This window comes from Priestia filamentosa, assembly GCF_900177535.1.
Classification (GTDB): Bacteria; Bacillota; Bacilli; order Bacillales; family Bacillaceae_H; genus Bacillus_I; species Bacillus_I filamentosa.
Window position 1 is genome coordinate 288,358 of record NZ_FXAJ01000001.1, and the last position, 115,343, is coordinate 403,700.

121 protein-coding genes, 4 tRNA genes, 1 other RNA gene and 1 other annotated feature (1 of these 127 running past the window's edge) are annotated in these 115,343 nt (G+C 37.3%); of the genes, 108 read left to right on the plus strand and 18 right to left on the minus strand.

Annotation, left to right across the window (positions count from 1 at the left end):
* Together B9N79_RS01530 and dtd are read left to right on the plus strand one after the other, a co-directional pair.
* Positions 1 to 937, plus strand: partial view of a RelA/SpoT family protein gene (locus B9N79_RS01530; RefSeq protein ID WP_046217875.1) — the 3' end only. It extends 1,271 nt beyond the left edge of the window; the window shows 937 of its 2,208 coding nt (coding positions 1,272-2,208); the start codon falls outside the window, past its left edge; the stop codon is at positions 935 to 937.
* A gap of 15 nt (positions 938 to 952) precedes the next feature.
* On the plus strand, positions 953 to 1,399 hold the full coding sequence (dtd, locus tag B9N79_RS01535) for a D-aminoacyl-tRNA deacylase (protein WP_019391365.1): 447 nt from the start codon (positions 953 to 955) through the stop codon (positions 1,397 to 1,399).
* A gap of 21 nt (positions 1,400 to 1,420) precedes the next feature.
* Here dtd and B9N79_RS01540 read toward each other — a convergent pair whose 3' ends face one another.
* Positions 1,421 to 2,287: an N-acetylmuramoyl-L-alanine amidase family protein gene (locus B9N79_RS01540; RefSeq protein WP_082864759.1), complete on the minus strand. Its 867-nt coding sequence runs from the start codon at positions 2,285 to 2,287 to the stop codon at positions 1,421 to 1,423.
* Positions 2,288 to 2,402: 115 nt separating this feature from the next.
* Here B9N79_RS01540 and B9N79_RS25960 point away from each other — a divergent pair, with 115 nt between their 5' ends.
* From B9N79_RS25960 to B9N79_RS01560, 5 genes are all read left to right on the plus strand, one after another.
* Positions 2,403 to 2,570 carry a hypothetical protein gene (locus B9N79_RS25960; protein WP_019391367.1) on the plus strand — a complete coding sequence of 56 codons (168 nt, stop codon included), beginning with the start codon at positions 2,403 to 2,405 and terminating at the stop codon, positions 2,568 to 2,570.
* A gap of 79 nt (positions 2,571 to 2,649) precedes the next feature.
* Positions 2,650 to 2,885, plus strand: a binding site (T-box leader).
* A gap of 56 nt (positions 2,886 to 2,941) precedes the next feature.
* A complete protein-coding gene (gene hisS / locus B9N79_RS01545) occupies positions 2,942 to 4,213 on the plus strand; it encodes a histidine--tRNA ligase (protein WP_019391368.1) in 1,272 nt (423 codons plus the stop codon).
* 11 nt (positions 4,214 to 4,224) lie between these two features.
* Entirely contained in the window at positions 4,225 to 5,997 is a 1,773-nt protein-coding gene (aspS, locus tag B9N79_RS01550; protein WP_046217874.1) for an aspartate--tRNA ligase, read from the plus strand.
* Between the two features lie 58 nt (positions 5,998 to 6,055).
* A non-coding RNA gene (ssrS, locus tag B9N79_RS01555) (6S RNA) lies at positions 6,056 to 6,240 on the plus strand.
* A gap of 116 nt (positions 6,241 to 6,356) precedes the next feature.
* A complete protein-coding gene (locus B9N79_RS01560) occupies positions 6,357 to 7,121 on the plus strand; it encodes a tRNA threonylcarbamoyladenosine dehydratase (RefSeq protein WP_019391370.1) in 765 nt (254 codons plus the stop codon).
* Between the two features lie 19 nt (positions 7,122 to 7,140).
* On the opposite strand, the gene B9N79_RS01565 is transcribed toward B9N79_RS01560, so the two are convergent.
* Complete coding sequence (locus B9N79_RS01565; protein WP_046217873.1) at positions 7,141 to 7,995, minus strand: SDR family oxidoreductase; 855 nt, start codon at positions 7,993 to 7,995, stop codon at positions 7,141 to 7,143.
* Between the two features lie 13 nt (positions 7,996 to 8,008).
* On the minus strand, positions 8,009 to 9,286 hold the full coding sequence (locus B9N79_RS01570) for a replication-associated recombination protein A (protein WP_040056836.1): 1,278 nt from the start codon (positions 9,284 to 9,286) through the stop codon (positions 8,009 to 8,011).
* A gap of 262 nt (positions 9,287 to 9,548) precedes the next feature.
* On the opposite strand from B9N79_RS01570, the gene cymR reads away from it, so the two are divergent.
* The 5 genes from cymR to recD2 all read left to right on the plus strand — a co-directional run bounded on the left by cymR (position 9,549) and on the right by recD2 (position 15,407).
* Positions 9,549 to 9,968, plus strand: a complete 420-nt coding sequence (gene cymR, locus B9N79_RS01575) for a cysteine metabolism transcriptional regulator CymR (RefSeq protein WP_019391373.1) — start codon at positions 9,549 to 9,551, stop codon at positions 9,966 to 9,968.
* A 28-nt stretch (positions 9,969 to 9,996) separates the two neighbouring features.
* Positions 9,997 to 11,139 (plus strand): cysteine desulfurase family protein, encoded by a 1,143-nt coding sequence (locus tag B9N79_RS01580; protein ID WP_046217872.1) that lies wholly within the window; start codon positions 9,997 to 9,999, stop codon positions 11,137 to 11,139.
* Between the two features lie 17 nt (positions 11,140 to 11,156).
* A complete protein-coding gene (gene mnmA / locus B9N79_RS01585) occupies positions 11,157 to 12,269 on the plus strand; it encodes a tRNA 2-thiouridine(34) synthase MnmA (RefSeq protein WP_019391375.1) in 1,113 nt (370 codons plus the stop codon).
* 103 nt (positions 12,270 to 12,372) lie between these two features.
* Positions 12,373 to 13,029: a tetratricopeptide repeat protein gene (locus tag B9N79_RS01590; protein ID WP_019391376.1), complete on the plus strand. Its 657-nt coding sequence runs from the start codon at positions 12,373 to 12,375 to the stop codon at positions 13,027 to 13,029.
* A gap of 14 nt (positions 13,030 to 13,043) precedes the next feature.
* Positions 13,044 to 15,407: an SF1B family DNA helicase RecD2 gene (gene recD2 / locus B9N79_RS01595; protein WP_040056834.1), complete on the plus strand. Its 2,364-nt coding sequence runs from the start codon at positions 13,044 to 13,046 to the stop codon at positions 15,405 to 15,407.
* Positions 15,408 to 15,446: 39 nt separating this feature from the next.
* Here the strand turns inward: recD2 and B9N79_RS01600 are convergent, their stop codons facing one another.
* A complete protein-coding gene (locus tag B9N79_RS01600; protein WP_019391378.1) occupies positions 15,447 to 16,175 on the minus strand; it encodes a ZIP family metal transporter in 729 nt (242 codons plus the stop codon).
* A 305-nt stretch (positions 16,176 to 16,480) separates the two neighbouring features.
* On the opposite strand from B9N79_RS01600, the gene B9N79_RS01605 reads away from it, so the two are divergent.
* The 15 genes from B9N79_RS01605 to B9N79_RS01675 all read left to right on the plus strand — a co-directional run bounded on the left by B9N79_RS01605 (position 16,481) and on the right by B9N79_RS01675 (position 30,297).
* Positions 16,481 to 16,672, plus strand: coding sequence for a hypothetical protein (locus B9N79_RS01605; protein ID WP_040056833.1), 192 nt, complete (start codon positions 16,481 to 16,483; stop codon positions 16,670 to 16,672).
* 15 nt (positions 16,673 to 16,687) lie between these two features.
* Positions 16,688 to 16,828: a YrzQ family protein gene (locus B9N79_RS01610; RefSeq protein WP_019391380.1), complete on the plus strand. Its 141-nt coding sequence runs from the start codon at positions 16,688 to 16,690 to the stop codon at positions 16,826 to 16,828.
* Positions 16,829 to 16,923: 95 nt separating this feature from the next.
* Positions 16,924 to 17,988 (plus strand): AI-2E family transporter, encoded by a 1,065-nt coding sequence (locus tag B9N79_RS01615; protein ID WP_182928767.1) that lies wholly within the window; start codon positions 16,924 to 16,926, stop codon positions 17,986 to 17,988.
* Between the two features lie 327 nt (positions 17,989 to 18,315).
* On the plus strand, positions 18,316 to 20,946 hold the full coding sequence (alaS, locus tag B9N79_RS01620; protein ID WP_019391382.1) for an alanine--tRNA ligase: 2,631 nt from the start codon (positions 18,316 to 18,318) through the stop codon (positions 20,944 to 20,946).
* A 77-nt stretch (positions 20,947 to 21,023) separates the two neighbouring features.
* The gene (locus tag B9N79_RS01625; RefSeq protein WP_019391383.1) at positions 21,024 to 21,293 is read left to right on the plus strand and encodes an IreB family regulatory phosphoprotein; all 270 of its coding nucleotides are present in this window, start codon (positions 21,024 to 21,026) and stop codon (positions 21,291 to 21,293) included.
* A gap of 1 nt (position 21,294) precedes the next feature.
* Positions 21,295 to 21,714 (plus strand): Holliday junction resolvase RuvX, encoded by a 420-nt coding sequence (gene ruvX / locus B9N79_RS01630; RefSeq protein WP_019391384.1) that lies wholly within the window; start codon positions 21,295 to 21,297, stop codon positions 21,712 to 21,714.
* A gap of 21 nt (positions 21,715 to 21,735) precedes the next feature.
* Positions 21,736 to 22,014 carry a DUF1292 domain-containing protein gene (locus tag B9N79_RS01635; RefSeq protein WP_019391385.1) on the plus strand — a complete coding sequence of 93 codons (279 nt, stop codon included), beginning with the start codon at positions 21,736 to 21,738 and terminating at the stop codon, positions 22,012 to 22,014.
* 233 nt (positions 22,015 to 22,247) lie between these two features.
* Positions 22,248 to 23,342 (plus strand): endolytic transglycosylase MltG, encoded by a 1,095-nt coding sequence (gene mltG, locus B9N79_RS01640; RefSeq protein ID WP_040057059.1) that lies wholly within the window; start codon positions 22,248 to 22,250, stop codon positions 23,340 to 23,342.
* 156 nt (positions 23,343 to 23,498) lie between these two features.
* Positions 23,499 to 24,140 (plus strand): O-methyltransferase, encoded by a 642-nt coding sequence (locus tag B9N79_RS01645; RefSeq protein WP_019391387.1) that lies wholly within the window; start codon positions 23,499 to 23,501, stop codon positions 24,138 to 24,140.
* A 5-nt stretch (positions 24,141 to 24,145) separates the two neighbouring features.
* Positions 24,146 to 25,075 carry a peptidase U32 family protein gene (locus B9N79_RS01650; protein ID WP_019391388.1) on the plus strand — a complete coding sequence of 310 codons (930 nt, stop codon included), beginning with the start codon at positions 24,146 to 24,148 and terminating at the stop codon, positions 25,073 to 25,075.
* Positions 25,076 to 25,092: 17 nt separating this feature from the next.
* On the plus strand, positions 25,093 to 26,355 hold the full coding sequence (locus tag B9N79_RS01655) for a peptidase U32 family protein (RefSeq protein ID WP_040056832.1): 1,263 nt from the start codon (positions 25,093 to 25,095) through the stop codon (positions 26,353 to 26,355).
* Between the two features lies 1 nt (position 26,356).
* Positions 26,357 to 26,992, plus strand: a complete 636-nt coding sequence (gene udk, locus B9N79_RS01660; RefSeq protein WP_019391390.1) for a uridine kinase — start codon at positions 26,357 to 26,359, stop codon at positions 26,990 to 26,992.
* 190 nt (positions 26,993 to 27,182) lie between these two features.
* On the plus strand, positions 27,183 to 27,656 hold the full coding sequence (gene greA, locus B9N79_RS01665) for a transcription elongation factor GreA (RefSeq protein WP_019391391.1): 474 nt from the start codon (positions 27,183 to 27,185) through the stop codon (positions 27,654 to 27,656).
* A gap of 57 nt (positions 27,657 to 27,713) precedes the next feature.
* The gene (locus B9N79_RS01670; protein WP_046217870.1) at positions 27,714 to 29,468 is read left to right on the plus strand and encodes a peptidoglycan D,D-transpeptidase FtsI family protein; all 1,755 of its coding nucleotides are present in this window, start codon (positions 27,714 to 27,716) and stop codon (positions 29,466 to 29,468) included.
* Positions 29,469 to 29,568: 100 nt separating this feature from the next.
* Entirely contained in the window at positions 29,569 to 30,297 is a 729-nt protein-coding gene (locus B9N79_RS01675) for a YrrS family protein (RefSeq protein ID WP_019391393.1), read from the plus strand.
* 27 nt (positions 30,298 to 30,324) lie between these two features.
* On the opposite strand, the gene B9N79_RS01680 is transcribed toward B9N79_RS01675, so the two are convergent.
* The gene (locus B9N79_RS01680) at positions 30,325 to 30,534 is read right to left on the minus strand and encodes a DUF2536 family protein (protein WP_019391394.1); all 210 of its coding nucleotides are present in this window, start codon (positions 30,532 to 30,534) and stop codon (positions 30,325 to 30,327) included.
* Positions 30,535 to 30,670: 136 nt separating this feature from the next.
* On the opposite strand from B9N79_RS01680, the gene mtnN reads away from it, so the two are divergent.
* Together mtnN and B9N79_RS01690 are read left to right on the plus strand one after the other, a co-directional pair.
* Positions 30,671 to 31,363 carry a 5'-methylthioadenosine/S-adenosylhomocysteine nucleosidase gene (gene mtnN / locus B9N79_RS01685; RefSeq protein WP_040056830.1) on the plus strand — a complete coding sequence of 231 codons (693 nt, stop codon included), beginning with the start codon at positions 30,671 to 30,673 and terminating at the stop codon, positions 31,361 to 31,363.
* A 95-nt stretch (positions 31,364 to 31,458) separates the two neighbouring features.
* Positions 31,459 to 31,689, plus strand: coding sequence for a YrhC family protein (locus B9N79_RS01690; RefSeq protein WP_040056829.1), 231 nt, complete (start codon positions 31,459 to 31,461; stop codon positions 31,687 to 31,689).
* A 15-nt stretch (positions 31,690 to 31,704) separates the two neighbouring features.
* On the opposite strand, the gene sigK is transcribed toward B9N79_RS01690, so the two are convergent.
* Positions 31,705 to 32,433: an RNA polymerase sporulation sigma factor SigK gene (sigK, locus tag B9N79_RS01695; RefSeq protein ID WP_019391397.1), complete on the minus strand. Its 729-nt coding sequence runs from the start codon at positions 32,431 to 32,433 to the stop codon at positions 31,705 to 31,707.
* Positions 32,434 to 32,786: 353 nt separating this feature from the next.
* Here sigK and B9N79_RS01700 point away from each other — a divergent pair, with 353 nt between their 5' ends.
* Together B9N79_RS01700 and B9N79_RS25965 are read left to right on the plus strand one after the other, a co-directional pair.
* Positions 32,787 to 33,365, plus strand: a complete 579-nt coding sequence (locus B9N79_RS01700) for an MOSC domain-containing protein (RefSeq protein ID WP_040056828.1) — start codon at positions 32,787 to 32,789, stop codon at positions 33,363 to 33,365.
* A gap of 77 nt (positions 33,366 to 33,442) precedes the next feature.
* Positions 33,443 to 33,601: a hypothetical protein gene (locus B9N79_RS25965; protein ID WP_019391399.1), complete on the plus strand. Its 159-nt coding sequence runs from the start codon at positions 33,443 to 33,445 to the stop codon at positions 33,599 to 33,601.
* A gap of 80 nt (positions 33,602 to 33,681) precedes the next feature.
* Here B9N79_RS25965 and pssA read toward each other — a convergent pair whose 3' ends face one another.
* Positions 33,682 to 34,221 (minus strand): CDP-diacylglycerol--serine O-phosphatidyltransferase, encoded by a 540-nt coding sequence (gene pssA / locus B9N79_RS01705; RefSeq protein ID WP_019391400.1) that lies wholly within the window; start codon positions 34,219 to 34,221, stop codon positions 33,682 to 33,684.
* Positions 34,222 to 34,346: 125 nt separating this feature from the next.
* On the opposite strand from pssA, the gene B9N79_RS01710 reads away from it, so the two are divergent.
* Positions 34,347 to 35,129, plus strand: a complete 783-nt coding sequence (locus B9N79_RS01710; RefSeq protein WP_019391401.1) for a phosphatidylserine decarboxylase — start codon at positions 34,347 to 34,349, stop codon at positions 35,127 to 35,129.
* 9 nt (positions 35,130 to 35,138) lie between these two features.
* Here the strand turns inward: B9N79_RS01710 and sda are convergent, their stop codons facing one another.
* Positions 35,139 to 35,279, minus strand: coding sequence for a sporulation histidine kinase inhibitor Sda (sda, locus tag B9N79_RS01715; protein WP_019391402.1), 141 nt, complete (start codon positions 35,277 to 35,279; stop codon positions 35,139 to 35,141).
* Positions 35,280 to 35,738: 459 nt separating this feature from the next.
* Between sda and B9N79_RS01720 the strand changes: the two genes are divergently transcribed.
* Genes B9N79_RS01720 through B9N79_RS01755 form a run of 8 tightly spaced genes read left to right on the plus strand, consistent with a single transcriptional unit; the run spans position 35,739 to position 40,787 of the window.
* Complete coding sequence (locus tag B9N79_RS01720; protein WP_019391403.1) at positions 35,739 to 36,254, plus strand: YqeG family HAD IIIA-type phosphatase; 516 nt, start codon at positions 35,739 to 35,741, stop codon at positions 36,252 to 36,254.
* 19 nt (positions 36,255 to 36,273) lie between these two features.
* Positions 36,274 to 37,365, plus strand: coding sequence for a ribosome biogenesis GTPase YqeH (gene yqeH, locus B9N79_RS01725; protein ID WP_192811824.1), 1,092 nt, complete (start codon positions 36,274 to 36,276; stop codon positions 37,363 to 37,365).
* A 22-nt stretch (positions 37,366 to 37,387) separates the two neighbouring features.
* Positions 37,388 to 38,230, plus strand: coding sequence for a shikimate dehydrogenase (gene aroE / locus B9N79_RS01730; protein ID WP_046217869.1), 843 nt, complete (start codon positions 37,388 to 37,390; stop codon positions 38,228 to 38,230).
* 21 nt (positions 38,231 to 38,251) lie between these two features.
* Positions 38,252 to 38,542 (plus strand): ribosome assembly RNA-binding protein YhbY, encoded by a 291-nt coding sequence (gene yhbY, locus B9N79_RS01735; protein WP_019391406.1) that lies wholly within the window; start codon positions 38,252 to 38,254, stop codon positions 38,540 to 38,542.
* Between the two features lie 21 nt (positions 38,543 to 38,563).
* Positions 38,564 to 39,133: a nicotinate-nucleotide adenylyltransferase gene (locus tag B9N79_RS01740; protein WP_019391407.1), complete on the plus strand. Its 570-nt coding sequence runs from the start codon at positions 38,564 to 38,566 to the stop codon at positions 39,131 to 39,133.
* Positions 39,123 to 39,689 (plus strand): bis(5'-nucleosyl)-tetraphosphatase (symmetrical) YqeK, encoded by a 567-nt coding sequence (gene yqeK, locus B9N79_RS01745; RefSeq protein WP_046217868.1) that lies wholly within the window; start codon positions 39,123 to 39,125, stop codon positions 39,687 to 39,689. The genes B9N79_RS01740 and yqeK overlap by 11 nt, the downstream gene beginning before the upstream one ends.
* 1 nt (position 39,690) lies before the next feature.
* Positions 39,691 to 40,044 (plus strand): ribosome silencing factor, encoded by a 354-nt coding sequence (gene rsfS / locus B9N79_RS01750; protein ID WP_019391409.1) that lies wholly within the window; start codon positions 39,691 to 39,693, stop codon positions 40,042 to 40,044.
* On the plus strand, positions 40,044 to 40,787 hold the full coding sequence (locus tag B9N79_RS01755) for a class I SAM-dependent DNA methyltransferase (protein ID WP_019391410.1): 744 nt from the start codon (positions 40,044 to 40,046) through the stop codon (positions 40,785 to 40,787). The genes rsfS and B9N79_RS01755 overlap by 1 nt, the downstream gene beginning before the upstream one ends.
* A gap of 72 nt (positions 40,788 to 40,859) precedes the next feature.
* On the opposite strand, the gene comER is transcribed toward B9N79_RS01755, so the two are convergent.
* The gene (comER, locus tag B9N79_RS01760; protein ID WP_046217867.1) at positions 40,860 to 41,681 is read right to left on the minus strand and encodes a late competence protein ComER; all 822 of its coding nucleotides are present in this window, start codon (positions 41,679 to 41,681) and stop codon (positions 40,860 to 40,862) included.
* 89 nt (positions 41,682 to 41,770) lie between these two features.
* Between comER and B9N79_RS01765 the strand changes: the two genes are divergently transcribed.
* The 3 genes from B9N79_RS01765 to B9N79_RS01775 all read left to right on the plus strand — a co-directional run bounded on the left by B9N79_RS01765 (position 41,771) and on the right by B9N79_RS01775 (position 45,403).
* Positions 41,771 to 42,385 (plus strand): helix-hairpin-helix domain-containing protein, encoded by a 615-nt coding sequence (locus B9N79_RS01765; protein ID WP_085117689.1) that lies wholly within the window; start codon positions 41,771 to 41,773, stop codon positions 42,383 to 42,385.
* 99 nt (positions 42,386 to 42,484) lie between these two features.
* Positions 42,485 to 43,039, plus strand: coding sequence for a ComE operon protein 2 (locus B9N79_RS01770; protein ID WP_019391413.1), 555 nt, complete (start codon positions 42,485 to 42,487; stop codon positions 43,037 to 43,039).
* Between the two features lie 63 nt (positions 43,040 to 43,102).
* Positions 43,103 to 45,403 (plus strand): DNA internalization-related competence protein ComEC/Rec2, encoded by a 2,301-nt coding sequence (locus B9N79_RS01775; protein ID WP_046217866.1) that lies wholly within the window; start codon positions 43,103 to 43,105, stop codon positions 45,401 to 45,403.
* 84 nt (positions 45,404 to 45,487) lie between these two features.
* Here the strand turns inward: B9N79_RS01775 and B9N79_RS01780 are convergent, their stop codons facing one another.
* A complete protein-coding gene (locus tag B9N79_RS01780) occupies positions 45,488 to 45,622 on the minus strand; it encodes a YqzM family protein (RefSeq protein WP_019391415.1) in 135 nt (44 codons plus the stop codon).
* Positions 45,623 to 45,934: 312 nt separating this feature from the next.
* Between B9N79_RS01780 and holA the strand changes: the two genes are divergently transcribed.
* Positions 45,935 to 46,933, plus strand: coding sequence for a DNA polymerase III subunit delta (gene holA / locus B9N79_RS01785; protein ID WP_019391416.1), 999 nt, complete (start codon positions 45,935 to 45,937; stop codon positions 46,931 to 46,933).
* 38 nt (positions 46,934 to 46,971) lie between these two features.
* Here holA and rpsT read toward each other — a convergent pair whose 3' ends face one another.
* Positions 46,972 to 47,238 (minus strand): 30S ribosomal protein S20, encoded by a 267-nt coding sequence (rpsT, locus tag B9N79_RS01790; RefSeq protein ID WP_019391417.1) that lies wholly within the window; start codon positions 47,236 to 47,238, stop codon positions 46,972 to 46,974.
* A 244-nt stretch (positions 47,239 to 47,482) separates the two neighbouring features.
* Between rpsT and gpr the strand changes: the two genes are divergently transcribed.
* From gpr to deoC, 12 genes are all read left to right on the plus strand, one after another.
* The gene (gene gpr / locus B9N79_RS01795) at positions 47,483 to 48,607 is read left to right on the plus strand and encodes a GPR endopeptidase (protein WP_019391418.1); all 1,125 of its coding nucleotides are present in this window, start codon (positions 47,483 to 47,485) and stop codon (positions 48,605 to 48,607) included.
* 181 nt (positions 48,608 to 48,788) lie between these two features.
* Positions 48,789 to 49,124 (plus strand): YqxA family protein, encoded by a 336-nt coding sequence (locus B9N79_RS01800; RefSeq protein ID WP_019391419.1) that lies wholly within the window; start codon positions 48,789 to 48,791, stop codon positions 49,122 to 49,124.
* Between the two features lie 105 nt (positions 49,125 to 49,229).
* The gene (lepA, locus tag B9N79_RS01805; RefSeq protein ID WP_040056822.1) at positions 49,230 to 51,059 is read left to right on the plus strand and encodes a translation elongation factor 4; all 1,830 of its coding nucleotides are present in this window, start codon (positions 49,230 to 49,232) and stop codon (positions 51,057 to 51,059) included.
* A 71-nt stretch (positions 51,060 to 51,130) separates the two neighbouring features.
* Positions 51,131 to 52,270: a radical SAM family heme chaperone HemW gene (hemW, locus tag B9N79_RS01810; RefSeq protein WP_040056821.1), complete on the plus strand. Its 1,140-nt coding sequence runs from the start codon at positions 51,131 to 51,133 to the stop codon at positions 52,268 to 52,270.
* Between the two features lie 85 nt (positions 52,271 to 52,355).
* Positions 52,356 to 53,387, plus strand: coding sequence for a heat-inducible transcriptional repressor HrcA (gene hrcA, locus B9N79_RS01815; RefSeq protein ID WP_019391422.1), 1,032 nt, complete (start codon positions 52,356 to 52,358; stop codon positions 53,385 to 53,387).
* A gap of 53 nt (positions 53,388 to 53,440) precedes the next feature.
* Positions 53,441 to 54,025, plus strand: a complete 585-nt coding sequence (gene grpE / locus B9N79_RS01820) for a nucleotide exchange factor GrpE (RefSeq protein WP_019391423.1) — start codon at positions 53,441 to 53,443, stop codon at positions 54,023 to 54,025.
* 31 nt (positions 54,026 to 54,056) lie between these two features.
* Positions 54,057 to 55,889 (plus strand): molecular chaperone DnaK, encoded by a 1,833-nt coding sequence (gene dnaK, locus B9N79_RS01825; RefSeq protein WP_040056820.1) that lies wholly within the window; start codon positions 54,057 to 54,059, stop codon positions 55,887 to 55,889.
* A gap of 175 nt (positions 55,890 to 56,064) precedes the next feature.
* Positions 56,065 to 57,189 carry a molecular chaperone DnaJ gene (gene dnaJ / locus B9N79_RS01830; protein WP_040056819.1) on the plus strand — a complete coding sequence of 375 codons (1,125 nt, stop codon included), beginning with the start codon at positions 56,065 to 56,067 and terminating at the stop codon, positions 57,187 to 57,189.
* A gap of 44 nt (positions 57,190 to 57,233) precedes the next feature.
* Entirely contained in the window at positions 57,234 to 58,175 is a 942-nt protein-coding gene (gene prmA, locus B9N79_RS01835) for a 50S ribosomal protein L11 methyltransferase (RefSeq protein WP_085117691.1), read from the plus strand.
* An 11-nt stretch (positions 58,176 to 58,186) separates the two neighbouring features.
* On the plus strand, positions 58,187 to 58,933 hold the full coding sequence (locus B9N79_RS01840) for a 16S rRNA (uracil(1498)-N(3))-methyltransferase (RefSeq protein ID WP_019391427.1): 747 nt from the start codon (positions 58,187 to 58,189) through the stop codon (positions 58,931 to 58,933).
* Between the two features lie 5 nt (positions 58,934 to 58,938).
* Entirely contained in the window at positions 58,939 to 60,297 is a 1,359-nt protein-coding gene (gene mtaB, locus B9N79_RS01845; protein ID WP_040056817.1) for a tRNA (N(6)-L-threonylcarbamoyladenosine(37)-C(2))-methylthiotransferase MtaB, read from the plus strand.
* A 136-nt stretch (positions 60,298 to 60,433) separates the two neighbouring features.
* Positions 60,434 to 61,102 carry a deoxyribose-phosphate aldolase gene (gene deoC / locus B9N79_RS01850; RefSeq protein WP_019391429.1) on the plus strand — a complete coding sequence of 223 codons (669 nt, stop codon included), beginning with the start codon at positions 60,434 to 60,436 and terminating at the stop codon, positions 61,100 to 61,102.
* A gap of 30 nt (positions 61,103 to 61,132) precedes the next feature.
* Here deoC and B9N79_RS01855 read toward each other — a convergent pair whose 3' ends face one another.
* Positions 61,133 to 62,062, minus strand: coding sequence for a Na/Pi symporter (locus tag B9N79_RS01855; protein ID WP_040056816.1), 930 nt, complete (start codon positions 62,060 to 62,062; stop codon positions 61,133 to 61,135).
* 202 nt (positions 62,063 to 62,264) lie between these two features.
* Between B9N79_RS01855 and rpsU the strand changes: the two genes are divergently transcribed.
* The 23 genes from rpsU to B9N79_RS01970 all read left to right on the plus strand — a co-directional run bounded on the left by rpsU (position 62,265) and on the right by B9N79_RS01970 (position 81,852).
* Positions 62,265 to 62,438 carry a 30S ribosomal protein S21 gene (rpsU, locus tag B9N79_RS01860; RefSeq protein ID WP_019391431.1) on the plus strand — a complete coding sequence of 58 codons (174 nt, stop codon included), beginning with the start codon at positions 62,265 to 62,267 and terminating at the stop codon, positions 62,436 to 62,438.
* A gap of 14 nt (positions 62,439 to 62,452) precedes the next feature.
* Positions 62,453 to 62,896: a GatB/YqeY domain-containing protein gene (locus B9N79_RS01865; RefSeq protein WP_019391432.1), complete on the plus strand. Its 444-nt coding sequence runs from the start codon at positions 62,453 to 62,455 to the stop codon at positions 62,894 to 62,896.
* A 130-nt stretch (positions 62,897 to 63,026) separates the two neighbouring features.
* Positions 63,027 to 64,358, plus strand: a complete 1,332-nt coding sequence (locus B9N79_RS01870; protein WP_019391433.1) for an NfeD family protein — start codon at positions 63,027 to 63,029, stop codon at positions 64,356 to 64,358.
* A gap of 1 nt (position 64,359) precedes the next feature.
* On the plus strand, positions 64,360 to 65,337 hold the full coding sequence (floA, locus tag B9N79_RS01875; RefSeq protein ID WP_019391434.1) for a flotillin-like protein FloA: 978 nt from the start codon (positions 64,360 to 64,362) through the stop codon (positions 65,335 to 65,337).
* A 39-nt stretch (positions 65,338 to 65,376) separates the two neighbouring features.
* Positions 65,377 to 65,787 (plus strand): hypothetical protein, encoded by a 411-nt coding sequence (locus B9N79_RS01880; RefSeq protein ID WP_019391435.1) that lies wholly within the window; start codon positions 65,377 to 65,379, stop codon positions 65,785 to 65,787.
* A 47-nt stretch (positions 65,788 to 65,834) separates the two neighbouring features.
* Positions 65,835 to 66,119: a sporulation protein YqfC gene (gene yqfC / locus B9N79_RS01885; protein ID WP_019391436.1), complete on the plus strand. Its 285-nt coding sequence runs from the start codon at positions 65,835 to 65,837 to the stop codon at positions 66,117 to 66,119.
* 10 nt (positions 66,120 to 66,129) lie between these two features.
* On the plus strand, positions 66,130 to 67,317 hold the full coding sequence (gene yqfD, locus B9N79_RS01890) for a sporulation protein YqfD (RefSeq protein ID WP_019391437.1): 1,188 nt from the start codon (positions 66,130 to 66,132) through the stop codon (positions 67,315 to 67,317).
* A gap of 3 nt (positions 67,318 to 67,320) precedes the next feature.
* Positions 67,321 to 68,283, plus strand: coding sequence for a PhoH family protein (locus B9N79_RS01895; protein ID WP_019391438.1), 963 nt, complete (start codon positions 67,321 to 67,323; stop codon positions 68,281 to 68,283).
* Positions 68,284 to 68,366: 83 nt separating this feature from the next.
* Positions 68,367 to 70,496, plus strand: a complete 2,130-nt coding sequence (locus B9N79_RS01900) for an HD family phosphohydrolase (RefSeq protein WP_040056815.1) — start codon at positions 68,367 to 68,369, stop codon at positions 70,494 to 70,496.
* Entirely contained in the window at positions 70,480 to 70,947 is a 468-nt protein-coding gene (gene ybeY, locus B9N79_RS01905; protein ID WP_019391440.1) for an rRNA maturation RNase YbeY, read from the plus strand. The genes B9N79_RS01900 and ybeY overlap by 17 nt, the downstream gene beginning before the upstream one ends.
* Entirely contained in the window at positions 70,931 to 71,296 is a 366-nt protein-coding gene (locus B9N79_RS01910) for a diacylglycerol kinase family protein (RefSeq protein WP_019391441.1), read from the plus strand. The genes ybeY and B9N79_RS01910 overlap by 17 nt, the downstream gene beginning before the upstream one ends.
* A gap of 64 nt (positions 71,297 to 71,360) precedes the next feature.
* Complete coding sequence (locus B9N79_RS01915; RefSeq protein WP_019391442.1) at positions 71,361 to 71,759, plus strand: cytidine deaminase; 399 nt, start codon at positions 71,361 to 71,363, stop codon at positions 71,757 to 71,759.
* Positions 71,752 to 72,660: a GTPase Era gene (era, locus tag B9N79_RS01920; protein ID WP_019391443.1), complete on the plus strand. Its 909-nt coding sequence runs from the start codon at positions 71,752 to 71,754 to the stop codon at positions 72,658 to 72,660. The genes B9N79_RS01915 and era overlap by 8 nt, the downstream gene beginning before the upstream one ends.
* 102 nt (positions 72,661 to 72,762) lie before the next feature.
* Complete coding sequence (locus B9N79_RS01925) at positions 72,763 to 72,903, plus strand: YqzL family protein (RefSeq protein WP_019391444.1); 141 nt, start codon at positions 72,763 to 72,765, stop codon at positions 72,901 to 72,903.
* Positions 72,904 to 72,936: 33 nt separating this feature from the next.
* Entirely contained in the window at positions 72,937 to 73,713 is a 777-nt protein-coding gene (recO, locus tag B9N79_RS01930; RefSeq protein WP_040056814.1) for a DNA repair protein RecO, read from the plus strand.
* A gap of 110 nt (positions 73,714 to 73,823) precedes the next feature.
* Complete coding sequence (gene ccpN / locus B9N79_RS01935) at positions 73,824 to 74,462, plus strand: transcriptional regulator CcpN (protein ID WP_026009479.1); 639 nt, start codon at positions 73,824 to 73,826, stop codon at positions 74,460 to 74,462.
* A gap of 35 nt (positions 74,463 to 74,497) precedes the next feature.
* Positions 74,498 to 75,301: a pyruvate, water dikinase regulatory protein gene (locus tag B9N79_RS01940; RefSeq protein WP_026009480.1), complete on the plus strand. Its 804-nt coding sequence runs from the start codon at positions 74,498 to 74,500 to the stop codon at positions 75,299 to 75,301.
* Between the two features lie 345 nt (positions 75,302 to 75,646).
* Positions 75,647 to 76,063 carry a YaiI/YqxD family protein gene (locus B9N79_RS01945; RefSeq protein ID WP_231573073.1) on the plus strand — a complete coding sequence of 139 codons (417 nt, stop codon included), beginning with the start codon at positions 75,647 to 75,649 and terminating at the stop codon, positions 76,061 to 76,063.
* A gap of 40 nt (positions 76,064 to 76,103) precedes the next feature.
* Positions 76,104 to 77,918: a DNA primase gene (dnaG, locus tag B9N79_RS01950; protein WP_040056813.1), complete on the plus strand. Its 1,815-nt coding sequence runs from the start codon at positions 76,104 to 76,106 to the stop codon at positions 77,916 to 77,918.
* Positions 77,919 to 77,968: 50 nt separating this feature from the next.
* Positions 77,969 to 79,102, plus strand: a complete 1,134-nt coding sequence (gene rpoD / locus B9N79_RS01955; protein ID WP_019391450.1) for an RNA polymerase sigma factor RpoD — start codon at positions 77,969 to 77,971, stop codon at positions 79,100 to 79,102.
* Positions 79,103 to 79,532: 430 nt separating this feature from the next.
* Positions 79,533 to 79,892 carry a cytochrome c550 gene (gene cccA / locus B9N79_RS01960; RefSeq protein WP_019391451.1) on the plus strand — a complete coding sequence of 120 codons (360 nt, stop codon included), beginning with the start codon at positions 79,533 to 79,535 and terminating at the stop codon, positions 79,890 to 79,892.
* 134 nt (positions 79,893 to 80,026) lie between these two features.
* Positions 80,027 to 80,731, plus strand: a complete 705-nt coding sequence (locus B9N79_RS01965; protein WP_046217863.1) for a tRNA (adenine(22)-N(1))-methyltransferase — start codon at positions 80,027 to 80,029, stop codon at positions 80,729 to 80,731.
* Positions 80,731 to 81,852 (plus strand): Nif3-like dinuclear metal center hexameric protein, encoded by a 1,122-nt coding sequence (locus B9N79_RS01970; protein ID WP_085117693.1) that lies wholly within the window; start codon positions 80,731 to 80,733, stop codon positions 81,850 to 81,852. Before B9N79_RS01965 ends, B9N79_RS01970 begins: the two co-directional genes overlap by 1 nt.
* 34 nt (positions 81,853 to 81,886) lie before the next feature.
* Here the strand turns inward: B9N79_RS01970 and B9N79_RS01975 are convergent, their stop codons facing one another.
* Together B9N79_RS01975 and vrrA are read right to left on the minus strand one after the other, a co-directional pair.
* Positions 81,887 to 82,855, minus strand: coding sequence for a 4-hydroxy-3-methylbut-2-enyl diphosphate reductase (locus B9N79_RS01975; RefSeq protein WP_040056811.1), 969 nt, complete (start codon positions 82,853 to 82,855; stop codon positions 81,887 to 81,889).
* A 99-nt stretch (positions 82,856 to 82,954) separates the two neighbouring features.
* Positions 82,955 to 83,455 (minus strand): VrrA/YqfQ family protein, encoded by a 501-nt coding sequence (gene vrrA, locus B9N79_RS01980; protein ID WP_019391455.1) that lies wholly within the window; start codon positions 83,453 to 83,455, stop codon positions 82,955 to 82,957.
* Positions 83,456 to 83,625: 170 nt separating this feature from the next.
* On the opposite strand from vrrA, the gene B9N79_RS01985 reads away from it, so the two are divergent.
* A complete protein-coding gene (locus B9N79_RS01985) occupies positions 83,626 to 84,948 on the plus strand; it encodes a DEAD/DEAH box helicase (protein ID WP_019391456.1) in 1,323 nt (440 codons plus the stop codon).
* A gap of 129 nt (positions 84,949 to 85,077) precedes the next feature.
* Positions 85,078 to 85,968, plus strand: coding sequence for a deoxyribonuclease IV (locus tag B9N79_RS01990; RefSeq protein ID WP_019391457.1), 891 nt, complete (start codon positions 85,078 to 85,080; stop codon positions 85,966 to 85,968).
* A gap of 57 nt (positions 85,969 to 86,025) precedes the next feature.
* Here the strand turns inward: B9N79_RS01990 and B9N79_RS01995 are convergent, their stop codons facing one another.
* Positions 86,026 to 86,283, minus strand: a complete 258-nt coding sequence (locus tag B9N79_RS01995) for a DUF2624 domain-containing protein (protein ID WP_019391458.1) — start codon at positions 86,281 to 86,283, stop codon at positions 86,026 to 86,028.
* Positions 86,284 to 86,463: 180 nt separating this feature from the next.
* Here B9N79_RS01995 and B9N79_RS02000 point away from each other — a divergent pair, with 180 nt between their 5' ends.
* From B9N79_RS02000 to B9N79_RS02015, 4 genes are all read left to right on the plus strand, one after another.
* A complete protein-coding gene (locus B9N79_RS02000; protein ID WP_019391459.1) occupies positions 86,464 to 87,339 on the plus strand; it encodes a YitT family protein in 876 nt (291 codons plus the stop codon).
* Positions 87,340 to 87,517: 178 nt separating this feature from the next.
* The gene (locus tag B9N79_RS02005; protein WP_040057056.1) at positions 87,518 to 88,258 is read left to right on the plus strand and encodes a metal ABC transporter ATP-binding protein; all 741 of its coding nucleotides are present in this window, start codon (positions 87,518 to 87,520) and stop codon (positions 88,256 to 88,258) included.
* The gene (locus B9N79_RS02010; protein ID WP_040056810.1) at positions 88,255 to 89,094 is read left to right on the plus strand and encodes a metal ABC transporter permease; all 840 of its coding nucleotides are present in this window, start codon (positions 88,255 to 88,257) and stop codon (positions 89,092 to 89,094) included. The genes B9N79_RS02005 and B9N79_RS02010 overlap by 4 nt, the downstream gene beginning before the upstream one ends.
* A complete protein-coding gene (locus B9N79_RS02015) occupies positions 89,084 to 89,497 on the plus strand; it encodes a Fur family transcriptional regulator (protein ID WP_019391462.1) in 414 nt (137 codons plus the stop codon). Before B9N79_RS02010 ends, B9N79_RS02015 begins: the two co-directional genes overlap by 11 nt.
* A 38-nt stretch (positions 89,498 to 89,535) precedes the next feature.
* Here B9N79_RS02015 and B9N79_RS02020 read toward each other — a convergent pair whose 3' ends face one another.
* Complete coding sequence (locus B9N79_RS02020; RefSeq protein ID WP_040056809.1) at positions 89,536 to 89,907, minus strand: DUF4190 domain-containing protein; 372 nt, start codon at positions 89,905 to 89,907, stop codon at positions 89,536 to 89,538.
* A 253-nt stretch (positions 89,908 to 90,160) separates the two neighbouring features.
* Between B9N79_RS02020 and B9N79_RS02025 the strand changes: the two genes are divergently transcribed.
* Entirely contained in the window at positions 90,161 to 90,730 is a 570-nt protein-coding gene (locus tag B9N79_RS02025) for a 5' nucleotidase, NT5C type (RefSeq protein WP_019391464.1), read from the plus strand.
* A 24-nt stretch (positions 90,731 to 90,754) separates the two neighbouring features.
* Here the strand turns inward: B9N79_RS02025 and ispG are convergent, their stop codons facing one another.
* Together ispG and B9N79_RS02035 are read right to left on the minus strand one after the other, a co-directional pair.
* A complete protein-coding gene (gene ispG, locus B9N79_RS02030; RefSeq protein WP_182928788.1) occupies positions 90,755 to 91,882 on the minus strand; it encodes a flavodoxin-dependent (E)-4-hydroxy-3-methylbut-2-enyl-diphosphate synthase in 1,128 nt (375 codons plus the stop codon).
* A 205-nt stretch (positions 91,883 to 92,087) separates the two neighbouring features.
* Positions 92,088 to 92,411, minus strand: a complete 324-nt coding sequence (locus B9N79_RS02035; protein ID WP_019391466.1) for a LysM peptidoglycan-binding domain-containing protein — start codon at positions 92,409 to 92,411, stop codon at positions 92,088 to 92,090.
* 82 nt (positions 92,412 to 92,493) lie between these two features.
* Between B9N79_RS02035 and B9N79_RS02040 the strand changes: the two genes are divergently transcribed.
* The 22 genes from B9N79_RS02040 to rpmG all read left to right on the plus strand — a co-directional run bounded on the left by B9N79_RS02040 (position 92,494) and on the right by rpmG (position 115,287).
* Positions 92,494 to 93,684 (plus strand): MFS transporter, encoded by a 1,191-nt coding sequence (locus tag B9N79_RS02040; RefSeq protein ID WP_040056808.1) that lies wholly within the window; start codon positions 92,494 to 92,496, stop codon positions 93,682 to 93,684.
* A 431-nt stretch (positions 93,685 to 94,115) separates the two neighbouring features.
* Positions 94,116 to 95,768: a Na/Pi cotransporter family protein gene (locus B9N79_RS02045; protein ID WP_040056807.1), complete on the plus strand. Its 1,653-nt coding sequence runs from the start codon at positions 94,116 to 94,118 to the stop codon at positions 95,766 to 95,768.
* A gap of 424 nt (positions 95,769 to 96,192) precedes the next feature.
* Entirely contained in the window at positions 96,193 to 97,827 is a 1,635-nt protein-coding gene (locus tag B9N79_RS02050) for a Na/Pi cotransporter family protein (protein WP_040056806.1), read from the plus strand.
* A 128-nt stretch (positions 97,828 to 97,955) separates the two neighbouring features.
* A tRNA-Asn gene (locus tag B9N79_RS02055) sits at positions 97,956 to 98,030 on the plus strand.
* Between the two features lie 3 nt (positions 98,031 to 98,033).
* Positions 98,034 to 98,107: transfer RNA gene (locus tag B9N79_RS02060), tRNA-Met, on the plus strand.
* Between the two features lie 24 nt (positions 98,108 to 98,131).
* Positions 98,132 to 98,208 (plus strand) — tRNA-Ile (locus B9N79_RS02065).
* Positions 98,209 to 98,219: 11 nt separating this feature from the next.
* Positions 98,220 to 98,312 (plus strand) — tRNA-Ser (locus B9N79_RS02070).
* 208 nt (positions 98,313 to 98,520) lie between these two features.
* The gene (sodA, locus tag B9N79_RS02075; protein ID WP_046217860.1) at positions 98,521 to 99,126 is read left to right on the plus strand and encodes a superoxide dismutase SodA; all 606 of its coding nucleotides are present in this window, start codon (positions 98,521 to 98,523) and stop codon (positions 99,124 to 99,126) included.
* Between the two features lie 151 nt (positions 99,127 to 99,277).
* Positions 99,278 to 100,567, plus strand: coding sequence for an MFS transporter (locus B9N79_RS02080; RefSeq protein ID WP_040056804.1), 1,290 nt, complete (start codon positions 99,278 to 99,280; stop codon positions 100,565 to 100,567).
* Between the two features lie 119 nt (positions 100,568 to 100,686).
* The gene (locus B9N79_RS02085) at positions 100,687 to 102,816 is read left to right on the plus strand and encodes a peptidoglycan D,D-transpeptidase FtsI family protein (RefSeq protein ID WP_040056803.1); all 2,130 of its coding nucleotides are present in this window, start codon (positions 100,687 to 100,689) and stop codon (positions 102,814 to 102,816) included.
* Positions 102,817 to 102,939: 123 nt separating this feature from the next.
* The gene (locus B9N79_RS02090; protein ID WP_040056802.1) at positions 102,940 to 105,057 is read left to right on the plus strand and encodes a peptidoglycan D,D-transpeptidase FtsI family protein; all 2,118 of its coding nucleotides are present in this window, start codon (positions 102,940 to 102,942) and stop codon (positions 105,055 to 105,057) included.
* A 127-nt stretch (positions 105,058 to 105,184) separates the two neighbouring features.
* Complete coding sequence (locus B9N79_RS02095; RefSeq protein WP_085117695.1) at positions 105,185 to 107,215, plus strand: peptidoglycan D,D-transpeptidase FtsI family protein; 2,031 nt, start codon at positions 105,185 to 105,187, stop codon at positions 107,213 to 107,215.
* A gap of 221 nt (positions 107,216 to 107,436) precedes the next feature.
* Entirely contained in the window at positions 107,437 to 108,354 is a 918-nt protein-coding gene (locus B9N79_RS02100; protein ID WP_019391476.1) for a phosphate ABC transporter substrate-binding protein, read from the plus strand.
* Between the two features lie 100 nt (positions 108,355 to 108,454).
* Complete coding sequence (pstC, locus tag B9N79_RS02105) at positions 108,455 to 109,372, plus strand: phosphate ABC transporter permease subunit PstC (RefSeq protein WP_040056800.1); 918 nt, start codon at positions 108,455 to 108,457, stop codon at positions 109,370 to 109,372.
* Complete coding sequence (pstA, locus tag B9N79_RS02110) at positions 109,372 to 110,259, plus strand: phosphate ABC transporter permease PstA (protein WP_019391478.1); 888 nt, start codon at positions 109,372 to 109,374, stop codon at positions 110,257 to 110,259. The genes pstC and pstA overlap by 1 nt, the downstream gene beginning before the upstream one ends.
* A gap of 19 nt (positions 110,260 to 110,278) precedes the next feature.
* Positions 110,279 to 111,100 (plus strand): phosphate ABC transporter ATP-binding protein PstB, encoded by an 822-nt coding sequence (gene pstB, locus B9N79_RS02115; protein WP_040056799.1) that lies wholly within the window; start codon positions 110,279 to 110,281, stop codon positions 111,098 to 111,100.
* 14 nt (positions 111,101 to 111,114) lie between these two features.
* Positions 111,115 to 111,888 (plus strand): phosphate ABC transporter ATP-binding protein PstB, encoded by a 774-nt coding sequence (pstB, locus tag B9N79_RS02120; RefSeq protein WP_046217857.1) that lies wholly within the window; start codon positions 111,115 to 111,117, stop codon positions 111,886 to 111,888.
* A gap of 35 nt (positions 111,889 to 111,923) precedes the next feature.
* A complete protein-coding gene (gene phoU / locus B9N79_RS02125; RefSeq protein WP_046217856.1) occupies positions 111,924 to 112,574 on the plus strand; it encodes a phosphate signaling complex protein PhoU in 651 nt (216 codons plus the stop codon).
* Between the two features lie 231 nt (positions 112,575 to 112,805).
* Positions 112,806 to 113,063, plus strand: a complete 258-nt coding sequence (locus B9N79_RS02130; protein WP_040056797.1) for a hypothetical protein — start codon at positions 112,806 to 112,808, stop codon at positions 113,061 to 113,063.
* The gene (locus B9N79_RS02135) at positions 113,014 to 113,982 is read left to right on the plus strand and encodes a methyl-accepting chemotaxis protein (RefSeq protein WP_082023543.1); all 969 of its coding nucleotides are present in this window, start codon (positions 113,014 to 113,016) and stop codon (positions 113,980 to 113,982) included. Before B9N79_RS02130 ends, B9N79_RS02135 begins: the two co-directional genes overlap by 50 nt.
* A gap of 467 nt (positions 113,983 to 114,449) precedes the next feature.
* Positions 114,450 to 115,088, plus strand: coding sequence for a hypothetical protein (locus B9N79_RS02140; protein WP_040056795.1), 639 nt, complete (start codon positions 114,450 to 114,452; stop codon positions 115,086 to 115,088).
* A 49-nt stretch (positions 115,089 to 115,137) separates the two neighbouring features.
* The gene (gene rpmG / locus B9N79_RS02145; RefSeq protein WP_019391484.1) at positions 115,138 to 115,287 is read left to right on the plus strand and encodes a 50S ribosomal protein L33; all 150 of its coding nucleotides are present in this window, start codon (positions 115,138 to 115,140) and stop codon (positions 115,285 to 115,287) included.
* Positions 115,288 to 115,343 lie beyond the last annotated feature (56 nt).

Sequence of the window (115,343 nt, forward strand, 5' to 3'; positions counted from 1 at the left end):
GAACAAAACGATTGGTGCTAAAGTAAATGGCAAGATGGTGACGCTTGATTATCAGCTGAAAACAGGCGATATTATTGAGATTTTAACATCTAAGCATTCTTATGGGCCAAGCCAAGACTGGCTTAAGCTTGCTAAAACAACACAAGCTAAAAATAAAATTCGCCAGTTTTTCAAGAAGCAGCAGCGTGAAGAAAATATCGAAAAAGGCCGCGAGCTTGTTGAAAAAGAAATTCGTCAAATGGAATTTGACTTGAAAGAAGTACTAACAGCTGAGAACTTAAAGCGTGTTACAGAAAAATTCAATTTTTCAAATGAAGAAGATATGTACGCAGCTGTTGGATATAATGGGATTACAGCTTTACAAGTTGCTAATCGACTCACGGACAAATGGCGTAAACAACGTGATTTAGAGCAGCAAGAAGCAGCTTTGAAAGAAACAGTTGAAGAAGTGAACAGAACGAACAAAGTTCAAAAGAAGAAAAGACGCGATTCGGGTGTACGGGTAAAAGGAGTCGACAATTTACTTGTCCGCATTTCAAAGTGCTGTAACCCTGTTCCAGGGGACGAGATTGTTGGGTTTATTACAAAAGGTCGAGGTGTCTCTGTACACCGTGATGACTGTCCAAATGTGCACGTAGAAGAAGCGCAAGAGCGACTTATTCCTGTTGAATGGGAATCAGATATCAAAGAAGGCCGCGAATTTAATGTTGAGATTGAAATTTCAGGTTATGATCGAGCAGGCTTATTAAATGAAGTACTTCAAACTGTAAATGATAGTAAAACAAATATTTCCGCCGTTTCTGGCAAGTCTGACCGTAATAAGATGGCAAGCATTCATATGTCACTAGCGATTACAAACATTAGTCATCTTCATAAAGTAGTCGAAAAAATTAAGCATATTCCAGACATCTACTCTGTTCGTCGGATTATGCATTAAACAAGGAGTTTCAGGATGAAAGTAGTATTACAGCGAGCAAAAGATGCTAAAGTAACAGTAGAAGGTACGACAGTTGGAGCAATAAGTAAAGGACTTGTTCTTTTAGTTGGTGTTACACATGAAGATACAGAAGAAGACGTAAAGTACTTAGCTGGAAAAATTCCTAACCTCCGTATTTTTGAAGATGAAAGTGAAAAAATGAATTTATCGCTTTTAGATGTTGAAGGAGCTATTTTATCTGTTTCGCAGTTCACACTTTACGGTGATTGTCGAAAAGGTCGCCGTCCAAACTTTATGGGAGCGGCTAAACCAGACAAAGCTGAACTTCTTTATGAAAAGTTTAATGCAGCACTTAGAGAAAAAGGAATCATTGTAGAAACCGGAACGTTTGGAGCAATGATGGACGTTTCATTTACAAATGATGGACCTGTAACACTTATTTTAGAAAGTAAAGACAAATAGGAAAAATCCTATTTGTCTTTTTTAATGAAAATAAGCTGCCAGTCCTTCTGAAATAGAGGAGGCCATTTTTCTTTGAAAACCAGAGGAAGTAATCGTTTCTTCTTCTTTCTCATTACTCAAAAAGCCGAGTTCAAGCAGAATGGAAGGATGCTCATTTTCTCGAAGTACAAAGTAATCACCAAAGCGTGACTTTCCATCTTTTAATGGGGAATTTTTTACAATCCCTTTATGGATTGTATGAGCTGCACTTGGACTTTCATAATAGTACGTAATAAGCCCGTTAATAGAAGGATTCTTATGGCTATTGTAGTGCAGACTAACAAATAAATCTGCTTCATTTCGATTAGCTAAAGCAACGCGTTCTTTTAAAGATACTGTTTTATCACTTGTTCTAGTTAGAATAACATGGGCCCCATGAGTTTCAAGTGTCTGTTTTAAAAGAAGGGCTGTGTTGAGATTAAGCGTTTTTTCATATGTCCCAAATTTCCCTGTTGTTCCTCTGTCATCTCCGCCATGACCAGGATCGATAATAATGGTTTTACCTGAAAGAGAGTCATACGGAATAGTGGGTGATGTTGATGCCTGGGCTTTCCCATCAAGAAGAGGGGTCATTTCTTTTAAATAAACATTTGATACCCATCCTTTCTTTCCATTCAAAAGTTGAACGTACGACCAGCTTATATCACGTTTAATAAGTGATAAGATATCCCCATTGTGAACAACAGTTACAATAGAATGATCTGTGCTTGGCCCACTTCGAACGTTAAGTGTACTTGCATTAACCGTTAAAAACTCACTTTGTGCCTCAATTGGTTTTTCAACGTTTAGCGTCAAGGAGCAAACACCAAGGATAAGAGCTAAAAGAAACAGTCGTCTTAATTTACTCAATCAAACACGCCTCCATTTTTTAAACTCCACATCATATTCTTTTCATTTGTATAAATTCCTGTTAAAAAAGGGAAAATAGAAAGAGTATTTATTCGACATAGAAAAGAGGGGTTTGATGAAATTTAGCGAACACGGAGAGCGGAAGTTTGGATATCATCAGTCATTACACGATATTAATTATCATGAAAAATCACTTGAAAATAACCCACTTTACGTAGGAATGGAGTTTGGAGTCACATCACGAGAAATTCAGAAGTTAAAAAGCCATTTAGAGCGCTCATAAAATTGAAAGGTTCTTGACAATCTTCCTGTTCCTTCGTAATATAGAAGACAATTGCTAGTTTACGAAAAACCAATATTATATATTGCCGTTGATGGAGAAAAGTAGCTATAATCCCACAAGAAAAGAGAGAAAATGCCTTGGGCTGAAAGCATTTTTACTTGCTGTATAGTGAACGAACACTTCTGAGGTTTCACTTTGAAAAGAGTTATTCTTAGTAGGAGATGAACGCATAATTTTTGCGTTATAAAATAGAGTGGGAGCCTAATGATGCGGCTTCAACTAGGGTGGTACCACGAAAATACTTTCGTCCCTACATATATGTAGGGGGTTGAAGGTATTTTTTTTATGGATTTTATAAAGGAGGAACAAAAATGAGCATTGATATCCCAAGAGGAACCCAAGATATTCTGCCAGGAACAGTTGAGAAGTGGCAGTATATTGAACAGAAAGCAAGAGAAATTTGCCGTGCGTTTCGTTATCAAGAAATTCGTACGCCAATGTTTGAACATACAGAATTGTTTAAACGCGGAGTAGGGGATACAACAGATGTTGTTCAAAAAGAAATGTATACGTTTGAAGACAGAGGTGGACGCAGCATTACGCTAAGACCAGAAGGTACAGCAGCTGTTGTACGCTCTTTTGTAGAGAACAAAATGTTTGGAAATCCAACGCAACCTATTAAACTTTTCTATACTGGTCCAATGTTTCGCTATGAGCGTCCACAGGCAGGTCGTTTCCGTCAGTTCGTTCAGTTTGGGGTAGAAGCAATCGGAAGCAATGATCCAAGCATTGATGCAGAAGTATTGTCGCTTGTGATGAATTTCTATCAATCGCTTGGATTGAAGAAACTGAAGCTTGTTTTAAATAGCCTTGGAGATACAGAAAGTAGAATGGCTCATAGAGATGCGCTTATTAATCACTTCAAACCAAGAATTAACGAGTTTTGTTCAGACTGTCAAAATCGTCTTGAAACAAATCCACTTCGTATTCTTGATTGTAAGAAAGATCGCAATCATGAGCTTATGAAGACAGCTCCATCTATTCTTGATTATCTAAATGATTACTCAAAAGAGTATTTTGAAAAAGTGCAGCAATATTTAACAGACTTACATATTCCGTTTGAGGTAGATGCAAATCTTGTTAGAGGCTTGGACTATTACAACCACACAGCATTTGAAGTAATGAGCGAAGCAGAAGGCTTTGGCGCTATTACAACACTATGCGGAGGAGGTCGTTACAACGGTTTATCCGAGCAAATTGGGGGACCTGAAGCTCCGGGAATTGGATTTGCCTTAAGTATTGAGCGTCTTCTAGCAGCTCTTGAAGCAGAATCTGTTGAGCTTCCAATCGAGCAAGGTATTGATTGCTACGTTGTTACACTTGGCGATAAAGCAAAAGATAAGTCTGTTTCACTTGTAAATGATCTTCGTCTAAGCGGAGTTGCAGCGGAGAAAGACTATCAAGATAAAAAAGTAAAAGCACAATTTAAAGCAGCTGATCGACTTAGTGCAAAATATGTTGCAGTCCTTGGAGACGATGAGCTCGAACAAAATGTTATCAATGTAAAGAACATGGAAACAGGTGAACAAGAAGAAGTTTCGCTTTCGTCGTTTGTTTCATATGTAAAAGAAAAATTATTATAGGGGGAATTAAGATGACAAAAAGATCATACTTTTGCGGAGAAGTAACTGAAAAAGCTATTGGCGAAAAAGTACACTTAAAAGGTTGGGTACAAACGCGCCGTGACTTAGGCGGACTAATTTTTATTGATTTACGAGACCGCACGGGGATTGTACAAGTTGTATTTAATCCAGATCTTTCGAAAGAAGCGCTTCAAACGGCTGAAGGCATCCGAAGTGAGTTTGTCCTACATGTAGAAGGTGAAGTTGTTGCACGTGCAGCCAACACAGTAAACGAGAACCTTGCAACAGGAAAAATCGAAGTTCACGTTCAAAATGTTGAAGTTATTAATAAAGCTAAAACACCTCCTTTTTCAATTGATAACAAAGTGGAAGTTTCAGAAGATGTTCGATTAAAATATCGTTATTTAGACCTTCGTCGTCCTGTTATGTTTGAAACGTTCAAAATGCGTCATCAAACAACAAAAGCTATACGTTCGTTTTTAGATGATCAAGGCTTCTTAGATGTTGAAACACCAATGCTTACAAATGATACACCTGAAGGAGCGCGAAGCTACCTTGTTCCAAGTCGCGTGCATCCTGGTGAATTTTATGCACTGCCACAGTCTCCACAGCTTTTTAAACAGCTGCTCATGGTTGGCGGTATTGAGCGCTATTACCAAATTGCGCGCTGTTTCCGAGATGAAGACTTACGTGCAGATCGTCAGCCAGAATTTACACAAGTGGACATTGAAATGTCATTTCTAGAAATTGACGACATTATTGAACTTGGTGAACAAATGATGAAGAAAGTGATGAAGGAAGTAAAAGGACTTGATATTCCAACACCATTCCCTCGTCTTTCATATGAAGAAGCAATGAATCGTTTTGGTTCTGACAAGCCTGATACGCGCTTTGAGATGGAGTTCATTAATATGGGGGAGCTTGCTTCAGATTGTGGTTTTAAAGTATTTAAGAGTGCAATTGAAAATGGTGGAGCTGTAAAAGCTCTCAACGTAAAAGGAGCAGCTTCTAAATATTCTCGTAAAGACATTGATGGCTTAACAGAGTATGCAGCTCGCTACGGTGCAAAAGGTCTTGCATGGCTAAAAGTAGAAGATGAAATTAAAGGACCAATTGCTAAATTCTTTAGTGATGAAGAAAAAGAACAAATCATCAAACTAGCTGAAGCAGAACAAGGAGATTTATTGCTATTTGTTGCTGACAAATCATCTGTTGTTGCAAGTGCACTCGGTGCTCTCCGTCTAAAACTAGGAAAAGACCTTGAGCTTATCGATGAAAGTAAATTCAATTTCCTCTGGGTAACAGATTGGCCACTTCTTGAGTATGATGAAGAAGAAGGACGCTATTTTGCAGCGCATCATCCATTTACAATGCCTGTTCGTGAAGACGTAGAGAAACTTGAAACAGCTCCTGAAGAAGTAAAAGCACAAGCATATGACCTTGTTCTAAACGGATATGAGCTTGGTGGAGGGTCACTTCGTATTTATGAGCGAGACCTTCAAGAGAAGATGTTTAAGGCGCTTGGAATGAAAGAAGAAGATGCACAAGAACAGTTTGGTTTCTTGATGGAAGCTTTCGAATACGGAACGCCTCCACATGGTGGAATTGCGCTTGGTCTTGATCGTCTTGTAATGCTTCTAGCAGGACGGACAAACTTGCGCGATACAATTGCTTTCCCGAAAACAACAAGTGCAAGCTGTCCATTAACAAATGCTCCAGGACCTGTCAATGAAGCACAGCTTGAGGAATTATCGTTAAAAAGTACCGCTAAAAAAGAAGACTAATTTGTGAGCGTCAACTCTTGCAAAGGGTCATTCTATGTGATACTATACTAATACATTAACAGTCCTGATGTGTTCGTCTCATTGCCTGTTGTTTTGACCGAACAGCTATATATTAGGGAGCTTGAAGTTTTTAACTGGCGTACATGCCTTTCATAAGGACGTACAAATGTTAGATTAGAGCACCCACCTGCCGAGAGCGGGTTCAAAACTTAGGAACTTAAGGACGGCACGATTGGGACATGTAACTTAACTTATTCAACCCTATGCAATTTATTTGCATAGGGTTTTCTCATGAATTGGGCAAGATGTTATAATAACACTGCTAACTTGACTAATATAAATAACGGAGTGTGAAATACATGTTACACCAGTTTTCTCGTAATGAATTAGCAATTGGAAAAGAAGGACTAGAAACATTAAAAAACAGCACTGTTGCTGTGCTTGGTGTTGGTGGCGTTGGGTCATTTGCAGCTGAGGCACTAGCACGTACGGGCGTTGGGAAAATCGTGCTTGTGGATAAGGACGATGTTGACATTACAAATGTTAACCGCCAAATTCACGCGCTCTTGTCAACAGTAGGGCAACCAAAGGTAGACTTAATGGCTGCACGTATTCACGATATTAATAAAGAATGCGAAGTCGTGAGTTTGAAAATGTTTTATACAGAGGAAACATACGAAGAGTTTTTTGCTCATAATTTGGATTATGTTATCGATGCCTCTGATACTATTTCATATAAGATTCATCTTATGAAAGAGTGCTTAAAACGAAACATTCCGATCATTTCAAGCATGGGAGCTGCAAATAAAACAGATCCAACAAGATTCCGTATTGCAGACATTTCAAAAACACATACAGACCCAATGGCAAAAGTCATTCGCACACGTTTACGAAAAGAACGAATTCATAAAGGTATTAAAGTTGTCTTTTCAGACGAAAGGCCGATTGTCATCCGTGATGAAGTGAAAAAATATGTAGGAAAAGAAGACGCGAAGATTCGTAAGGCCCAAATGCCACCTTCTTCAAACGCTTTTGTTCCATCTGTAGCGGGGCTCATTATGGGAGGACATGTTATTAACGATCTTTTAAAAGATATTAAAATTAAGCGCGTTGGTGACGAATAAGCCAGGGGAACCCCCTGGCTTATTTTTTATATCCTTTTTTAGAGAGTTCTTCTTCACTCCACTCCCAAAGGAGCTGGGCTAGATAAGGATCTTTAGCTCTTTTTGAAACACGGGCAGGTTTCTGTTTATAAAAGTAGCCTCCTGTTACGTCATCAACTTCAGTACTCTTAGCAAGATAGAGAGCTGTCTCTGCTCCTTTATCAGGAGATTGAAAGAAAGGATTTAATACTTTATAAACGCTTTTTCCAAATCCAGTAGAGCGGTTAATTCCTAAGTTTGTGCTCACTGCTCCTGGATGAAGAGCATTTACTGTAATATCAGTATGTGAGAGACGTTTAGCTAGCTCTTTTGTAAATAAGATATTGGCGAGTTTAGACTGTCCGTATCCTTTCATAACACTGTAATTAGTTTCTAAATTTATATCTTCAAAATGAATTCGTCCCCATTTATGGGCACCAGAGGAGACGTTAACAATCCTCGCTTTTTGAGCAGCTTTTAAAGAATCCAAAAGAAGAAGGGTCAACAGAAAATGTCCAAGATGATTAACACCAAGCTGTGCTTCATATCCTTCTTTTGTTACTTTTCTTTTCAGAGAAACAACGCCAGCATTATTTACAAGAATATCTAGCATTCCCCATTTGTTTGTAAATTGTTCGACAAAGTGGGATATACTATCAAAGTCTTCCAAATCACAAAGTAAAAGTTCGATATGAGAAGCTCTGCTTTTTTCCTTTGCTAGTCGAAGCGCTTCTTCTCCGCGCTGTTGATTGCGACAAGCCATTACAACATGTATGTTTTCTTTAGCTAAACCGACTGTTGTTGAAAGTCCCATGCCAGAATTTGCACCTGTTACAACAGCTATCTTTCTTTTCATATTCATCTCCTTCTTACTTCTTCATTTTATTATTAATATTAGCATACACTTGGCTCAAAGCTTGCTCATATTTTCCGGTATGCTTTGGTTTATAATACTGTGCTCTAATAAGTGAATCAGGCAAGTATTGCTGATTTACCCAACCTGATTGAGCATCATGAGGATACTTATATTCAACACCACGGCCGAGTTTTCCAGCTCCTTTATAATGCGCATCTTTTAGATGGAGAGGAATTTCCCCGCTTTTTCCGTTTTTTACATCCTCAATCGCCTTATCAAGTGCTTGATAAGCTGAGTTTGATTTAGGAGAAAGACACAAGTCAACAACAGCATTCGCAAGCGGGATGCGTGCTTCTGGAAAACCGAGCCGCTCAGATGCTTCGATGGCGGAAAGGGTTCGTGCTCCTGCCTGTGGATTGGCAAGTCCAACATCTTCATAGGCAATAACGAGCAATCTTCTGTTTAAGCTTTCCAAATCACCTGCCACAATAAGACGAGCAAGATAGTGAAGAGCTGCGTTTACATCACTGCCTCGAATGGATTTTTGAAAAGCAGACAAAACATCATAGTGAGCGTCCCCATCTTTATCGTGAACGAGCGCTTTTTTTTGAAGGCATTCTTCTGCAACATCAAGGGTAATTTCAATTTCTCCCTGTTCATTTTGTTTTGTTGAGAGAGCAGCGAGTTCAAGTGCTGAAAGGGTTGCTCGAACATCGCCATTTGAAGCTGTTGAAAAATGTTCCAATGCTTCATCAGTAATCATAATTTTCTCTTTACCAAGGCCTTTTTCTTTATCTTCAATTGCTCGTGTTACGGCAATTTTGATTTCTTGTGGAGAAAGCGGTGTAACCTCAAAGATTTGACAGCGGCTTCTTATTGCTGGATTTATAGCATGATATGGATTGCTTGTTGTTGCTCCAATTAAAATAATCTGACCGTTCTCTAAAAAAGGAAGCAAGTAATCTTGCTTTCCTTTATCAAGTCTATGGACTTCATCAAGAAGTAAAATGACACTTCCAGACATTTTAGCTTCTTCTGCGACAATGGCTAGGTCTTTTTTTGCGTGTACAACGGCATTAAGCTGTCGAAATGGCTTTTTAGTACTTCGAGCTATTGCTGTAGCAATCGTTGTTTTCCCTGTTCCAGGGGGGCCATAAAGAATCATGGAGCGAAGCTGATTTGCTTCTACCATACGACGAATGATTTTCCCTTCTCCAACAAGCTGTTCTTGTCCAATCACTTCGTCAATAGAAGAAGGGCGCATTCTGTAAGCTAATGGGTTGTGATTCATTAAACAATCTCTCCTAATTAAAATGTATTTTGATCCCTTCTCATATAAGGGTCTAAAACATGCACGATATCTTCATAATATGCTATAATGTCAAAGGTTGAAGGCTATAATGAAATAGTATAAAATATATTATTTACATTAACATATTACATTAGCTTAATCATATTAGTTTGTTTATATTGTGTTTTAGTTAAAGATGTGAATCGTTTATAGATAAAAAGAACAAGTGTATATATTAGTGAATTATGAAGGGGTGCTGAATTTGAAAATTTCAACAAAAGGACGTTACGGCTTAACAATTATGATTGAATTAGCAAAAAATCATGGTGAAGGTCCAATCTCGTTAAAAAGTATTGCAAAAGCACATGACTTATCAGAGCACTATCTAGAGCAGCTTATCTCCCCTCTTCGCAATGCTCGACTTGTGAAAAGTATTCGCGGAGCGTACGGTGGCTATTTACTTGCCAAGGAGCCAGGAGATATTACAGCTGGAGATATTATTTCTGTTCTTGAAGGACCAATTAGCCCTGTAGAAGGAATTGAACAGGAAGAACCAGCAAAGCGGGAGTTATGGTTAAGAATTCGTGATGCTGTGAAAGAAGTGCTTGAAAACACAACGCTTGAAGATTTAGCAAATCACAGTGAAGATGGCGATAACGACGCCTATATGTTTTATATTTAGGAAATCGTTTTTAAGGGAGTGAACCGGAGTGGAAAAAATTTATATCGATCATGCGGCAACATCGCCTCTTCATCCTTCTGTCATTAAAGCTGTAACGGAAACTATGCAAACAACGTTTGGGAATCCTTCAAGCATTCATTCATTTGGGAGAGAAAGTAGGCATTTGCTTGATGAATCACGCCAAACAATGGCAAGTAGCATTGGAGCAAAACCAGATGAGATTATCTTTACAAGCGGTGGAACGGAAGCGGACAACCTCGCTATTATTGGTACAGCTTTGCATAACAAGGATAAAGGGATGCACATTATTACAACAGAAATTGAGCACCATGCTGTTCTCCATGCCTGTGAATATCTTGAAAAACAAGGATTTCGCGTAACTTACTTGCCTGTTGATAATAAAGGAAGAGTAAGCATTGAAGATATTAAAGCAGCGCTTACAGATGAAACTATTCTTGTGTCGATTATGATGGGAAATAATGAGGTAGGGACAATGGAGCCTATTGAAGCTATTGGAGCTCTACTGAAAAACCATCAAGCTTTTTTCCATACTGATGCAGTACAAGCCTATGGGGTTGTTCCTTTTCGAGTAGATGAGCTTGATGTTGATTTACTGTCGGTTTCTTCTCACAAAATTAATGGGCCAAAAGGGCTTGGCTTTTTATATGTCAGAAATAGCGTTTCTTTTACACCACTTTTATATGGTGGGGAACAAGAGCGTAAGCGAAGAGCTGGTACAGAAAATGTTCCAAGTATTGTTGGGTTTGCAGAAGCAGTGAAAATTGCGATGGACACGTTAGAAAGACGAACAGAGCAGTATAATGAATGGAAAAGATTGTTTATTGATACACTTGTAAAAGAAGAGGTACAGTTTGAAGTGAACGGAAATCCGCAATTTTCATTGCCTCATATTTTAAATGTGTCATTTGAGGGAGTAAATATTGAGTCCTTGCTTGTTAATCTTGATTTAGCAGGAATTTCAGCTTCGAGTGGTTCAGCATGTACGGCAGGATCAATTGAACCTTCGCACGTTTTAGTGTCACTATTTGGAAAAGGTTCAGAACGCGTTACATCTTCAGTCCGGTTTAGCTTTGGGCTTGGAAATACAACTGAGCAAATTGCTCGCGCAGCGTGTGACACAGCTGCTATAGTAAAGAGATTAAAAATATAACGGAGGAAGAGAAAACAATGAATAAAGCACCAAAAGATACCCGTGTTGTCGTTGGAATGAGCGGTGGCGTTGATTCTTCTGTTGCGGCTCTTCTTTTAAAAGAGCAAGGCTATGATGTCATCGGCATTTTTATGAAAAACTGGGATGACACAGACGAATTTGGAGTTTGCACAGCAACAGAAGATTACAATGACGTTATCCGAGTCTGTAATCAAATTGGCATTCCATATTATGCGGTTAACTTTGAAAAACAGTATTGGGACAAAGTATTTACGTACTTTTTAGAAGAATATAAAGCAGGACGTACACCAAACCCTGATGTTATGTGTAATAAGGAAATTAAATTTAAAGCTTTCCTTGATCACGCAATGACCCTTGGAGCAGATTATTTAGCAACAGGTCACTATGCGCGCGTTGCTTATCGTGATGGGGAATACAAAATGCTACGTGGCATTGATGAAAATAAAGACCAAACGTACTTTTTGAATCAGCTTACACAAGAGCAGCTTTCAAAAGTGCTATTTCCAATTGGTGAACTTGAAAAATCACGTGTGCGCGAAATTGCAAAAGAAGCTGAGCTTGCAACAGCAACGAAGAAAGATAGCACAGGTATTTGTTTCATTGGAGAGCGTAACTTTAAAGAGTTCCTAGGTCAATATTTACCAGCGCAGCCTGGTGAAATGCGTACGTTAAGCGGGGAAGTAAAAGGCAAACATGACGGTTTAATGTATTATACAATTGGCCAGCGTCAAGGTTTAGGTATTGGCGGAAGCGGCGAACCTTGGTTTGTTGTTGGAAAAGATCTTGAAAAAAATATTCTTTATGTTGATCAAGGTTTTCATAATGATCTTCTTTACTCTCATTCTCTTATTGCCACAAATGTCAGTTGGGTAAGTGATAAGGAAATGGGTGATAAGTTAACGTGTACGGCGAAATTCCGCTATCGTCAAAACGATTATGGAGTAAAAGTGGAAAAGATTGATGAAAATCATATTCGCGTTGTGTTCGATGAGCCTGTTCGTGCAATAACGCCAGGACAAGCTGTTGTACTCTACAATGGAGACGAGTGTCTCGGTGGTGCAACAATTGATGAAGTGTACAAAGAAAGTGAACGCCTAACTTACGTATAACAACAAGCCCTAGCCTTTTAAAGGCTAGGGCTATTGTGTATGATAGACATATGGATTTAGAAACTATAGGTATTTACATAAATTTTATTTGGAGTGAAAAATAGTGAGCGATTTAAATGCAAAAGGAATTCAATATATGCAAGAAGGTAAGCTAGAGGAAGCAGCTAAAGCTTTTACAGAAGCAATTGAAAAAGAACCAGGAAACGCAGTTTCTTATATTAATTTTGGTAATTTACTTGGAGCTGTGGGAGAAAATGAGCGAGCTTTGCGTTTTTTTGATAAAGCACTTGAGCTTGATGAAACAGCAGGAACAGCACATTACGGAGCAGGAACGATTTATTTTGAAGGCGAACAGTTCCAAAAAGCACGCGTTGAGTTTCAAAAAGCGCTTCAAAAAGGGGTAGATTCAAGTGATGTTCACTTTATGCTTGGTTTAACATTCATGAATGAAGATCAAGTGAAACTGGCGCTTCCGTATTTACAGAGAGCTGTTGAATTAAACGAAGAAGATATAGAAGCAAAATTTCAATATGGGTTGTGCTTAGCACGTCTTGAAATGGTAGATGAGGCAATCAAACAATTTTTAAGCGTTATTGAAAGAGACAAAAACCATGCTGATGCTTACTATAACTTAGGTGTTGGTTATGCCTATAAAGAAGATGGAGAAAAGGCATTAGAAATGCTGGACCGGGCGCTTGAAATTGATGAAGGTCACCTGCTTGCAGGCAATGCAAAACGAATTTTAACACAGTCCGAATAGAGGGGGTGTGTGCCATGCAGGAAGAGTTAAAAAATGTTGTAGACAAGAGTGATGACCGTCCATTTGTGAAAGGAAAGATTTCAGCAACTATTTTTCATAATGAGGATAACTTGTATACAGTAGCTAAAATTTCGGTTGGAGAAACGAATGTTCATATTAGTGATGACAACCTTACTGTCACAGGTTATCTTCCTCCTTTACATGAAGGAGAACGATATACATTTTATGGGCAGTTAAAAGAACACCCACGTTTTGGATGGCAGTTTCAAGCGGATATGTTTCAAAAAGAGCTTCCACATTCAAGAGAAGGCGTTATCTCTTATCTTTCAAGTGACCTATTTAAAGGAATCGGAAAAAAAACAGCTGAAAAAATTGTGGATACACTAGGAGACCAAGCTATTTTACGTATTCTTCAAGATCGTGAGAATTTGCGAGGTGTAGCAAATCTGTCAAGTGAAAAAGCTGATGCTCTTTATGAAGCGCTTGTCGAAAATCGCGGTTTAGAAGATGTTATGATCAAGCTTTCTCAATATGGATTTGGCCCTCAGCTTTCCATGAAAATTTTCCAAACATATAAGCATGAAGCACTACAGATTATTAATGAAAATCCGTATCAGCTTGTGGAGGATATTGACGGGATTGGCTTTAAACGGGCAGATGAGCTTGGAGGAAAACTTGGTATTAAAGGAGCTCATCCAGACCGGATTCGAGCGGGACTTGCTTTTGTAGTTGAAAAACAATGTGTACAAGATGGGCATACGTATTTATCTCAAACACAGCTTTTTGATTGGACTGTTGAACTTCTACGTTCAGATGAGGAAATAAAGATAGAGGATTTAGAACAAGGTCTCGCAGCATTAACAAAAGAAAAGAAGCTTTTTGTAAAAGAAGAAAGAATCTATATTCCATCCCTCTACTATGCAGAAAAAGGAATAGTGAACGTTATTGAGGATCTTTTAGCTCAAACTCAGTACGAAGACCAATTCCCAGAGTCGGAGTTTCTGCTAGCGCTTGGTGAACTTGAAGAACGCTTAGATATCCAATATGCGCCGTCTCAGCGTGAAGCAATTCAAAGAGCGTTGATGTCACCAATGATGGTTCTCACAGGAGGCCCTGGAACAGGAAAAACAACGGTTATCAAAGGAATTGTTGAACTGTATGCTGAGCTTCATGGCTGCTCTCTTGATCCAACTAGCTATAAAAAAGATGAACCTTTTCCCGTTCTTCTTGTAGCACCAACAGGTAGAGCCGCAAAGCGGATGAGTGAAGCAACAGGGTTACCTGCTGTTACAATTCATCGACTTTTAAAATGGAATGGACAAGAAGGATTTGATCATGATGAAGAAGATCCAATTAAAGGTCGTCTTCTTATTGTTGATGAAGTCTCAATGGTAGATACGTGGCTCGCTCATCAGCTTTTCCGTGCTCTTCCAGAAGATATGCAAGTAGTTCTTGTTGGAGATGAAGATCAGCTTCCATCAGTTGGCCCTGGGCAAGTATTAACAGACTTGCTAACATCAGATATTGTACCCGTTGTTCGGCTTGTCGATATTTACAGACAAGAAGAAGGGTCCTCAATTATTGAGCTTGCTCATATGATTAAAGATGGAAAAATGCCTGATGATATTCGTAAGCCACAAGGAGATAGATCCTTTCTAACCTGTTATCAAGGACAAATTACCGAAGTTGTCAAACAAGTATGTCAGAATGCGATTAAGAAGGGATTTACAGCTCGGGATATTCAAGTGTTAGCTCCTATGTATAAAGGGAATGCAGGAATTGATCATCTCAATGTGGCCCTTCAAGAGCTTTTTAACCCTTCGTCACATAAAAGACGAGAAATTCAGTATGGAAGTGTTTCATATCGCGTTGGAGATAAAGTATTGCAGCTTGTGAATCAGCCAGAAAGCAATGTATTTAATGGAGATATCGGAGAAATTGTATCTGTTTTTTACGCAAAAGAAAATACAGAAAAACAAGATATGCTCGTTATTTCCTTTGATGGAAATGAAGTATCATATACAAAAGCAGATTTTAACCAAATTACTCATGCCTATTGCTGCTCTATTCATAAATCCCAAGGAAGCGAATTTCCAATCGTTGTACTGCCTGTTGTAAGAAGCTATTATAGAATGTTAAAACGCAATCTAATTTATACAGCTATCACTAGAAGTAAACAGTTTCTTATTCTATGTGGAGAAGAAGAAGCATTGAAAATTGGAATAAGTCGAGCTGATGATGGTAAAAGACAAACAACTTTAGCTTCGTTCTTAAAAGCAGACGAGCAAGAGTGGGATGAGAATGAAGCTCCTTTCATGAAAGATGCAATGATTGGGATGGAAAACGTTACCCCATATGATTTTATGGAAGCAGATTGAAAAAATCCACAAGGAAGGGAAACTTCTTTGTGGACTTTTTTATGAAAAATTATTTAATAAAAGGGACACGAGTAGCCCAAGTGAAGTAATAAGTCCTGTTGTTGAACCGCTATCATCATATGCTTCAGGCATCATTGTTGAAGCGACCATTGCAATAATTCCGCCTCCGGCAAATGCAGCAATACTAGCCATAACAGCTTCAGAAGCACCATCAAGAAAGAAATATCCTGACCATGACGCAAAGGTGGAAATAGCAAGAACGGCAATCCATAAAATTAAGATTTTTAGCTTGGAATATCCGTTATCTTTCATACCTGCTGTGCTTGAAAGTCCTTCAGGAATATTGCTAATAAAGATGGCAATAACGAGCAGAAAACTTACAGAGTGTCCCTCTAAAAGACTTGCTCCAATCATAATGGATTCTGGTATTGCATCCATAATGGTTCCGATAAAGATAGCAATACCGCCGCTTGTAGCTACATTTTGTTCTGATCGTTTCCGTTCTGCGGCTCCTTTTCGGGAAACCATATAATTGAAAAAAGTAAAAGTAACAGCTCCTGCTATAAATCCAATGCTCGTTGGAAGCACTCCGCCGCTATTGAGGGACTCACCGAGAAGCTCATATGCCGCAGCTCCAATTAAGACACCTGTCCCAAAGGCCATAATATAACCAATTATCTTTTTTTGAATAGGAAGAAGCATCGCAACTAACGCGCCAATTAAAACGGCAGAACCTGAAATTCCGCCCCACATTGCTGCATTCCACATATAAATTGACCTCCCCTCAATGTACGAATACCCTGTAATCTTAGAGATAAACGGCTAGAGAATGCTAAAAGAAATAGAGCAAGTACATTTTTAGGTTTTTAGGTTATCCTTGTAACATAAAAACATAACGAAATCATCCGTATGAATGGAAAACGTTACAGTACATGATTTTACCCAAATTCCATAACCTAAATGTAATCGAAGAAACAACTTAGGTGTTCAGGTTCTTCTTTTATGTAGTATGTTTTTCCATTATGGTGGAAACAATGGATAACACTTATAAACGAACAAAGAGGTGTTGTACATTGTTACGCTGTCCAAATTGTCAAAGTATTGATGTTGGGAAAATTGGAGTCAATCAATATTACTGCTGGGGCTGCTTCATTGAGATGACAATTTCAAAAGGGAAAATTAATACACATCAAGTTGAAGAAGACGGGAGCTTAAGTTCACTCGATGACTTGTTTTCAGATGAAGATCGAACAATTAACTTTTAATTTGGAGGAGTCGACATGAACAAAGTTTTTTCTTCTGTCCTTGCTTTAGGTGTTGGCTTATATGCATATAACCGTGTTACAGATGGTCAAAGCGATCTTTTTTCCAAACGAAATATGAAAAAAATGCGCAAGCGCGTTATGAAAAATTTCTCTTAAATAAAGCCTTTTGAATCAAAATGATTCAAAAGGCTTTTCTTTTGTGCATGTTTTTTTTCATTTAATCAAAACTATAGTTTGAAGGGAGGGAAGATATGATGAAAGCTGTATCTTTTCGCTGGCTTTATCGATTAAGTGTTTTATTATTACTATTTTTAACGCTGTTTATTTTTTTTAAATTACAACATATATGGCTGCCCATTTTATTTATGTTATTAAAAGTACTCTCTCCATTTATTGTAGCAGCGCTTATTACATATTTGCTTCATCCAACAGTCGAGAAATTGCATAAAAGCGGAATTCAAAGACCCCTTGCTCTTTTTATTATTTACTTGCTCTTTTTTGGAGGAGTTGGATATGGACTTTATAAGGGAATTCCACTTTTTCTTGTTCAAGTAATGGAAGTGGGCGATCAGCTTCCTCTTTTTGTAGGAACATACAAGGAATGGGTAAGTGAAGTTCATTACCATACATCTTCCTTACCAGACGGTATTCATACAAAAATTGAGGGAGCAATTGATGATACAGAAAAAATGCTTGAAGGGATATTAAATCGAATTGCAGACAGTATTCGCTCTGCTTTTAGTATGTTTTTTCTTCTGATCCTCATTCCTTTTATTGCTTTTTATATGTTGAAAGACTTCGATAAAATAAAGCACTTTATTTTTATCCTCACTCCTGCAAAATGGAGAGATAAAGGAAAGAGTTTTCTTAAAGATGTAGACCATTCGCTAGGGAGTTATTTAAGAGGTCAGTTTCTTGTTTGTTTTATTATTGGAGCATGCGCAACAATCCTTTTATGGATTTTTCATATGCCATATCCCTTTTTTCTCGGGACAATCATTGGTGTTACAAATATCATTCCATATTTTGGACCTATTATTGGAGCGATCCCATCTGCTGTTATTGCTCTTACGATCTCAGTGAAAATGGTTATAATTGTAGTTATTATTATCTTCGTGCTTCAATTTTTAGAAGGCAATGTATTGTCTCCTCTTATTGTCGGGAAATCCTTGCACATTCACCCGCTTCTCATTATGCTCGCTCTTTTACTGGGAGGAGAAATTGGAGGAGTATTAGGATTAATTTTAGCTGTCCCGCTGTTAGCTATACTGAAAGTAACGATTACTTATATGAGATCCCCATCTCCAAGTGATTGACAACCACATGGAAAGTTGTCTATAATAGCGCCATAATGGTTATAATATATAACAAAACGATGATGGAAAGAGTATGCTAAAGCCCGCTTACAAAGAGAGGAATATTCAAGGCTGTAAAATGTTCCAAGCGAAGAGTAGCAGAAAGCTAATCCGGAGTGTAGGCTTATAAACCTATCGTGCAGGCTACGTTAGTGCTCTATCGAGGTGACGAACGAAAGAGTTCGTAATCAGGGTGGTACCGCGAGTAATGCTCTCGTCCCTGCTATTAATGAGGGATTAGGGCTTTTTTTGTGTTTTCATTTACATAGTATACAAGGAGGAATTAGCATGAAAAAGCTAAGTTCAGCTGAAGTTCGCCAAATGTTTTTAGACTTTTTTAAAGAGAAGGGACACAGCGTTGAACCAAGTGCATCACTTGTGCCGCACGAGGATCCGACGCTGCTTTGGATCAACAGTGGGGTTGCTACTTTAAAAAAATATTTTGATGGTCGCGTTATTCCGGATAACCCTCGCATTTGTAATGCTCAAAAAGCAATTCGTACAAACGATATTGAAAATGTAGGGAAAACAGCACGTCACCATACCTTCTTTGAAATGTTAGGTAATTTCTCAATTGGGGAATACTTTAAAGAAGAAGCAATTGAATGGGCATGGGAGTTTCTAACAAGTGAAAATTGGATTGGATTCGAGTCAGAAAAGCTTTCTGTAACCGTTCATCCTGAAGACCATGAAGCTTTTGATTACTGGAAAGATAAAATTGGAGTACCTGAAGAGCGCATCATTCGTTTAGAAGGGAACTTCTGGGATATTGGAGAAGGCCCTAGTGGTCCAAACACGGAAATTTTCTATGATCGTGGACCAGAATATGGTGATGATGAAAGTGATCCAGAACTATATCCAGGCGGGGAAAACGAGCGTTACTTAGAAGTATGGAACCTTGTGTTCTCTCAGTTTAATCACAATCCAGATGGCACATATACACCACTTCCAAAGAAAAATATTGATACAGGTATGGGGCTTGAGCGTATGTGCTCAATCATCCAAGAAACAAAAACAAACTTTGAGACTGATTTATTTACGCCAATCATTAATGCAACAGAACAGATTTCAGGCTTGAAATACGGTGAGAATACAGATCATGATGTAGCGTTCAAAGTAGTTGCAGACCACGTCCGTACTGTAGCATTTGCTGTTGGGGATGGAGCTCTTCCATCAAATGAAGGCCGTGGTTATGTATTACGTCGTTTATTACGTCGTGCTGTCCGTTATGCAAAACAAATTAATATCAACCGTCCATTCATGTACGAGCTTGTTCCAACAGTTGCTGAAATTATGGTTGATTTCTATCCAGAAGTAAAGGAAAAAAGCGAATTCATTCAAAAAGTGATGAAAACCGAAGAAGATCGTTTCCATGAAACTCTTCATGAAGGATTAGCAATCTTAAATGACGTCATTGCTAAAGAAAAAGAAAAAGATAGTACAGTCATTTCTGGTGAAGATGCGTTTCGTCTTTATGACACATACGGTTTCCCAATTGAGCTTACAGAAGAATATGCTGAAGAACATAACATGACAATAGATTATGAAGGCTTCAAAGCAGAAATGGAAGCACAGCGTACAAGAGCGCGTGAAGCTCGTCAAGATGTGGGCTCAATGAAAGTTCAAGATGCACTTCTTGGGGATGTTAAAGAAGAAAGTACGTTTGTTGGTTATAGTCAAGAAAGCCTTCATACAGCTGTATCAATTATTATTCAAGATGGTGAACTTGTGGAGGAAGCATCAAGTGGCGAAGTTCAAATTATGCTAAATGAAACGCCATTTTATGCAGAAAGCGGTGGACAGGTAGCTGACAAAGGAACAATCACAGGAGAAGGTGTAAAAGCTCTTGTCAAAGATGTTCAAAAAGCGCCAAATGGACAAAACCTTCACACAGTAGAAGTTGTAGAAGGAACGCTCACAAAAGGTCAAGCCGTTTTAGCAGAAATTTCGACTGATAAGCGCAACAGCATCGTGAAAAACCATACAGCAACACATCTTCTTCATCAAGCATTAAAAGATGTATTAGGTGAGCACGTGAACCAAGCAGGTTCTCTTGTAACACAGGATCGTCTTCGTTTTGATTTTACACACTTTGGTCAAATTCAACCTGAAGAGATTGAAAAAATTGAAACTATTGTTAATGAAAAAGTATGGGAAAGCATTCCTGTAACTATTTCAAACAAATCGCTTAATGAAGCGAAGAAAATGGGAGCAATGGCTTTATTCGGAGAGAAGTATGGTGACATTGTACGCGTTGTTCAAGTTGGCGATTATAGCCTTGAACTTTGCGGCGGTTGTCATGTTGAGAACACTTCTTCTATCGGTATTTTCAAAATCGTTTCAGAGTCAGGAATTGGAGCAGGCACACGTCGTATTGAAGCTGTAACAGGTCAAGCTGCTTACAAAGTGATGAATGAGCAAGTATCACTTTTACATCAAGCAGCAAGTGTGCTAAAAGCAAATCCTCGCGATGTTGTAACCCGTGTAGAAGGACTAAAAGACGAAATTCGTACACTACAGCGTGAAAACGAATCTCTTGCAGCGAAGCTTGGAAACATTGAAGCAGGGAACTTAATCAATGAAGTGGAAGAAGTAAACGGTGTGAAAGTGATTGCTCATAGCGTTAATGGAGCAGACATGAATAACTTGCGTACGATGGTGGACGACTTAAAGAACAAAATAGGAACAGGTATTGTAGTCTTAGCTTCTGCTCAAAATGAAAAAGTAAATATTATTGCAGGAGTTACAAAAGATTTAATTTCGAACGGCTATCATGCTGGTAAGCTTGTTAAAGAAGTTGCTGCTGTATGCGGTGGCGGCGGTGGTGGACGCCCAGACATGGCTCAGGCAGGCGGGAAAGACCCAAGTAAAATTCAAGATGCTTTGTCCGCAGCGAAACAGTGGATAAAATCCGTTTAATTCATAGTACTTTTCGTGTACAATGAAAATAAGCATTAAAACTGTTTCTTTTGTTGACGATGAGTGAGGTGGAAAAAATGAGTTCATTTGATCGAACGATGAAATTTGATTTTCATGAAGACCCAGTAGACACAAACGTAAATGAAGTGCTTTTTACGGTTTATGAGGCACTAAAAGAAAAAGGCTACAACCCAATTAATCAAATTGTCGGTTATTTACTATCTGGGGACCCAGCTTACATTCCAAGACATAAGGATGCACGTAACATTATTCGCAAGCTTGAACGAGATGAATTAATTGAAGAACTTGTGAAATCCTATTTAAAGAACCACCGAGAGGAAGCGTAAATTGCGAACATTAGGATTAGACGTTGGTACAAGAACAATTGGTGTGGCAGCAAGTGATGCAATGGGATGGACAGCTCAGGGGGTTGAAACAATTAAGTTCCCAGAAAACCAACTGAACAAAGCATTGCCACGCTTGGAAGAACTTATTAAAGAACATGAGGTAAGCAAAATTATCGTTGGATTACCTAAAAATATGAATAATACAATTGGTCCAAGAGGTGAAGCTTGCCTTTCCTTCGCAGAAAAGCTAAAATCAACATTTGACCTTGAAGTTGAAATGTGGGACGAGCGTCTTTCAACAATGGCTGCACAGCGCATGCTTATTTCTGCTGATGTAAGCCGTAAAAAGCGTAAACAAGTAATTGATAAGATGGCAGCTGTTGTTATTCTGCAAGGTTATTTAGATAGCAAGCAATTTTAAAAAACATAATGAGGTGACAAAATGGATCACGGAGAACAACATATCACAGTAATTGACGAAAATGGGGACGAGCAGCTTTGTGAGGTTATTACAACATTCCACTCTGATCAGTTCAACAAAGCGTACGTTCTTTATTCCCCAATTGCTCAATCAGAAGAAGAAGGCGAAGTAATCGTTCATGCATCTAGCTTTATTCCAAATGGAGAAGGCGAAGATGGCGAACTTCAGCCAATCGAAACTGAAGAAGAATGGAACATGCTTGAAGAAGTGCTATATGCACTTGATTCAGAAGAAGAGTAAAAAAGTAAAAGCCGCTTCCTAAGCTTAGGAAGCGGCTTTTTTATGTGCCATAATTTGTATCCTGAGCAGAGCGGAGTAAATTTAAGCATAAAGAAAAATTATGCAAGAAGGGAGAGGTGTTTTTTGTCTGATATTGGCGAAAAATAGTTAAAGATGTAGTATAATTAATCGCGGAAAGGGAGGAGTGACGATTGGCACGTAAAAATAAACCGATTGATTTTTCACAAACGTTAATGCAGCAACAAAATGAAGCTAAAAAAGTGCGCAAAGCGGTTTTGTGGGTGTTGTCCATTTTATTTGTTTTATTCGTTGGTTTAGCGCTTGGGCTTTATATTTATATTCACTCAGCTCTAAGCCCTGTAGACGAAGAAAACAAGAAAGAAATTATTGTGTCTGTGCCAACAGGCTCAACAGTTTCTACAATTGCCCACACGCTAGAAGATAAAGATTTAATAAAAAACGCTACTGTGTTTCGCTACTATGCTAAGTTTTCTAACTTAAATGACTTCCAAGCAGGCAACTATGAGTTCACAAAGGCAATGAGTCCAGAAGAGATGATTAATCGCCTGCAAGAAGGAAAAGTATCAAACAAAGCAACTGTTAAAATTACTGTTCCAGAAGGTCGTCAGCTTGATGAAATTTCTACTCTTATTTCAAAAGAAACGAAGTTTTCAAAAGAGGAAATAGAGCAAAAGTTAGATGATAAAGCTTTCATTAACAATATGAAAAAGAAATATCCGGATTTAGTTACATCTGAGATTGATAACGCAAAGATTAAGCATCCTCTAGAAGGCTATTTATATCCTGCTACATACTCATTTTATAAGAAAGATGTTTCATTAGAGGAAATTCTAGAAGCGATGATTGAAAAAACAAACAATGTGATTGCTCCATATCAACCAGAGATTAAAAAACAAAAAACGACGGTTCATAAAATATTGACAATGGCATCTCTTGTCGAAGAAGAAGCAACAGACCAAACGGATCGTAAAAAGATAGCGAGCGTATTTTATAATCGACTAGAAAAAGATATGCGTCTTCAAACAGATCCAACGGTTCTTTACGCACTAGGAAGTCATAAAGATCGAGTACTTTATAAAGATTTGGAAGTGGACTCGCCTTACAATACGTATAAGGTAAAAGGGTTAACACCGGGACCGATTGCAAATGCTGGGAAAGAATCGATTGAGGCTGCTTTATCTCCTGAACAAACAGATTATATATATTTCTTAGCAACAGAAAGTGGAGAGGTCATCTTTACAAAAACTCTTGAAGAACATAATAAGGAAAAAGAAAAGCATATTACAGAAGAACGTTTTCAAAAATAAATACCACAAAAAAGGTTGTGAATCTTTCACAGCCTTTTTTGTGAGAAAGATTATTTTCGTAGTATAAAGGTTTACTCTATAGGGGAAAACCTTTATAATATTAGAATTGTAGTTCTATATCAATCAACAGGACTGAAATGATCGGAGGAAAGACAAGTGCTTTCTCATGAAATAAACGCTTATATTGAAAATCTAGTTCCAAAAAGAGATAATTTGTTCCTAGAAATGGAGCAGTACGCTTTAGAAAATCACGTTCCAATTATGGAGCTTGTTAGCATTGAGTCTCTTCTGCAAGTTTTACGCCTTTATCAGCCAAAACGCATTTTAGAAATTGGCACAGCAATTGGCTATTCGTCTTTAAGAATGGCAAAAGAGCTTGGAGCAGAGGTTGTAACAATAGAACGTAATGAAGAGCGATACAAGCAAGCACAGCGTTTTTTAGCTCAATCAGATCAACAAGAAAATATTACCCTTATCTTTGGTGATGCTTTAGAAGTTGTGGAAAAAGCAAACGCCAAAGCACCTTATGATGTCATTTTTATCGATGCGGCCAAAGGCCAATATAAGCGTTTCTTTGACGCTTATACACCAATGCTTTCTGAACGAGGGATTGTTGTCAGTGATAACGTGCTTTTTAAAGGGTATGTAACAGGAGAAATCCAAGCTGAAACACGTCGTAAGAGAAGTTTGATTAAGAAGATAAATGACTATAATGAATGGTTAATGGGTCATTCAGATTTCCAAACAGCAATATTACCAATTGGAGATGGAATCGCAATTAGTACACAAAAGAGGTGAAACATGTGAAGAAACCGGAGATTTTACTTACTCCCACATGTGTTGGGGACATTGAGAAATTAGCTTTAGCAGGAGCGGATGCTTTTTTAATTGGGGAGGCTCGTTACGGTTTACGCTTAGCAGGAGAGTTTAAGCGTGAAGACGTTGTAGAAGCTATCAACGTTGCTCATCGGCTTCATAAGAAAGTGTACGTAGCTATGAATGCTATTTTTCATAACGACAAAGTAGATGAATTAAAAAACTATATTTTGTTTTTACAAGATGCAGGTGTTGATGCCATTGTTTATGGTGATCCAGCTGTCTTAATGACAGCACGTGAAGTAGCTCCAACTATAACTCTTCATTGGAGTACGGAAACAACAGGGACAAACTGGTACGTTTGTAACTATTGGGGACGCAAAGGCTCAAAACGTGCTGTTTTGGCACGCGAGCTAAACATGGATGCTATTGTGGAAATTAAAGAAAATGCAGATGTAGAAATCGAAGTTCAGGTTCATGGAATGACATGCATGTTCCAATCAAAACGCCCGCTTTTAGGTCACTATTTCTTGTATCAAGAAAAGGCGATGGAAATTGAAAATCGAAAAGATACTAAAAATATGTTTTTGTTAGATAAAGAACGTGGAAATAAGTATCCGATTTTTGAAGATGAAAATGGAACCCATATTATGAGTCCAAATGATGTTTGTATTATTGATGAACTTGAAGAAATGATAGATGCAGGCGTTGATTCGTTTAAAATTGACGGGATTTTAAAATCTATTGATTACCTTATAGACGTCACAAAGAAATATCGTCAAGCTATTGACTTATGCGTTGAAAATCGAGAGAAATATGAAGACATTAAGGAAACATTATTAGAAGAATTAGAAGCAATTCAGCCGAAAAACCGTATGCTTGATACAGGATTTTTCTTTAAAGAAACCGTTTATTAAAGAGGAGTGAAGAGGGAATGGCAATTAAAGTAGACGAGGTTGTAGATGGAAAACGCGTTATTACTAAAAAACCAGAACTGCTTGCTCCAGCGGGGAACTTAGAAAAATTAAAAGTAGCAGTTCATTACGGAGCAGATGCGGTTTTTATCGGTGGACGTGAATATGGCCTCCGTTCAAATGCAGATAACTTCTCAATGGAAGAAATGGCTGAAGGGGCGGCTTTTGCACAGAAATATGGAGCACGCATCTATGTTACAACAAATATTTATGCGCATAATGAGAACATCGATGGCCTTGAAGAGTACCTAGAAGGTCTGGAAAATGCAGGAGTAGCAGGTATTATTGTTGCTGATCCACTCATTATTGAAACCTGTCGCAAGGTAGCTCCATCACTGGAGGTACATTTAAGTACTCAGCAGTCGCTTGCTAACTGGAAAGCTGTCCAGTTTTGGAAAGAAGAAGGATTAGAGCGCGTTGTACTTGCTCGGGAAACAAGTGCAGAAGAAATTCGTGAGATGAAGGAAAAAGTAGATATTGAAATTGAATCATTTATCCACGGTGCAATGTGTATTGCTTATTCTGGTCGATGTGTATTAAGCAATCACATGACAGCGAGGGATTCAAACCGTGGTGGTTGCTGTCAGTCATGTCGCTGGGACTATGGCTTATTCGAAATGGATGAAAATAACGAAGAAGCTCCTTTGTTTAATGAGGGGGATGCTCCATTTGCAATGAGTCCAAAAGACTTGAATTTAATTCAATCTATCCCTAAAATGATTGAGATGGGCATCGATAGTTTGAAAATTGAAGGACGTATGAAATCTATTCACTACGTTGCAACCGTTGTAACAGTTTATCGCAAAGTTATTGATGCTTACTGTGCAGACCCTGACAATTTTACAATTCAAGAAGAATGGCTAAGAGAGCTTAATAAATGTGCAAATAGAGAGACAGCAACAGCTTTCTTTGAAGGCGTACCAGGACATGAAGAGCAGATGTTTGGAGAGCATAGCAAAACAACAACACATGATTTCTGTGGACTTGTGCTTGATTATAATGAAGAAACGAAAATGGTAACATTGCAACAACGTAATTTCTTCAAATGTGGACAAGAAGTCGAGTTTTTTGGACCAGAGATTGGGACATTTACAACAGTTGTAGAGCAAATTTGGGATGAAAAAGGCAATGAGCTTGATGCAGCTAGACACCCATTGCAAATTGTTCAATTTAAAGTAGAACAACCCCTTTACCCATACAACATGATGCGGAAGGAGATTTAAAATGGGGAAAAAACCAGTTGTTATTGGAATTGCAGGAGGCTCAGGCTCAGGCAAGACGACCGTAACAAAAGCAATTTATGAACATTTCCAAGGGCATTCTATTATGCTTTTAGAACAAGACTTCTATTATAAGGACCAAAGCAGTGTACCGCTTGAGCAGCGTTTGCAGACCAATTATGATCATCCGCTTGCTTTTGATAATGATCTTTTAGTAGAACAGCTTGAAAGTCTTCTTCGTTACGAGAGTATTGAAAAGCCTGTATATGACTATACAATGCATACTCGTTCTGAAGAAATCATTATTGAAGAGCCGAAAGATGTAATTATTGTAGAAGGAATTCTTGTACTAGAAGATGATCGCCTGCGTGACTTAATGGATATTAAACTTTATGTTGACACTGATGCAGATTTACGAATTGTGCGCCGTCTTCTACGTGACATTAAAGAACGTGGTCGTTCACTGGAATCTGTTATTGATCAATACGTACAAGTTGTTCGTCCAATGCACAACCAGTTCATAGAACCAACAAAACGATACGCAGATATCATTGTGCCAGAAGGTGGACAAAACCATGTCGCAATTGATTTGATGTGTACTAAGATTCAAACAATTCTTGAACAAAATGCTATTTTATAATACGATATGGTAGATAACATTTAAAACGTATTTGTATAGAGAAGATGCATATGATAAACGATAAGAATGAAGAATGGCGCCTAATAGGCGCCATTTCACAAATTTTCTTTCTTATAGTACATAGCCTGTTTATTTACAAGCATCTCTTTACAAAGTAGAGACACGCTTATATATGAAGGAGTGAAGAGTTATGGCAACGGAAAAAGAATATCCAATGACTCAAGAAGGGAAAGAAAAGCTTGAGGCGGAGTTAGAGCAACTGAAAACAGTAAAACGTAAAGAAGTTGTAGAGAGAATTAAAATTGCACGTAGTTTTGGAGATCTTTCAGAGAACTCAGAGTACGATGCTGCAAAAGATGAGCAAGCTTTCGTTGAAGGTCGCATTTCCACTCTTGAAACAATGATTCGTAACGCTAAGATTATTGAAGGAGACGAAAATTCTTCAACAGTCTCTCTTGGTAAAACGATTACATTTGTAGAGCAACCTGATGGAGATGAAGAACAATATACAATTGTTGGAAGCGCAGAAGCAGATCCATTTGAAGGCCGCATTTCTAATGATTCTCCAATTGCAAAAGCGCTTATGGGCAAACACATTGGTGATGAAGTTCTTGTTCAAACACCAGGTGGAGAGATGCTTGTTAAGATTACAGCTGTAAATTAATAAAAAAATGATTGAAATAAGAACACCTCGTCGACAATTGTAACGAGGTGTTTTTTTATGAAACCATATAAACGAATGAAAAAATTAGCTTTTATCCTCTTATGTTTTATGCTTATTCTTGTAGCACGTCTTGCACAAATACAGCTTATTCAAACAGAATCTTTTTCACGTCATCATATTAATTTAATAGAAGCAAGTGTGAGACAGCGTACTCAAGAAATGGTAATTGATGATGGAAGAGGAAAATTTGTAGATCAAAATGGAGAGCCGCTTACACATCATTCTTCATTATCTCTTGTTATGTTTCCTTTTTTAAAAGAACTGAAATGGCCAAGTGATAAGGTGGCGTCCTTTGTTGGCATGTCTGAATATACGCTCAAAGACAAGTTAAACAAAGCAAGTGAGCCTGTTGTCATTGAGAAAGAAATCACAGAAGCTGAAATGAAAAGCATCAATAGTTTAAAGATTCCTGGCCTTTTTGCTGTTCCTCTTCAAAAGGATGACGGAGGACATTTTGCAGAACATTTAATTGGTTTGACAGGACAAAACAGAGATCTCCTTGTCGAACGTTATGATGAGAGACTAAAAGAAGGAGAACTGTCTACTCAAACGTCTGTTGGTATTACAGGACTGCAGTCAGCTTTTGATGAGTTTTTAATTCAGGAAGAGGAGTCGAAGCTTCTCTATCATGTAGATCGGCAAGGAAACCCATTGTTTGGCTTAAACGTAAAGTATACAGGAGCTCCTAACCCTTTTTATCCTGTTAAAGTGAAAACAACGCTCAATAAAGAAAAGCAGAGTGCAGTAGAAAAAATTGTAGATAGCAGCGGTTTGAAGCAAGGTGGAGCAGTTCTTGTGAACATTGAAAATAACACTGTTGAAGCACTTGTAAGCCGCCCTGAGATTAATGAAGTCAAGCCTTATGGAGATGGTGGGGTCTATAACCGTATGCTTATTCCTTATACCCCTGGATCTGTTTTCAAAACCGTTATTGCAACTGCAGCTCTTGAACAATTACCAAACGTGGAGAATCGAACATTTAATTGTTCAACAAATATTTACGGAAAAAAAGCTCAAAAAGACCAAGGCACATTATCTTTTCACGATAGTTTTGCAGAAAGCTGTAATGCCACATTTGGACAGCTTGGAAAAGACATAACGGCAAAAGACGAGCATATGATAGAAACGTATGCTAAAAAGCTAGGATTAACAACGAAGGCAGGTTGGAGCGGGGAAGTGTTCCATCTTCAAAACTTTGCACAGCTTCCAGAAGAGAAAAAGGGAATGGTGTGGACAGATAATACGACTAAAAGTCCAAATGCGATTTCCCAAACATCAATTGGACAGCTGAATGTCAAAGCTTCACCATTAGAGCTTGCAAACATGATGGCGACTATTGGACGTGGAGGGAAGGCATATGAAGTGAGAGCGGTTGATAAGATTCAATATAAAAATGGAAATACGCTCTTCTCCTTTCCAAAACAGGAGTTAGAAGGTGGTGGGATTAAGAGAGAAACGGCTGAAAAGCTTCAAATGCTTCTTACGGGTGTTGTAGAGGAAGAAAAAGGAACAGGACGTCGCTTTGCTTCTCTTCCATATGAAGTAGCTGGAAAATCAGGCACTGCACAAATCAGTGATAAAAAAGCGCTTGTTAATAAGTGGTTTGCTGGCTATTTTCCAAGAGAAAATCCAAAGTATGCTCTTGTGGTTGTTGATTTATCGGTAAAAGATGAAGAGGCTAAAACAAATGGCGTATTTTATGATATAGTAAACAATGTGTATGAGCTAGACCAACAGAGTAAACGTAAATGAAATATTACAATTATGCTTCAACTTGTTAAAAATCGTTCATGAAGCAAGCATGTAATGTTACAATAATTCATTATGTAATGAAGATGGAGGAAAGCAACAAATGGAAAATAGACGATCACAAAGACACGATAAAAGTCGCAAAATGAATCGCGTTTATAACGTGCTTATTGCTGTTGTGGCTGTCTTAATTGTCCTTATTGCTGGAACAATGTTTATGAATGGTAAAGATGATAAGCAAAGTACTACAGCGAATAGTGACCAAAAGTCGGCAAACGTTCAAAACGATAATAGCAATAGTGAAGAAGATAACGCAGAGCAAAATAAAGATAGTGATGATTCTTCAGATAAATCATCAAATGAAGCATCAAATGATTCTTCAGCAAGTGATAGTGAAGATGAAGAGCAAGTAGCAACAAACGATGATGAAGACGAATCATCAAATGATGCAGAAGAAGAAAAAACTTCAAAAGATGATGAAACAGCAACAAAAGAGGACGATGACGAAGACGAAAAAGAAGATTCTTCATCAGCCGCTTCAAGTAAGGAAGAAATTAAAGAAAATAAAGAAAAAGAAGCAGGAAGTCATACAGCATCATATGACAAAGGTTCTTCTGATTGGAATGCACAGCTTCAAGCTGTAAGTGGAGCAACAGGTGTTTCAACAGATGATATGACAGTTCTTTGGTTAGGACGTAATCCTGGTGGAACTGCTGGAAGTGAATCACAAGCAACAATCAAATCCAAATCAACTGGTGAACAATATAAAGTTCAAATCCGCTGGGTTGAAGGTGAAGGCTGGCAGCCGATTGGAACAGAAAAAGTAAATTAACAGAGATAGCGCAGGAGTATTCCTGCGCTATTTTTTAAATTTAAAATGAACAACAGCTGTATAAAGACGAGCACCTGTCTCAGGATGAACGATTGTTTGATGTCCAACATGATGTACTTCTAGAAAAATAGCTCGGTTATTTTCAATTTGCTCATTGATTTTTGATTCGAGTTTTTCGATGCTTGTCTCCTCAAAAAATTCGACTTTATCTTGAATCATTTGTAGCTGTAACCCCATCCACTCTTCACCTCCTGTTTGGTCAGTACGTTTCTTTATTTTAGCATGTGTTTTAGGAAGAAATATAGCGACTTCCTCTTTATAATGTTAGAATAAGCACTATATGCAAAATTTGTTGAAGAAAAGAGGCCAAAAAATGAAAATCGCAATTATTGGAGCAATGGAAGAAGAAGTGACAATCATACGAGAAAAATTAACAGACCGCGATGTAACGGTTATTGCAGGCTGTGAATATACAACAGGAAAATATGAAGGAAAAGAAATTATCTTACTAAAATCAGGTATTGGAAAAGTAACCGCAGCTTTATCAACAGCTGTTCTACTTGAAAGATTCAATCCTGATTATATTATTAATACAGGCTCTGCTGGTGGTTTCAATCCAGAGCTAAACGTTGGAGACGTTGTTATTTCTTCAGAAGTTCGCCATCATGATGTAGATGTAACCATCTTCAACTATGAATATGGTCAAGTGCCAAATATGCCTGCAGCATTTTTACCAGATGAGAAGCTTGTTGCTGTAGCAGAGAAAAGTGCGGAAGAAATCCAAGGTATGAAGATTGTTACAGGACTTATTGCAACAGGAGACTCATTTATGAACGATGCTGATCGCGTAGAGTTTGTGCGTTCTAAATTTCCAGCACTTCAAGCAGCTGAAATGGAAGCTGCCGCTGTTGCTCAAGTTTGTCATCAGTTCGGAGCACCGTTTGTTATTATTCGTTCTCTTTCAGATATTGCTGGAAAAGAATCAAATATTTCATTTGATCAGTATTTACCAAAAGCAGCGAAAAATTCTGCAGACCTTATTTTAAGAATGGTTGAAAAAATCTAATGTCAAAGTTGCCAGCAGTGGTGGATATTGCTATCATTTCACACGTATATTCTATGTTATAGTAGAAATAGAGAAATTACGTGGGGTGATTTGATTTGAAAACAAATGCAGCACGTCAAGTACGAGCGAAAATTGAAGATTATACACGTTTTATTTATATTTTACTCGCATTGAGCGGATTCTTATATATTGGCACTTTAATTAGCAATCATGAGCACCATGGTGGCACAATGACAATTATGATGAGTGGGACTTTTGTGCTTCTACTCGTTTCTTTTCTATTTAGTTACAAAGTCAAAAAACTGCGTAGCTCTTTAGAAGAATAAAAAACAGCCTTGAAATTAATCAAGGCTGTTTTTCTTTTTCTTCTTTTCTTTTTCGGCACGATAAAATTCATGAAACATCTTCATTAGAGCTCTCTTCTCAATTCGTGATACATAACTCCTTGAAATTCCTAGCTCTTTTGCAATTTCTCGCTGTGTTTTCTCTTTCTTTAAATCAAGTCCGAACCGTCCAACAATCACTTCTCGCTCTCTATCGTCCAGAATATCGATATATTCACGAATCTTTTCAAGTTCCATATTAAGCTGAATCGTTTCAATTACGTCGTCTGCTTCAGATTTTAACACATCAATTAAAGAAATTTCATTTCCTTCCTTATCTTGCCCGATTGGATCATGAAGAGAAACATCTTTTTTTGTTTTCTTTAGAGCACGGAGATGCATTAAGATTTCATTTTCAATACATCTAGCAGCGTATGTGGCAAGTTTCGTTCCTTTACCTTGTGAATAGCTCTCAATTGCTTTAATAAGCCCGATTGTTCCAATAGAGATAAGATCTTCTGAGTCTTCTCCTGTATTTTCAAATTTCTTTACAATGTGTGCCACAAGACGTAAGTTATGTTCAATTAACATATTGCGAGCATGTGCGTCCCCTTGCTCCATAAGCAGTAAGTATTTTTTTTCTTCTTGCGGCGAGAGAGGTTGTGGAAAAGCGTTGTTTTTAACGTAGGAAACAAGGAAAACAAGCTCTTTAACAAAGTAACTTAAAGTCGTAAAAAAGCCGGGCATCATACCACCTCCGTAGAAATTACCACCATTGTAACGATACTTTATTTATATGTGACAGGAGCCTAGTTTGTGTCTGTACAATGTCCTTTTAAGGGGCTTGGAACTCTCTAAAGAGATATACCTAGAAAAAAAAGTAAAAAAGCGTTTAAAATAGAAAAATAAGGTTAAAGTAATAGTTTAGAGTATGAGTATAGTCAAAAGAATGTACATAATTTATACCTAATTTTAAGAAGAGAACGTAATGCGCTATAAGCTAGTTAATAAATTTTGCATAATGTTCTATGATTAAGGGATCAATCATGATTATAATAAATACAGAGAAACTTATACCATACTTTGGAAGGAAGGGTACGATGTTTCAAAAAATAGAAGCAAAAGTTTTAGGGGTTTTTATGGCAACAGAGAAGGGTTCATTTATTACGGAAGAACGAGCAGAAGTACAGGTGGAATTTGGAGGAATTCCTGGGGATCTTCATTTTGGTTTAACGAAGAAAGCTGGAGAAAGAGAGCCAATGTATGAAAAGGGAACAGAGATTTTTAATCGAAGACAAATTTCTATCGTTTCAGCTGAAGAATGTGCAGAAGTGGCGCAATTATTGAAAATTGAGGAAGTGCGTCCTGAATGGCTTGGAGCAAACCTTATTGTGGAAGGAATCGATGATTTTACACTTTTAAAAGAAGGAAGCCGCATTGTTTTTCCTAGCGGAGCAGCTTTACTTTGTGAAGGGGTCAATCATCCTTGTATCCATCCAGGAAAGGTTATTCAAAGTCAGTATCCCGAAAAAAAGATAGCCGGAAAATTTGTGAAGATGGCTTATGATAGAAGAGGAATCGTTTGTATTGTAGAAAAAACAGGCATAATAAAAAAGGGAGACAAGGCAGTTATTCATTCTTATGAACCTTTTAAAGGGAAAGTTGAACTTTCAAATTAGAATAGAGACAAAATATACATATATGCCTACACGGACTCCATTCCTGTACATAGTATAAAATAAAGAGGTGAATGTACATGTATGGGTATGGAGGGTGCTCGCCATACTGTGGTAGTTATACTCCATATGGGGGAGGCTACGGAGGCGGGGGCTGGGCTTTTGCCTTAATTATTATTCTTGTAGTCATTTTGCTTATTTTCGGTGGATTCTATTATTTTGGATACTTTTGGAAATGAAAAAGAAGTGGTGTTTATGCCACTTCTTTTTATTTATTCATTATTGTAAGAAACAAATAAACATTGTACGCTAAGTTGTGTTATACTTTTTTAAGTTTGAAGTTACTAATCATTAGAACGGATAAAATCACTACTAGAAACATGAAAAGGTGCCCTGGAATCATTTTGTGAAACAAAAAAGAAAATGTGATTAAACAGCCTGCTGCTGTAATAGGAAGACCTGTAAAATATCCGTTGTTTTCTGAAATGTTAAAGCGTGCGAGGCGCATAGCACTGCAGGCTACATAAAAAATTGTAAAAAGCGTGCCAGGTGTTCCATATTCATGTAATACGCCTTGATAAACGAGTAAAGCTGGTGCGATTCCAAATGAAATAATGTCACACATGGAGTCTAGTTGTTTACCAAATTCAGATTCAATACCAAATTTTCGAGCAACCATGCCGTCAAATCTGTCAGCAAATGCAGCAAGAAAAATGAGAAACAAGCTTAATCGAAATTCATGATGAAAAATAGAGATAAGAGCAAAAGTTCCTAAAGACAGATTTATTAACGTTAAACAATTCGCAGAATGGGCTTTAAGCTTTTTTAAAGTATGATCAAGATAATCTAATAAAAACAAATTTTTCACTCCTTAAAGAGTTGACTCATAAAAATAAAGAAATTATACAGATAAAATTATTGTAAGTCTAAAAAGTAGGATAGTAAAGAAAAACAGTGGGAAAAATTGTGATAGAGAGGAAATTTATGAAAAAAATCCTTTATCAATCTTTTATAGAATTAACAAATAAACCTTTTACTTCAAAGTTAATAGAGCGTTTTTCGTGCTCTCCGTTTAGCAGAAAATTCATTCGTTCATATGCAAAAATTTATAATGTTAAACAGGAAGAAATGAGCAAGAAACTTAGTGAATACGGAACGCTACACGAACTTTTTACTAGAAAGCTAAAAGATCAAGCTCGCCCATTTTCTTTACAAAAAGAGGTGATTATTAGTCCTGTAGATGGGGAAATCGAACAATACGGTACTTTAACAAATAAAACAGAAATGATTGTAAAAGAAAAGCCGTATTCTGTAAAAGAGCTTGTTGGAAATGAGTACGAACTGCAAAAGTATATAGGCGGTACTTATTTTATCTTATATCTGAGTCCGAGTGACTATCATCGAATTCATAGTCCGGCTGATGCCAATATTATTAAGACATGGACTCTTGGAAATAAGTCATATCCAGTAAATCAGCTTGGTTTAAAATACGGCAAAGCACCGTTAGTGAAAAATTATCGCAAGTTAACAGAACTTGCTTATAATGAGCATCGTTTTTTATTAGTAAAAGTTGGCGCAATGTTTGTAAATAGCATTACAATGACTCATGATGAGAAGTCTATTAACAAAGGAGACGAAATTGCGTATTTTTCATTCGGCTCAACTGTCATTTTACTTTTTGAAAAAGATTCTTTTGTAACAGATGAATCGATTCAAAAAGGTCAAAAAGTGAAGGTTGGCCAAACGCTCGGTCGATTTCAATCGTGAAGTAATAACTTAGGAAGAAATTTTGATTTTAGCATGAAGAGAACGTCTTTCAATTTCTTTCTCGATAAGCTTAATAAATTCAGGACTTAATTTTAATTCATTTGCTTTGCAATATGATTCAACTAATACCTTATCTGACAGCTTTTCCACTCCTGTCACCTCCTATAGTATGAGAGCATTTTCAAAAAAAGACTTTATCGTTTTAAAAAATTTTATGTTGTTCTATATAAACGTTTTCAGGCATAGATAAGTAGGTTATGTGAATTTGTGTAACCTTAATCTATCATGTTTTAAATGTTAGAACAATCGTTCCGTTATCCACAAAAAAGAGTGGATAAGTTGTGGGTATAATGTTCGTAACTTTTAAGATTGTTGAAAAACCAGGATGTATAGTGTGAATAAAGTTATCCACAAATTTGGAGTAGCTTGAATTTTGTCGAAAAGTTTTTTGGGTATTAATGGATATTGTCGAAGTGTTTGTTTTCTTGTTAGTTGTCTTGTGAGTTGGAGGAATAAGAAGAAAAAGATGATTTGCTCTTTAAAGTAGGGCAGTATATTGAGTATAATAGCAAAATGGAAGTGAACTAGTCGTTAAAGGTGTGATAAGCTGTGTTAAAGTTATTTTTGCCAGATCAGCATGTGAAAAGTGTATTTGAAATAAAACCTGAAGATTTAAAAGAAAGAGGAGTTAAAGGGATTATTACAGATTTAGATAATACCCTTGTTGAATGGGATCGACCTGATGCAACTCCAAAACTTATTGAATGGTTTGAAAACATGCAGCAACATAATATTCAAGTAACTATTGTTTCTAATAATGTAGAAAAACGAGTTCGCCTTTTCTCAGATCCGCTTGGCATTCCGTTTATTTATAAAGCGCGTAAGCCAATGGGACGAGCATTTAAAAAAGCAATTCGGAACATGGATGTAAACCGCAATGAAATCGTTGTAATTGGAGATCAGCTAATGACAGATGTCCTAGGTGGAAATCGTATGAAATTATATACCATTCTTGTTGTTCCAGTTGCTCAAACAGACGGATTTTTTACAAAATTTAACCGTCAAATGGAACGAAGAATTTTAACATGGATGAAGAAAAAAGGCATGATAAATTGGGAGGAATAATTAGGTGAGTGAACAAGAAATGTACTGCGTAGGGTGCGGTGTTGATATCCAAACAGAAGATCCAAAAAAGCTAGGGTACACGCCGCCATCTGCACTTGAGAAAGAGCAAATTATTTGTCAACGCTGTTTCCGTTTGAAACATTATAATGAAATTCAAGATGTTTCTTTAACAGATGACGATTTCTTAAAAATCCTTCATGGAATTGGAGAAACAGATGGTCTGATCGTTAAAATTGTAGACATTTTTGATTTTAATGGGAGCTGGATTTCTGGGCTACAGCGTTTTGTTGGCAATAATGATGTATTGTTAATTGGTAATAAAGTTGACTTGCTTCCGAAGTCTGTAAAACAAAACAAAGTAATTAACTGGATGAAAAAAGAAGCAAAAGAAAATGGCTTAAAACCTATTGATGTTTGCTTAATTAGTGCTGTAAAAGGACAAGGTGTTGAGGATGTAGCTCAAATTATTGATCGTTATCGTAATGGAAAAGATGTATATGTTGTAGGGTGTACAAATGTTGGAAAGTCAACATTTATTAATAACATCTTAAAACAATTTAGCGGAGAAGACAACGTTATTACAACATCTCAGTACCCAGGAACAACGCTTGACTTAATTGAAATTCCGCTTGATGATGGCTCAACGCTATATGATACACCAGGAATTATCAACCACCATCAAATGGCTCACTATGTTGATAAACGCGATTTGAAACTTATTATGCCAAAAAAAGAAATCAAGCCAAAAGTATTCCAACTTAACGAGGAACAAACGCTCTTTTTTGGTGGGCTCTCTCGTTTTGACTATGTGAACGGTGGAAGACGCTCCTTTACGTGTTACATTCCGAGTGAGCTTCATATTCATCGTACAAAGCTTGAGAAAGCAGACAAGCTATATGAAGATCACGCAGGAGAAATGCTAACACCACCTCGTCGTGAGCAGCTTGATGAATTTCCAGAACTTGTTGCACATTCCTTTACGATTAAAGAACCAAAAATGGATGTTGTTTTCTCTGGACTTGGCTGGGTAACGATAAACGATCCGGGAGCTAAAATTGTTGCTCATGCGCCTAAGGGCGTTGGTGTATTTGTTCGTCCATCATTAATTTAAGGGCAAGGGGGATACGGTACGTATGAAAGAACTCTACAGTGTTATTGGTTATCCAATCGGGCATTCACTGTCTCCACATATGCAAAATGCTGTACTGGATTATCATTCTATTGACGGTTATTATCATGCGTTTGAGATAGCACCAGAGAAGGTTGAAGAAGGAATAAAAGGTCTGAAAGCATTAAATATAAAAGGATTTAATGTCACAATTCCATATAAAGTGAAAGTGATGGATTTCCTTGATGAAATTGATGAATTGGCACGTGAAATTGGAGCCGTAAATACGGTTGTCAATGAAAATGGTCGCTATGTTGGGTATAATACAGATGGTGATGGTTATCTTCAATCGCTTTTAACATTTTTAGGGCGATCATCGCTTCAAGACCAAAGTGTGCTTATTTTAGGCGCTGGAGGTGCAGCAAGAGCACTTCTCTTTACTATTGCAGCAAAAGGTCAAGCGAATTGCATCGACATAGCAAATCGCACGCTTAGTAAAGCACAAGAGCTTATCACTTCTTGTCCAATTGATAACGAAGGAACAGTTTTATCAATAACAGAAGCAGAAGAAAACCTTGGGCGTTATGATATTATCATTAATACGACTGCTGTTGGGATGAGTCCAAACGTTGAGGAGAGTCCACTTTCTCTTCAACATGTAAAAAAAGGCGCAACAGTTAGTGATATTATATATAACCCACTTGAAACAAAGCTTCTGCGTGAAGCTAAAGAACGTGGAGCTTTAGCTCATACAGGGATTGGAATGTTTGTTATGCAAGGTGCACTTGCTTTTGAAAAGTGGACAGGAGTGCAGCCAAATGTAAAAGTGATGGAAGATGTTGTTTTACGTCATCTACAAAAGAAGTAAAGATGTTACAGGAGGAATATAATGTTAACTGGGAAACAAAAACGTTTTTTACGTTCAAAAGCACACCATCTTAACCCTATTTTTCAAGTGGGAAAAAGTGGTGTTAATGATAATATGATTACTCAAATTGAAGATGCTTTAGAAGCGCGTGAGCTTTTAAAGGTAAGTGTTCTTCAAAACTGTTTAGAAGATCGTGATACAGTAGCAGACAAACTAAGCAAAGGTACACATGCTGAACTCGTACAAGTGATTGGAAATACAATTGTTCTTTATAAGGAATCAACAGAAAACAAACAAATTTCTTTACCATAAAGGTGAAAGGAGGTAGCGAGTATGAAAAAAGTGGGAATATTAGGAGGAACTTTTAATCCGCCGCATCTGGGGCATCTTATTATTGCCAATGAGGCATTAGAACAATACCAGCTTGATGAGGTATGGTTTATGCCTTCATACTCCCCTCCTCATAAAGAAAAAAAGAAGGTTACAGATTCAAAACACCGCTTGAGAATGACTGAACTAGCAATTGAAGACAATCCTTGTTTTAAATTGCAGCCGATCGAGTTTGAAAAAGAAGGAACGTCCTATACTTTTGAGACAATGAAGCTTTTAAAAGATCGGTATCAAGAGGAACAGTTTTATTTTATTATTGGTGGAGATATGGTTGAATACTTGCCAAAGTGGTATAACATTGAGGAGTTGCTAGAGCTCGTCACATTTATAGGGGTGAAAAGACCTCATCATACGATAAGCACACCATATTCTATTTTAGAAGCGGACGTTCCTCAAATTGAGATTTCATCAAGTCTTATTCGCGAGAAATACGAGAAGCAGAAGAGCATTCGCTATTTTGTTCCAGAAAATGTTCGAAACTACATAGAGGAGCAGAGGTTGTATGAATCGTAAAGAAGCGTTAGCAATCGTAAAAGAACAGCTGAACGAAGCTCGTTATACCCATACAGTTGGTGTAATGGAAACAGCCATTAAGCTTGCTGAGAAATATGGGGAGGATGTAAAGAAAGCTGAACTTGCAGCTATTTTTCATGATTACGCAAAGTTTCGTCCTAAAGATGAAATGAAAGAAATTATTATAGAGCAAAATATGAGTAAAGATTTATTAGAGCATCACCACTCACTTTGGCATGCGCCAGTTGGTGCTTATCTTGTTCAAAAAGAAGTGGGAATAAAAGATGAAGCTGTTTTACGTGCTATTGAGTATCACACGTATGGACGTCCAAACATGACAATGCTCGAGAAGATTGTATATGTTGCGGATTACATTGAACCAGGCCGTAGTTTCCCTGGTGTTGAGGAAGTAAGACAGTCTGCTGAGAACAGCTTGGATGAAGCTTTGTTTTTATGTCTTAGAAATACCATTGTATTTCTAATTGGACGCAAACAGCCAATCTACCCAATGACAATTAACACATACAATAGTGTAGTACAAGGAGGAGGTCATTGATATGAAAGAACTAGAACTACTATCCCTTGTTGCGAAAGCAGCAGATGACAAAAGAGCTGAAGACGTAATAGCTCTAGATATGAAAGGAATTTCTCTTGTTGCTGACTACTTTATGATCTGTCACGGAAATTCAGATCGTCAAGTTCAAGCAATTGCGCGAGAAATTAAAGAACAAGCAAATGAGCATGAAATTGAAGTGAAACGTCTTGAAGGATTTAACGAAGCTCGCTGGATTTTAATTGATTTAGGAGATGTTGTAGCTCATGTCTTCCATAAAGACGAACGCGGCTATTATAATCTAGAGCGCCTTTGGGGCGATGCACCGCTTGTTTCGCTTGGAGAAGAATCAAAATAATGAGTTATGAGCGCTTTGCTTCTATCTATGATGAGCTAATGAGCGATGCTCCTTATGATAACTGGGTGGAATATACGAAAAGCGAAATAAGTAAAGCTGGATTACAATCCCCAAAAATCCTAGATTTAGGGTGTGGAACAGGGTCTATGTTACTTCAATTTGCAAAGCATGATTTATATGCAGTTGGCGTGGATCTCTCAGATGAGATGCTTATGATGGCTAAGCAAAAACTAGAAAAACATAGCATTAAACCAGAGCTTTTCCAACAAGATATGAGCGAGTTAGATCTCGGTCAAATGTTTAACTGTATTGTAATTTATTGTGATTCTCTTAATTATTTACAAGATGAAGAACGAGTAAGACAAACGTTTAAGCAAGCATATAGTCACCTTGAAGAGGGAGGACTTCTTCTTTTTGATGTTCATTCCATCTTTAAAATAGACGAGCTTTTTATTGGTCAAACATTTGCTTATGATGGCATAGAGAATGCTTACATTTGGAACAGTTTTGAAGGAGAATATCCTCACTCTGTTGTTCATGAGCTCACTTTTTTTGCTTGGAATGAGAATAAACAGGCATATGACCGCTTTGAAGAAGAACACTATCAGCGCACATTTTCTATTTCTCAATATATTCAGTGGGGAAAAGAAGCTGGTTTCACCTCTATGGAAGTAAGTAGTGATTTTAAAAATTGCCCGCCTTCTGAAGAAAGTGAACGTCTTTTCTTTTCATTTAAGAAGTGAATAGGTGAAACCTACCAATTTGTTATTGGTAGGTTTTTTATTTTTAGAAGGAATCTTACTTTGAAGAGCGAATTATTTATTGAATTGATATCCGACTTTTTCTAAATCCTCGTCGTATTTTGCGTGTGTTTGTTGAAATACCTTATTGAACATCTCCCCAACATGTTCCTCAAGCACTTTGATTCCTTCGCCAGTAACGCCGCCTTTTACACATACTTTCTCTTGAAGAGTTGGTAATGTATAGAGATTTGTTTCTAACAACTTCCCAAAGCCCACAACCATTTCACTGATCATTTTTGTTGCTTGATCTTTTGTAATTTCTGTTTCTTCAACAGCAGAGTCAATAAATCTCTGCAGTAAATAACTAAAGAAAGCAGGACCACAGCTTACAATATCAGATGAAACACGAGTAATATTATTTTCAATTGATAAAGGTATCGATATTTTTGATAATAAGTGATCTAAAAATAAGCGATAATGCTGTTTACAACTTTCGCCATACGTAACAAGAGAAACACCGCTGAACGCTCGATTTGTAATGCTTGGAATAATCCGAGCTACTTGGCAATCTACAAGCTCCTCAAGCTGTTTAACAGAAATAGGGCTTGTAATAGATATAAGACAATGATGTGGCTTTAATAATGGACGTACTTTTTCTAAAAGGGGGTGAATATCTAATGGTTTTACACATAGAAAAATAATATTTGATTTATGAATGACTTCTGAAGCATTTGAAGCTACATGTAAGGAAGGATAGCTCTTTTGTAAACTTTCAGCTTTTGGACGAGTTCGATTTGTAATGGTAATGTCAGAAGGATTTGCAGCGTTTGACTCAATAAAAGACTCGATTAAAATACGCCCCATGTTTCCTGTTCCGATAAATCCAATATTCATCACTTCATCTCTCCTTCAAAACTTTATCTCCTAAACGATATGTGATAATCCCTTGTCTTATGAATATGTGTTAAAAAGGAGTGGACTCAATGGAATGGTTACGAACCCATAAATGGTTGTCTGCTATTTGTGGAGGTCTTGTTTGTTTGATTCTCTTGTTGTCTATTGTGTTAGGTGGAGACAAAGAAGCGAAAAAAACAGCAACAGACAGTGAAAGCCTAGTGTTTTCGAAAGAAGAGAAAAATGAAGAGGAGCAAAAGAAAGAGAAAGCTGAACTTCCGATTATAATTGATGTAAAAGGGAGCGTGCAAAACCCAGGTATCTATACAATGAAAGATGGAGAAAGAATTGATGATGCCATTAATAAAGCAGGGGGGTTTACAAAAAATGCAGAAGTAACAGCTGTTAATCTAGCTCAAAAAGTAGCTGACGAAATGGTTGTTTACGTTCCTTCTGAAGGTGAGAAAGAATTAACTTCTATTCCTGTTGAAGGCACTGATACAGAGGAGAGCGTCCTTATTAACATCAACAATGCTCAAAGTGAAGAATTGCAAAAGTTAAACGGTGTGGGCCCTTCAAAAGCAGAGGCAATTATTGTTTATAGAGAAGAAAATGATCCATTTAAAGCGCCTGAAGACATTATGAATGTTAGTGGATTTGGAGAGAAATCATTTGAAAAAATAAAAGAACAAATTACTGTATAACGAGAAGTATATCAACAATTGAAAAGGCTGTTGACGTTTCTCAACCTTTCTCGCTACACTTATAGAAAGAACTTGTATAACGAGAAGGTAGGGAAAGAGATGGAACGAATTTCATGGCACCAATACTTTATGGCTCAAAGCCACTTATTAGCCTCTAGAAGCACCTGTGAGCGCTTGTCTGTTGGGGCAACAATTGTTAGAGATACGCGCATTATTGCAGGCGGATATAACGGATCAATTAGCGGTGGGGTTCATTGTGTTGATGAAGGATGCTACGTTATAGACGGTCACTGTGTACGAACAATTCATGCCGAAATGAACGCTATCATTCAATGTGCAAAATTTGGAGTGAAGACAGAGGGAGCAGATATTTATGTAACACATTTTCCTTGTCTAAATTGCTGCAAAGGAATTATTCAAGCTGGTATCAGCACGGTATATTACGCAAATGATTATAAAAACCACCCTCATGCTGTCGAGCTTTTTGAACAGTCAGGTGTAAAAACTGAAAAGGTAGAATTTGATACGAGCTCATTAAATAGCTATAACGACGAGCAGGTAGCCTTTATCCAAGAGCTATTGCAAAAAGCTGATGAAAAAGAACAAAAAGAGCTACTTGAAAAAGCAAAAAAACTTTTTGCGGCAAAATTTTAATATAACCTTGATAAAAGGAGGAGAGAGCGTTTTGCTCCTCCTTTTTAAAAGAAAGGAGTTTTTGTGAAAGGACAGTGGATTTATGTATCGTTGTTTGTAAGTCTAGCTCTTTTTATTAGCCGTTTTTATAATGAAATCACCCTTTATATAGTGTTTATAATAGTTAGTATCTTTATTATAAAAAGAACAAGCTCCACCACTGCTGTGATTTGTTTCCTCGCTTTTTTTCTTACTATTTTTTACTACTTCTATACTGAAAGTAGAAATAATTCTGTTCTTTCTCCCCAACAGACGACTTTTGACGGAAATCTTTCTTCTATTCCTCGTATAAACGGTAATTTTCTTTCTTTTTCTTTTCAAACAGAACAAGGTGAAACAGTTCAGTCTTATTACAAAATAAGAAATGAACAGGAGCAAAAGTTCCTCAAACAGTTAAGAGTAGGAATGAATTGTAGAGTAGAAGGTGCATTAGAAATTCCAAAGCAAAATCGAAATCCAGGCCTTTTTAATTACAAAGAATATTTATATTTTCAAAGAATCCATTGGACAATGACTGTAAGCGACATCAAAGAATGTCAGTATCAACAAAGAACGATGTTTTTTGCTGGGCTAAGACAATCAGGAATCCAACGTATGAACACACATATTGGCAAACCTCTTAATGCATTCGTTAATGCACTTATTTTCGGGAGTCGGGAAGATTTTAATGAAGAAACAATCATGTTATATGAAACACAAGGAGTTGTACACCTTTTGGCCATTTCAGGTTTGCATGTTGGCCTTTTAGTTGGGGGAGCGTTTTTAATTTTACTTCGTCTTGGTTTAACAAGAGAGCATAGTGCACTCTTTCTCCTTTTTTTCTTGCCAATATATGGGGTATTAACAGGGGCTTCTCCATCTGTTGTAAGATCAGTTGTGATGAGTATGATTGTGCTCTTTTTATATATAACAGGATGGAGACGTAAGCTGAGTGGGATTGATGTTCTAGCTCTCTGTTTCCTAGCCCTTACAATAAATTCCCCATATGCTGTATTTAACGCAGGTTTCCAATTATCTTTTGTTGTTACCTTTTTTATATTATTATCACATCGTATTATCTCCAAATCCTCTCACTTTCTATGGCAGCTTATTGCTCTATCTCTCATAGCTCAGCTCGCTTCCATTCCTCTTTTACTTTATCATTTCTATGAATTTTCGCTTTTAAGTTTTTTCTTAAATCTTTTTTTTGTACCTTTTTTCTCTTTTATACTAATGCCAGCAAGTCTTTTTCTTTTTTTTACAAGTGGAATAGTGCCTGTTATTCCTCAAGCTGTTGAAACCGTTACACTCTTCTTTGTGGAATGGAGTACAGAACTGCTTCGCAGCGCAGGGAATGTTCATTTTTCGATCATTACAACAGGAAAGGTGAATGCATGGCAGTTTTGTCTTCTTTATGTAGTCATCTTTTACGTGTGCTTTCAAATTGAAAAAGCACAAAGATTAAAAGATATCCTTGCCTCTTCATTACTTCTTGTGATTTGTTTAAGTTTTTACTGTTTTATGCCTTACATGAATCCAAACGGAGAGGTTTCTGTCATTGATGTTGGGCAAGGAGACAGCATTTTAATTCAGCTCCCATTTCGCAAAGCTGTTTATTTAATTGATACAGGAGGATCGATTTCATTTCAACAAGAAGAATGGGAGAAGCGCCAAACAACATTTAGCGTTGGAAAAGACATTGTTCATCCATACTTAAAATCAAAGGGTATTACTTCCATTACTAAACTTATCATAACGCACGGAGATCATGATCATGGAGGAAGTGCATTAGAATTGTTAAAACTTGTAGACGTAAAAGAACTTGTTCTTGGAAAGAAAAAATTGTTTTCGGAGCTTGAACAAGAATTGGTAAGAGAAACGATGAAGAGAGGTACTCCATTAACTCTTGTAGGAAGCGGCGATGTTTGGAAAGAAGGAGAACATACTTTTAATGTGCTCGCTCCTTTTGGAATGGAGGAGGACACAAATGAGCAGTCAATTGTTATATATACAGTATTCGGAAATCACCGTTGGCTCTTTACAGGAGATTTAGGTGAGAAAGGGGAGCAAAAATTAATAGAAACGTTCCCTGCTTTGGAAGTTGATGTTCTAAAAGTCGGACATCATGGTAGCAAAACTTCAACATCCACCTTTTTTCTAGAGGAGATACAACCTTCTTACGGACTAGTTTCCACAGGAGAAGATAACCGCTATAATCACCCACATCCTGAAGTTTTAGAACGCTTAGAACAAAACAATGTGAAAATTTTTAGAACAGATAAACAAGGTGCACTTATTTACCGTTTTTCATGGAAAGCTGGAACGTTTCAGACGTCTTTACCATAGTATGTAGTACAATACAAAAAGCCTCAAGCCGCTGTACATTTACAACGGCTTGAGATGTTTTAGAAATAGAAACGCTTCCAATTTTTAAGATGCAAAGTAATCAATTAGAGTGCCAATAATAAATATGGTTGCAAAGAAGCCAAAAGAAACAACAAAACCAACAGCTGAATCAACAGCGTCATTTCGCTTACTTTGAACACTTTGTTCAAATTTATTCATTGTACCCCCTCCTAATTTAATTTAAGTATAAACATTAAATTGGAAAAAATCTACACCTTTCTCACATACCGAGCTTCCACGTTTAGAAAGAGTTGTCACAAATACTTTCCCTGCAAAAGGTCATGATATGTAGTAAGAATTATCATTAACTAAAAAGTAACCTAGGGCTTTTCGGTTAATGTTTACTATAGATTTGAGAGCACCTTTTTGAGGTGCTCTCACTTAGTTTATGCAAGAATATTGTAACAGTTGTCAATTTAAAAGGACAAAGCTAAGATAGAAGGAGACGTAGAAAATAAGGGAGACAAAAGTGTGAAAGTACAAGAACTAAAAGAAATAAAGTCACTATCACCGGTTTATTTGCTACAGGGAATTAATTCCTTTTTGTTGAAGGATGCAAAGCAGAAAATCATTGAAAAAACACTTACAGAGGAAGAACAGGAATTTAATTTAGCCTCATTTGATTTAGAGGAAACACCAATTGAAACGGTTATAGAAGATGCGGAAACATTGCCTTTTTTAGGGGAGAAAAGAGTGGTAATAGCAGAAAATGCGACTTTTTTGACAGCAGAAAAGCAAAAAGTTGAGCATAATGTAGATGTTCTTATCCGCTATTTAGAAGAGCCTGCGCCGTTCAGCGTTCTTATTATTGTAGCGCCTTATGAGAAATTGGACGAGCGAAAGAAAGTAACGAAGAAGCTAAAAACGAAAAGCACTCATCTTGAAGCAAATGAATTAACAGAAGGTGAGCTTAAAAACTGGGTTAAAGCAGAAGTAGCACAGGCTGGACTAACCATAACGGATGAAGCTCTTGCGGAATTTATAGAGCTAACAGGGATGAAGCTAACAATTGTACATATGGAGCTTGCAAAACTTCTCTTATATGGGGAGGAAATTACAGCAGAGCTTATTCATCAGCTTGTTTCAAAGTCGCTTGAACAAAATGTATTCGCGCTTGTTGAAGCATTCATTCATGGCCGAACTGTTGACACTATTACGATTTACAGAGATTTACTTCGTAATAATGAGGAGCCAATTAAGATTTTGGCTTTGCTTGTATCGCAAATCCGACTTGTTTATCACTCAAAGCGCTTATCGAATCAAGGCTACGGTCAAAAACAAATTAGTCAAGCTTTAAAAGTTCATCCTTTCCGAGTTAAATTAGCTATTGGACAAGGTCGAAGCTTCTCTACAAATCATCTTCTGAATTTGTTAAAAGATTTAGCACGAGCTGATTTCGAGATGAAAACGGGAAAAATGGATAAAGCCCTTCTACTTGAACTTTTGTTTATGAAAAAATATGAAGCCTAAAAAAACCCCCAACACGAATGTTGGGGGTTTTTTTACAATTATGCAGAGATGCTGTTTAATTGTTTTGCTAGACGAGATTTTTGACGAGCAGCCGCGTTTTTATGGATGATTCCTTTGCGTGCAGCTTTGTCAATTTTTTTAGATGCTGTTGCATAAGCAGTTTTAGCGTTGTCAGCGTCCTTGTTAGTAACAAGAGCTTCGAAGTTTTTCACTGCAGTACGCATAGCAGATTTAATTTGTGCATTATGAACACGACGAGCGTCGTTTGTTTTAACACGTTTAATAGCAGATTTGATATTAGCCAATCTTTTCACCTCCTAGAAAGATAAAAATCGAGGTTTAACCGCTCGATGTTATTGCAATAAGAACAAGTGATATTCTACCAAACACCGCATTAGAATGCAATAGAAAGAAAAATGGAAAGAAAGAAATTTATTTAAAAAAGGATTTCAAACTGGAAAAAGGGTGTCTTAAAAAAGGAGGAGAAGTGAATGAACAGATTCTAATAGGTGAAACTATCCGTATGATTCGCAAGAAGGAGGAAAAAAAGTGAGCGAAAAATTAGATTTAAGTAAATATGGAGTCAGAACGGATTTAGCTATTGAAGAACATGAGATGCTTGTCCAAGAACGAGAAACAAAAGCAAATGTTAAGGAAAGTGAAGGTGCAATAGAAGGAGTTATTATCAAAGAAAGAGAAGATGGCGGCGTAAAAATTACTTCTGTAGAAATTACGGAAGAAGGCGCTGAAAAAATGGGAAAGAAGAAAGGGCAATATTTGACACTTGAAACAGTTGGAATTCGTAATCAAGATACAGAACTTCAGGAAGAAATGGAGAGAGTATTTGCTAAAGAGTTTCATCATTTCTTAGAAGGAATTGGAGTCACAAAGGAAATGAGCTGTCTTATCGTTGGTTTAGGAAACCGAAATGTTACTCCTGATGCGCTTGGTCCTCTTGTAACAGAAAACCTCGTAATTACGCGTCACTTATTTAAAATCGAGCCTGAAAGTGTTGAAGAAGGATTTAGATCAGTAAGTGCGCTAACTCCAGGAGTAATGGGAGTGACGGGAATTGAAACAAGCGACATTATTGATGGAGTTATAAAAAAGGTAAATCCTGATTTTGTGGTGGCTATTGATGCACTTGCTGCACGTTCGCTTGAAAGAGTGAATGCAACTATTCAGATTGCTGATAGTGGGATTCATCCAGGCTCTGGAGTTGGCAACAAACGAAAAGAGCTTAGCTATGAGACGCTTGGTATTCCTGTAATTGCAATCGGCATTCCAACGGTTGTTGATGCTGTTTCCATTACAAGTGATACAATTGATTTTATCCTGAAGCATTTAGGGCGCGAGCAAAGTGAACAAGGAAAACCGTCTAAATCGCTCGTTCCAGCTGGTATGACATTTGGAGAAAAAAGAACGTTAACAGATGAAGATTTGCCAAGTGAACAAGAAAGACAAACGTATATGGGAGTTGTAGGGACGCTTGAAGAAGAAGAGAAGCGTCGCCTTATTCATGAAGTTCTTTCTCCACTTGGGCACAATTTAATGGTCACCCCAAAGGAAGTAGATTCTTTTATTGGATCAATGGCTAATGTATTAGCAGGTGGACTGAATGCAGCTTTACATGAAAAGATTGATCAAGAAAACTTCGGCTCCTATACCCATTAAAAATCTATGAGATGTTCTACTCTTTCTATTTCTCACATAGTTATGATAGAGAAAATGAGAGAGTGGAACTTTTTGGTATGTCTAAGGTGATGACACCCCTGCTATTCTCTCATGCTTTTGTATGAAAAAACCGTAGATTAGTCATAATGGAAAGTAAATCAAAAAAGTGGAGGCAAAAAAAATGTTTCGTTTTTTTATAAAATGTTTTTTTATTACGCTTTTGCTTGCTTTTGGGGTATTAGTTGGAATGCAGGTCTCTAATGAAGGGCTTATCAAAATGAAGGGCTATGATGATCCTAACTTCTCAAACGCTTTAACAGTAGAGAAAAACGACCGAGGATATGCAGAAGCCGAAGTGTTAGGAGAGAATGTAGAGCTTCTTGACATTGAAGAGAAGCAAAGAATGCTTGAAGAACGAAAAGCATTCAACATCTTTTCTTCTACAGGTCAGCATCTATCAAAAATGGTAAAAGGCGGGGTTGATGCCTTTTTTAATTTTATTGATGGAATTGTATAAGATGCAAAACAGTGCACCCTACGTTGAATAAGATTGAATCTTTACCAATACACTGTTATAATTTATGCTAGTGTATTGTGTAGTTTAGTAGGAGTGTGGATACGTATGGATAAACAAGCAAAGCTAGAGCGTCAGTCACGCATTCGAAACTTTTCCATTATTGCTCATATTGATCATGGAAAATCGACGCTAGCAGACCGGATTCTAGAGAAAACGAATGCGCTGTCACAGCGTGAAATGAAGCAACAACTTTTAGATTCAATGGATTTAGAACGTGAACGCGGGATTACAATTAAGTTGAATGCCGTTCAGTTAACATATAAAGCTAGCGATGGCGAGGAGTATATCTTTCATTTAATCGACACGCCTGGACACGTCGATTTTACATATGAAGTATCGCGAAGCCTAGCTGCTTGTGAAGGGGCCATTCTTGTTGTAGATGCAGCACAGGGAATTGAAGCTCAAACGTTAGCGAACGTTTATTTAGCACTTGATAACGATCTTGAAATTTTACCTGTTATTAATAAAATTGATTTGCCAAGTGCAGAGCCTGAGCGCGTCCGCCAAGAAGTAGAAGATGTAATTGGTTTAGATGCATCTGAAGCTGTTCTTGCTTCCGCAAAAGCGGGAATTGGAATTGAAGAAATTTTAGAAGAAATCGTTAAAAAAGTTCCTGCACCAACAGGAGATCCGTTCGGTCCGTTACAAGCTCTTATCTTTGATTCATTATATGATCCCTACAGAGGGGTTGTTGCCTACATCCGAATCGTAGAAGGTTCTGTTAAAGTAGGAGACAAAATTAAAATGATGGCAACAGGCAAGGAATTTGAAGTAACAGAGCTTGGAGTTTTTAATCCAAAACCTATTGCAAAAGATGAGCTAAGCGTTGGAGACGTAGGATTCTTAACAGCAGCCATTAAAAATGTAGGAGATACACGCGTAGGGGATACGATTACTCACGTGAAAAACGGGGCATCGGAACCTCTTCCAGGTTACCGTCGCTTAAAGCCAATGGTGTTCTGTGGGCTTTATCCTGTTGATTCTGCAAGATACAATGACCTTCGTGACGCACTTGAGAAGCTTGAATTAAATGATTCAGCGCTAGAATTTGAGCCTGAAACATCACAAGCTTTAGGGTTTGGTTTCCGATGTGGATTTTTAGGACTTCTTCATATGGAAATCATTCAAGAGCGTATTGAGCGTGAATTTAACATTGATTTAATTACAACAGCGCCAAGCGTAATTTATGAAGTGCATACAACAAGTGATGAGCGTTTAACCATTGACAACCCATCTAATATGCCTGATGCGCAGAAAATTAATCATGTTGAAGAGCCGTATGTGAAAGCAACAATTATGGTGCCGAACGATTATGTTGGTCCAGTTATGGAACTTTGTCAACGTAAACGTGGCGATTTCATTGATATGCAATACTTGGACGAAAACCGAGTGAACGTTGTATATGAAATTCCACTTTCTGAAATTGTTTATGATTTCTTTGATCAGCTTAAGTCAAATACAAAAGGTTATGCTTCATTTGACTATGAGTTGATTGGATATAAAGAATCTAAGCTTGTGAAGATGGATATTTTGTTAAACGGTGAAAATGTTGATGCTCTATCCTTTATCGTTCATAGAGACTTTGCATATGAACGTGGAAAAGTCATCGTTGAAAAACTGAAAAAATTAATTCCTCGCCAGCAGTTTGAAGTTCCAATTCAAGCTGCCATTGGTCAAAAGATTGTAGCTCGTTCAAACATTAAAGCAATTCGTAAAAACGTATTGTCTAAATGTTACGGAGGAGATATTTCTCGTAAGCGTAAGTTGTTAGAGAAACAAAAAGAAGGTAAGAAGAGAATGAAACAAATCGGATCTGTTGAAGTACCACAAGAAGCTTTCATGGCTGTACTTCAAATGGACGAAGACGATAAGTAAGAAAGACGAATACCGCAGAGCCTGCTCTGCGGTATTCGCTATGTTTTAATCATAGAAAGAGGTGAAACCGTATGATTCACGCTGCATACTTGCATATTCCATTTTGTCATCACATTTGTCACTACTGTGATTTTAATAAAGTCTTTTTTGAAAATCAGCCTGTTGAACAATATTTAGCAGCTGTAAATAAAGAGATGCAAAAAACAATGGAAAACTTTCCAACAGATTATTTTAAAACGATCTTTGTTGGAGGAGGAACACCAACGGCTTTAACAGAAGAGCAGCTTGAAGTGTTTTTACAAGGAGTAAAAAAGTACTTACCGTTTGATGAAGAAACAGAGTATACATTTGAGGCAAATCCAAATGAATTAACAGTAGAAAAGCTTCAACTGATGAAAAAGTATGGAGTAAATAGATTAAGCATCGGTGTACAAACGTTTAACGAAGAGCTTTTAAAAAAAATTGGGCGTGTGCATACTAACAGTCAAGTTGAACAAGTTATTGCACAAGCAAAAGAGCATGGATTTCATAATATAAGCATTGATCTCATGTATAACTTACCAGGTCAAACAATGGAAGATTTTAAGCAGTCTATTGAAAAAGCCGTTTCACTTAATGTTCCTCACATTTCTTCTTACTCACTTATTGTAGAACCGAAGACTGTATTCTATAATTTGCATCGAAAAGGAAAGCTTCACTTGCTTCCTCAAGAAAAAGAAGCCGAAATGTATGAATACTTAATGGATACACTAGCAAGTGAAGGATATGAGCAATACGAAATTAGTAATTTTGCGAAAAAAGGCTTTGAAAGCAAACATAATTTAACATATTGGGAGAATAACGAATATTTTGGAATAGGTGCTGGTGCACATGGGTATATGAATGAGGTACGCCGAGCGAATGCAGGACCTTTAAAAAAATATATTCATGCTGTGGAAGAAAAAGGACATGCTTATATTGAAGAGCATAAAGTAACAGAAGCTGAAAAAATGGAAGAGGAAATGTTTCTTGGGTTAAGAAAAGGCGAGGGTGTGAACAAAGCCATTTTCGAAACAAAGTTTTCTCGTTCAATGGAGAGCATTTTCCATGAACAGATTGAAGATTTGAAAAAGAGAGGGCTTCTTGAAGAAGATGAACAACGTGTATTTCTAACTCGTCAAGGAAAACTTCTTGGTAACGAAGTTTTTTCACAATTTATTGGTGTTATCTAAATTATTGACAGCCACAATCTGATTTGGTAACTTAATAATAGATTTAGCACTCATCTAACTAGAGTGCTAACAGAGGTGATGTCAAGTGCTTACAATGCGTCAATTATTGATTCTACAAGCAATTGTTGATGACTTTGTTCAGTCTGCTCAGCCAATTGGATCAAGAACTCTTTCTAAGAAAGATACTATTCAATTTAGTTCTGCCACGATTCGTAATGAAATGGCTGACTTAGAGGAGCTTGGATTTATTGAAAAGACCCACAGCTCATCTGGGCGGGTTCCAAGTGAGAAGGGCTATCGCTATTATGTTGATCATCTGCTGTCTCCACAGCTTTTAACAGGATCAGAGATGAAAGTTGTTAAATCGCTTTTTGCTGAGCAAGTTTTTGAACTTGAAAAAGTAGTTCAAAATGCAGCAACAATTCTTTCAGAGATGACGAATTTAACATCCATTGCTTTAGGACCTAGTGCAGTGAGTCACAAAGTACGTCAGCTCCAAATTTTACCTCTTTCAGAAGGGATGGCTGTTGCCATTATTGTAACGGATACAGGATATGTAGAAAGTAAAACTATTACATTACCTTCTGCTGTTCACTCAAGCGATTTAGAAAAGATGGTAAATATTTTAAACGAACGACTTGTTGATGTTCCGATTAGTGAATTGCATGATAAGATTTACAAAGAAGTTGCTACTCTGTTAAAATCGCATTTGGAAAACTACGAAGAAACAATCGAAATGCTTGATGGTATTTTAACGTTTCCAAGTTCTCAAAAGATTTATATTGGGGGCAAAACTAATATTTTAACACAACCTGAATTTCACGATGTGTCTAAAATGCGTTCTCTGCTTGAAGTGATGGAAAAAGGAGATCCTTTTTATCCTTTACTTCACACAGATGAAGCAGGGATTCAAGTGAAAATAGGGCGTGAGATTAATATGGCGCAAATGGATGAATGCAGTTTAATTACTGCCACGTATTCTATAAAAGCTCAGCAGTTTGGCACAATTGCTATCTTAGGGCCAACAAGAATGCCGTATGGACGTATTATTAGCTTGTTACAGCTTATTACAAGTGACCTTTCTAAAGCATTAACACACTTGTATCAAAAAGAGTAACAAGGGAAATATTGATAAAAGTTATTCTAGTCATTAGAGGGAGGTGAACAGGCATGTCAAACGAAAAAAACGTAATCAATGAAGAAGTAGAAGCTAAAGATGAAGTACAAGAGGATATTGAAGCTGAAGCAAACGAATCTCAGCCTGTTGAAGGACAGGAAGAGGGCATTGAAGAACAAGAAGCTGAAGAAAGCGAAGTTGAAGAGCTTAAACGTAAGCTTGAAGAGCAAGAAAACCGCTATCTTCGTTTACAAGCTGACTTCGATAACTCACGTCGTCGTGCTAAGCTTGATCTAGAAGCAGAGCGTAAGTATCGTGCTCAAAGTTTAGCAGAAGACATTTTACCTGCTCTTGATAACTTTGACAGAGCGCTTAGCGTTGAAACAGACGACGAGCAAACACAGTCTATTCTAAAAGGAATGACAATGGTGTACAATCAGCTTGTTGAAGCGCTGAAGAAAGAAGGCGTAGAGGCAATTGAAGCTGTTGGGCAACCATTTGATCCATATCAGCATCAAGCAATTATGCAAGTTTCGGATGATTCTTTTGATTCAAACGTTGTAGTAGAAGAACTACAAAAAGGATACAAATTGAAAGATCGTATCATTCGACCTGCAATGGTAAAAGTAAACGAATAAAAACTTACATATTTCAAGGAGGGAATCTTAAGTGAGTAAGATTATTGGTATTGACTTAGGAACGACAAACTCATGTGTTGCAGTATTAGAAGGTGGGGAACCAAAAGTAATCCCTAACCCAGAAGGTGGACGTACAACTCCATCTGTTATCGCGTTTAAAAATGGTGAGCGTCAAGTAGGGGAAGTTGCAAAACGTCAAGCAATTACAAACCCTAACACAATCATCTCAATCAAACGCCATATGGGTACAGATCATAAAGTGGAAGTAGAAGGAAAAGAATATACTCCACAAGAGCTTTCAGCTGTTATTCTTCAGTATTTAAAATCATATGCAGAAGACTATCTTGGCGAGCCTGTAACAAAAGCTGTTATCACAGTACCTGCTTATTTTAATGATGCTGAGCGTCAAGCAACAAAAGACGCTGGTAAAATTGCTGGGCTTGAAGTTGAGCGTATTATCAACGAGCCAACAGCAGCAGCTCTTTCTTACGGCTTAGAAAAAACAGACGAAGATCAAACTGTTTTAGTATATGACCTTGGTGGCGGTACTTTTGACGTATCTATTCTTGAATTAGGGGATGGCGTTTTCGAAGTACGTTCAACAGCGGGTGACAACCGTCTTGGTGGAGATGACTTTGACCAAGTAATCATTGATCACTTAGTAGAAGAATTCAAAAAAGAAAACGGCATTGACCTTTCTAAAGATAAAATGGCTCTACAACGTCTAAAAGACGCTGCAGAAAAAGCGAAAAAAGATCTTTCAGGTGTATCTTCAACACAAATTTCTCTACCATTCATCACAGCTGGAGAAGCAGGTCCACTTCACTTAGAGCTTACATTAAGCCGCGCTAAGTTCGAAGAACTTTCAGCACACCTTGTAGAGAAAACAATGGGTCCTGTTCGTCAAGCAATTAAAGACGCTGGCGTTACAAAAAATGAAATTAATAAAGTTATTCTTGTTGGTGGTTCAACTCGTATCCCAGCTGTTCAAGAAGCAATTCAAAAAGAAGTTGGTCAAGAGCCACATAAAGGTGTAAACCCTGACGAAGTTGTAGCACTTGGTGCAGCTGTTCAAGGTGGAGTTTTAACAGGTGATGTTAAAGACGTTGTTTTACTTGACGTAACACCACTTTCACTTGGGATTGAAACAATGGGTGGCGTGTTCACAAAACTTATTGAGCGTAATACAACGATTCCAACAAGCAAATCACAAGTGTTCTCAACAGCTGCTGATAACCAAACAGCTGTAGATATTCACGTACTACAAGGTGAGCGTCCAATGTCTGCTGACAACAAAACATTAGGTCGTTTCCAATTATCAGACATTCCAGCAGCACCACGCGGAGTACCACAAATTGAAGTATCATTTGATATTGATAAGAACGGTATCGTAAACGTAAGTGCAAAAGACCTTGGTACAGGTAAAGAACAAAACATCACAATCAAGTCTTCTTCAGGTCTTTCTGATGAAGAAGTAGAACGCATGGTAAAAGAAGCAGAAGAAAATGCGGATGCTGATGCAAAACGTAAAGAAGAAATTGAATTACGTAATGAAGCAGATCAACTTGTTTTCACAACTGAGAAAACATTAAAAGATCTTGAAGGTAAAGTTGATGAAGCTGAAGTAACGAAAGCTAATGAAGCAAAAGACGCTCTAAAAGCTGCAATTGAGAAAAACGAACTTGAAGAAATCAAAGCGAAGAAAGATGAACTTCAAGAAATCGTTCAAGCTTTAACAATGAAGCTTTATGAGCAAGCACAACAAGCACAGCAGCAAGCTGGCGGCGATGCTTCTTCAGCTCAAGACGATAATGTTGTTGACGCTGAGTATGAAGAAGTAAAAGACGACAAAGAAAGCAAATAAGAGTGTGATTGAAAAGTCAAAGTCAGGCTTGCCTTGACTTTGGCTTTTTTTTTGAGATAAGAATTAGAATAAAAGGAACTATTTAATCATCGCGAAAGAGGTTTTTTTAATGTTGCCACTATGTTTGTTTTGGTGATACAATTACCTCTATGTGAAGAATCGGGAGTGAGAACGAATGAGTAAAAGAGATTATTATGAAGTACTTGGAGTAGGGAAATCTGCTACCAAAGATGAAATTAAAAAATCGTATCGTAAGCTCTCAAAAAAGTATCATCCGGACATTAACAAAGATGCGGATGCACCTGAAAAATTTAAGGAAATTAAAGAAGCTTACGAAGTATTAAGTGATGATCAGAAGCGGGCCCACTATGATCAATTCGGCCATACAGATCCAAACCAAGGTGGATTTGGCGGCGGAGGAGACTTCGGCGGCGGGTTCGGCTTTGAGGATATTTTCAGCTCGTTTTTCGGTGGCGGTGGAGGCAGACGTCGTGATCCAAACGCCCCTCGACAAGGAGCAGATTTACAATATACAATGACGCTTTCTTTTGAAGAAGCGGCATTTGGAAAAGATACAACAATTGAGATTCCGCGCGAAGAAACGTGTGACACATGTGATGGAAGCGGTGCTAAACCAGGATCGAAAGTTGATACATGTTCACACTGTAATGGAAGCGGTCAGTTAAATGTGGAACAAAATACACCATTTGGTCGCATTGTTAATCGTCGTGTTTGTCATCATTGTAATGGAAGCGGAAAGATTATTCGTGACAAATGTTCAACATGTCATGGAGCAGGGAAAGTTAAAAACCAGAAGAAAATCAGCGTGAAGATTCCAGCAGGCGTTGATGATGGTCAGCAGCTACGTGTTGCAGGTCAAGGTGAACCAGGGGTGAACGGTGGGCCTCCAGGAGATTTATTTGTTGTATTCTCAATTCGTGGGCATGAATTTTTTGAGCGCGAGGGAGACGACATTTATTGTGAAATGCCAATTACATTTTCGCAAGCAGCACTTGGTGATGAAGTAGAAGTACCAACACTGCATGGAAAAGTAAAACTTAAAGTACCAGCAGGAACCCAAACAGGTACAAATTTCCGACTCCGCGGTAAAGGTGTGCCTAATGTGCGCGGATATGGCCAAGGAGATCAACATGTTGTTATTCGTGTTATTACGCCAACAAAATTGTCTGAAAAGCAAAAAGAGCTTCTCCGCGATTTTGCTGAAGAGAGTGGCGAAACAGTTGATGAACATGAAAATTCATTTTTTGACCGTGTGAAACGCGCGTTCAAAGGTGAATAATATAAAAATAAAAGAGAATTTAGAATGGAATGGAGTTGGTAGATATGAAATGGTCTGAAATTTGTATTCATACAACGAATGAAGCAATTGAACCGATTTCGAATATTTTACATGAAGCAGGTGCAAGTGGGGTCGTAATTGAAGACCCTACGGATTTAGTGAAGGAGTATGATACAACTTTTGGTGAAATCTACCAACTCAATTCTGAAGATTATCCAGATGACGGGGTTATTGTAAAAGCCTATTTACCTCTCAATAGTTTTCTTCCTGAGACAGTAGATGGCATTAAAGAGTCTATTAACGGTCTTTTATCCTATAATTTTGATCTTGGCCTGAATAAAGTGACAATTAGTGAAGTTCATGAAGAAGAATGGGCAACAGCTTGGAAAAAGTATTATCACCCGGTAAAAATCTCACAGCGTTTTACTATTGTGCCAACGTGGGAAGACTATGAGCCAGTAAGTACAGATGAACTTATTATTGAATTGGATCCAGGGATGGCTTTTGGAACAGGAACACATCCAACAACAGTTATGTCTCTTCAAGCACTTGAAGCAACAGTTCAAAAAGGTGATACGGTAATTGATGTTGGAACAGGTTCTGGTGTATTAAGTATTGGAGCAGCCCTTCTTGAAGCTTCACATGTGCGAGCGTATGATTTAGATGAAGTAGCGGTAAAATCAGCGCGTGAAAACACTGAGCTAAACAGCGTGAATGAAGTTGTAACAGTTGGCCAAAACGACTTACTGAACGGTGTGGAAGGACAAGCTGATATTATTGTGGCCAATATTTTAGCTGAAATTATCGTTCGTTTTGTTGACGATGCTTATAAGCTTGTGAAAAACGGTGGTACGTTTATTACATCAGGTATTATTATGAACAAGAAAGAAGAAGTGAAAGAAGCATTAACAAAAGCAGGCTTCCTTATTGAAGAAGTTATGGTTATGGAAGACTGGGTAGCGATTATTGCGAAGAAAGAACAGTAAGTGGTGTAAATATGCAGCGATATTTCGTAGAAAAACACGTTGATAATAAAATTGAGATTTGTGGAGAAGATGCTCGTCATATTGTAAAAGTGATGAGAATGACGAGCGGTGATAAAGTACTTTGCTGTACGAAGGAAGGCAAAACAGCGCTAAGTATGATTACAGAGATAGCAAATGATTGTGTTCTTTTAGAGGTAGAAGAGTGGCAGGAAGAAGAAAAAGAGCTTCCTGTTTCCGTAACGATTGCGAACGGGCTGCCTAAAGGGGATAAGCTTGAGCTTGTTATCCAAAAGGGAACCGAGCTTGGAGCAGCCGAGTTTATCCCTTTCATTGCTGCTCGTTCAATTGTTAAATGGGATAGTAAGAAAGCTTCTAAAAAAGTAGAGCGTTTCAAAAAAATTGCAAAAGAAGCAGCAGAACAGTCACATCGTACTGTTGTTCCAAGTGTTGTTGAACCATGCTCATTAAATAAGCTTATAGAGGTTAGTGAGACGTATACACATAAAATTGTCGCGTATGAAGAAGAAGCAAAACGTGGTGAGAAAGCTAATTTTGCCTCCATTTTGTCACGTCTTCAAAAAGGCGATTCAATTATTATTGTTGTTGGGCCTGAGGGAGGTCTAACAGAGGAAGAAGTGGAAAAGTTAAGGCAAGCTAACTTTGTTCCATGCAGCTTTGGACCAAGAATATTACGTACAGAAACAGCCCCTTTTTATGCACTTTCTGCTGTTTCCTACGAGACTGAATTAATGAGGTGATTACAATGCCAAAAGTGGCATTCCATACATTAGGTTGTAAAGTAAACCATTACGAAACAGAAGCAATTTGGCAGCTTTTCCAAAATAACGGATATGAGCGCGTTGAATACGAGCAAACATCAGATGTATATGTTATCAATACCTGTACTGTGACGAATACTGGAGACAAAAAGAGTCGCCAAGTTATTCGTCGTGCCATTCGCAAAAATCCTGATGCAGTCATTTGTGTAACAGGATGCTATGCTCAAACATCACCAGCAGAAATTATGGCTATTCCTGGTGTCGATATTGTTGTTGGAACACAAGATCGTATTAAAATGCTTGAGTATATTGAACAATATAAAAAAGAGCGCCAACCAATTAACGGTGTAACAAATATTATGAGAAATCGCGTATATGAAGAGCTAGACGTACCGGCTTTCACAGACCGTACGCGTGCATCATTAAAAATCCAAGAAGGATGTAATAACTTCTGTACGTTCTGTATCATCCCGTGGGCTCGTGGTCTTATGCGTTCTCGTGATCCAGAAGAAGTCATTCGTCAAGCTCAGCAGCTTGTTGATGCAGGTTATAAAGAGATTGTGTTAACAGGTATTCATACAGGTGGATATGGTGAAGATATGAAAGATTATAATCTTGCAGCTCTTCTTCGTGATTTAGAAGCGAGAGTAACTGGATTAAAGAGAATTCGTATTTCATCTATTGAAGCAAGTCAGATTACAGATGAAGTAATTGACGTTTTAAACAACTCTAACATTGTTGTGCGTCATTTACATGTGCCTCTTCAGTCAGGATCTAACACTGTTTTAAAAAGAATGCGTCGTAAATATACAATGGAGTTCTTCGGTGAGAGACTTGATCGCCTTCGTGAAGCTCTTCCTGGCGTTGCTATTACTTCTGACGTTATCGTTGGTTTTCCTGGTGAAACAGAAGAAGAATTTATGGAAACCTATAATTTTATTAAAGACTACAACTTCTCTGAGCTTCATGTTTTCCCATATTCAAAACGTACGGGAACACCAGCAGCCCGCATGGAAGATCAAATTGATGAAGAAATTAAAAATGAGCGAGTTCATCGCCTTATTGAACTTTCAGATCAGCTAGCAAAAGAATATGCTTCAAACTATGAAGGTGAAGTGTTGGAAGTTATCCCAGAAGAAGTGGATAAGGAAAACCCAGAAAGCGGTCTTTTCATTGGCTATACTGATAATTATTTGAAAGTAAAATTCCAAGCAACAGAAGATATGATTGGTAAACTCGTTCGTGTAAAGATTACGAAATCAGGATATCCTTATAATGAAGGACAATTCCTTCGTGTTGTAGAAGATACGCTTACTTCTGAACATATAAAACTAAGCTCATAATAAAAACTCTGTGTCCATATTCTGGATACAGAGTTTTCTTTTCGTAAATATTGAATTCGACTCGTTTTTTTGTGGAGAAAATGATAGAATCAACAGGTACGGACAACTATAAGGTGCTTTGAAAGGAGCAAATATTATGTCAAAAGAGATCGCTAAAATGATTGATCATACACTGCTAAAAGCAGATGCTAAAAAAGAGGAAATTGAAAAGCTTTGTGAGGAAGCGAAAGAACATCATTTTGCTTCTGTATGTGTTAACCCAACATGGGTAAGTTTATCTTCTTCTCTATTAGAAGGAACAGATGTAAAAGTATGTACAGTTATTGGTTTTCCACTTGGAGCTAACACGCCTGAAGTGAAAGCGTTTGAAGCTCAAAATGCTATCTCAAATGGAGCAACAGAAGTTGATATGGTTATTAACATTGGAGCTCTTAAAGATGGAAATGATCAAGAAGTAAAGCGTGATATTCAAGCAGTTGTTGAAGCATCAAAAGGTGTTCTTGTAAAAGTTATCATTGAAACTTGTCTATTAACAGAGGACGAAAAAATTCGTGCATGCAAACTTGCAGTTGAAGCAGGAGCGGACTATGTTAAGACATCAACAGGATTCTCAACAGGCGGAGCAACTGTAGAAGACGTAGCATTAATGCGTAAAACAGTTGGACCAGACGTTGGTGTGAAAGCCTCTGGGGGCGTCCGTAATGCAGAAGGAGCAAAAGCAGTAATTGAAGCAGGGGCTACCCGTATTGGTGCAAGCTCAGGCATTGCCATTGTAAACGGCTATACAGCAGATACTGATTATTAAGGAGGAGCGGCTTATGCCGTACCTCCTTTTTTATGTTGGTCGGTAAGGTCTTTTTCTCTCTCTAACGTAAATAATCAATTTTATGAGTGGAAGAAATAAAGCTGCTAAAAAAATGTGAGAACTTAAGAAAAATAAGCGTAACAATTCTTCTTCTGTGAAAAATAGCAACGAGAGTATGTGATGAAATGCATAGAATAGTGAAAGAAAGATACTTGTTCCTAAAGTGTTGAGTAGTATATAAAATAAAGCTAAAAATTTCCCTTCTTTATTGCTCCCAATACTTGCTACTAAAGGAAAGAGAGAGGTGCCAATACTAATTCCCCAAAGCAGAAAAAGAGAAGATTTAAAAGGTAAGGCTTGTTCTTTAATAGCCTCCAGCACAATTTCAAATAGAAATGTATGGGACTGAATAATTCCGCCTAATAATACTCCAATAATTGAACCAAGAAGTTCATTTGATGACAAAAGATTCATAGAGTCTTGTACAAAAGTGAGGGGAAAAAGGGTATGTGAAAGCGACTTGCATCCACTTAGAGCGACTGTTAAACATCCTAATCCAAAGAGAATAACGCCAATTGAAAAACTTTTTCGAGATGATAACATAATAAGAAATGTACCGAGAAGTAAAAGTGGTAATATCAAATTTGAAACAGGAAAGAAGACAAAGCTAGGAATCCAAGCTCCAATGTTTGCTCCTAATGTAACAGATAGTGCTTTACGAAGGGGGAGAAATCTAGCTGAAACAAGCACAATGGCAATGATTATAACAACAGAACTGCTTTGAGTAATAAATGTAATAAGTATTCCTGTAAGGAAACTATGTGCAGATGTTTTGGTAAGAAAGGAAAGCTGATTTCTTAAAGGTTGGTTCTCGAAATTTTGAAGTCCTATCTTTAAAAGAAGCATTCCAAAAAGAAAAATTGTCAAAAAAACAGCAAAAAAAGAAAGCACTTCAATCATAAATTTCACCTCTTCTCATTATAGTGAAAAGAGATGTTTTTCTATGCCAACTTTTTAGGACAGAAAAGACGTTATTTTCTCATTCAACTTATATGCGAATACAGTTGACCTTTAAAATCATTTGTATTATAATTGCAAAAGACATGTTTTTTCACATGTAATTAATCGATGGTAGTGGTTTGTTCGGAGGGAGGGAAATAGAATGTCAAAAACGACCGTTCGTAAAAACGAATCGCTTGAAGATGCTCTTCGACGCTTTAAACGTCAAGTATCAAAAACTGGTACTTTGCAAGAAGCACGTAAGCGTGAATTCTATGAAAAGCCTAGCGTAAGACGCAAGAAAAAGTCTGAAGCTGCACGTAAACGTAAATTTTAAAAGAGGGTGTATTTATGAGTCTTCTCGATCGTTTAAATGATGATATGAAACAGGCGATGAGAGATAAAGACAAGCAAAAACTCTCTGTTATTCGCATGACCAAAGCAGCTCTTCAAAATGAGAGCATTAACAGTGGGTCACCTTTAACAGAAGATGATGAGTTAACCATTCTTTCTCGTGAGGTAAAGCAACGTAAAGAATCCCTCCATGAATTCGAACAGGCAGGTCGGGGCGACCTGGTTGAGAAAATAAACCACGAGCTTGCTATTTTAAAGCAGTATATGCCTGAACAGTTAACTGAAGAAGAAGTGGCTGAAATTGTGAAAAAAGCAATTGCCGACGTACAAGCTTCTTCTAAATCAGATATGGGAAAAGTAATGAGCGCTGTAATGCCGAAAGTAAAGGGCAAAGCAGACGGATCACTAGTAAATAAGCTCGTTCGTGAGCATCTTTCATAAAAGCATCTTACATTATGTAAGATGCTTTTTTCATTTGTAAAAATAAATTTAGAAAAGTGGGAACCTAAACAATGTTCATTCGTATATAAAGATAGCTAGAAGATATAATGGTAAAAAGGGAGGTGAGCATTTGAAAAGAAAAGCCCTATTATTTTTCACCATTATTTTCTCTGTTCTTTCTTTCTTTTCTTTTACAAGTCAATCGCAGGGGGCTTCAAAGAAAGTATACGTTATTCCGCTTGAAAACGAAGTTGGAAAAGGAATGTATAAATTTTTAAATAGAGGACTTCATGAAGCAGAAAAGGCTGAAGCTGATTTAATTGTTATCAAAATGGACACACCTGGAGGAGCGGTTGATAGTGCTATTGATATTGGAAAGCGCTTTTCTAACGAAAAAATTCCAATCGTCACATTTGTAGATAATGAGGCCCTTTCGGCAGGAGCCTACATTGCGTTAAACACAGATGAAATTTATATGACAAAATCCGCTGTTATGGGAGCCGCTGCACCTATTACAATGGATGGAAATACAGCAGGTAAAAAAGCGCAATCACGCTGGAACGCTGCAATGGAATCTGCTGCAAACAGCTATGGAGTTGATTCAAAATATGCGTTAGCAATGGCGGATGAATCTGTGAATGTACCTGAGTATGGAGCAGGGGAAGATAAATTGTTAACATTAACAGCTAAGAACGCACTCGAAGTAGGCTATTCAAAAGGAACAGAAGCGAATTTAGACAGTTTACTAAAAACGCTTGGTTATAGTGATGCTTCGATTACCACAGTTGATGAGTCCGTTTCCGAAAAGATTGCTCGCTTTGTAACAAATCCACTTGTTGTACCTATTTTACTTTCAATAGGGAGTTTAGCCCTTATTATCGAGCTTTTTACGCCAACATTTGGATTGGCTGGATTTGTAGGAATTTTATCTCTTCTATTGTTTTTCTTTGGTCATATGATTGCCGGATTTGCAGGAATTGAAACGATTGTTCTGTTTATTATTGGGCTTGTTCTCCTCTTTTTAGAAGTTTTTCTACCTGGAGGCATCATTGGAATTATTGGTTTAGGCGCAATATTTACAAGTTTTTTTATGGCTACAACAAGCTACATGCTTATGGCTATTTCAATTGCGATTGCTGCTATTGTAGCGATTGGGGGGGCATTTATATTAATGAAGTTCTTCAAACGTAGATTAAATGGGTTCCGAAAGCTTGTATTAAGTGATTCCACAAGCACTGAAAAAGGCTATATTTCAAGCCGGGATCGCAAAGATTTAATAGGACAGCAAGGGATTACAACAACGCCTCTCAGGCCGTCTGGAACCGTTCTTTTAAACGAAGAATATCTAGACGTCGTAACAGAGGGAGGCTACGTTGGTTCAGATATAAAAGTAAAGATTATAAAGGTAGAAGGCTCACGTATTGTTGTAAGACCCATCAAAGAAGAAATAGAGGAGGAATAAGATGGACATTACCGTACTTATTTTAATTGGATTAGGGATTATTCTATTAGGGATTTTCTTCACCTTTGTTCCAGTAATGCTGTGGATCTCAGCATTAGCCGCAGGTGTGAGAGTGAGTATTTTTACTCTTGTAGGAATGAGGCTTCGCCGCGTTATTCCGTCACGCGTTGTGAATCCGTTAATTAAAGCAAAAAAAGCTGGGCTAGAAGTAACGATTAATCAGCTTGAAAGTCACTACTTAGCAGGTGGTAACGTTGACCGCGTCATTAACGCGCTAATTGCTGCACACCGTGCTAACATTGATTTAAGCTTTGAACGCTGTGCAGCTATTGATTTAGCTGGACGTGATGTTCTTGAAGCCGTACAGATGAGCGTTAATCCAAAAGTTATTGAAACACCGTTTATTGCGGGGGTAGCGATGGATGGAATCGAAGTAAAAGCAAAAGCAAGAATAACGGTTCGTGCAAATATCGATCGCCTTGTTGGGGGAGCTGGAGAAGATACAGTGATTGCCCGTGTTGGTGAGGGAATTGTTAGTACAATTGGTTCACAAATAGATCATAAAAAGGTGCTTGAAAACCCGGATATGATTTCTCAAACTGTTTTAAGTAAAGGTCTTGATTCAGGAACAGCATTTGAAATTCTATCGATTGATATTGCAGACATCGATATTGGCAAAAATATTGGGGCTGTTCTGCAAACAGATCAGGCTGAAGCAGATAAAAACATTGCGCAAGCCAAAGCAGAAGAGCGTCGTGCAATGGCCGTTGCTCAAGAGCAAGAAATGCGTGCGCGTGTAGAAGAAATGCGTGCTAAAGTTGTTGAAGCGGAAGCGGAAGTTCCACTTGCAATGGCAGAAGCGCTTCGTTCAGGTAATATTGGTGTAATGGATTACATGAACATTAAGAATATTGACGCAGACACAGATATGCGTGATTCATTTGGCAAACTAACAAAAGACGATGACGAAGATCAATAAACAGTATAGTCATGGTTATGATGGAATGGAGGTGGAGAAGTGGACACACTCATTGACTTTCTGTTAAGTAATATCGTAATTGTGATTGCAGTTCTTGGCTTTATTTGGGGAATTATTCAGAAGGCGCTTGGAAAAACCGAAGAGCAGAGAGAACGACAACCTGTTGAAATGAAAGAAGAACAGAAAAGAGAGGGATCACAGCCACATCGTGTTAAAGAAACACACTCCGCTTTTGAGCGTGAACGAGAAGAACAGCAGAAAAGACTTCGTGAAGCAAAAGAACGCTACAAGAGTGCTCTTAAAAGCGTTGAGAAAGCGCCTACTCTTTCCACTAAAACAAGAAGCAAAAAGCCTAAAATAGAGCTTTCGAGGAAGAAAGCTGTTGAAGGAATGATTTGGTCTGAAATATTAGGTAAGCCAAGAGCGAAACGAAAACATAATTTACGGTGATAATTTCCCCCTTTTTTCATAAATATGAGATGAAAGGGGGTTCTTTTATGCCTAAAAAATGGAGACAGCACTTGGAGAGATGGATGACTCGACAAATGGAACTACCCCAAGATGTAACGATGGATTTGGCTCGTATTACGATGGTGGGCCATATCCACATTTACATAGAGAATCATAAAGGACTCTTAGCGTTTTCAGATAAAGAAATTCGGATCCTCTTAAAGCATAATCAACTTATTATAAGAGGTGAAGATCTTGTTATAAAAGCGATTTTACCGGAAGAGATCATTGTAGAAGGGAAGATCGATCAAGTTCTTTATATTGATCAATAGGAGGTTCTTCATGAAAAATCAATGGCTGCATTTTTGGGTAGGAAAAATTCATTTAAAACTAACTGGTGAAGGTATTGAGCGATTTTTGAATGACTGTACAAGACAAGATATTTCTGTTCTTAACGTACAGTTTAAAAATGAAGGAGAAGTAAGAGCCACTTTTTTATTGAAAGATTTATCAAAAATTCGTACAATCATCCGCAAGCACCCTTGCAAAATTCACTTTACTAAAAGTGAGGGTGCTCCTTTTTGGCAAAAACGCTTGTTAAAAAACGTTGGGTTTGTATGTGGTACGCTCCTTTGCTTATTTGTCATCCTTTTTTTATCAAACATGGTGTGGAGTATAGAGATAAAAGGGGCTAACCCTAAAACAGAGCATGAGATTATGAAGAAATTGGACGAACTTGGCGTGAAAGTAGGAAAAAGTCAGTTTGCAATTGACGATCCTGAAACCCTTCAAAAAAAAATCACGGACGGCATCGAGGATATTACGTGGATTGGAGTTGAGCTACGGGGAACTTCTTATCATTTTCAAGTTGTAGAAAAAAAGGCTCCAAAAGAATCAAAAGGATCTTCACCTCAAAACCTTATTGCGAAAAAGAAAGCAATTATTAACTATATGTTCGTTGAAAAAGGACAACCGATCGTAGAAGTGAATGAACATGTAGAAAAAGGACAAACTCTTGTTTCAGGCGTGATCGGAAATGAAAAAGAAAGCAAAGCTATCTCTGCCAAAGGGGAAATACTTGGGGAAGTATGGTATAAATCAACGGTAGAAGTGCCAATCAAAACAGAGTTTGAAGTATTGACAGGAGAAAGCAAAACAAAACATTCAGTGAGCTTGTTTGGAGGGAAACTGCCGTTTTGGGGCTTTTTCGATGATGATTATAAAACGAAAAAAAAGGAGAAGATTGTAAAGCCCGTCTACTTTTTTAATTGGAAAACACCTTTAAAGTATGAAAAACAGGTAATTCGGGAAAACGAAAAAGTAACACGTCAATATACAAAGAAAGAAGCTGTGAAACGAGGCCTCCAAATTGCTCGTGAAGATTTACTGAGCAAGGTTGATGGAGAGGCTAAGATCGTGGATGAAAATGTTTTGCACCAAACGACGGACAGTGGTAAAGTAAAATTAGTGGTTTATTACCAAGTAATAGAAAACATTGTTGGCACACAACCAATTATTCAAGGAGACTAAAGAATGGCAGAACAGCTAGTTACGATGAATTTACAGGTTGATAATCCAAATGAAGCTGTTGCTTTGTTTGGTACTCAAGATGCAAACTTACGACGTATTGAACAAGAAATGAATGTGTCTATTGTGACGCGCGGTGAAACGGTGAGCGTTTCAGGCGATGCGGAAGCAGTACAAGTAGTAGAAGAAGTACTAAAAAAACTGTTAGCCGTAATTAGAAAGAATATAACAATCTCAGAAAGAGATGTTGTATATGCCATTGAAATGGGTAAAAAAGGATCGCTTGAATTTTTTGTCGATCTTTATGAAGAAGAGATTGCTCGTAATGTAAAGGGAAAACCAATAAGAGTTAAAACGCTTGGACAAAGACACTACATTTCAGCAATGAAGCAAAATGATCTTGTATTTGGCATTGGACCAGCCGGAACGGGGAAAACATATTTAGCCGTTGTAATGGCTGTTAATGCTTTGAAAAATGGACATGTAAAACGCATTATTTTAACGAGACCCGCTGTTGAAGCTGGAGAAAGTTTAGGATTCCTGCCTGGTGATCTTAAGGAAAAAGTTGATCCTTATTTACGACCATTGTATGACGCTCTTCACGATGTATTAGGAACAGAGCATACAGGTCGACTAATTGAGCGTGGGGTTATTGAAATTGCTCCTCTTGCTTACATGCGCGGCAGAACGCTTGACGATGCGTTTGTTATTTTAGATGAAGCTCAAAATACAACACAAGCACAGATGAAGATGTTTCTAACTCGCTTAGGATTTGGTTCTAAAATGGTTATTACAGGAGATATCTCTCAAGTTGACTTGCCAAAAGGAGTAAAGTCATCAGGTCTTGAAGCAGCTAAAACATTTTTAGCTTCCATCAAAGGCATCTCTTTTATATACTTAGAACAGTCTGATGTTGTCCGTCATCCGCTTGTTGGGAAAATTATTGAAGCCTATGACAAGCACAGCTAAGACCCTTCCCTAAGGATAGGGTCTTTTTTACATAATGAAGTACAGTACAGCGTTTGTTTTTACTTTAAAGGGGGAACAAGGTTGTGTTAAAGCTATGGAAACAAATGATGGAACAGTTGAATAAACTGAAATTCATCCAGATTGGTCTGTACGCCTTGTTAGGAATATTTCTATTTTCCATAATGTATAACAACGTAAAGCCAGAAGAGCTTGATTTACGAAAATTCACCATCTCAAAGCAAACTGTGTACTCTCCTATTACGATAGAAGACAAGGAGAGTACAGAAAAAAAGCGTGAGGAAGCAAAGGAATCTGTTGAGGATGTATATACGTTAAAAACGGAATATGCTCAAAATCGAATAGATCTTGTAGAGGCTATTTTTAACGCTGTAGATGATTTTAAGAAACAAAACAAAGGGATTACGGATGAAGAAATTGTAGATGTTAAAAGTCAGCTCAAAGAGACGATGCCAAAGGAAGCTTCTCGGGGCTTGTCAGAAGAAGTATTTGAAACGCTTGTTAAAACGGATAAAGAACAGCTTTCAGCTGCTAAGGATACCATTATCACAGCTATCCACCAGACGATGAAAAATCGCGTCACTGTCCAAGATATTAGCGATAAACGTAAAGATACAGCAAATCAGCTTATGTATGCAAATGTTGATGATAATGTGAAAGATTCAATGAGAGCTATTGCTGAATTTGCTGTTATTCCTAATGTAGTTTATGATCCAAACAAAACAAGAGAAAATCGTCAAGAAGCAGTGGAAAAAATTGACCCTGTTCGTATTAAGCAAGGCCAAATTCTTGTTGAAGAAGGCCAGCTTATTACCTCTGATATTTATCATCAGCTACAGCTTGTTGGATTATTAGATAATAAGCATCTTATTCCCCCATTTGTTGGGCTAGGGTTGCTTGTTGTTATCATGATTAGTGCTATCGTATATTATTTAAAAGAATTTCATCAAAAGACGTATCAGCCTCTTGTTCTTTACGTAATTGTAATGATAATTACGATTACAATCATAAAACTTGTTAGTTTATTTCAGGAACAAGAGATATCTGATCTTGGCTATTTGGCTCCTGTTGCAACAGGAGGACTTTTATTAAGGCTTCTTTTAAATGAGAAGGTAGCTGTTATTTCAAGCATTGTCGTAGCTATTTGTGGAAGTATTATCTTTAATCAAGAAGTTACAAATGTTTTTAATATGCCAATGGCTCTTTATTTCCTTATTAGCTCTATAGCTGGTATTTTATTTATCAATCACCAACAGCGGAGATCACAAATTTTACAAGCGGGTTTATTTATAGCTTTTATGAACATTGTGGCAATTTTTGCGATTGTATTTCTGAAAAATGGCCAGATTGATAATATGGAGATTGGTTATTATAGCTTGATGGCTGTTTCTTCTGGTATTATATCTTCAGTCTTAACAATCGGAATTTTACCTTTCTTTGAAGCAGGATTTGGTATTTTATCAAGTATCAAGCTTATTGAGCTTTCAAATCCAAATCATCCACTGTTAAGGAAAATCTTGACTGAGACACCAGGTACGTACCATCATAGCGTAATGGTAGCAAACTTAGCTGAAGCTGCTTGTGAAGCAATAGGAGCAAACGGGCTTTTAGCAAGGGTAGGATCTTATTATCACGATATTGGAAAAACAAGGCGTCCTCATTATTTTATTGAAAATCAGATGAACATCAAGAATCCACATGACCGTCTACCTCCAGAAGTTAGTAAAAATATTATTATTGCACATGCTGTTGATGGAGCGGATATTTTACGTAAACACAAATTCCCAAGAGAATTTGTAGATATTGCCCGGGAGCATCACGGAACAACGTTGCTTAAATTTTTCTACTACAAAGCAGTGGAAAAAAGTGAAAAAGAAATACCTGAGTGCGAATACCGTTATCCAGGGCCAAAAGCACAAACAAAAGAATCAGCAGTTATTGGCATTGCGGACAGTGTTGAAGCTGCTGTAAGATCGATGTCAAACCCAACCCCTGAAAAAATTGAAAACTTAGTTTCAAATATTATTAAAGATCGACTTCAAGACGGCCAGTTGAGCGAGTGTGATTTAACACTACGGGAGCTTGGAACTGTATCAAAAGCCCTTTGTGAAACATTGAATGGTATTTTCCACTCGCGCATTGAATATCCGGATATGAAGAAAGAAAAGGAGAATGAAGATGACTCTAGCAGTTGATTTTATTGACGAAACAGGAAGCATAACGGAAGAACAAGAAACAAAAATTCATGGATTATTAAAGCTTGCATCTCAAATGGAAGAAGTGAGCAATGCAGAATTGTCACTGACATTTGTAGATAATGACGCTATTCAGGATATTAATAGAGAGTATCGTGGGAAAGATAAGCCGACAGATGTCATTTCATTTGCTATGGAAGAAATGGGAGAGGGAGAGCTTGAAATTGTTGGTGAAGATTTACCACGAGCTTTAGGAGATATTATCATTTCAGTTCCAAAAGCAGAGGAACAAGCGGAAGATTATGGTCATTCCTTTATGAGAGAGCTAGGGTTTTTAGCTGTGCATGGATTCTTACATTTATTAGGATACGATCATGAAACAGAAGAAGAAGAGAAAGAGATGTTCACTAGACAAACGGAAATTTTAGAACGCTATGGGCTTACACGATAAACATTCGTTTCTTAAAAGCTTCTCTTATGCTTTCTCAGGGATAAAGACCTCTTTTCAAAGTGAGTTACATCTTAAAATCCACGCTTTTGCGGGAGTCTTAGCTTTGGGCGGTGGTTTCTACTTCGGGCTTACAAAAATAGAGTGGGTTGTAATTATTCTTTTGATTATGGGAATGTTCAGTTTAGAAATGATCAATACAGCCATAGAGAAAACGGTCGATTTGGTTACAAGAGATTACCATCATCTTGCTAAAAAGGCGAAGGATATTGCTGCAGGAGCTGTGCTTGTGTATGCAATAGGAGCTATGGTCATTGGCATAATTATTTTTTGGCCATATCTAGGAATTTAAAGTTGTGAGAGAAGATAGTTTTTGATAGTATTTATCTTACTACTGAGTGAATAGGGGAATAAATATGGATAAAATAGCGTTGATGGAAGAAGCCAAAAAAGCGAGAGAACTTGCTTATGCACCGTATTCAAAGTTCAAAGTTGGAGCTGCTTTGTTAACGGAAAACGGTGAGGTATACAAAGGATGTAACATTGAAAATGCAGCGTACAGCTTGTGTAATTGTGCGGAGCGAACGGCGCTGTTTAAAGCGTATTCAGATGGGAATAAACAATATACAGCACTTGCTGTAGTAGCAGACACAGATCGTCCTGTTTCCCCTTGTGGCGCATGTCGACAAGTTATCTCAGAACTGTGTCCAAGCGATATGAAAGTATATTTAACGAATTTAAAAGGCGACGTAGCAGAAATGACAGTAAGCGAACTGCTGCCAGGCGCATTTACAGCGGAGGATTTACATGAGTGAACAAAAGTTTAAATCAGGCTTCGTGTCAATTATAGGTAGACCAAACGTAGGAAAATCAACGTTTTTAAACAGAGTAATTGGCCAAAAGATTGCGATTATGAGTGACAAACCTCAAACAACCCGAAACAAAATTCAAGGAGTGTACACAGACAACGATTCACAGGTCATCTTCATTGATACGCCAGGGATTCATAAACCAAAGCACAAGCTTGGCGACTTTATGATGAAAGTGGCACAAAATACGCTTCGTGAAGTTGACCTTGTTTTATTTATGATGAACGTTGAACAAGGTTTTGGGCGCGGCGATGAGTTTATTATCGAGCGTTTAAAGGAAACAAACACTCCTGTCTTTTTAGTGATGAATAAAATTGACCAAATTCATCCAGACGAGCTCTTTCCCCTTATTGAACAATATAAAGAACTTTACGATTTTAAAGAGATTATTCCAATTTCAGCATTGGAAGGAAACAATGTTGATACACTGCTAGAACAAGTAAAGCGCTACGTGCCAGAAGGTCCTCAATACTATCCAGCAGATCAGGTAACAGACCATCCTGAGCGTTTTATTATTAGCGAACTTATTCGTGAAAAGGCGCTTCATTTAACACGTGAAGAAATTCCTCATTCAATTGCTGTTGCGATTGAAGCAATTGAACGACGTGAAGGTGGAAATGCTGTTTATGTTAGCGCGACAGTTGTTGTTGAAAGATCTTCGCAAAAAGGGATTATCATTGGGAAACAAGGGAAAATGTTAAAAGAGATTGGAAAGCGTGCTCGAGTAGATATTGAGAACTTGTTAGGATCTAAAGTATTTTTAGAGCTTTGGGTAAAGGTTCAAAAAGACTGGCGCAACCGTTCCACGCATCTTAGAGATTTTGGATTTAGAGCCGACGAATATTAAGTGGGGATTTACTAAATTTTGTGTTACATGATTTACTTTTGAAATGGCTATTCTAATCTTAAGCAACTTGAATTGTAAGCCGATGATTAGGAGGGGTATTTCATGTTAAATCTTACCTGGAAAGTATTTGAGAACACAGGTAATATCGACGCTTATCTTCTTTTTAAGGAAATGGAAAAGAAGGTGGAAGAACCCACATCACAGACGGAACTGTCCGAGGATGATAATATAACAATGTTGTAGAGCGTTTGTGCTATAAACGAATAGGTGAGCGTAGTGTTGAAAAAATGTGAAGGTATTGTCATTCGTGCAAATCATTATGGTGAAAGCAATAAAATTGTAACGCTTTTTACAAGAGAGCTAGGAAAAATCGGGGTTATGGCAAGAGGAGCTAAAAAGCCAAGCAGTCGCTTGTCAGCCCTTACACATCCATTTACTTATGGTAGTTTTTTAATACAAACTGGATCAGGTATGGGAACTCTTAGTCAAGGAGAGATCATAGCCTCAATGCGAAGCATACGTGAAGATATCTTTTTAACCGCGTATGCTTCTTATGTTGTTGAATTGACGGACCGGGCAACAGAATCTAGAAAAAGCAACCCATTTTTATTTGAACTGCTTTTTCAAACTTTATCATATATTGATGAAGGATATGACAAAGATGTTCTTCTTTATATTTATAAACTAAAAATGCTTGATGTACTAGGGATTGCACCACAGTTAAACAGATGTGCTATTTGCGGTGCAAGCGATGGTGTTTTTGCATTTTCTACGAAAGAGGGAGGACTGCTTTGCCATCGTTGCTATGAACACGATCCATATCATATTAAATTAACGCCTATGCTTGTTAAGCTACTTCGTCTTTTTTATTATATGGACTTAAAAAGGTTAGGAAGTATTTCATTGAAAGAAGAAACGAAAAAAAGGCTCGCTTTTATTATTGATACGTACTATGCTGAATTATCTGGTTTAACGCTTAAATCTGAGCGTTTCTTAAAACAGATGGATTCTTTACGTGATACTTTTTCTGATGATGTAAATGAAAAATTATAATGCCGCTTCTTATGAATTTATAGACTGCCTAAGCATTTCCCTTTCATAACTGTTAAATTAGTATATAATAATGATAGTCGAGTATGGCATATATTGTTTTTTGAATTAAGGTGGTGATTAAGATCGAACTCAATCACAGACAAGAGCATATTTTACAAATTGTAAAAGATAACGGCCCTATTACAGGAGAACAGATTGCCGAACGTCTTAATTTGACGAGAGCAACGTTAAGACCAGATTTAGCAATTCTTACGATGGCAGGATACTTAGAAGCAAGACCTCGAGTAGGCTATTTCTATACGGGAAAAACCGGGTCACAGCTTCTAGCTGATAAAATTCGTAAAATAAAGGTAGAAGAATATCAATCGATTCCTGTTGTTGTAAATGAATCTGTTTCAGTCTACGATGCGATCTGTACAATGTTTCTTGAAGATGTGGGAACGTTATTTGTAGTAGATAAAAGGTCTTATCTTGTAGGAGTTTTATCACGTAAAGATTTATTAAGAGCAAGCATGGGGAAACAGGAATTGAATTCGATTCCTGTTAATATTATTATGACAAGAATGCCTAATATCACCTATTGTCTTAGAGATGATTTACTTGTTGAAGTTGCAAAAGGTTTAATTGATAAACAAATTGACGCCGTCCCTGTTGTGAAAGATCATCCTGATGGATATGAAGTTGTCGGCAGAATAACGAAAACAAATATCACAAAACTTCTTGTTGCTTTAGCAGAAGATGATCAATAAAAATTTCATGAGTGAAAAAGGGGATGTAAATGTTGATGAATAATCCATTTATATATGTGCTATCAGACTCAGTAGGAGAAACAGCTGATTTAGTTGTGAAAGCAGCAACAAGTCAATTTCATCAATCAGAAGCGATCATCAAAAGAATTCCTTATGTAGAAGATTACGCAACATTATCCGAAGTAGTAGCACTTGCTAAGTTAAATGATGGCATTATTTGTTTTACGCTTGTAAAACCAAAAATGAGGGCTTTTCTTTTAAAAGAAGCAGAAGAAAATGGAGTTCCTGTATTTGATATTGTTGGCCCTTTAATTGATAAAATCCAAACATCTTACAAACTTCAGCCACGTTATGAGCCAGGGCTTGTTCGCAAGCTTGATGATGACTATTTCAAGAAAGTAGAAGCGATTGAGTTTGCGGTTAAATATGACGATGGACGAGATCCGCGCGGTATTTTAAAAGCTGATATTATCTTAGTTGGTGTTTCCAGAACTTCCAAAACGCCGCTTTCTCAATTTCTTGCCCATAAACGTTTGAAAGTAGCTAATGTGCCTATTGTTCCTGAAGTTGAGCCTCCTCAAGAGCTTTTCCAAGTTTCAGCTAAAAAATGTATCGGTTTAATGATTAGTCCAGAAAAGCTTAATAATATTCGACGAGAGCGTCTAAAATCTTTAGGTTTAAATGATGGAGCTATTTATGCAAATATTGAACGAATTAAAGAAGAGCTTGATTTCTTTGAAAAAGTCGCAGGGAAAATTGGCTGCCAAGTTATTGATGTATCAAATAAAGCTGTAGAAGAAACAGCAGGAGTTATTTTAAACAAATTATATAAACACTAAGAAGACATTTAGTTTGTAATTGTCTATTCTCTTCGTGTCTTCAACAGATGGACAACTTTGTAATTTCCTGTAGAAAATATTAATAATTTGTATTATAATAAAAAATTGTGATAAAAAGATTGGTTTTAGGTTTAGACTCCGTCTATAACGAATAAACTAGTGGTATGAAGCGAAACTTCCTAACAAGGGATTTTTTCATTCTCAAGTGGGAATTCACCACGTATTCTGTATATAAATAGACGGAAAGAGAAAAAAGATTTTTAGAAGGATTCTCTGGAGGGATGTAGAATAGAGAAATATAGCCGTAGAAATTCCAGAGTTTTTGTCGATGGTGATGCTTGTCCAGTGAATAAGGAGATTGCGAAAATCGCCAAAATGTACGACCAAGACGTCCTATTTGTCGCTTCTTATGCACATATGAGAAAAGACGAGGGCCAAAATGAATGGAAGTATGTCGACAGCGAAGCAGAAGAAGTTGATCTCTATATTTTGAATATGGCCCAAAGAGGAGATATCGTCGTTACCCAAGATACAGGGCTTGCAAGTATGCTCATTGGGAAAGGTGTTTATGTTCTATCTCCACGTGGGAAATACTATAATAAAGAGGATATGGATCAAATTCTATTTTTTCGCTACGCATCTGCTAAAGAAAGACGCGCTGGACGTTATCCAAAAGGAGGTCCATCTTCCTTTAGTGAAAATGATCGTCAAAATTTCAAGGAATCCTTCATAAAATTATTGTCGAACCTTAAAGGAATTTAAAGATTTATGAAGAATATGAATTAAGGTGGAGCTGTTCGAAATGGGAGGAAAAATTCCTGAAGAAGTAATAGAACAGATTCGACGTTCCATTGACATTGTAGATGTTGTGGGCGACCATGTTCAGCTTAAAAAGCAAGGAAGAAACTATTTTGGTTTATGTCCTTTTCATGGTGAAAATACACCATCTTTTTCAGTTTCCCCTGACAAACAGATTTATCACTGCTTTGGCTGTGGAGCTGGTGGGAACGCCTTTTCTTTTTTGATGGATATTGACGGGCTTTCTTTTACAGAAGCTGTAACTAAGCTAGCTGGTAAAGTGGGAATTCAAGTTGAACAAACTAACAATTCCGAGACAAAAGAACAGCAGCCGTCAAACAGAATGATAGAAGCTCATGAGCTTCTAAAGAAATTCTACCATCATTTACTCGTGAACACAAAAGAAGGTCAGGAAGCTTACGATTATTTACTTCAACGTGGTTTTACAGAGGAGTTCATTAAACGTTTTGAGATAGGCTATACCATTAATTCTTGGGATTTTGCTGTTAAATTTCTAACAAAGCGTGGTTTTAATCTTGAGGAGATGGAGAAATGCGGCCTTCTCATTAAGAAAGATGATGGAAATGAATATTTTGATCGCTTTCGTAATCGGATTATGTTTCCAATCCACGACTTGCAAGGAAGAACAATCGCTTTTTCCGGAAGAATACTTGGGGAAGGACAGCCTAAATATTTAAACAGTCCAGAAACTCCTATCTTTTTAAAAAGCAAAACAATTTACAACTTTCATGCTGCTAAAAAAGCAATTCGAAAGCAAGAACAAGTATTGCTTTTTGAAGGTTATGCAGATGTTATTGCTGCAGTTGGAGCGGAATGCGAAAATTCTGTAGCCACAATGGGAACGTCTTTAACTGTAGAACAAGCGAAAATCATTCGCCGTAATGTAGAATCGGTTATTATCTGTTACGATGGAGATGGAGCAGGCATAGAAGCAACTGTTAAAGCTGCCTCAATTTTACAGGAAGCAGGGTGTCATGTGCAAGTTGCCCCCCTTCCAGATGGATATGATCCAGATCAGTATATCCAAGAGTTTGGAGCTTTGAAATTTAGGCAGAGCGTAATTGAGAATAGTTTAACATACACATCCTTTAAGCTACGATATTTGAAGAGAGGAAAAGATCTTCAAAACGAAGCAGAACGAATGCATTATATTGATTCCGCTCTTAAAGAAGTAAATACTTTAACAAAAGCAGTAGAAAAGGAGCATTATTTACGACAGTTAAGTGATGAGTTTTCTATTTCACTATCTGCTTTAAAAGAGCAGGAACTTCAAATAAACAAAGTTCAGAAGCAAAAAAAGGATAATGCACAAGGAAATAGAAATAATATAGCTAGAAAGCTTTATACGCAAACGCAGTTATTACCATCTTATCAGAAAGCAGAGCGCTTTTTGCTGGCCTATATGCTTCGAGATGCTACTGTATCTTTACGTGTACAAAATGCGGTGCAAGGCAAGTTTAACGTTGATCTGCACCAAGCATTAGCAAACCATTTGTACGCTTTTTACGAAGAAGGCCATGAAGCTGATTTGAGCGTCTTTGTTCAGTATATATCAGATAAAGAACTAACTCGCTTAGTTTCTGAGCTTGCAATGATTCCACTTCAAGAAGAATTAACAGAACAAGTTTTTAACGATTATCTTTTTGAGATTTTGTCTAAGAAATCTGCTCATGATGAGATTCAAATGAAAAAGCAGGAGCAGATAGAAGCAGAACGCAGTAAAGATTACAGAAAAGCAGCAATGATTGCGAAAGAAATTTTAGAGATGACAAAAACTTTAAAAAAGCGATCATTATAAAATGCACCTTAACGTTTGATATAGTGTAAATATTGGAAGGAGGGGGCTAAATGGCTGAAAAGTCAGCTCGTTCTAAACAACTTGAACCTGAATTAACCCTCGATCAGGTAAAAGAGCAACTTTTGGAAAATGGTAAAAAACGAGGCGCACTAACATATGAGGATATCGCAGAACGCCTGTCAAGCTTTGAGCTAGAGTCGGAACAAATGGATGAATTCTATGAGTATCTTGGTGAACAAGGAATTGAAATTCATGGGGAAGCAGAAGAAACAGCAAGCGCTCCAAACATTCAAGATCTTGCTAAAGCTGAGGATTCAGAATTTGATTTAAATGACTTAAGTGTTCCTCCTGGAGTTAAAATCAATGATCCTGTACGTATGTACTTAAAAGAGATTGGTCGTGTCGATCTTCTTTCTGCTAAGGAAGAGATTGAGTTAGCTCATCGAATTGAAGAAGGAGACGAAGAAGCAAAGCGTCGCTTAGCTGAAGCAAACCTACGTCTTGTGGTTAGTATTGCAAAACGTTATGTTGGGCGAGGAATGCTCTTCTTAGACCTTATTCAAGAAGGAAACATGGGTCTTATTAAAGCAGTAGAAAAGTTCGATTACCGCAAAGGATTCAAATTTAGTACGTATGCAACATGGTGGATTCGTCAAGCAATTACTCGTGCTATTGCTGACCAAGCAAGAACAATCCGTATTCCAGTTCATATGGTTGAAACAATTAACAAGCTTATTCGCGTACAACGCCAGCTTCTTCAGGATTTAGGTCGTGAGCCAATTCCAGAAGAGATTGCTGAAGATATGGATTTAACACCTGAAAAAGTGCGTGAAATCTTAAAGATTGCTCAAGAGCCTGTATCACTTGAAACACCAATTGGTGAGGAAGATGATTCACATCTTGGTGACTTTATTGAAGATCAAGAAGCAACATCACCTTCTGAACATGCGGCATATGAGCTTTTAAAAGAACAACTTGAAGATGTTCTTGATACACTAACAGATCGTGAAGAAAATGTTCTTCGTTTACGTTTTGGTTTAGATGATGGCAGAACACGTACACTTGAAGAGGTTGGTAAAGTGTTTGGCGTAACACGCGAGCGTATTCGTCAGATTGAAGCGAAAGCTCTTCGAAAGCTTCGCCATCCTAGTCGTAGTAAACGTTTAAAAGATTTCCTTGAATAGAATACAGACAGCTTAGAAAAGGTAGTTTGCTTCTTTTGGGAGTAAACTATCTTTTTTAGCTATATGTTTGGTTATATTATCTTTTTTAAAAAGGCTTTCAATGCTTCTTCTTGTTATTTTTACCATATTCTCTTCTTGACTTTTATTTTACTCAATTAGAAAACGATTTGCAAACTCTCTAAGCAAATATTTATTTACTCTTTACAATTATAATCGAAAGCGTAATCATTTTTGAAGAGAAAAGGAATAAAATAGATAAAAAGGACATGTAGAAAATAAAAATTAATAATCTATACAATTTTTTCTGAATTGTCCAAAAAAATAGTGTTATCTTATTGGTAACCCTTTTAAAACATGCTGTTTTCAAGTAAAATAAAATTGTCTGTTGTAAGGAAGCCTGTCGCTACATATAAAGGGGAGGGAAGCGGGTATGAATCGTAATCCACTTGTACCGTTTTTTTTCATCATGGCATTTGGCATTTTACTAATGGTCATCTTAGGCTTTAAAGGCAATGGAGATCAAAAAGAGCTTGCCCAGGAAAAAGAAGGTGGGGCAAAGCAGGAAGAAACAGCTGCAAGTCCAGAGGAAATATATAAGCAAACCTGTATTAGCTGCCATGGAGAGCAGTACCAAGGTGTATCAGGTCCAGCATTAAAAGGGGTTGGCGAGAAGCTTTCGGAAGAGGAAGTTAAAAAGATTATTACCCAAGGAAAAGGTGGTATGCCAGCAAACCTTGTTCCACAAGAAAAAGCAGATGAAATGGCAAAATGGGTTAGGAAGATAGAGTAGCAAAATAGAGTAGCTGATAACGCTCCTTTTACATTCAAAAGGGGCTTTTTTATGTTCTTTTTTTCTTTGAACTTGAAAGAGAGCGCTGAAATCTTTATTATGAGAGAAGAAAATAACATGAGTAGGTGACATGATTGACGACAGTTAAATTATCAAATCGTCTTAAGCAAGCGGTAGAATTTATCCCAAAAGGAGCCGTTATTGCTGATATTGGATCTGACCACGCATATCTACCTTGCTATGCGTATGAGATGGGATACATAAAAGGAGCTGTAGCTGGAGAAATTACGGACGGTCCGTTTCAGTCGGCTTTAAATCAAGTGAAAAATTTAGAGCTCAATGAGAAGATTAGCGTTCGAAAAGGGAACGGCCTTGAAGTGATCTCTAAAGGAGAAGTAGACTGTGTTGTAATAGCAGGAATGGGCGGTGCATTGATTACAAACATTCTAGAAGAGGGAAAACACAAATTAGAAGGTGTTACTCGTCTTGTTTTGCAGCCTAATATTGGGGCAAGAAATGTCCGTAAGTGGCTTATTAATAACGACTGGGAACTTAAAGGAGAACATATCCTTGAAGAAGATGGACACATTTATGAAGTGTTAATGGCTGAGAGAGGAAATCCTATGGCTCCATATGGTGACGCATTAGAAAAAGGTCTTTTGCTTGGGCCTTTCTTACGTGAAGAGAAAAACGAAACGTTTGTAAAAAAGTGGATTCATGAAGAAAGCCATCTTGAACGGATTATTAAGCAGCTTGAAAAAAGCACTTTAACACAAGAAAACTTAAAAAGAAAAGGGGAAATGGAACAAGATTTAAAATCGATTAGGGAGGTTTTATAGTGGCAAAGGAAGTAAGCGGCCAAAAAATTATTGAAGTATTTGAATCATTTTCGCCAAAGAACTTAGCGGTTGAAGGAGATAAAATTGGTCTTCAAATTGGAACGTTAAGCAAACCTGTAAAGCGCGTAATGGTTACATTAGATGTTATGGAAAATGTGGTAGATGAAGCAATTGAAAAAAAAGTGGATTTAATTATTGCTCACCATCCGCCAATCTTTCGACCTTTAAAAACAGTAACAACAGATGGAGCAACCGGAAGAATTGTAGAAAAATGTTTAAAACACGATATTGCCGTTTATGCTGCACATACAAACCTTGATGTGACAAAAGGCGGCGTGAATGATTTATTAGCAGATGCTCTAGGAATAAAAGATACGACCGTGCTTGCTCCAACAGGTGAAGAAGCATTGAAAAAGCTTGTTGTATTCGTTCCAAAAAGTCATGCTGATGAGGTAAGAGATGCTCTTGGAACCTCAGGTGGGGGGCATATCGGTAACTACAGCCACTGTACGTTTAATACCGAAGGAAAAGGCACATTTCTTCCACTAGAAGGCACAGATCCTTATGTAGGGACAACAGGTGAACTTCATGAAGAAGAAGAAGTACGAATTGAAACAGTATTCAAAGCTTCAGATGAAAAGAACATTATACGAGCAATGAAAAAAACACATCCCTATGAGGAAGTTGCTTATGACGTTTATGACCTTAGCCAAAAAGGAGAAGAGTACGGTTTAGGACGCATTGGCAAACTTGAAGAGGAAACAACGCTAGGGGAGTTTGCTGAGCGTGTTAAACGTGTCTTTGGTGTGAGTGGCCTTCGCGTTGTTGGAAATCTTCAAGACAAAGTACGTAAAGTAGCTGTTTTAGGCGGAGACGGTAATAAATATATGTATACAGCTAAATTTAAAGGTGCCGATGTTTATGTGACAGGAGATCTATATTTCCATGTTGCTCAAGATGCAATGAATGTAGGACTTAATGTTATTGATCCTGGTCATCATGTTGAGCAAATCATGAAACAAGGCGTTACAGACAAGTTAACAGCTCTGTTTAAGGATGAAAAAATTCTATGTGAAGTATTTCCATCTGAAGAAGATACAAACCCATTTCAATTCATGTAAAAAAGGTGAGGCATTAATGCCTCACCTTTTTTAATTATGAGCGCGAAAGTTCTTGCGCTGGTTGTGGTTGTTTAACTTTTGGTAAAATTTTAGAAAGCGGAACTTTCTTTTCATTTTTCCATGTTGTTTCGTCATGTTCATCGAACTGATCAATAAACTGAATAACTTCACGCACAATTGGAGTTGGCGTAGAAGCACCAGCTGTAACAGCAACTTTCTTAGCTCCTTTTAGCCAATCAATTTTAAGCTCTGAAAGATCTCCAATTCTGTAAGCTGTTGTGCCAGCGATTTCTTCTGAAACTTGTGCTAGACGATTTGAGTTGTTACTTTTTGGATCTCCAACAACGATCGTCACATCTGCTTCACCAGCTTGTTCTGCAACAGCTTCTTGGCGAACTTGAGTAGCAAGACAAATTTCTTTATGCTGCTCAACGTGTGGAAATTTTTCTTGCACTTTTTCCATTACGTCTAATACGTCCCATTGGCTCATTGTTGTTTGATTTGTAACAATGATTTTGTCGCTTTCAATATTCAAGCTTTTCACATCTTCAGCTTTTTCAACAAGATGGACGATATCAGGGGCAACACCAAGTGCTCCTTCTGGCTCTGGGTGATTTTTCTTTCCAATATAAATCACTTGATAGCCTTCTTTTTTCTTCGCGCGAATTAAATCATGCGTTCTTGTTACATCAGGGCAAGTAGCATCAATAGTTGTAAGACCCTTTTCCTTCGCGCGTTTTTTAACTTCTGGAGATACACCGTGTGCTGTGAAAATGACAGTTCCAGTTTCAATTCCTTCTAAAATCTCTAAACGGTTTGCTCCATCAAGCGTAATGATGCCGTCTTCCTCAAACGCATCTGTTACATGCTTGTTGTGTACAATCATCCCTAAAATATAAATGGGACGAGGTAGACTTTTATCTAAAGCGGCATTGCGGGCAATAACCATAGCGTCTACAACCCCATAACAATATCCGCGAGGTGCTATTTTAATTATTTCCATCATCAATCCTCCTCGTTAAACTAGAAAGAGCAGGTACTCTTGTTTCATTATAAAGGAGGATACTGCAGAATACAAAGAAAGAAATGTGGAAGAGCTAAGTTAAATATAAAGTTTGGGCTGGGAAGTTTTAGCCTTTGTTTTTGTTTGGTTAGAAGTTTTGGCACTTGCTTTTGTTTGAGTGGAAGTTTTAGGCTGTTTTAATTTCTTAACCTTTTTTACTTCTTTTTTAACAACTGGCTCTTCAACATCACTTGGCGTTGATTGATCATCAGTGGTATTATCATCTTTAAGGGCTTTGTAAATTTTAAACATAGCCGGCACGTTTCTTACCATTGGTCCATACTGCTGTACCATTGGTGTTACGCGCTCAGCAACACCTAAGACTTTTTGGACGTTCGTCATCACAGACGTTAGGTTGAACGCTTTCGGAGCGGCTGCGGCGTTTTGGACGCTAGACAGGCCAGCGTTTCGACCTAAAATTTTTGCTAAGATACCTCCGCCAGACGATGGTTGCGGCATGTTTGGTACTCCTCTTGTCATTTGAAAAGGGGCCATTCCTCCTCGAGTCATTGGCGGTGGGAAAGATCGTCTAGGAAACAATGAATACACCTCCTTTAATAAACTTTCTATACTATATGCACAAAAAAGGGAGTTGCTTATTGAGAGGGACCTTAATGAAGATGTTTTTGAAGGGGAGTATAGACTTTATAAGCATACTCGCTTATAATCATATACAGTTTGCTTTAGGGTAAAAAGAAAAGGAGATTAACATGAAACAAACCAAATTTGAAAAATTCTCGTTTCAACCGTTTTTAATAGAGGCGATAAAGGATTTAAACTTTTATGAGCCAACTGAAATTCAGGAGCGTATCATTCCCTCTCTGTTAAATGGGGAAAGTGCGATTGGGCAATCACAAACTGGAACAGGGAAGACACATGCATATTTACTTCCTATTTTAAATAAGATTAATCCGCATAAAGATCATGTACAAGCTGTGATTATGGCACCAACGCGTGAACTTGCTCTGCAAATTCACGAAGAAGTACAAAAAATTACGATCTTCACAGAAGAAGATGCGAAGATAACGTCTAAATGCTTAATTGGTGGAACAGACAAGCAGCGTACAATTGAGAAGCTTAAGCAACAGCCACATGTTGTTGTTGGAACACCAAGTCGTATTCATGATTTGATGCAAGAAGGAGCTCTTTCTGTTCGTCAAGTGGATACAATTGTAGTTGATGAAGCTGATCTTATGCTTGATCTTGGCTTTATTGAAGATGTAGATCGCATTGCAGCGGCTATGAAGGAAGATGTTCAAATCCTTGTTTTCTCAGCCACAATTCCTGAGAAACTTAAGCCATTTTTAAAGAAATACCTAGATAATCCACGTTATACACACGTTGCGCCAAAACAGCTTACAGCAGCAAAGCTTGAGCATATTTTAGTTCCCCAGCGTCATCGTGATAAAAAAGAACTTGTTTATAATATGTTAACAAACCTTAATCCATATTTAGCAATCGTTTTTGCTAATACGAAGAAAAGTGCAGACGAGCTTGCAGATCACCTTTTAGAAAAAGGCCTAAAAGTAGCTCGTATTCATGGTGGATTAGAGCCTCGTGAACGTAAACGCAGCATGAAGCAAATTCAAGACCTTCAGTATCAATACATTGTAGCTACAGACCTTGCAGCACGCGGAATTGATATTCAAGGAGTAAGTCATGTTATTAACTATGAAATTCCACAAGATTTAGACTTCTATGTGCATCGTGTTGGAAGAACGGCTCGTGCTGGTTATGATGGAACGGCCATTACAATCTATGAACAAGGTCACTATGAAGCACTTATGAGCTTAGAAAACAGAGGCATCGAGTTTGTGAACAAAGACTTAGAAAGAAATGAATGGGTTGAAGTTGATGATCGCAACAAGCGCCGCAAGCGTGTGAGACAAGAGGATGAAGTCGAAAAAACCGCTCATAAGTTCATCCGTAAACCAGCTAAAGTAAAACCAGGATATAAAAAGAAACGTCAGCGTGAGATTGATCGTTATGTAAAAAAACAAAAGCGCAATACGAGAAATTCACGTAAGAAATAAAGTAAGGAAAAGACGCTCTATGTAGCGTCTTTTTTGATTGAAAAGCTGCTTTTATGATAAAATAAAGCGTACTAAATTAGGACGCGATGAAAAGCAACTGAGAAATATTTACGTAGTGGAGGTAGCAATATGCTTAAGATAGGCTCGCACGTTTCTATGAGTGGGAAAAAAATGCTATTAGGTTCTAGTGAAGAAGCATCTTCATATGGAGCTAATACATTTATGATTTATACAGGCGCGCCACAAAATACAAGGCGTAAAAAAATTGAAGAACTGAACATTGAAAAAGGTCATATTCATATGCGTGAAAATGGAATCGACAACATTATCGTCCATGCTCCGTATATTATTAATATCGGGAACACAAAAAACCCTGATACATTCCAGCTAGGTGTTGATTTTCTACGCTCTGAAATTGAACGTACAGCAGCGCTAGGGGCCCGTCAAATTGTTCTTCATCCAGGAGCACATGTTGGAGCTGGAAGTGAAGAAGGTATTTCACAAATCATTAAAGGTTTAAATACAGTGCTGACGGCAGAGCAAGAGGTTCAAATCGCTCTAGAAACGATGGCTGGAAAGGGCTCTGAATGTGGACGTTCCTTTGAAGAAATCGCTAAAATCATTGATGGTGTTACGCACAATGAAAAGCTTTCGGTTTGTTTTGATACATGTCATACACATGATGCTGGATATAACATTAAAGAAGATTTTGATGGAGTATTAGAGGAATTTGATAAGATTGTAGGAGTTGAACGCATTAAAGTTGTTCATCTTAACGACAGTAAAAATGAACAAGGAGCAGGAAAAGACCGCCATGAAAATATTGGTTTTGGGCATATCGGTTTTAAAGCCCTCCACTATGTTGCGAACCATCCTACACTTGCACATATACCTAAGATTTTAGAAACTCCTTATGTTGGCGAAGATAAAAAAAATAAGAAGCCTCCATATAAAGTTGAGATCGAGATGCTTCGTTCAGGAGAATTTGATTCAGAGTTTAGAGAGAAATTGTTTCATTAAAATAAGCCAGGAGAACGACTACTGAGTTCCTGAGGGTTGTTCTCCTGATTATATGCATTACTTTGCGATTAGTTCTTGAATGAGTTGATTAATCTTACGTGCTGTTTGTTGATCTGTTACTCGTGCAATTTTTTTTATTAACTCTTTTCTTTCCTCTACATTAAAAATGTCAACTTTTTTTTCCTTCATAATATTAACAAGGGTAGCTGCCTGTGTATCCGTCAAGCTAACGTCATATTTTTTGCTATACTTCAGTAGTTCTTTTACAGACATCCGATTGATTTTATTGTTCACAATCTGTTTGAAAATACCCATTCAAAAGCCTCCTTATTCTCGTTGTTACAGTCTATGTTTATGAAGAGCAAACGTGTCTTAGTGCACAAAACATGATTTCATAATGCATCCTAATAAAGTAAAGCCTTGGTTAATCAAAGAATCACAGAGAACTTTTGTGCATTTTAAAAAGTGGACCAAGAGGGGGGAGTCAAAGTTATTATGAAACAACATAAAAAAGAAAAGCTGTCACACTTTTTAATGCGCTATTTTTTAATTGTTATTGGAGCAGGTCTAGCTGCTGTTGCGATTGAGCTTTTTCTTGTTCCCAATGATATTATTGATGGCGGCGTTATTGGTGTATCGCTTATTTTGAGTCACCTTAATGCGGGAGCTATCCCGTTTGTAAACTTTGCAACGCTCGTTATTATCATTAACCTGCCGTTTATGTATTCTGGGTACAAATATATTGGCAAAACATTCGTGTTCTCTTCAATTTTCGGAATTGTATGTCTAGCTGTTATTGAATCACAGCTTCACCATGTAGAGGCTTTTACAACACAGCCTATTTTAGCTACCGTTTTTGGAGGGCTCATTCTTGGTGCTGGAGTTGGGTTAGTTATTCGAAATGGTGGTACAATGGACGGTACAGAAATTTTAGGTATCCTTTTAACAAAAAAACTGCCGTTTTCACTAGGTGAATTTGTAATGTTTGTGAACATTTTTATCTTTATTTGGGCTGGCTTTGTATATGGTCCTGAACAAGCGATGTATTCTGTAATGGCTTACTATATTGCATTTAAAACAATTGATACTGTTATACAAGGGCTTGATGAAACAAAAGCTGTGATTATTGTCTCTGATCATTATGCAGATGTTTCTGATGCGATATTAGATCGTCTTGGCCGAGGAACAACAAAGTTAAAAGGAAAAGGCGGCTATACAGATGAAGATAAGGAAGTTATTTATGCTGTTGTAACACGTCTTGAGGTAACGAAGCTAAAAGCAATTGTACATGAAGTAGATCCAAAAGCCTTCATTACGATTATGAATACGCAAGAAACAAAAGGAGCGCAGTTCAAGTCTGCCATCCACTAAAAAGGGCAGCCGCATCGATTTCAGGAGAAGATGCTGGCGTCTTTTTTTCTTTAAAAACCTTTGTATTTACAAAAATAGTGTGTTCCTGTATACTACATAAGTAACCAAATCGTAATGATTCTTATAAAAAGTATGGTGAAGAACATTGACTCAACAATATGCACTTGAAGTAAACGATATGTCCTTTCGATATGATCGAGAAACAGTGCTAGATAATATTAACTTACAAGTGCCACAGGGCGCTTTTTTAGGGTTGGTTGGACCAAATGGTTCTGGAAAATCAACACTTATCAAAAGTATTCTAGGATTGCAAAAACCTTATAAAGGTTCTATTAAACTGTTTGGAACAGATGTGAACAAATATAAAGACTGGAGTAAAATAGGGTTTGTCTCTCAAAAGGCAAACAGCTTTAACTCAGGCTTTCCTGCAACTGTTTTTGAAGTTGTCTCAACAGGACTTACATCAAAAATTGGTTTATTTAAATTTATGAAGAGCGAGCATAAAAAGAAGGTAGAAGAAGCAATACGAGCTGTTGGAATGGAAGCTTTTATGAAACGTAATATTGGGGAGCTTTCAGGAGGACAGCAGCAAAGGATTTTTATTGCGCGTGCCCTTGTAAGTGATCCTAATCTATTAATTTTAGATGAACCAACAGTTGGGGTAGATGCGTTGAATGTTCAAAACTTCTATGATTTACTTTCTCATCTCAATAAGGAAAAGGGAATCACGCTTTTACTTGTTACACATGATATTGGCACAATCACAGAAAAAGTTACTCATGTGGCTTGTTTAAATAAGCACCTTCATTTTCACGGAAAAACAGCAGAGTTTGAGAGTTTAAAAGATAAGGACCTGTCCGCATTTTATGGGCATCACGTTCACGTTCTGTCTCATGAACATGGAGGACAACCGGTATGATCGCAAATTTATTTCAGTTTGAATTTTTACAAAATGCATTTATTACAGGGATATTAATTGGCTTTCTAGCGCCGCTTCTTGGTGCTTTTATCGTTGTAAGACGATTGTCTCTTATCGCCGATGCGCTTAGTCATGTGACCCTTGCGGGGATTTCAGCAAGCTTGCTGTTAGAAAAAAAGCTCGGTTATCAGCTTAATCCGCTTTACTTTGGTATGATTTTTTCTGTAGCAGGTTCACTTTTTATTGAGAAACTGCGCGGTCTTTACCGTCACTACCAAGAGCTTGCTATTCCGATTATTCTATCAGGCGGAATTGGAATTAGTGTTATTTTCATTTCGCTTGCAGATGGCTTTAATAGCGATTTATTAAATTATTTATTCGGAAGCGTGAGTGCTGTAAGCCGAACAGATCTATGGACTATTGTGGGGGTTGCGATTGTTGTTACGCTTGCCATTATTATCTTTTATAAAGAGCTATTCATTTTATCATTTGATGAAGAGCATGCAAAAGCGTCGGGCGTAAAAGCAAAAGCTATTCATTTTCTATTTATTGTCATGGTTGCTCTTGTTATTGCAGCAAGTATGAATATTGTTGGTATTCTGCTTGTGTCTGCTTTAATGACTCTTCCAGTTGCAGCAAGTATGCGATTAGCAACAGGGTTTAAGCAAACAATTATTCTATCAATCATTTTTGGAGAAGTTTCCGTAATCGGTGGACTCATTTCTTCATATTACTTAGACCTTGCTCCAGGTGGAGTCATCGTTGTAATTGCCATTCTTATTTTGTTAGGGTCTATTTTAGTAAAAAAAGGGTGGGGAAGAAAACATGAACATTGATGATGCAATACGGATTTTAAAAGATGAAGGATACAAACACACAGGAAAACGCGAAGATTTGCTTACACTGTTTGCTGAAACAGATAAGTATTTAACAGCAAAAGATGTGTTAGAGAATATGAAAGATGCATATCCTGGATTGAGTTTTGATACAATTTATCGTAATTTATCTCTATTTACAGACTTGAATATTCTAGAAGTAACAGAGCTTGCTGGTGAGAAACACTTTCGCTTTCAGTGCGCTGCTGGTCACCATCATCATCACTTCATTTGCTTGGACTGTGGGAAAACAGAGAAACTTGCGGCATGTCCAATGACAATTGTGGATGATTCATTAGATGGTTTTCAAGTAACAGGTCATAAGTTTGAAGTTTATGGTAAATGTAAAAAATGTGCAGTATAAGAAAAGGGACAAGCCTAGCTTGTCCCTTTTTCTATGTGTTAAAAAAATGGGAGGATAAACATGGCAATCAGGAGGGAAACAATTCCGACTCCAATGGCCCATGTACCAACGCTTCTTGCACCTTTACGACGAGCGATAAACCCTAACACAATGCCTGCGATACTAAAGATAACCGGAAGGAAGAAAAATGAAAGAACAGAAAGGATAAGCCCTAAACGTCCATAGCCAATTCCTTCACGACCATTTTGGTTGCTACGATCTTGACTTCTATCAGTACGTTTTTGCTCAATATATCGTTCATTACGAACATCTCCGCCTAATTCTGCTGCTGTTTCTTCCATGAAAGGTTCTTCATATTCTCGGTCTTTATACGGTGTATCTAAATCTTTTCGATATTGGTCTTTCTCCATTGCGATCCCCGCTTTCTGTAATCTTGAATGTTCAAGATAACGTGTAATAAAGCTTGATGGATGAACTTATAAGAGATGGAGAGCCTCCCATAAGTAAGACACATTCTTCATTATCTCAACGAAGTATTGGCCTTATCAGCATAAAGCTGATTACTTATAGTATGGAGCAAATGCTCGTAATTATAGGAATTAAACTTTTCCATTTTTGGGACTATAGCTTGTATGCTACACTGTACATAAGGAGTGATAAAACGTGAGGAAAAAGCGATTTGGGATTGATATTGATGGAACTGTAACATCACCAGAAACATTTATACCGTACTTAAACGAAGCATTTCAGCTTACGTTAACAATTGATGATATTAAAGAATACGATTTGGTTCCATTTGTAAATGTAAGTAGGGAAGAGCTTGGCCAATGGTTCGAAGAGAATGAACGAGACATTTATAAAAATGCTCCATTAGCTCCATATGCAAAAGACATTTTAGCGGAATGGAAAGAGGACTACGAACTTTTTTACATAAGTGCACGACATGACAAGCTACTTGACGTAACAAAAGGGTGGTTTGATGAGAATGGAGTCCATTTTCATCACATTGATTTAATTGGGTCACATGAAAAAGTGGAAACAGCTAAAAAATATGATGTAGATGTCTTTTTTGAAGATAAGCATGATAATGCATGTGAAATAAGTGAGGAATGTGGAATTCCTGTTATTTTGTTTGATACACCATATAATAGACTGCCTGTTCCTCAAAATGTTCATCGTGTGACAACATGGCATGAAGCAAAGGAACTTATTGATAAGTGGTTTGGAAAATAAAAAAAGCGCCGTTTGGCGCTTTTTCTATATGTTTGCTTCTTCTTCTTGTTTTGCTTCTTCTTCTTGTTTTGCTGCTTTTTCTTTTGCGTAATGCTCTTCAGCAATTTTGTCGATTTCTTTTTTCAGTTCTTCAACCATTGTTTCTTCAGGAACTTTACGCACTGTTTTTCCTTTACGGAATAAAAGACCTTCACCACGTGCACCAGCAATTCCGATGTCTGCTTCACGCGCTTCACCAGGTCCATTTACAGCACAACCAAGTACAGCAACCTTAATCGGTGCTTTAATTGTAGAAATATATTCTTCAACTTCATTTGCAATGCTGATAAGATCAATTTCAATTCGTCCACATGTAGGACAAGAAATTAATGTTGCAGCATTTGCAGCAAGACCAAATGATTTTAGAAGCTCACGAGCTACTTTGACTTCTTCAACAGGATCAGCACTTAGTGAGATACGAAGCGTGTTTCCAATCCCTTTTGAAAGAATAGCGCCAAGTCCAGCAGCACTTTTTACCGTTCCAGCAAACAGCGTACCTGACTCTGTAATACCTAGATGTAGAGGATAGTCAAAAGCTTTTGCTGCTTTTTCATATGCTTCAATTGCTAAGTTAACGTCTGACGCTTTCATAGATACGATAATATCATGGAAATCAAGGTCTTCTAAGATTTGAATATGATGAAGTGCACTTTCAACCATTCCATCTGCAGTAGGGTAGCCGTATTTATCTAAAATACGTTTTTCAAGAGAGCCAGCGTTAACGCCAATTCGAATTGGAACTCCACGTTCTTTTGCCGCTTTTACAACTGCTTCTACTTTCTCACGACGCCCAATGTTACCTGGGTTAATTCGGATTTTATCTGCTCCGCCTTCAATGGCTTTAAGAGCTAATCTATAGTCGAAGTGAATGTCTACAACAAGAGGAATGTTGATACGCTTTTTAATTTCGCTAATAGCATTTGCCGCACGTTCGTCTGGACATGCTACACGAACAACTTGGCAGCCTGCCTCTTCCAAACGTTTAATCTCTGCCACTGTTGCCTCGACATCGTGGGTTTTAGTTGTTGTCATACTTTGAATTATTACTTCATCGCTACCACCGATTGTCAAATGACCGACTTTAACAGGGCGAGTCTTCGTGCGATGTATGATTTCACTCACGTGTTAACATCTCCTTTTAGTAAAGTTCACATTTCAAACATTATTCCTTAATAAGAATAACGTGTTATTGAAAAAATAACTAGTAGTAAAAGTAAGTTGAATACATTTCTTTCTTCCGTGAATGGAAATACTACTAAGGAATGTGACTTTGTTCTTATATTTTAGCAATGAAAAGGGGAAGTTGACAAGAAATATACTAAGAGGAGCTGTAAATTGGAAATTTATACTTCTTTCCAACTTGAATATTCTCAGGTGAGAGGTTATCGTTTAAGCGTCGAAAATCTTGGCTGATTTTCTCAATATTTAAATTGGAGTCTTCCTTTTGTAGTTGACTAATAATGGATAGTACAGTATCGCCCTGTTGGACCACAACAGTTTGATAATCTTGTTTTTCCGGTTTTTGCACAGCTGCTGTTTCAACAGCTTGTGGAGAAGAGGCTTTCAACGTTCCTACACTAATATCGTAATAAGCAACATACCCGATAAATAATACAATAAGAAGTACGCCTAGTTTTTTCATATATTCCTCCTTGCCTTTTGTACATACTCTTTTTAAATTATGTTAGAAAAATCATCATCATGATGAGAAAGAAGGAAAAGAAATGAATGATCAAAAAATTACTGTGATGCTTGGACTCCTTCCTTTTATAATGGTTCTTGGGAATTCTTCTTTAATTCCAATCCTCCCTGAAATTCAGCAAAATCTTAACTTAAATGATACGCAAACAAGCTTTATTTTAAGTGCGTTTTCATTGCCAGCTGCGCTTGCTATTCCTTTTGTAGGCATCCTTTCTGATCGATACGGAAGAAGAAAGCTCATTGTTCTATCACTTATATTGGTCATAATTGGAAGTTTGATTGCGGGAGTTAGTGAAATTGTAGGGTCTCAATATAGCTACTCCTTGCTTACGGTTGGGCGCATCATCCAAGGAGTGGGAGCAGCAGGTACTACGCCTTTAGCAATGGCATTAGCGGGTGATTTGTTCAGTGGTGACAGAAGAGCAAAAGTGCTAGGTATATTGGAAGTATATAATGGTATTGGAAAAGTAATTGCTCCTATTATTGGGGCTTTAATTGCTCTTATCGCTTGGTACGCGCTTTTTTTTCTTTTTCCACTAGTAGCTATTATTCCTCTTATAGGAGTTACAAGATATGTGAAAGAAGAAAAACAGGAAAGCACGGTCTCTTTTTCAACTTATATTAAGAAGCTTGGGAAAGTTTTAAAACGAGAACAGCGCTGGCTGTATCCAATGTTTTTTTTAGGCGGGCTTTGTCTCTTCTTATTATTCGGCTCTCTTTACTATCTTTCCTTTCTTATTGAAGAAAAGTATGGGATAGATGGTTTTTTTAAAGGAACATCTTTTGCTATTCCACTAGGAGCGATGACAATTACCTCTTATTGGACAGGAAAGAGAATTAAGGAGAATAAGATGATGATGAAAAAATTAGTAGTAATTGGTGTTACTTTTTTAATTTCCATGTTTTTTATTATGGTCTTTTTTCATTCACTACCTTTTTTAATGTTTTGCTTAACAGTAGCTCTTGGAGGATTAGGATTTTTGCTTCCATGTATTAATATGCTCGTGACTTCATCAGTAAGAGAGGAAGAGAGAGGATTTATCGTTTCGATATATGGGATGGTACGGTTCATTGGAGTAGCACTTGGGCCAATCATCTTTGAAAACTGGATGAAGGATGTTGAAGTAATGTTTTATAACTCTTTAATGTTAACAATTATTGCTGCTGTTTGGCTCGGCTTGCGTATACGAATCCATGCCCCTTCATATCAATAAAGATTTGTTAGGAATGTTCAGTAATAACAAAATCCTTAGAGTTTTTTGTTGCTACGCGTTAAATGAGGGGAGGTGCAATATTAAGTAGGACTTAAAGGCTCGGAAGGAAACAGGCAATTTATTAGCATTTAAATAAGTGTGAAATTCAGGGTTTAAATGAATTAATTATATACCAGACTATAGTGATGATTCTTCGTGATGAATCGAAAATTTAAAAAATAGAACGTTCTTTCTCGTTGAAAAAATAGGAGTTAATAACCTTATTTTCCAATTTGTAAAATAAATAATAACCCAATGTAAACGTAATGTTAAGTTATTGTAAATGTTAAATGAGTTCTGTTTACATAGTATTTTTTTTACGTTAAAACTATTTGTGGGTTTCAAAAAAATGTCGAAAAAATAGAGATAAAAAGCTTGAAGGGGTTGAAGGTGTGGAATTAGATATCCAAACATTAATATTCGAATTTATTGGCGGACTTGGGATTTTCTTATTTGGTATTAAGTCTATGGGTGACGGCTTACAAAAATCAGCAGGAGATAAGCTTCGTGATATTCTAGATAAGTTTACAACAAATCCTATAATGGGTGTGCTAGCAGGGATGCTAGTGACCGTATTAATACAAAGTAGTTCTGGGACAACGGTTATTACTGTAGGGCTTGTTAGCGCTGGTTTTATGACCTTAAGGCAAGCTATTGGAGTTATTATGGGGGCAAATATCGGAACAACCGTAACAGCCTTCATTATTGGAATTGACGTAGGTGCTTATGCATTACCGATACTTGCTATTGGATCTGTTCTCATCTTTTTCTTTAATAAAAAACGAGTTAATAATATTGGACAAATCTTCTTTGGATTTGGTGCTTTATTCTTTGGTCTTGAATTAATGGGAGGGGCAATGAAGCCTCTACGTTCTTTAGAATCTTTTCACGACTTAACAGTAAGTATGAGTCATAACCCTATTTTAGGTGTAGTTGTTGGAACACTTTTCACTGTTATTGTGCAAAGTTCGAGTGCTACAATTGGAATTTTACAGGAATTATACGGCCAAAATGCAATTGATTTAAAAGCAGCACTTCCTGTATTATTTGGCGACAATATCGGTACAACGATTACAGCAGTATTAGCATCTTTAGGTGCTTCAATTGCAGCAAGAAGAGCTGCTCTTACACATGTTTTATTCAATGTTATTGGAACAACGATTTTCTTAATTATCTTACCTTTCTTTACTCAGTTTGTTGGCTTTCTGCAAGAAGCCTTCTCGTTAAATAAACCCATGACACTTGCTTTTGCACATGGTACTTTTAATTTAACGAATACGCTTATTCAGCTTCCATTTGTAGGTGTTTTAGCATATATTGTAACGAAAGTAATTCCTGGCAAAGATACAGCGATTGACTACAATCCCCGTCATCTCGATCCGGTCTTCATTGAACAGTCGCCATCAATTGCTCTTGGACAAGCTAAGGAAGAAGTTGTTCGAATGGGTCAGTTTGCCACAACGGGCGTAGAGGAAACTGGACAGTATATGAAAACAAAGCAAAGAAAACATTTTGATACAACTGTTCAAATTGAAGATGCGATTAATAATCTTGATCGAAAAATTACAGATTATCTTGTTTTATTATCAGCGAGTTCGCTGTCACCAGGAGAAAGTGAAGAGCATTCTATGCTTCTAGATTCTGTTCGCGATATTGAACGAATTGGTGATCATTTTGAGAATATTAATGAACTTATTGAGTATCAAGTAACAAATAAAGTGAGAATTACAGATGATGCTTTAGCAGATTTAGAAGAGATGTTCTCTCTTACTTTAAGTGCAGTAAAACAAGCAGTCTACGCTCTTGAACATAATGATGTGAATAGTGCTCGAGAAGTGTTAGAAAAGGAACATAAGATTGATCTTATGGAACGAGCATTGCGGAAAAAACATATCTTACGTTTGAATGAACGTAAATGTTCAGGTGCAGCAGGGATTGTTTTTGTGGACATCATTAGTAATTTTGAGCGAATCGGTGATCATGCTGTGAACATTGCTGAAGCTATTTTAGGCGAAAGAGAAGATAAAGTACGTAATTATAATTAGGATGAATGAAAATAACCGTAGGCATAGATTTATGCTACGGTTATTTTATATTTATGTTAACATTTGTCTTTATCTATTAAAGCAAGGAGAGGTTTTGCAGGAGTTACATTTTGACAACACAATAGATAATTATATAGAAGCGACGCTAGCTTTAATTATATTTAAGGTGTGGAAGAACAATATTGAATAAGTATTTTACAGGGTTTTCATAACTATCATAATAGCGAATTAATGTTATTGCGAATCCATCTTTGTATTATCTCCTTTATAGCAAAAGGTTATTAGATAAAAGAAAACAAGAAAGGATTAGATAAAAATATAAAGATCTTGTTGTCTTTTAAGTATATTATCGTCCATACTTATAAATAAGTCCTTCTATCGGAGAACAAAGGGAAAGCATCATGATGCTAAAGGAGGGGAAGCGATGGATGTAACGCTCCAGAAGCAAATTTTTGAATTTATTGGAGGCCTTGGCCTCTTTGTATTTGCGATTACATATTTAGGAGAAGGATTACAGAAATCAACAGGGGAGAGGCTCAGGAAAGTTATTGATACGTTTACGAGTAATCCTATTATCGGTGTTTTTGCCGGAATGATTTCAACAATTCTTGTTCAAAGCAGCTCTGGAATGATTATTATCGTTCTTGGGTTAGTAAGTGCAAGATTTATGACATTAAGGCAAGCTATTGGCGTTATAATGGGTGCAAATATTGGTACAACGCTAACAGCTTTCATTATTGGTATTAATTTTAGTTCTTATTTTCTTCCTGCGCTAGCCGTTGGCTCGATGCTTATTGTATTTTTTTACAGTAAAAAAGTTCATTATATAGGTCAAGTTATTTTTGGGTTTGGAGCTTTATTTCTAGGCTTAGAGCTTATGGGAGATGGTATGAGAGAGATTGTTTCCTTAGACATATTTCAAGATTTTATTTTAAATATGGGAAACAACCCTTTTTTTGGAGTGAGTATGGGGACGATTTTTACTGCAGTTGTCCAAAAGTCAAGTGTTTCAATTGGGGTTTTGCAAGAGTTGTATAAGCAGGATTCTATTAGTTTAACAGCGGCACTTCCTGTTTTATTTGGTGCAAATATTGGTACAACAGTGACGGTCGTTTTAGCTTCTTTAAGTGCTTCTGTACTCGCTAAAAGGGCAGCTTTAACGCATGTTTTATTAAATGTGTCAGGGACGATTGTTTTTTTAGTATTTCTTCCTGTTTTTACAGCATTTATATCTGTTGTTCAAGTTTCTTTTCACCTCAATGGAGCAATTACAATTGCTGTTGCCCACGCTGTTTTTAATATTTTCAACACACTTCTTTGGCTCCCATTTGTAGGCGTACTCGTATATTTAGTTACAAAAGCTTTTCCAGAAAGAAATACCTTTGTAACTCAAAATCAGGGATATCTTGATAGACAGTTTATTGAGCAAGCCCCAACAGTTGCCCTGAGTCAAGTACAAAAAGAAATTATTGAAATGAGTCATCTTTTATTAAAAAACTTTGTACAAGCTTACAGCTATTTAAGTACGAGAGATCGTATACATGCTCAAGAAGTCGTAAATCTAATGGAAATATTAGAAAACAAGGAAAGAAAAATAAAAGCGTATTTTCTCCTGTTATCTGAGAATGCTTTATCAACGCTTGAGAGTGAAGATTATTTTAGGCTCCAAGAAGAAGTGCATTATTTAAAAAGAATAGGAGCTCATTGTGAGAATATTACGGAATTTGTGGATTATCAATTGGCTAATAAAGTCTTTTTTACAAATGAGGCTTCTTCAGATTTAGAAGAAATGTTCCAAAGTACTTCAAAAGCCCTTTCTGAAACAATAAAAGCTTTGGAAAGTAAAAACATAAAAAGCGCCCGCGGCGTTCTTGAAATTGAAGATCGGATTGACCGAATGGAAAGGGTACTGCGCAAAAAGCATATTCTACGTTTAAATAAAGGAGAATGTTCAGGAGCAGCTAGTATCTTATTTGTGGATATTATTAATAATTTGGAGAGAATTGGAGACTATGCTGAAAAACTATCTCAGCACATTTTAGAACAAAATAACTCTTAATCGTTAAGGGTGAGAGTGGAATGGAAAATAGAAAGCTATCATCCTTAACTTTAACTTTATTTTTTTCTTAGAAAACGATTGACAAAAGATTGTCTTGATGATAAATTAGATATTGTCCTATTTAATGTTCCACAGTAGCTCAGTGGTAGAGCTATCGGCTGTTAACCGATCGGTCGTAGGTTCGAATCCTACCTGTGGAGCCATTTGGCGGTGTAGCTCAGCTGGCTAGAGCGTACGGTTCATACCCGTGAGGTCGGGGGTTCGATCCCCTCCGCCGCTATTGTTTTATTATAGTATTCATAATGGACCCTTAGCTCAGCTGGTTAGAGCAGACGGCTCATAACCGTCCGGTCGCAGGTTCGAGTCCTGCAGGGTCCACCATAATTTTAAGTGGAGGAATACCCAAGTCCGGCTGAAGGGATCGGTCTTGAAAACCGACAGGGGTGTCAAAACCCGCGGGGGTTCGAATCCCCCTTCCTCCTCCATACATATAACATTAACAAGTTTTCTGCATAGCAGAAAACTTTTTTTGTTTAGTCGTATAAAAATCGGGTAAAAGGTAAATATAAACTCGTTGTTTCAGCAAGAAGAAAATCATTTTAATTGAAACAATAGGGTATATTTGCTATTCTAAAGCTAACGGAGCAATTTTTGCTACCACAAATTTTACATAATCTAAAGGAGGAATTTTTCATGGCACATGAATTACCACAATTACCTTACGCGTATGACGCACTTGAACCACATATCGACAAGGAAACAATGAACATTCACCATACGAAACACCACAACACATATGTAACGAAGTTAAACGATGCAATCAAGGGTACTGATCTTGAGTCTAAAAGCATTGAAGAACTAGTATCAAACTTAGACGCTGTACCTGAAAACATTCGTACAGCTGTACGCAACAACGGTGGTGGACATGCTAACCACAGCCTTTTCTGGACAATCCTTTCACCAGAAGGTGGCGGTGAGCCAACTGGCGAATTAGCAGATGCAATCAACAAAAAGTTTGGAAGCTACGAGAAATTCCAAGAAGAATTCGCAGCAGCTGCAGCAGGCCGCTTCGGTTCTGGTTGGGCTTGGCTTGTTGTAGATAACGGCGAAGTTGCGATCACAAGCACTCCAAACCAAGATTCACCGCTTATGGAAGGTAAAACACCTGTTCTAGGCTTAGACGTTTGGGAGCATGCTTACTACTTAAACTACCAAAACCGTCGTCCAGACTACATTTCAGCATTCTGGAATGTTGTAAACTGGGACGAAGTATCAAAACGCTACGAAGCAGCAAAATAAGAGAAACGCTTCTAATAAAAAGCTCGGAGACAAAATGTCTCCGAGTCTTTTTATTAGAGAAGTGATATTCCTTTGTTCAAAATTACATTATGTAGTATAACTCTTTTATCTTTTGCCAAACTAGGGGTAGAAGAGAAAAGGAGTTTTACGTATGGCAGTTTTGAAAAAAGTGTTTGGAGATGTTGAAGTTACGAAAGATCTTTTGCTTCTTTTAACGGTTGGAGCTCTTTATTCACTTGCAATATCATTATCCAATACGTTCGTAAACGTCTATTTATGGAAGCAATCAGGGCAGTTTTTAGATCTCGCGCTCTACAACTTAGCCATTGTGATTTTTCATCCTTTGACATTTGTTGTAGCAGGGAAGCTTGCTAAGAAAGTGGATCGAGTTATTGTCTTAAGACTAGGAGTATCATTTTTAGCAGTCTTTTATATTACGGTCTTACTTGTTGGGAACAATGCTTCATCGCTCCTTTTACTCTTAGGGGCTCTACTTGGAATTGGCTATGGATTTTACTGGCTTGCTTTTGATGTATTAACATTTGAGATTACAGAACCTGAAACAAGAGATTTTTTTAACGGATTTATGGGGATATTGAATTCATTCGCAGGAATGATTGGTCCTATTGTAGCAGGATTGATTATCTCGTCTTTCATTAAAATGACGGGATATAAAATTATCTTTTTTACTTCTTTATTTCTATTCCTAAGCGCTGTTGTGTTAAGTTTCTTTCTTAAAAGAAGAGAAGCAGAAGGAAAGTATCGCTTTAAAGAAGTACTTGCCGAACGAAAAAAGAATCGAAACTGGCGTCTTATTTTATATGCACACCTTTTTCAAGGAATCCGAGAAGGAACCTTTATTTTTATTATCTCTGTTCTTGTTTTTATTACGACAAACAGTGAGCTTGCGCTAGGAACATTTGGTCTTGTTAATTCTGCCGTCGCTTTTGTGGGCTATTATTTAGCATCACGATTTATAAAGAAGAAGCATCGATACAAGTCAATCTTAGCAGGTGGACTTTTGCTATATGCTTCTGTCTTTTTAATTATTTTTAAAGTAACATATGTTAAATTGTTATGCTATGCTGTTTGCATTGCAATCGGATATCCGCTTTTACTTGTTCCTTATATGTCGATTACATTTGACGTAATTGGAAGGGCCGAAGGAATTAAAGAAAAGCGAATTGAGTTTATCGTTGTACGGGATGTTTTTTTAAATATGGGACGAATTATCTCAATTCTTTTATTTATCGGGGCTATCACCTTTTTTGATGAAAAACAAAGTGTGCCCATTCTTTTAGCAATAATCGGAGTTGGACATGCAACTATTTATTTTTTTGTTCGTCATGTATCATTGAAGCCCTTAGAAAAAATAAAGGAAGAAGAACCCTCAATTTCCAAAAAAACTTTAAATGAAGGTGATGGAGAGTCACCTGCATGAGTAATTTGGCGGTAGAAATCTTTCTTTATTTGCATTAAAATAACACTAGACAGTTAATAGGGCACCTTCCATAGGTGTCTTATTTGTTTGTGGAATAGCGAGAGATTGAAGGTGAAGGGATGAAGAAAAAGAGAAGAAAAAAAACGCACATTTCGTTGCGACTTAACCTCCTGTTTTTTGTTGTTTTTCTTCTTTTTGCAATTTTAATTTTAAGGCTTGGTCTTGTTCAGATTGTCCAAGGTGAAGATTACAAACGAGAAGTAGAAGAAACACAGGATTCAACAGTGAGTAACCCAGCTCCACGGGGCAAGATTTATGATCGATATCATCGTTCAATTGTTGATAACAAGCCGCTTAATGCAATTACGTATACGCGCTTTAAAAATGACCCTGAACAGTCTCTTAAAGTGGCGAAGAAGCTTGCAAAGCTTATTGATAAATCAACAGACAAAGTAACAGAACGAGATATGAAAGATTATTGGCTTATGGTTCACCCGAAAAAAGCCAAAAATCTAGTTCCACAGAGTGAAATTAAGAAAAAAGAGTTAGCTGATGATAAAGTCTATGAACTTCAGCTTGAACGTATTACAAAGAAAGATCTTGCTTCTATTTCGGATGCTGAGATGGAAGTTATCGCAATCAAGCGCGAAATGGACAGCGGGTACAAAATGACGCCTCAGAACATTAAAAATGAAGGTGTAACAGATGCAGAATATGCTCGCGTTAGTGAGAATTTAGCTGACCTTCCAGGGGTTAATACAACAACATACTGGAAACGAAACTATGTTTATGATGGACTGCTTCGCTCACTTTTAGGAAATATTACGAGCGATGAAGAAGGGCTTCCAAAAGACCGCTTAGACTACTACTTAACGCGTGACTATAGTCGTAACGACCAAGTTGGGAAAAGCTATCTTGAATCTCGCTACGAGGAACTGTTAAACGGTCAAAAAGAGCAAGTAGAATATATTAATAATGAAGCAGGCGACATATTAGATACTGAGTTAGTCAAGGAAGGGCAACGCGGTCGCGATCTTGTATTAACAATTGATATGGAACTTCAAAAAGCAGTCGAAGAGAGTTTAACAAAACGTCTTCAGGCTCATCATAGTGGAAATCCATATATGGACCGTGCATTTGTTATGATGATGGATCCACGTAATGGTGACATTCTAGCAATGGCTGGAAAGCGCTATGAGAAAAATGAGAAAACAGGAGTTCAAGAGATAACAGACTATGCGCTTGGAAATCTTGTTTCCTCTTATAACATGGGTTCGACTGTTAAAGGAGCAACAATTTTAGCAGGTCTTGATTCAGGAGCTATCCAACCAGGAACTACTTTTGTAGATGAACCAATCAAAATTAAAGGAACGCCCCTTAAAAAATCATATAAAAATATGGGACGAATTGGGATAGGAACAGCTCTAGAGATGTCATCAAACGTTTATATGTTTAAAACAGTAATGGCTATGGCTGATGCTAATTACGTTCCTGGACGTTCACTTAACATTCCAAAATCAACTTTTGATCAACTACGTAATTACTATTCACAATTTGGTCTGGGGACTGAAACAGGTCTTGATTTACAAAATGAATTTACAGGATATCAAGGTACAAAATATAATCCAGGTTTTGCACTTGACTTAGGGATTGGTCAGTATGATACATATACACCGCTACAGCTTGTTCAATATGTGTCAACAATTGCAAATGACGGTTATCGAGTGAAGCCGCAGCTTTTAAAAGAAGTTCGAGAAGCAACGGTTGATGAGGATAAAGAAGGAAAAATTCTTTATGAATCAGAACCAGAAATTCTAAACCGCATTTCTATGAAAGATGAGTATATTGATGTTGTACAAAACGGTTTCCGTCGTGTTATGACATCTGGTACAGCTGCAAAGACATTTAAAAATGCAGCATACAATCCAGCAGGAAAAACAGGTACAGCTCAGTCATTCTATACAGAAGGAAATCGTCCAGAAGGTACAGAACCACCTGAAACAGAGAACCATACGCTTGTAGGTTATGCACCTTACGACAATCCTGAAGTAGCTTTCGCTGTTGTTGTTCCATATGGCACAACAAGCGATATTGGGACAATGAGTCAACAAGTTGCAAAAGATGCGCTAGACGCTTATTTTGAGAAAAAAGAAGAAGGCGAGAAAGATCAGCAAGAAAACTTGAATGCAGCAGGCGGCGTTCAAGCTGTAGACAGTGAAGATTCCGAAGCATCAAGTGGAGATGATTAAAATAGAAAAAACCCTCTTTTTATAGAAAATTTACCAAAAGTGGATTATAATAGTCATATAACATAAAAGCACCTTTTTAAAAGGTGCTTTTATTTTGGTCTTATATAGTAAGGAGAGGGAAACATGAAAAGAAAAAAAGGCAGAAAAAGAACGCACATTACAACGCGCGTTAATCTTCTTTTTTTTGTTGTTTTTCTCCTTTTTGCCATTTTGATTTTGAGACTTGGTCTCGTTCAAATTGTTCAAGGAGAAGAATATAAACGAGAAGCAGAAGCAGAACAAGACTCGACAGTAAGCAATCCTGCTCCGCGTGGGAAAATTTATGATCGGTACCATCGCTCTATTGTCGATAACAAACCCGTTAATACAATTACATATACGCGTGTTAAAAATGATCCAGAGCAGTCGTTGAAAGTAGCGAAGAAGCTAGCAAAACTGATTGACAAGCCAACAGACAAAGTAACGGATCGCGATATGAAAGATTATTGGATTTTAATTCATCCAAACAAAGCGAAAAGATTAGTGCCGCAAAGCGAAATTGAGAAAAAAGAGCTGTCAGATAAAAAGGTCTATAGCCTGCAGCTTGATCGCATTACGAAAAAAGAGTTAGGAACGATTTCAGCCGGGGAAAAAGAAGTTATTGCGATTAAACGGGAGATGGACAGCGGCTATAAAATGACGCCTCAATATATTAAGAATGAAGGAGTAACAGCTAAAGAATATGCTCGCGTTAGTGAAAATTTAGCCGATCTTCCAGGAGTAAATACTACAACATACTGGAATCGTAACTATGTTTATGACGGTTTACTACGCTCGTTAATAGGCAACATTACAAGGGATGATGAAGGATTACCAAAAGAGCAACTAGATTATTATTTAACCCGTGACTATGGCCGTAATGATCAAGTCGGAAAAAGCTACCTTGAATCGCGCTACGAAGAACTTCTTCACGGCCAAAAAGAGCAAGTGGAGTATATTAATAATAGTGCAGGGGATATATTAGATACGGAGTTAATTAAAGAGGGTCAGCGTGGTCGTGATCTTGTATTAACAATTGATATGGAATTACAGAAAGTGGTTGAGGAAAGTTTAACTAGTCATCTTAAAGCTCAGCATAATGGGGCAAATCCGTATTTGGACCGTGCTTTTGCTATTGCAATGGACCCACGTACAGGAGATATTTTAGCACTAGGCGGGAAACGTTATCAAACAAATGAAGAAACAGGTAAAGAAGAGTTAACAGACTATGCGCTTGGAAATCTTGTTTCCTCTTATAACATGGGATCAACAGTCAAAGGAGCGACAATTTTAGCTGGTTTAGATTCAGGGGCGATTGGACCTGGAACCATTATTAATGACCAACCCGTTAAAATCAAAGGGACAAAAGAAAAGAGTTCTTATACTAACATGGGACCAATAGGAATTGGGACAGCTTTAGAGAGGTCTTCAAACGTTTATATGTTCAAAACTGTGATGAAAATGGCCCATGCTAACTATGTTTATGATCATTCTATTAATATTCCAAAATCAACATTTGATCAACTACGAAATTATTATGCACAGTTTGGCTTAGGTGTTGAAACAGGACTTGACCTGCAAAATGAATTTACAGGATATCAAGGTTCAAAATATAGCCCAGGTTTTGCGCTTGATTTAGGAATTGGCCAGTATGATACATATACACCACTGCAGCTTGTTCAGTATGTATCAACAATCGCAAATGATGGTTATCGTGTTAGACCACAACTTTTAAAAGAAGTACGTGAATCAACAGTTGATGAGGATCAGGAAGGCAAGATTCTTTATGAATCAGAACCGGAAATTCTAAATCGTATTTCAATGAAGCAAGAATATATTGATGTTGTACAAAACGGTTTCCGTCGTGTTATGGTAGGTGCTAAAGGAACAGCAGCCTCAACATTTAGAAATGCTACGTATAATCCGGCTGGAAAAACAGGAACAGCTGAGTCATTTTATACAGAAGGAAAAAGATCCAAAGGAACTGAACCTCCTTCAGTAGAGAATCATACGTTAGTTGGTTATGCGCCATATGACAATCCTGAAATTGCCTTTGCTGTCGTTGTACCCTATGCCAACGGTAATAAAGTAGGTGCAATGAGCCAACAAATCGGTAAAGATGTTCTTGACTCTTATTTCGAAAAGAAAAAACAAGGAGAAAAAGACCAAGAAGAAAACTTAAATGCAGAAGGCGGCGTTCAAGCTCTAAACAGTGAAGACTAAACTAGAAAAATAGTTAAGTTTGTAGAAATTTTACTAATAATGGATTAAACTATATGTGACAACAAGTAGAGGCACCTTTTTGCAAGGTGCCTTTATTTTTTGAGGAATTTCTACAGGGGGAGAAGGAATGAAAAAGAAGAGAAGAAAATCTCAACTTTCAACGAGAATCAACTTATTGTTTTGTATTGTCTTTTTTCTTTTTGCTGTACTTATTTTAAGGCTTGGACTTGTTCAAATTGTAAGAGGAGAAGAGTACAAACGCGAAGCGGAAGAAATACAGGACGTGTCTGTTGAAAACCCCGTTCCTCGCGGAAAGATTTATGATAGCAGCTATAGATCAATTGTTGATAACGTTCCGCTTGAGGCTATTACGTATACTCGATTTGAGGATGATCCGGAAAAAACACTTTCAGTAGCTAGAAAACTAGCAAAAATGATTGATAAACCAATCGAAGATGTTACGGAACGTGATAAAAAAGATTATTGGATTTTAACGAATAAAAAGAAAGCAGAAGCAAAAGTACCACAAGAAGAGATTGAAAAGAAAGAATTATCAGATAAAGAGGCTTATGAGCTGCAGCTCAAACGTATTACAGAGAAAGATTTATCTTCACTTTCTAAGCAAGATGAGGAGATTATTGCAATAAAAATTGCAATGGATGACGGTTATAAACAAACTCCTCAAGTTATTAAAGGGGAAGGTGTTACAAAAGAGGAATATGCCCGCGTTAGTGAGAACCTAGCCGATCTTCCAGGTGTTAATACAACAGTCCTTTGGGAAAGAAGCTATGTTTATGATGACCTTTTGCGTTCTCTTCTAGGAAACATCACCTCTGAAGGAGAAGGATTGCCAGAAGAGAAGCTTCAGCACTTTCTCGTACGAGAATATAGCAGAAGTGATAGAGTTGGAAAAAGTTATCTTGAAGCTCGCTATGAAGAAACGCTAAATGGAGAAAAAGAGCGTGTTGAATATATTAACAACGAAGAGGGGGACATTATTGGTACAGAGTCAATTCAAGAAGGTGAGCGAGGACGCGATCTTGTTTTAACAATTGATATGGAGCTTCAAAAAGCAGTCGAAGAATCGCTAACAAGAAATTTAAAAACGTATCAAGGTGAACCATATCTTGACCGAGCATTTGCGATTATGATGAACCCAAAAACAGGTGATATTCTAGCAATGGGTGGAAAGCGATTTGAAAAAAATGAAAACGAAAAAGAAGAAATTAAAGATTTTGCACTTGGGAACCTAGTTTCTTCATATGGTATGGGATCAACTGTAAAAGGAGCAACAATTCTAGCGGGTCTTGATTCAGGAGCAATTACTCCAAATACCATGTTTTTAGATGAGCCACTTTACATTGCAAGCACGCCAAAGAAAGGATCATATAGCAATAACCTGGGAACTCTTGGTATCAATGGAGCTCTTGCGAAGTCATCAAACGTATATATGTTCAAAACAGTTATTGAAATGGCTGGAACAAAGTATATTCGAAACGGCTCACTGCAAATCGGTCCTAAAACATTTGAACAACTTCGTAATTATTATGGCCAGTTCGGTTTAGGAGTTGAAACAGGGTTGGATTTACAAAATGAATTTACAGGCTATAAAGGGTCGGAGTTCAACCCAGGTTTGGCACTTGACTTATCGATTGGCCAGTATGATACGTATACTCCGTTACAACTTGTTCAGTACGTCTCAACGATTGCAAACGACGGCTACCGCGTTCGTCCACAGCTTGTGAAAGAAATTCGAGAGGCAACTATTGAAGAAGATAAGCGGGGGAAAGTTTTACACGCTACAGAACCTGAGATTTTAAACCGCATTTCAATGAAAGATGAATACATTGATATTGTGCAACGCGGTTTTAGAAGCGTGATGACAACGGGAACAGCTAAACAATTTGCAAGTAAATCATACAAACCTGCTGGTAAGACAGGAACAGCTCAGTCTCTTTACACAGAAGGAGAAGGCCCAAATGTAGAAACCTACAATGTTACACTTGTTGGCTATGCTCCATATGATAATCCTGAAGTAGCCTTTGCCGTTGTTGTGCCATATGCCATAAGTTCAGATAATCCAATGTCAAAAAATATTGGAATGGATATTCTGGATGCTTATTTTGAACAAAACGAAGATAAAGAAGATGCTCAATAATATTTTAAAATAAATTAGGTCTAAAAGAGGGAAGACGAAAGCGTTCAAGCGCGATTGTCTTCCTTTTTTGTCGATTTAACAGGGATAAATAGGAGAAAAGAGCTATAAAAAATATGCAACATTTACAAAACATTTACATTCGATTAAAACTAGTTTAAAAATTGAGCGTTATTGTAGTACTCGTAGGACAAAACAACGAATATTCTTAGGGGGAATTACCAATGAAAAGCTTCAAGCGTCTCACATTTATGATGATGCTATCGTTAGTAGTAATCATCGCTGCAGCCTGTGGGAATAACAGTGCAAAAGAAGACGGTGAAGGAAATAGTGGTTCAGGAGAGGGCTCAGGAGAACTTTCTGGATCAATCACAGTTTCTGGCTCAAGTGCAATGCAACCTTTAGTAGCTGCTGCTGCTGAACAGTTTATGAATGAAAATCCAGATGTTGACGTACAAGTACAAGCTGGTGGTTCGGGTACAGGACTTAGCCAAGTTTCTGAAGGTTCTGTAGACATTGGAAACTCTGATGTATTTGCAGAAGAAAAAGAAGGTATTCCAGCAGACGAGCTTGTTGACCATAAAGTAGCCGTTGTTGGTATGACAGCTGCTGTAAACCCTGAAGTAGGCATTAAAGATATTTCTAAAGAAGATCTTAAAAAAGTATTCACTGGTGAAATTAAAAACTGGAAAGAACTTGGTGGTAAAGACCAAAAAATCGTTCTTGTAAACCGTCCAGATTCTTCTGGTACTCGTGATACTTTTGTAAAATATGGTTTAGATGGTGAAACACCTGCAGAAGGCGTAACAGAAGACTCTTCAAACACAGTTAAAAAAATTATCTCTGAAACTGAAGGTGCTGTAGGATATCTAGCGTTCTCATATTTCACTGATGATACAGTAACACCACTTTCAGTTGATGGTGTTAAAGCAACAGATGAGAATGTTCAAAAAGGGGAATTCCCAATCTGGGCTTACCAACATTCTTACACTAAAGGCGAAGCTGATGGTGTAGCTAAAGAATTTTTAGACTACATGATGAGTGAAGAATTCCAAAAATCTGTTCTTAAAGACCAAGGTTACATTCCAGCGATCGATATGAAAGTTGAGCGTGACGCAGAAGGTAAACAAACAGATAAATAAAAACATTGCATGGCTCTTTAGGAAAACTATTTAAAGTAATAGGGTAAGTGCTAAAAGGAGGCATTTACCCTATTGCAATGTTATTAGGGGTGTTTTAAAAATGGAAAATAAAATGAGTTTAACAGCTAGGGAGCGTCTCATCACTTCAAAGAAAAATAAACATAAGGATGAAACGCGTGGGAAATGGTTGGTAAGAATTTGTGCATTAATCATGATTGCTGCAACAGTAGCAATTACAATATTCCTAACAGTAAAGGGGTTACAATCCTTCATTAAAAATGGTGTAAGCCCAATTGAATTTTTAACCAGTACAGATTGGAATCCAAAAAATGGAGAATTTGGTGCGGTACCGTTTATTTTCGGCTCATTTGCTGTAACATTTTTATCGGCAATTATTGCAGCTCCACTTGGCATTGGAGGAGCTATTTTTATGACGGAGATTGCACCTTCATGGGGACGAAAAATTTTGCAGCCGGTTATTGAGCTGCTGGTTGGTATTCCGTCCGTTGTTTATGGATTCATAGGTCTTACAATACTTGTTCCGTATATCCGCGGAAATTTTGGAGGCATTGGCTTCAGTTTACTAACAGGAACAATTGTTTTATCAATTATGATTCTTCCAACGGTTACAACTATTGCAACAGATGCAATGAGTTCATTACCGAAAAGTCTTCGTGATGGCTCTTATGCGCTTGGGGCTACTCGTTGGCAAACGATTCGAAAAGTATTAATTCCTGCAGCTCTTCCATCACTTTTAACAGCAATCGTTCTTGGGATGGCTCGTGCATTTGGAGAAGCATTAGCAGTTCAGATGGTAATCGGAAATACAAGAAATCTTCCAGAAACGCTTCTAGACCCGTCAGCAACATTAACAACGATTATTACGCTTAACATGGGACATACAACATACGGAAGTATTGAAAATAATACGCTATGGTCAATGGGACTTATCCTTTTGGTTATGTCATTTGCTTTCATTCTTGTTATTCGCTATCTATCTGCTAGGAGGAAAATGTAATGAACAGTAAGAAGTGGGATAAAATTGCGACAGGAGTATTTATCATCATCGCAGGGATTATCGTGTCGCTGCTTGTGGCATTATTTTCTTATATTATTGTTAACGGATTTAAACAGCTTTCATTTGATTTTATAACAAATCCATCAAGTGCAGTTATGGCAGGCGGTGGAATAAGAGATCAGCTTTTTAATTCTCTATATATTCTCGTCATCACAATGGTTATCACAGTTCCGCTTGGAATTGGTGGCGGAATTTATATGGCTGAATACGCAAAACCAGGAAAAGTAACAGATTTTATTCGTACTTGTATTGAAGTTTTAGCTTCACTTCCATCTATTGTTATTGGAATGTTTGGTTTATTAATGTTTGTTAACCTAACAGGCTGGGGTTACACGATTATTGGCGGAGCTCTAGCTCTTACTGTATTTAACTTACCTGTTATGGTACGTGTGAGTGAAGATGCTATTCGCTCTGTACCAAGAGATCAAAAAGAAGCAAGTCTTGCATTAGGAATTACACATTGGCATACGATTAAAACGGTTCTACTGCCAACAGCATTCCCATCTATTTTGACGGGAGCTATCTTAGCATCTGGACGTGTCTTTGGGGAAGCAGCAGCGCTTCTTTTCACTGCAGGGCTTTCAACACCTCGTCTTGATTATGCAAACCTTAATCCGTTTTCTGAAACATCACCATTAAATATCTTCCGTCCAGCTGAGACATTAGCTGTACACATTTGGTCTGTAAATACACAAGGACTTATTCCTGACGTGAGCGAGATTGCGAATGGTTCTTCAGCAGTACTTGTATTGGCAGTTCTTGTGTTCAACTTATTAGCACGTTTCATTGGAAGTATTATTCATAAAAAACTAACAGCTTCAAAATAATAGAGTGGGGGTTTCCAATATGGTCAATATCGCCAGCTTAAAACAAAGAGATAAAAATGAAGGTATAGCTGAACGAATTGAAGAAAAAGATGTATCGTTATCTGTTGAAGATTTAAGCATTTATTATGGACAGAACCAGGCGGTAAAAGGAATTTCTTTTGAAATTGAGAAAAATAAAGTAACAGCGCTTATTGGTCCGTCAGGATGTGGAAAATCCACATTTCTCCGCAGTGTTAATCGAATGAATGATTTAATTCCAATTGCTAGAAGCGAAGGAAAGATCATGTATGAAGACATTAACATTTTAGGGAAAGATATTAATGTTGTTTCTTTACGAAAAGAAATTGGGATGGTATTTCAAAAGCCAAATCCGTTTCCAAAATCTATTTATAACAATATTACACATGCCTTAAAGTACAGCGGTATAAAAGGGAAGAAAAATTTAGATAGCGTTGTAGAAGAAAGCTTACGAAAAGCAGCTCTATGGGATGAAGTAAAAGATCGTCTTCATGAGTCAGCTCTATCTCTTTCAGGAGGACAGCAACAGCGCTTATGTATTGCCCGTACGCTTGCTATGAAACCGAGAATTCTTTTGCTTGATGAACCATCTTCAGCTCTTGATCCTATTTCAAATGCTAAGATTGAAGAGCTTATCGTCAATTTGAAGAAAGAATATACGATTGTCATTGTTACTCATAACATGCAGCAAGCTTCTCGTATTTCTGATAAAACTGCCTTTTTCTTAAATGGAGATTTAGTAGAGTATGCAGAAACCGATAAAATCTTTACAAATCCATCTGTAAAGAAAACGGAAGAATATATTTCTGGACGTTTTGGATAAGGAGGAGCGAGAATATGTCTGCTGTCGCAACAACGAAAACAGTATTTAATATGAACGATTTAAATCTATGGTATGGAGAACACCATGCATTAAAAAATTTAAATTTCTCAATTTATGATCATGAAGTGACGGCTATTATCGGACCTTCAGGATGTGGAAAGTCAACGTTTATTAAGACACTTAATCTTATGAATAAAACAGTGCCAGGCGTAAAAATGTCGGGTGAAATTAATTATAATAACCAAAACATTTTAAACTCTAAAGTCGATTTAGTAGAGCTTCGTAAAAATGTAGGAATGGTATTTCAAAAAGGTAATCCATTTCCACAATCTATTTATGACAATGTTGCTTATGGACCAAGAGTTCATGGAACAAAGAAGAAGCAAGTATTAGATGAAATTGTAGAAAAAAGTTTAAAAGATGTAGCGCTTTGGGACGAAGTAAAAGACCGTTTGAAAGCTCCAGCACTAGGTTTATCAGGAGGACAGCAGCAACGTTTATGTATTGCAAGAGCGTTAGCTACAAAACCTGAAGTTGTATTGATGGATGAGCCTACATCTGCTCTTGATCCTATTTCTACACTAAAGATTGAAGAGCTTGTATTAGAACTTAAAAAGCAGTACACAATTGTAATGGTAACTCATAACATGCAGCAAGCAGCACGTGTTTCTGATAAGACTGCCTTCTTCCTAATGGGAGAGCTTGTAGAAATTAATGATACAGAACAAGTTTTTTCTAATCCTACAGATCAACGCACAGAGGACTACATCACAGGACGCTTCGGGTAAGTTATAATTTCGTATCAGGGGAGGAGACATGAATCATGCGAAAGATGTTTGACGTAGAATTAGACAGTTTGAGAGAGAAACTGTTCTATATGGTTGAACAAGCGCAACACAGCCTTAAAATGGCTGTTTCCTCATTACAACAACAAGACGAAAACCTTGCTAGAAAAGTAATTGAAGAAGCTCCAAAAATTGATGAGTTAGAATATGAAATTAATAATGATGCAATCCAGCTTTTAGCAAAGCAATCTCCTGTTGCTTCTGATTTACGTCGTATTGTTATAGCTATTAAAGTTTCCTCAGACCTCGAGAGGATTGGAGATTTGTCTGAGAATATTGCTCGTATTAGTTTGAGGATAGGAGATAAGCAACTTGTGAAGCCAATTGAGGAAATTCCAAAGATGGCTGAAGTTGTACAAGAGATGCTTCTTTCTTCTTTCAAAGCTTTTGACGCAGAAGATGTAAGGCTCGCTAAAGATGTAGCAGAGAAGGATGATCTCGTTGATGCGTACTATGGCAATCTTGTTGATGAGCTTACAATACTTATGACGACCCATCAACAGGATATTCATCAGCTAACGCAGCTTCAATTTGTTTGTCGTCATATTGAACGAATTGGAGATCATATTACAAATATTTGTGAAAATATTGTTTATCTTGTTACAGGAAAAATGTATGAGTTAAATTGACAAAGAGCGACGGCTAATAGCTGTCGCTTTTTGTTGTAAAGTTTTTGTTAAGAATTAGGTAATTGGTCATGTACCCTTAGTGATAAGTTATGATGATTACATAGGTAATCATCAAGATTTGAAAGGGATTTATAAGCGTAGATAGTAAAAAAGTATGGATTTTTAAATCCGTCTGGAAGTGTACCGATTAGCAAGAAGTTTTATAGTATTTTTTTAATGATGTTTTGTTTTATGATTGTTTCTATTTTCACAGCTATGTTTTTTCTGAATACAACACTGCAAACTTTTCAAAGTGCTACAGAGAAAAATGAGCGGGCTGTTCATATTACAGAAATAGGATCTCTTATTCGTTCTAAAGATATTAACATTGCTGATTATATTACATTTTTAAAAGAGGAGGATTTAAAGCTTTACCGTTCTCATTCATTCTTCAAATCAAATGGCAGAAAATTGGAGGACTGGTGTAACTTCTATTCATGCTGTTTCTAAAAACATTCATTATGAAAGTGACCGTTTCTTAACATCTATACAAGAAGTAAGAAGCGGCAGTGAAGAAATATCCGCAACATTTCAAGACCTTTCAGAGGGAGCCAATATACAAGCTTTCTCGGCAGCCCGAGTAATGGAGACGATGCAAGCATTTAGCGAAGAGATGGATTCCGCTACCAAGGAAGTAGAACATCTTGTTCTTGCCTTTCAATACATAAGAGATATTACGAATAAAGGGAATAAATCCATGGAGGATTCTGTTCAAGAAATGTCTTCTATCTATAATATTGTTCAACTTTGTTACAAAGAAATCCAATCTCTAGATAAAAGCTCAGAGCAAATTACTCAACTTACTGATTTCATTAAAGAAATTGCAGAGCAAACAAACCTGCTTGCCTTAAATGCGGCGATTGAAGCAGCTCGAGCAGGAGAGTATGGAAAAGGGTTTAGCGTCGTAGCTGAAGAAGTGAGAAAACTATCACAGCAAATTGAAAGTGCATTAGGAGATATAACAGGAATTACAACTGAAATTCAAACTAAAGCAAAGGATGTTTTACAGGGGCTAGAATTTGGCTATGAAACGGTTGAAAAAGGAACAACCCTTATTGAAGCAACAGGACAAGGATTTCAACATATTAACGAGAGAATGGAAAAAGGTATTATAACTATTGAAAAGATTTCGCGTTCTATCTATCATCTAAAAGAGCAAAATGTCCATGTTAAAAGTACTTTTGACCAAGTTGCACTAAGCTCGGATAAAATGACAAATCGAACGTCCCAGACGTTACAATCTGTCCAAGTTCAGGACAGTGAAATTGAAACTATATTAAAAAGGATTGAAAACTTATCAAATAATGCTGATGACTTAGCTTTTCTTGTCGAAAAGTTTAATCTAATGAAAGATAAAAAAGAAGAATAGTATGATTCTTTCTAAAATCGTCATACAGAAAATCTCATGGCAGTGGGGGATTGAAACATTTTAAAATAGATAAAAGTATAAAGAATATAGAATCGACAAATTCTGTTCATTGTAGTGGTAATCCAATGATGGTAAAATAAAGGTAAGAAAATTTTAACTATTGTTATGTTTTAAAATCTCTTGAGCGTAAAAGAATGAGGAAGTAGAAGTTCTAATGTCTCTAGATAGACTGTTCCTTTCAGTGCGCACATGTGAAAGGAACATTGTTTTCTTATAGGTAATATAAGTTTACAATGTTCTTTACAATTAACTGAATTTTTAGAAAAATAAAAGTGCTAATGCCTATAAACAATCTTCAACAGAAAGATTTAATAGAAACCGTTTAGCCGACAGTAAATTTACAAATCTTTTAATAAGTTCACATATCAATTGTGTTCGGTACAATAAAACAGATAGAGGGTGCGAAAATGGATACATTGTATACAAACGAGAAGTGTATGGATAATTTCAATGATTCAGCAGCATTTTTTCAACTAAGAATTGGAATGTGGATTGATGGAGAATTTTCATGGATTGAAATGTCCGAAAAAGAATATCACATTCAAAATTGTGTCCAGTACAAATCCTTTGCTTTTCAAGACGAGCATAAGTCTTGCCTTATTGATGGACACAGAATTTCTTTAGAGAACTTAAATAATAGAAGTAAAGAAATTAAGTTATATGTACAGTATGAGCAAACAAAGCCTTTAGCAAAGCTTGCTTACTACAGGCCGAAAGATCATCTTCTTTCTTATCATATTGAAGAAGGGCTTGTTTTTATTAATGGAAAAATTGATGAAAAAGGAATAAAGCAGTATACTGTAACTTCAGCAGATCAAATAAATGAAGAGCGTCATCTTTGGGGAAATATCCGTAAAGGGGCATTAAAACATCAACCTCTTGCATCTCGAAATATTGTGAGTGCGTTTACTTTAGAGAGCTTTCTTCTTCCATATGAGCATACTTCCGCTGATATATGGAAGATTAACGCAATAAATGAAGAAAACGGGGTTAGTGCTAATAGAAAGCTTATAAAAAACAGACTGGAATTTTCATTCGAAAGATGATATTATATTATAGTCTGATTAACGAAATCATGTTTGGAGGGATAACATCATGCGTGTACAAGTAACTTTAGCTTGCACTGAAACTGGTGACCGTAACTACATCACTACTAAAAATAAACGTAACAATCCAGATCGCCTTGAGCTTAAAAAATATAGCCCAAGACTTAAAAAAGTAACATTACATCGTGAGACTAAGTAAAACAGTAGGAATTTTATTCCTGCTGTTTTTTGTTTAAAGAGAACTCTTTTAAAAGA

What these genes read in the sequence shown, in the direction of transcription:
- B9N79_RS02080 (WP_040056804.1), top strand. Translation starts at nt 99,278, where the DNA reads ATGGCAGTTTTGAAAAAAGTGTTTGGAGATGTTGAAGTTACGAAAGAT.
- B9N79_RS01990 (WP_019391457.1), top strand. Translation starts at nt 85,078, where the DNA reads ATGCTTAAGATAGGCTCGCACGTTTCTATGAGTGGGAAAAAAATGCTA.
- B9N79_RS01765 (WP_085117689.1), top strand. Translation starts at nt 41,771, where the DNA reads ATGGAATGGTTACGAACCCATAAATGGTTGTCTGCTATTTGTGGAGGT.
- pstC (WP_040056800.1), top strand. Translation starts at nt 108,455, where the DNA reads ATGGAAAATAAAATGAGTTTAACAGCTAGGGAGCGTCTCATCACTTCA.
- B9N79_RS02035 (WP_019391466.1), bottom strand. Translation starts at nt 92,411, where the DNA reads ATGAAAAAACTAGGCGTACTTCTTATTGTATTATTTATCGGGTATGTT.
- B9N79_RS01985 (WP_019391456.1), top strand. Translation starts at nt 83,626, where the DNA reads ATGAAACAAACCAAATTTGAAAAATTCTCGTTTCAACCGTTTTTAATA.
- B9N79_RS01975 (WP_040056811.1), bottom strand. Translation starts at nt 82,855, where the DNA reads ATGGAAATAATTAAAATAGCACCTCGCGGATATTGTTATGGGGTTGTA.
- yqeK (WP_046217868.1), top strand. Translation starts at nt 39,123, where the DNA reads ATGAATCGTAAAGAAGCGTTAGCAATCGTAAAAGAACAGCTGAACGAA.
- era (WP_019391443.1), top strand. Translation starts at nt 71,752, where the DNA reads ATGAGTGAACAAAAGTTTAAATCAGGCTTCGTGTCAATTATAGGTAGA.
- rpsU (WP_019391431.1), top strand. Translation starts at nt 62,265, where the DNA reads ATGTCAAAAACGACCGTTCGTAAAAACGAATCGCTTGAAGATGCTCTT.
- recD2 (WP_040056834.1), top strand. Translation starts at nt 13,044, where the DNA reads ATGCAGGAAGAGTTAAAAAATGTTGTAGACAAGAGTGATGACCGTCCA.
- dnaJ (WP_040056819.1), top strand. Translation starts at nt 56,065, where the DNA reads ATGAGTAAAAGAGATTATTATGAAGTACTTGGAGTAGGGAAATCTGCT.
- sodA (WP_046217860.1), top strand. Translation starts at nt 98,521, where the DNA reads ATGGCACATGAATTACCACAATTACCTTACGCGTATGACGCACTTGAA.
- phoU (WP_046217856.1), top strand. Translation starts at nt 111,924, where the DNA reads ATGCGAAAGATGTTTGACGTAGAATTAGACAGTTTGAGAGAGAAACTG.
- B9N79_RS02010 (WP_040056810.1), top strand. Translation starts at nt 88,255, where the DNA reads ATGATCGCAAATTTATTTCAGTTTGAATTTTTACAAAATGCATTTATT.
- hisS (WP_019391368.1), top strand. Translation starts at nt 2,942, where the DNA reads ATGAGCATTGATATCCCAAGAGGAACCCAAGATATTCTGCCAGGAACA.
- B9N79_RS02015 (WP_019391462.1), top strand. Translation starts at nt 89,084, where the DNA reads ATGAACATTGATGATGCAATACGGATTTTAAAAGATGAAGGATACAAA.
- rsfS (WP_019391409.1), top strand. Translation starts at nt 39,691, where the DNA reads ATGAAAGAACTAGAACTACTATCCCTTGTTGCGAAAGCAGCAGATGAC.
- B9N79_RS01780 (WP_019391415.1), bottom strand. Translation starts at nt 45,622, where the DNA reads ATGAATAAATTTGAACAAAGTGTTCAAAGTAAGCGAAATGACGCTGTT.
- B9N79_RS01840 (WP_019391427.1), top strand. Translation starts at nt 58,187, where the DNA reads ATGCAGCGATATTTCGTAGAAAAACACGTTGATAATAAAATTGAGATT.
- comER (WP_046217867.1), bottom strand. Translation starts at nt 41,681, where the DNA reads ATGAATATTGGATTTATCGGAACAGGAAACATGGGGCGTATTTTAATC.
- B9N79_RS01675 (WP_019391393.1), top strand. Translation starts at nt 29,569, where the DNA reads ATGGAAAATAGACGATCACAAAGACACGATAAAAGTCGCAAAATGAAT.
- udk (WP_019391390.1), top strand. Translation starts at nt 26,357, where the DNA reads ATGGGGAAAAAACCAGTTGTTATTGGAATTGCAGGAGGCTCAGGCTCA.
- prmA (WP_085117691.1), top strand. Translation starts at nt 57,234, where the DNA reads ATGAAATGGTCTGAAATTTGTATTCATACAACGAATGAAGCAATTGAA.
- B9N79_RS01940 (WP_026009480.1), top strand. Translation starts at nt 74,498, where the DNA reads ATGAATAATCCATTTATATATGTGCTATCAGACTCAGTAGGAGAAACA.
- B9N79_RS25960 (WP_019391367.1), top strand. Translation starts at nt 2,403, where the DNA reads ATGAAATTTAGCGAACACGGAGAGCGGAAGTTTGGATATCATCAGTCA.
- hemW (WP_040056821.1), top strand. Translation starts at nt 51,131, where the DNA reads ATGATTCACGCTGCATACTTGCATATTCCATTTTGTCATCACATTTGT.
- aspS (WP_046217874.1), top strand. Translation starts at nt 4,225, where the DNA reads ATGACAAAAAGATCATACTTTTGCGGAGAAGTAACTGAAAAAGCTATT.
- rpoD (WP_019391450.1), top strand. Translation starts at nt 77,969, where the DNA reads ATGGCTGAAAAGTCAGCTCGTTCTAAACAACTTGAACCTGAATTAACC.
- mnmA (WP_019391375.1), top strand. Translation starts at nt 11,157, where the DNA reads ATGAATAAAGCACCAAAAGATACCCGTGTTGTCGTTGGAATGAGCGGT.
- aroE (WP_046217869.1), top strand. Translation starts at nt 37,388, where the DNA reads ATGAAAGAACTCTACAGTGTTATTGGTTATCCAATCGGGCATTCACTG.
- yqfC (WP_019391436.1), top strand. Translation starts at nt 65,835, where the DNA reads ATGCCTAAAAAATGGAGACAGCACTTGGAGAGATGGATGACTCGACAA.
- B9N79_RS01625 (WP_019391383.1), top strand. Translation starts at nt 21,024, where the DNA reads ATGAGTTCATTTGATCGAACGATGAAATTTGATTTTCATGAAGACCCA.
- B9N79_RS01770 (WP_019391413.1), top strand. Translation starts at nt 42,485, where the DNA reads ATGGAACGAATTTCATGGCACCAATACTTTATGGCTCAAAGCCACTTA.
- B9N79_RS01925 (WP_019391444.1), top strand. Translation starts at nt 72,763, where the DNA reads ATGTTAAATCTTACCTGGAAAGTATTTGAGAACACAGGTAATATCGAC.
- B9N79_RS01800 (WP_019391419.1), top strand. Translation starts at nt 48,789, where the DNA reads ATGTTTCGTTTTTTTATAAAATGTTTTTTTATTACGCTTTTGCTTGCT.
- B9N79_RS02020 (WP_040056809.1), bottom strand. Translation starts at nt 89,907, where the DNA reads ATGGAGAAAGACCAATATCGAAAAGATTTAGATACACCGTATAAAGAC.
- mtnN (WP_040056830.1), top strand. Translation starts at nt 30,671, where the DNA reads ATGAAAATCGCAATTATTGGAGCAATGGAAGAAGAAGTGACAATCATA.
- B9N79_RS02095 (WP_085117695.1), top strand. Translation starts at nt 105,185, where the DNA reads ATGAAAAAGAAGAGAAGAAAATCTCAACTTTCAACGAGAATCAACTTA.
- B9N79_RS01635 (WP_019391385.1), top strand. Translation starts at nt 21,736, where the DNA reads ATGGATCACGGAGAACAACATATCACAGTAATTGACGAAAATGGGGAC.
- B9N79_RS01655 (WP_040056832.1), top strand. Translation starts at nt 25,093, where the DNA reads ATGGCAATTAAAGTAGACGAGGTTGTAGATGGAAAACGCGTTATTACT.
- sigK (WP_019391397.1), bottom strand. Translation starts at nt 32,433, where the DNA reads ATGCCCGGCTTTTTTACGACTTTAAGTTACTTTGTTAAAGAGCTTGTT.
- B9N79_RS01700 (WP_040056828.1), top strand. Translation starts at nt 32,787, where the DNA reads ATGTTTCAAAAAATAGAAGCAAAAGTTTTAGGGGTTTTTATGGCAACA.
- pstB (WP_046217857.1), top strand. Translation starts at nt 111,115, where the DNA reads ATGTCTGCTGTCGCAACAACGAAAACAGTATTTAATATGAACGATTTA.
- B9N79_RS02090 (WP_040056802.1), top strand. Translation starts at nt 102,940, where the DNA reads ATGAAAAGAAAAAAAGGCAGAAAAAGAACGCACATTACAACGCGCGTT.
- B9N79_RS01755 (WP_019391410.1), top strand. Translation starts at nt 40,044, where the DNA reads ATGAGTTATGAGCGCTTTGCTTCTATCTATGATGAGCTAATGAGCGAT.
- B9N79_RS25965 (WP_019391399.1), top strand. Translation starts at nt 33,443, where the DNA reads ATGTATGGGTATGGAGGGTGCTCGCCATACTGTGGTAGTTATACTCCA.
- B9N79_RS01600 (WP_019391378.1), bottom strand. Translation starts at nt 16,175, where the DNA reads ATGTGGAATGCAGCAATGTGGGGCGGAATTTCAGGTTCTGCCGTTTTA.
- B9N79_RS02140 (WP_040056795.1), top strand. Translation starts at nt 114,450, where the DNA reads ATGGATACATTGTATACAAACGAGAAGTGTATGGATAATTTCAATGAT.
- B9N79_RS01610 (WP_019391380.1), top strand. Translation starts at nt 16,688, where the DNA reads ATGAACAAAGTTTTTTCTTCTGTCCTTGCTTTAGGTGTTGGCTTATAT.
- lepA (WP_040056822.1), top strand. Translation starts at nt 49,230, where the DNA reads ATGGATAAACAAGCAAAGCTAGAGCGTCAGTCACGCATTCGAAACTTT.
- dnaG (WP_040056813.1), top strand. Translation starts at nt 76,104, where the DNA reads ATGGGAGGAAAAATTCCTGAAGAAGTAATAGAACAGATTCGACGTTCC.
- B9N79_RS01895 (WP_019391438.1), top strand. Translation starts at nt 67,321, where the DNA reads ATGGCAGAACAGCTAGTTACGATGAATTTACAGGTTGATAATCCAAAT.
- B9N79_RS01670 (WP_046217870.1), top strand. Translation starts at nt 27,714, where the DNA reads ATGAAACCATATAAACGAATGAAAAAATTAGCTTTTATCCTCTTATGT.
- alaS (WP_019391382.1), top strand. Translation starts at nt 18,316, where the DNA reads ATGAAAAAGCTAAGTTCAGCTGAAGTTCGCCAAATGTTTTTAGACTTT.
- B9N79_RS02100 (WP_019391476.1), top strand. Translation starts at nt 107,437, where the DNA reads ATGAAAAGCTTCAAGCGTCTCACATTTATGATGATGCTATCGTTAGTA.
- dtd (WP_019391365.1), top strand. Translation starts at nt 953, where the DNA reads ATGAAAGTAGTATTACAGCGAGCAAAAGATGCTAAAGTAACAGTAGAA.
- greA (WP_019391391.1), top strand. Translation starts at nt 27,183, where the DNA reads ATGGCAACGGAAAAAGAATATCCAATGACTCAAGAAGGGAAAGAAAAG.
- B9N79_RS01710 (WP_019391401.1), top strand. Translation starts at nt 34,347, where the DNA reads ATGAAAAAAATCCTTTATCAATCTTTTATAGAATTAACAAATAAACCT.
- B9N79_RS01565 (WP_046217873.1), bottom strand. Translation starts at nt 7,995, where the DNA reads ATGAAAAGAAAGATAGCTGTTGTAACAGGTGCAAATTCTGGCATGGGA.
- B9N79_RS02005 (WP_040057056.1), top strand. Translation starts at nt 87,518, where the DNA reads ATGTCCTTTCGATATGATCGAGAAACAGTGCTAGATAATATTAACTTA.
- B9N79_RS01855 (WP_040056816.1), bottom strand. Translation starts at nt 62,062, where the DNA reads ATGATTGAAGTGCTTTCTTTTTTTGCTGTTTTTTTGACAATTTTTCTT.
- yhbY (WP_019391406.1), top strand. Translation starts at nt 38,252, where the DNA reads ATGTTAACTGGGAAACAAAAACGTTTTTTACGTTCAAAAGCACACCAT.
- B9N79_RS02135 (WP_082023543.1), top strand. Translation starts at nt 113,014, where the DNA reads ATGGCAGAAAATTGGAGGACTGGTGTAACTTCTATTCATGCTGTTTCT.
- B9N79_RS01995 (WP_019391458.1), bottom strand. Translation starts at nt 86,283, where the DNA reads ATGGGTATTTTCAAACAGATTGTGAACAATAAAATCAATCGGATGTCT.
- B9N79_RS02050 (WP_040056806.1), top strand. Translation starts at nt 96,193, where the DNA reads ATGGATGTAACGCTCCAGAAGCAAATTTTTGAATTTATTGGAGGCCTT.
- B9N79_RS01560 (WP_019391370.1), top strand. Translation starts at nt 6,357, where the DNA reads ATGTTACACCAGTTTTCTCGTAATGAATTAGCAATTGGAAAAGAAGGA.
- B9N79_RS01615 (WP_182928767.1), top strand. Translation starts at nt 16,924, where the DNA reads ATGATGAAAGCTGTATCTTTTCGCTGGCTTTATCGATTAAGTGTTTTA.
- B9N79_RS01865 (WP_019391432.1), top strand. Translation starts at nt 62,453, where the DNA reads ATGAGTCTTCTCGATCGTTTAAATGATGATATGAAACAGGCGATGAGA.
- B9N79_RS02130 (WP_040056797.1), top strand. Translation starts at nt 112,806, where the DNA reads ATGATTGTTTCTATTTTCACAGCTATGTTTTTTCTGAATACAACACTG.
- B9N79_RS02040 (WP_040056808.1), top strand. Translation starts at nt 92,494, where the DNA reads ATGAATGATCAAAAAATTACTGTGATGCTTGGACTCCTTCCTTTTATA.
- pstA (WP_019391478.1), top strand. Translation starts at nt 109,372, where the DNA reads ATGAACAGTAAGAAGTGGGATAAAATTGCGACAGGAGTATTTATCATC.
- B9N79_RS02085 (WP_040056803.1), top strand. Translation starts at nt 100,687, where the DNA reads ATGAAGAAAAAGAGAAGAAAAAAAACGCACATTTCGTTGCGACTTAAC.
- B9N79_RS01910 (WP_019391441.1), top strand. Translation starts at nt 70,931, where the DNA reads ATGGGCTTACACGATAAACATTCGTTTCTTAAAAGCTTCTCTTATGCT.
- yqeH (WP_192811824.1), top strand. Translation starts at nt 36,274, where the DNA reads ATGTACTGCGTAGGGTGCGGTGTTGATATCCAAACAGAAGATCCAAAA.
- floA (WP_019391434.1), top strand. Translation starts at nt 64,360, where the DNA reads ATGGACATTACCGTACTTATTTTAATTGGATTAGGGATTATTCTATTA.
- B9N79_RS01915 (WP_019391442.1), top strand. Translation starts at nt 71,361, where the DNA reads ATGGATAAAATAGCGTTGATGGAAGAAGCCAAAAAAGCGAGAGAACTT.
- B9N79_RS01680 (WP_019391394.1), bottom strand. Translation starts at nt 30,534, where the DNA reads ATGGGGTTACAGCTACAAATGATTCAAGATAAAGTCGAATTTTTTGAG.
- B9N79_RS01570 (WP_040056836.1), bottom strand. Translation starts at nt 9,286, where the DNA reads ATGAATCACAACCCATTAGCTTACAGAATGCGCCCTTCTTCTATTGAC.
- deoC (WP_019391429.1), top strand. Translation starts at nt 60,434, where the DNA reads ATGTCAAAAGAGATCGCTAAAATGATTGATCATACACTGCTAAAAGCA.
- yqfD (WP_019391437.1), top strand. Translation starts at nt 66,130, where the DNA reads ATGAAAAATCAATGGCTGCATTTTTGGGTAGGAAAAATTCATTTAAAA.
- rpmG (WP_019391484.1), top strand. Translation starts at nt 115,138, where the DNA reads ATGCGTGTACAAGTAACTTTAGCTTGCACTGAAACTGGTGACCGTAAC.
- B9N79_RS02000 (WP_019391459.1), top strand. Translation starts at nt 86,464, where the DNA reads ATGAAACAACATAAAAAAGAAAAGCTGTCACACTTTTTAATGCGCTAT.
- cccA (WP_019391451.1), top strand. Translation starts at nt 79,533, where the DNA reads ATGAATCGTAATCCACTTGTACCGTTTTTTTTCATCATGGCATTTGGC.
- grpE (WP_019391423.1), top strand. Translation starts at nt 53,441, where the DNA reads ATGTCAAACGAAAAAAACGTAATCAATGAAGAAGTAGAAGCTAAAGAT.
- ybeY (WP_019391440.1), top strand. Translation starts at nt 70,480, where the DNA reads ATGACTCTAGCAGTTGATTTTATTGACGAAACAGGAAGCATAACGGAA.
- mltG (WP_040057059.1), top strand. Translation starts at nt 22,248, where the DNA reads ATGCAGCAACAAAATGAAGCTAAAAAAGTGCGCAAAGCGGTTTTGTGG.
- B9N79_RS01740 (WP_019391407.1), top strand. Translation starts at nt 38,564, where the DNA reads ATGAAAAAAGTGGGAATATTAGGAGGAACTTTTAATCCGCCGCATCTG.
- mtaB (WP_040056817.1), top strand. Translation starts at nt 58,939, where the DNA reads ATGCCAAAAGTGGCATTCCATACATTAGGTTGTAAAGTAAACCATTAC.
- pstB (WP_040056799.1), top strand. Translation starts at nt 110,279, where the DNA reads ATGGTCAATATCGCCAGCTTAAAACAAAGAGATAAAAATGAAGGTATA.